This window comes from Streptomyces purpurascens, assembly GCF_045040895.1.
In the GTDB taxonomy this organism is placed as follows: domain Bacteria; phylum Actinomycetota; class Actinomycetes; order Streptomycetales; family Streptomycetaceae; genus Streptomyces; species Streptomyces purpurascens.
The window spans coordinates 510,935-624,921 of sequence record NZ_CP108341.1; the positions used below are offsets into that span (position 1 = coordinate 510,935).

At 70.4% G+C, this 113,987-nt stretch carries 103 protein-coding genes and 3 pseudogenes (2 of these 106 running past the window's edge); 54 read left to right on the forward strand and 52 right to left on the reverse strand.

The annotated features are described in order from the left end of the window. Positions 1-347: the 3' end of a glycosyltransferase family 8 protein gene (locus OHU35_RS02370; RefSeq protein ID WP_189725255.1), read on the forward strand. It extends 469 nt beyond the left edge of the window; the window shows 347 of its 816 coding nt (coding positions 470-816); its start codon lies beyond the left edge, outside the window; the stop codon is at positions 345-347. Positions 348-438: 91 nt separating this feature from the next. Next, positions 439-687 (forward strand): hypothetical protein, encoded by a 249-nt coding sequence (locus tag OHU35_RS02375; protein ID WP_189725254.1) that lies wholly within the window; start codon positions 439-441, stop codon positions 685-687. Positions 688-727: 40 nt separating this feature from the next. Here the strand turns inward: OHU35_RS02375 and OHU35_RS02380 are convergent, their stop codons facing one another. The 5 genes and pseudogenes from OHU35_RS02380 to OHU35_RS02400 all read right to left on the reverse strand — a co-directional run. Further along, complete coding sequence (locus tag OHU35_RS02380; RefSeq protein ID WP_267943947.1) at positions 728-862, reverse strand: hypothetical protein; 135 nt, start codon at positions 860-862, stop codon at positions 728-730. Between the two features lie 7 nt (positions 863-869). Beyond that, positions 870-2,648, reverse strand: a complete 1,779-nt coding sequence (locus tag OHU35_RS02385) for an ABC transporter ATP-binding protein (RefSeq protein WP_405504396.1) — start codon at positions 2,646-2,648, stop codon at positions 870-872. Continuing rightward, a complete protein-coding gene (locus tag OHU35_RS02390) occupies positions 2,645-4,552 on the reverse strand; it encodes an ABC transporter ATP-binding protein (RefSeq protein ID WP_405504398.1) in 1,908 nt (635 codons plus the stop codon). Before OHU35_RS02390 ends, OHU35_RS02385 begins: the two co-directional genes overlap by 4 nt. Positions 4,553-4,612: 60 nt before the next feature. Then, the gene (locus OHU35_RS02395; RefSeq protein WP_405504400.1) at positions 4,613-5,551 is read right to left on the reverse strand and encodes a hypothetical protein; all 939 of its coding nucleotides are present in this window, start codon (positions 5,549-5,551) and stop codon (positions 4,613-4,615) included. A 167-nt stretch (positions 5,552-5,718) separates the two neighbouring features. Further along, positions 5,719-6,007: pseudogene (locus OHU35_RS02400) on the reverse strand (IS982 family transposase); the annotation flags it as partial. A 114-nt stretch (positions 6,008-6,121) separates the two neighbouring features. On the opposite strand from OHU35_RS02400, the gene OHU35_RS02405 reads away from it, so the two are divergent. The 4 genes from OHU35_RS02405 to OHU35_RS02420 all read left to right on the forward strand — a co-directional run bounded on the left by OHU35_RS02405 (position 6,122) and on the right by OHU35_RS02420 (position 9,911). After that, entirely contained in the window at positions 6,122-6,853 is a 732-nt protein-coding gene (locus OHU35_RS02405; RefSeq protein WP_189725250.1) for a dienelactone hydrolase family protein, read from the forward strand. 138 nt (positions 6,854-6,991) lie between these two features. After that, positions 6,992-7,801, forward strand: coding sequence for a class I SAM-dependent methyltransferase (locus tag OHU35_RS02410; RefSeq protein ID WP_405504401.1), 810 nt, complete (start codon positions 6,992-6,994; stop codon positions 7,799-7,801). Positions 7,802-8,190: 389 nt separating this feature from the next. Continuing rightward, entirely contained in the window at positions 8,191-9,489 is a 1,299-nt protein-coding gene (locus OHU35_RS02415; protein WP_405504403.1) for a sugar efflux transporter, read from the forward strand. A gap of 203 nt (positions 9,490-9,692) precedes the next feature. Further along, on the forward strand, positions 9,693-9,911 hold the full coding sequence (locus tag OHU35_RS02420; RefSeq protein ID WP_405509161.1) for a beta-propeller fold lactonase family protein: 219 nt from the start codon (positions 9,693-9,695) through the stop codon (positions 9,909-9,911). A gap of 222 nt (positions 9,912-10,133) precedes the next feature. Here the strand turns inward: OHU35_RS02420 and OHU35_RS02425 are convergent, their stop codons facing one another. Then, positions 10,134-11,171, reverse strand: coding sequence for an acetate/propionate family kinase (locus OHU35_RS02425; protein WP_405504405.1), 1,038 nt, complete (start codon positions 11,169-11,171; stop codon positions 10,134-10,136). Between the two features lie 94 nt (positions 11,172-11,265). Then, entirely contained in the window at positions 11,266-11,658 is a 393-nt protein-coding gene (locus tag OHU35_RS02430; RefSeq protein ID WP_189725247.1) for a hypothetical protein, read from the reverse strand. 144 nt (positions 11,659-11,802) lie between these two features. Here OHU35_RS02430 and OHU35_RS02435 point away from each other — a divergent pair, with 144 nt between their 5' ends. After that, positions 11,803-12,327 (forward strand): phosphate-starvation-inducible PsiE family protein, encoded by a 525-nt coding sequence (locus OHU35_RS02435; RefSeq protein ID WP_359894666.1) that lies wholly within the window; start codon positions 11,803-11,805, stop codon positions 12,325-12,327. Here the strand turns inward: OHU35_RS02435 and OHU35_RS02440 are convergent. The 3 genes from OHU35_RS02440 to OHU35_RS02450 form a co-directional block, all read right to left on the reverse strand. Beyond that, positions 12,304-14,478 (reverse strand): FUSC family protein, encoded by a 2,175-nt coding sequence (locus tag OHU35_RS02440; protein WP_359894668.1) that lies wholly within the window; start codon positions 14,476-14,478, stop codon positions 12,304-12,306. The genes OHU35_RS02435 and OHU35_RS02440 overlap by 24 nt on opposite strands. A gap of 294 nt (positions 14,479-14,772) precedes the next feature. After that, entirely contained in the window at positions 14,773-15,852 is a 1,080-nt protein-coding gene (locus OHU35_RS02445) for a hypothetical protein (protein ID WP_359894670.1), read from the reverse strand. A 100-nt stretch (positions 15,853-15,952) separates the two neighbouring features. Next, positions 15,953-16,141 carry a hypothetical protein gene (locus OHU35_RS02450; RefSeq protein ID WP_405504407.1) on the reverse strand — a complete coding sequence of 63 codons (189 nt, stop codon included), beginning with the start codon at positions 16,139-16,141 and terminating at the stop codon, positions 15,953-15,955. Positions 16,142-16,351: 210 nt separating this feature from the next. Here OHU35_RS02450 and OHU35_RS02455 point away from each other — a divergent pair, with 210 nt between their 5' ends. Together OHU35_RS02455 and OHU35_RS02460 are read left to right on the forward strand one after the other, a co-directional pair. Continuing rightward, complete coding sequence (locus tag OHU35_RS02455) at positions 16,352-16,801, forward strand: DUF1931 family protein (RefSeq protein ID WP_359894674.1); 450 nt, start codon at positions 16,352-16,354, stop codon at positions 16,799-16,801. Positions 16,802-16,990: 189 nt separating this feature from the next. Then, positions 16,991-18,184 carry a PP2C family protein-serine/threonine phosphatase gene (locus OHU35_RS02460; RefSeq protein ID WP_405504409.1) on the forward strand — a complete coding sequence of 398 codons (1,194 nt, stop codon included), beginning with the start codon at positions 16,991-16,993 and terminating at the stop codon, positions 18,182-18,184. Between the two features lie 58 nt (positions 18,185-18,242). Here OHU35_RS02460 and OHU35_RS02465 read toward each other — a convergent pair whose 3' ends face one another. The 13 genes from OHU35_RS02465 to OHU35_RS02525 all read right to left on the reverse strand — a co-directional run bounded on the left by OHU35_RS02465 (position 18,243) and on the right by OHU35_RS02525 (position 31,644). Further along, positions 18,243-18,671 carry a DUF2267 domain-containing protein gene (locus OHU35_RS02465; protein WP_003995173.1) on the reverse strand — a complete coding sequence of 143 codons (429 nt, stop codon included), beginning with the start codon at positions 18,669-18,671 and terminating at the stop codon, positions 18,243-18,245. A gap of 35 nt (positions 18,672-18,706) precedes the next feature. After that, positions 18,707-19,099, reverse strand: coding sequence for a DUF2267 domain-containing protein (locus OHU35_RS02470; RefSeq protein ID WP_359894677.1), 393 nt, complete (start codon positions 19,097-19,099; stop codon positions 18,707-18,709). Positions 19,100-19,120: 21 nt separating this feature from the next. Then, positions 19,121-21,052: an MFS transporter gene (locus OHU35_RS02475; protein WP_405504412.1), complete on the reverse strand. Its 1,932-nt coding sequence runs from the start codon at positions 21,050-21,052 to the stop codon at positions 19,121-19,123. Between the two features lie 471 nt (positions 21,053-21,523). Next, a complete protein-coding gene (locus OHU35_RS02480) occupies positions 21,524-22,021 on the reverse strand; it encodes an Hsp20/alpha crystallin family protein (RefSeq protein ID WP_405504413.1) in 498 nt (165 codons plus the stop codon). Between the two features lie 47 nt (positions 22,022-22,068). Continuing rightward, positions 22,069-23,850, reverse strand: coding sequence for an FAD-dependent oxidoreductase (locus OHU35_RS02485; RefSeq protein ID WP_359894681.1), 1,782 nt, complete (start codon positions 23,848-23,850; stop codon positions 22,069-22,071). Further along, entirely contained in the window at positions 23,850-24,113 is a 264-nt protein-coding gene (locus OHU35_RS02490; RefSeq protein ID WP_359894682.1) for a UBP-type zinc finger domain-containing protein, read from the reverse strand. The genes OHU35_RS02485 and OHU35_RS02490 overlap by 1 nt, the downstream gene beginning before the upstream one ends. Before the next feature lie 6 nt (positions 24,114-24,119). Further along, positions 24,120-24,578, reverse strand: a complete 459-nt coding sequence (gene trxA / locus OHU35_RS02495) for a thioredoxin (RefSeq protein ID WP_359894683.1) — start codon at positions 24,576-24,578, stop codon at positions 24,120-24,122. After that, a complete protein-coding gene (clpB, locus tag OHU35_RS02500; RefSeq protein WP_359894685.1) occupies positions 24,575-27,214 on the reverse strand; it encodes an ATP-dependent chaperone ClpB in 2,640 nt (879 codons plus the stop codon). The genes trxA and clpB overlap by 4 nt, the downstream gene beginning before the upstream one ends. Continuing rightward, a complete protein-coding gene (locus OHU35_RS02505) occupies positions 27,205-27,612 on the reverse strand; it encodes a chaperone modulator CbpM (RefSeq protein WP_359894687.1) in 408 nt (135 codons plus the stop codon). The genes clpB and OHU35_RS02505 overlap by 10 nt, the downstream gene beginning before the upstream one ends. Continuing rightward, the gene (locus tag OHU35_RS02510; RefSeq protein WP_405504417.1) at positions 27,612-28,559 is read right to left on the reverse strand and encodes a DnaJ C-terminal domain-containing protein; all 948 of its coding nucleotides are present in this window, start codon (positions 28,557-28,559) and stop codon (positions 27,612-27,614) included. The genes OHU35_RS02505 and OHU35_RS02510 overlap by 1 nt, the downstream gene beginning before the upstream one ends. A 6-nt stretch (positions 28,560-28,565) precedes the next feature. Next, positions 28,566-29,183, reverse strand: coding sequence for a nucleotide exchange factor GrpE (gene grpE, locus OHU35_RS02515; RefSeq protein ID WP_359894690.1), 618 nt, complete (start codon positions 29,181-29,183; stop codon positions 28,566-28,568). Positions 29,184-29,192: 9 nt separating this feature from the next. Further along, on the reverse strand, positions 29,193-31,103 hold the full coding sequence (gene dnaK / locus OHU35_RS02520; protein WP_405504419.1) for a molecular chaperone DnaK: 1,911 nt from the start codon (positions 31,101-31,103) through the stop codon (positions 29,193-29,195). A 52-nt stretch (positions 31,104-31,155) separates the two neighbouring features. Continuing rightward, positions 31,156-31,644 carry a general stress protein gene (locus OHU35_RS02525; protein WP_359894694.1) on the reverse strand — a complete coding sequence of 163 codons (489 nt, stop codon included), beginning with the start codon at positions 31,642-31,644 and terminating at the stop codon, positions 31,156-31,158. Between the two features lie 224 nt (positions 31,645-31,868). On the opposite strand from OHU35_RS02525, the gene OHU35_RS02530 reads away from it, so the two are divergent. Then, a complete protein-coding gene (locus tag OHU35_RS02530) occupies positions 31,869-33,641 on the forward strand; it encodes a helix-turn-helix domain-containing protein (protein WP_359894695.1) in 1,773 nt (590 codons plus the stop codon). 75 nt (positions 33,642-33,716) lie between these two features. On the opposite strand, the gene OHU35_RS02535 is transcribed toward OHU35_RS02530, so the two are convergent. Together OHU35_RS02535 and OHU35_RS02540 are read right to left on the reverse strand one after the other, a co-directional pair. Continuing rightward, complete coding sequence (locus OHU35_RS02535; protein WP_189725246.1) at positions 33,717-34,895, reverse strand: acyl-CoA dehydrogenase family protein; 1,179 nt, start codon at positions 34,893-34,895, stop codon at positions 33,717-33,719. 113 nt (positions 34,896-35,008) lie between these two features. Then, complete coding sequence (locus tag OHU35_RS02540; RefSeq protein ID WP_184595765.1) at positions 35,009-35,383, reverse strand: ferredoxin; 375 nt, start codon at positions 35,381-35,383, stop codon at positions 35,009-35,011. A 103-nt stretch (positions 35,384-35,486) separates the two neighbouring features. On the opposite strand from OHU35_RS02540, the gene OHU35_RS02545 reads away from it, so the two are divergent. The 9 genes from OHU35_RS02545 to OHU35_RS02585 all read left to right on the forward strand — a co-directional run bounded on the left by OHU35_RS02545 (position 35,487) and on the right by OHU35_RS02585 (position 44,029). Further along, positions 35,487-35,852: a DUF6479 family protein gene (locus OHU35_RS02545; RefSeq protein ID WP_189725245.1), complete on the forward strand. Its 366-nt coding sequence runs from the start codon at positions 35,487-35,489 to the stop codon at positions 35,850-35,852. A 180-nt stretch (positions 35,853-36,032) separates the two neighbouring features. Then, on the forward strand, positions 36,033-36,539 hold the full coding sequence (locus OHU35_RS02550; protein ID WP_184595762.1) for a SigE family RNA polymerase sigma factor: 507 nt from the start codon (positions 36,033-36,035) through the stop codon (positions 36,537-36,539). A gap of 11 nt (positions 36,540-36,550) precedes the next feature. Continuing rightward, the gene (locus OHU35_RS02555; RefSeq protein WP_189725244.1) at positions 36,551-37,072 is read left to right on the forward strand and encodes a cellulase; all 522 of its coding nucleotides are present in this window, start codon (positions 36,551-36,553) and stop codon (positions 37,070-37,072) included. Positions 37,073-37,209: 137 nt separating this feature from the next. Further along, positions 37,210-38,490, forward strand: a complete 1,281-nt coding sequence (locus OHU35_RS02560; protein ID WP_405504422.1) for a glycosyltransferase — start codon at positions 37,210-37,212, stop codon at positions 38,488-38,490. Continuing rightward, the gene (locus tag OHU35_RS02565) at positions 38,487-39,749 is read left to right on the forward strand and encodes a glycosyltransferase family 39 protein (RefSeq protein ID WP_229873022.1); all 1,263 of its coding nucleotides are present in this window, start codon (positions 38,487-38,489) and stop codon (positions 39,747-39,749) included. Before OHU35_RS02560 ends, OHU35_RS02565 begins: the two co-directional genes overlap by 4 nt. 125 nt (positions 39,750-39,874) lie before the next feature. Beyond that, a complete protein-coding gene (locus OHU35_RS02570; RefSeq protein WP_189725242.1) occupies positions 39,875-41,548 on the forward strand; it encodes a cytosine permease in 1,674 nt (557 codons plus the stop codon). A gap of 148 nt (positions 41,549-41,696) precedes the next feature. Beyond that, entirely contained in the window at positions 41,697-42,152 is a 456-nt protein-coding gene (locus tag OHU35_RS02575) for a hypothetical protein (protein WP_189725241.1), read from the forward strand. Positions 42,153-42,283: 131 nt separating this feature from the next. Next, positions 42,284-42,769 (forward strand): cation:proton antiporter regulatory subunit, encoded by a 486-nt coding sequence (locus tag OHU35_RS02580; RefSeq protein WP_405504424.1) that lies wholly within the window; start codon positions 42,284-42,286, stop codon positions 42,767-42,769. A 6-nt stretch (positions 42,770-42,775) separates the two neighbouring features. Further along, the gene (locus OHU35_RS02585; protein ID WP_189725239.1) at positions 42,776-44,029 is read left to right on the forward strand and encodes a cation:proton antiporter; all 1,254 of its coding nucleotides are present in this window, start codon (positions 42,776-42,778) and stop codon (positions 44,027-44,029) included. A gap of 96 nt (positions 44,030-44,125) precedes the next feature. Here the strand turns inward: OHU35_RS02585 and OHU35_RS02590 are convergent, their stop codons facing one another. Next, a complete protein-coding gene (locus OHU35_RS02590; protein WP_229873021.1) occupies positions 44,126-44,707 on the reverse strand; it encodes a hypothetical protein in 582 nt (193 codons plus the stop codon). Between the two features lie 76 nt (positions 44,708-44,783). Continuing rightward, positions 44,784-45,884 (reverse strand): winged helix DNA-binding domain-containing protein, encoded by a 1,101-nt coding sequence (locus OHU35_RS02595; RefSeq protein WP_405504427.1) that lies wholly within the window; start codon positions 45,882-45,884, stop codon positions 44,784-44,786. Between the two features lie 107 nt (positions 45,885-45,991). Here OHU35_RS02595 and OHU35_RS02600 point away from each other — a divergent pair, with 107 nt between their 5' ends. Then, complete coding sequence (locus OHU35_RS02600) at positions 45,992-46,255, forward strand: hypothetical protein (protein WP_229873020.1); 264 nt, start codon at positions 45,992-45,994, stop codon at positions 46,253-46,255. Positions 46,256-46,304: 49 nt separating this feature from the next. On the opposite strand, the gene OHU35_RS02605 is transcribed toward OHU35_RS02600, so the two are convergent. The 7 genes from OHU35_RS02605 to OHU35_RS02635 are packed head-to-tail and all read right to left on the reverse strand — an operon-like array spanning position 46,305 to position 52,801. After that, on the reverse strand, positions 46,305-47,432 hold the full coding sequence (locus tag OHU35_RS02605; protein ID WP_405504429.1) for an LLM class flavin-dependent oxidoreductase: 1,128 nt from the start codon (positions 47,430-47,432) through the stop codon (positions 46,305-46,307). A gap of 54 nt (positions 47,433-47,486) precedes the next feature. After that, positions 47,487-48,470 carry an ABC transporter substrate-binding protein gene (locus OHU35_RS02610; RefSeq protein WP_189725236.1) on the reverse strand — a complete coding sequence of 328 codons (984 nt, stop codon included), beginning with the start codon at positions 48,468-48,470 and terminating at the stop codon, positions 47,487-47,489. Positions 48,471-48,504: 34 nt separating this feature from the next. After that, entirely contained in the window at positions 48,505-49,269 is a 765-nt protein-coding gene (locus OHU35_RS02615) for an amino acid ABC transporter ATP-binding protein (RefSeq protein ID WP_308400975.1), read from the reverse strand. Beyond that, complete coding sequence (locus OHU35_RS02620) at positions 49,266-50,198, reverse strand: amino acid ABC transporter permease (RefSeq protein ID WP_189725235.1); 933 nt, start codon at positions 50,196-50,198, stop codon at positions 49,266-49,268. The genes OHU35_RS02615 and OHU35_RS02620 overlap by 4 nt, the downstream gene beginning before the upstream one ends. A gap of 4 nt (positions 50,199-50,202) precedes the next feature. Further along, the gene (locus OHU35_RS02625; protein ID WP_189725234.1) at positions 50,203-51,159 is read right to left on the reverse strand and encodes an ABC transporter substrate-binding protein; all 957 of its coding nucleotides are present in this window, start codon (positions 51,157-51,159) and stop codon (positions 50,203-50,205) included. Next, positions 51,156-51,653, reverse strand: a complete 498-nt coding sequence (locus tag OHU35_RS02630) for a GNAT family N-acetyltransferase (protein ID WP_189725233.1) — start codon at positions 51,651-51,653, stop codon at positions 51,156-51,158. The genes OHU35_RS02625 and OHU35_RS02630 overlap by 4 nt, the downstream gene beginning before the upstream one ends. Then, positions 51,650-52,801, reverse strand: a complete 1,152-nt coding sequence (locus tag OHU35_RS02635) for an LLM class flavin-dependent oxidoreductase (RefSeq protein WP_189725232.1) — start codon at positions 52,799-52,801, stop codon at positions 51,650-51,652. Before OHU35_RS02635 ends, OHU35_RS02630 begins: the two co-directional genes overlap by 4 nt. A gap of 543 nt (positions 52,802-53,344) precedes the next feature. Here OHU35_RS02635 and OHU35_RS02640 point away from each other — a divergent pair. Beyond that, the gene (locus OHU35_RS02640) at positions 53,345-54,349 is read left to right on the forward strand and encodes an amino acid ABC transporter permease (protein WP_189725231.1); all 1,005 of its coding nucleotides are present in this window, start codon (positions 53,345-53,347) and stop codon (positions 54,347-54,349) included. A gap of 82 nt (positions 54,350-54,431) precedes the next feature. Then, the gene (locus tag OHU35_RS02645; protein WP_189725230.1) at positions 54,432-55,661 is read left to right on the forward strand and encodes an acyl-CoA dehydrogenase family protein; all 1,230 of its coding nucleotides are present in this window, start codon (positions 54,432-54,434) and stop codon (positions 55,659-55,661) included. 137 nt (positions 55,662-55,798) lie between these two features. Here OHU35_RS02645 and OHU35_RS02650 read toward each other — a convergent pair whose 3' ends face one another. After that, positions 55,799-56,644, reverse strand: a complete 846-nt coding sequence (locus tag OHU35_RS02650; RefSeq protein ID WP_189725229.1) for an NAD(P)H-binding protein — start codon at positions 56,642-56,644, stop codon at positions 55,799-55,801. 122 nt (positions 56,645-56,766) lie between these two features. Between OHU35_RS02650 and OHU35_RS02655 the strand changes: the two genes are divergently transcribed. Next, positions 56,767-57,162, forward strand: a complete 396-nt coding sequence (locus OHU35_RS02655) for a helix-turn-helix domain-containing protein (RefSeq protein ID WP_359894725.1) — start codon at positions 56,767-56,769, stop codon at positions 57,160-57,162. Positions 57,163-57,171: 9 nt separating this feature from the next. On the opposite strand, the gene OHU35_RS02660 is transcribed toward OHU35_RS02655, so the two are convergent. After that, on the reverse strand, positions 57,172-57,777 hold the full coding sequence (locus OHU35_RS02660) for a helix-turn-helix domain-containing protein (protein ID WP_359894727.1): 606 nt from the start codon (positions 57,775-57,777) through the stop codon (positions 57,172-57,174). Between the two features lie 179 nt (positions 57,778-57,956). Between OHU35_RS02660 and OHU35_RS02665 the strand changes: the two genes are divergently transcribed. Beyond that, on the forward strand, positions 57,957-59,168 hold the full coding sequence (locus OHU35_RS02665) for a cytochrome P450 (protein ID WP_189725227.1): 1,212 nt from the start codon (positions 57,957-57,959) through the stop codon (positions 59,166-59,168). 20 nt (positions 59,169-59,188) lie between these two features. On the opposite strand, the gene OHU35_RS02670 is transcribed toward OHU35_RS02665, so the two are convergent. Further along, positions 59,189-60,904, reverse strand: coding sequence for an IlvD/Edd family dehydratase (locus OHU35_RS02670; protein WP_189725226.1), 1,716 nt, complete (start codon positions 60,902-60,904; stop codon positions 59,189-59,191). Positions 60,905-61,107: 203 nt separating this feature from the next. Between OHU35_RS02670 and OHU35_RS02675 the strand changes: the two genes are divergently transcribed. Then, positions 61,108-61,626: a hypothetical protein gene (locus tag OHU35_RS02675; protein ID WP_189725225.1), complete on the forward strand. Its 519-nt coding sequence runs from the start codon at positions 61,108-61,110 to the stop codon at positions 61,624-61,626. A gap of 287 nt (positions 61,627-61,913) precedes the next feature. After that, positions 61,914-62,345, forward strand: coding sequence for a lasso peptide biosynthesis PqqD family chaperone (locus tag OHU35_RS02680; protein WP_308400974.1), 432 nt, complete (start codon positions 61,914-61,916; stop codon positions 62,343-62,345). A gap of 140 nt (positions 62,346-62,485) precedes the next feature. Here the strand turns inward: OHU35_RS02680 and OHU35_RS02685 are convergent, their stop codons facing one another. Then, positions 62,486-63,049, reverse strand: coding sequence for a snapalysin family zinc-dependent metalloprotease (locus OHU35_RS02685; protein WP_189725224.1), 564 nt, complete (start codon positions 63,047-63,049; stop codon positions 62,486-62,488). 481 nt (positions 63,050-63,530) lie between these two features. Between OHU35_RS02685 and rph the strand changes: the two genes are divergently transcribed. Beyond that, the gene (rph, locus tag OHU35_RS02690; protein WP_405504436.1) at positions 63,531-66,137 is read left to right on the forward strand and encodes a rifamycin-inactivating phosphotransferase; all 2,607 of its coding nucleotides are present in this window, start codon (positions 63,531-63,533) and stop codon (positions 66,135-66,137) included. Between the two features lie 240 nt (positions 66,138-66,377). Beyond that, positions 66,378-69,200: an alpha/beta hydrolase family protein gene (locus OHU35_RS02695; RefSeq protein ID WP_405504438.1), complete on the forward strand. Its 2,823-nt coding sequence runs from the start codon at positions 66,378-66,380 to the stop codon at positions 69,198-69,200. Positions 69,201-69,286: 86 nt separating this feature from the next. On the opposite strand, the gene OHU35_RS02700 is transcribed toward OHU35_RS02695, so the two are convergent. Continuing rightward, positions 69,287-72,397 (reverse strand): glycosyl hydrolase family 95 catalytic domain-containing protein, encoded by a 3,111-nt coding sequence (locus OHU35_RS02700; RefSeq protein WP_405504440.1) that lies wholly within the window; start codon positions 72,395-72,397, stop codon positions 69,287-69,289. A gap of 690 nt (positions 72,398-73,087) precedes the next feature. Between OHU35_RS02700 and OHU35_RS02705 the strand changes: the two genes are divergently transcribed. The 3 genes from OHU35_RS02705 to OHU35_RS02715 all read left to right on the forward strand — a co-directional run bounded on the left by OHU35_RS02705 (position 73,088) and on the right by OHU35_RS02715 (position 75,910). Beyond that, positions 73,088-74,026 (forward strand): TauD/TfdA family dioxygenase, encoded by a 939-nt coding sequence (locus tag OHU35_RS02705; protein WP_189725220.1) that lies wholly within the window; start codon positions 73,088-73,090, stop codon positions 74,024-74,026. 41 nt (positions 74,027-74,067) lie between these two features. Further along, positions 74,068-74,319 carry a hypothetical protein gene (locus OHU35_RS02710; RefSeq protein ID WP_189725219.1) on the forward strand — a complete coding sequence of 84 codons (252 nt, stop codon included), beginning with the start codon at positions 74,068-74,070 and terminating at the stop codon, positions 74,317-74,319. 73 nt (positions 74,320-74,392) lie between these two features. Further along, positions 74,393-75,910 carry a catalase gene (locus OHU35_RS02715; RefSeq protein ID WP_189725218.1) on the forward strand — a complete coding sequence of 506 codons (1,518 nt, stop codon included), beginning with the start codon at positions 74,393-74,395 and terminating at the stop codon, positions 75,908-75,910. A gap of 322 nt (positions 75,911-76,232) precedes the next feature. Here the strand turns inward: OHU35_RS02715 and OHU35_RS02720 are convergent, their stop codons facing one another. Together OHU35_RS02720 and OHU35_RS02725 are read right to left on the reverse strand one after the other, a co-directional pair. Then, on the reverse strand, positions 76,233-76,604 hold the full coding sequence (locus tag OHU35_RS02720) for an ArsR/SmtB family transcription factor (RefSeq protein ID WP_405504443.1): 372 nt from the start codon (positions 76,602-76,604) through the stop codon (positions 76,233-76,235). A gap of 48 nt (positions 76,605-76,652) precedes the next feature. Beyond that, positions 76,653-77,543, reverse strand: a complete 891-nt coding sequence (locus OHU35_RS02725; RefSeq protein WP_359894741.1) for a LysR substrate-binding domain-containing protein — start codon at positions 77,541-77,543, stop codon at positions 76,653-76,655. Positions 77,544-77,721: 178 nt separating this feature from the next. On the opposite strand from OHU35_RS02725, the gene OHU35_RS02730 reads away from it, so the two are divergent. Further along, positions 77,722-78,564 (forward strand): NAD(P)H-binding protein, encoded by an 843-nt coding sequence (locus OHU35_RS02730; RefSeq protein WP_405504445.1) that lies wholly within the window; start codon positions 77,722-77,724, stop codon positions 78,562-78,564. Positions 78,565-78,818: 254 nt separating this feature from the next. Here OHU35_RS02730 and OHU35_RS02735 read toward each other — a convergent pair whose 3' ends face one another. Together OHU35_RS02735 and OHU35_RS02740 are read right to left on the reverse strand one after the other, a co-directional pair. Beyond that, positions 78,819-80,195, reverse strand: a complete 1,377-nt coding sequence (locus tag OHU35_RS02735; RefSeq protein WP_405504447.1) for an RICIN domain-containing protein — start codon at positions 80,193-80,195, stop codon at positions 78,819-78,821. A gap of 31 nt (positions 80,196-80,226) precedes the next feature. Further along, complete coding sequence (locus OHU35_RS02740; RefSeq protein WP_405504448.1) at positions 80,227-81,657, reverse strand: endo-1,4-beta-xylanase; 1,431 nt, start codon at positions 81,655-81,657, stop codon at positions 80,227-80,229. A gap of 801 nt (positions 81,658-82,458) precedes the next feature. On the opposite strand from OHU35_RS02740, the gene OHU35_RS02745 reads away from it, so the two are divergent. The 8 genes and pseudogenes from OHU35_RS02745 to OHU35_RS02780 all read left to right on the forward strand — a co-directional run bounded on the left by OHU35_RS02745 (position 82,459) and on the right by OHU35_RS02780 (position 90,925). After that, the gene (locus tag OHU35_RS02745) at positions 82,459-83,925 is read left to right on the forward strand and encodes a non-reducing end alpha-L-arabinofuranosidase family hydrolase (RefSeq protein WP_189725214.1); all 1,467 of its coding nucleotides are present in this window, start codon (positions 82,459-82,461) and stop codon (positions 83,923-83,925) included. 180 nt (positions 83,926-84,105) lie between these two features. Continuing rightward, complete coding sequence (locus OHU35_RS02750) at positions 84,106-85,326, forward strand: metallophosphoesterase (protein WP_405504450.1); 1,221 nt, start codon at positions 84,106-84,108, stop codon at positions 85,324-85,326. Between the two features lie 572 nt (positions 85,327-85,898). After that, positions 85,899-86,153 (forward strand): annotated as a pseudogene (locus OHU35_RS02755) (acyl carrier protein); the annotation flags it as partial. Between the two features lie 800 nt (positions 86,154-86,953). After that, positions 86,954-87,412, forward strand: a complete 459-nt coding sequence (locus OHU35_RS02760) for an SRPBCC family protein (protein ID WP_189725212.1) — start codon at positions 86,954-86,956, stop codon at positions 87,410-87,412. Between the two features lie 524 nt (positions 87,413-87,936). Further along, complete coding sequence (locus OHU35_RS02765) at positions 87,937-88,530, forward strand: YdeI family protein (RefSeq protein ID WP_189725210.1); 594 nt, start codon at positions 87,937-87,939, stop codon at positions 88,528-88,530. 351 nt (positions 88,531-88,881) lie between these two features. Next, positions 88,882-89,874, forward strand: a complete 993-nt coding sequence (dhaK, locus tag OHU35_RS02770; RefSeq protein WP_189725209.1) for a dihydroxyacetone kinase subunit DhaK — start codon at positions 88,882-88,884, stop codon at positions 89,872-89,874. A gap of 48 nt (positions 89,875-89,922) precedes the next feature. Continuing rightward, positions 89,923-90,522 carry a dihydroxyacetone kinase subunit DhaL gene (gene dhaL, locus OHU35_RS02775; protein ID WP_189725208.1) on the forward strand — a complete coding sequence of 200 codons (600 nt, stop codon included), beginning with the start codon at positions 89,923-89,925 and terminating at the stop codon, positions 90,520-90,522. Beyond that, positions 90,515-90,925 carry a PTS-dependent dihydroxyacetone kinase phosphotransferase subunit DhaM gene (locus OHU35_RS02780; protein ID WP_189725207.1) on the forward strand — a complete coding sequence of 137 codons (411 nt, stop codon included), beginning with the start codon at positions 90,515-90,517 and terminating at the stop codon, positions 90,923-90,925. The genes dhaL and OHU35_RS02780 overlap by 8 nt, the downstream gene beginning before the upstream one ends. Before the next feature lie 73 nt (positions 90,926-90,998). On the opposite strand, the gene OHU35_RS02785 is transcribed toward OHU35_RS02780, so the two are convergent. Further along, positions 90,999-91,709 (reverse strand): glycoside hydrolase family 75 protein, encoded by a 711-nt coding sequence (locus OHU35_RS02785; RefSeq protein WP_189725206.1) that lies wholly within the window; start codon positions 91,707-91,709, stop codon positions 90,999-91,001. A 413-nt stretch (positions 91,710-92,122) separates the two neighbouring features. Here OHU35_RS02785 and OHU35_RS02790 point away from each other — a divergent pair, with 413 nt between their 5' ends. Together OHU35_RS02790 and OHU35_RS02795 are read left to right on the forward strand one after the other, a co-directional pair. Next, positions 92,123-93,121: a fibronectin type III domain-containing protein gene (locus OHU35_RS02790; RefSeq protein WP_189725205.1), complete on the forward strand. Its 999-nt coding sequence runs from the start codon at positions 92,123-92,125 to the stop codon at positions 93,119-93,121. Positions 93,122-93,328: 207 nt separating this feature from the next. Then, positions 93,329-93,868: a hypothetical protein gene (locus tag OHU35_RS02795; protein ID WP_189725204.1), complete on the forward strand. Its 540-nt coding sequence runs from the start codon at positions 93,329-93,331 to the stop codon at positions 93,866-93,868. A gap of 65 nt (positions 93,869-93,933) precedes the next feature. On the opposite strand, the gene OHU35_RS02800 is transcribed toward OHU35_RS02795, so the two are convergent. From OHU35_RS02800 to OHU35_RS02810, 3 genes are all read right to left on the reverse strand, one after another. Then, on the reverse strand, positions 93,934-94,494 hold the full coding sequence (locus OHU35_RS02800; RefSeq protein ID WP_189725203.1) for a PadR family transcriptional regulator: 561 nt from the start codon (positions 94,492-94,494) through the stop codon (positions 93,934-93,936). Positions 94,495-94,526: 32 nt separating this feature from the next. Further along, the gene (locus OHU35_RS02805) at positions 94,527-96,542 is read right to left on the reverse strand and encodes an NADPH-dependent 2,4-dienoyl-CoA reductase (RefSeq protein WP_189725202.1); all 2,016 of its coding nucleotides are present in this window, start codon (positions 96,540-96,542) and stop codon (positions 94,527-94,529) included. A gap of 146 nt (positions 96,543-96,688) precedes the next feature. Then, positions 96,689-97,057, reverse strand: a complete 369-nt coding sequence (locus OHU35_RS02810; RefSeq protein ID WP_189725201.1) for a hypothetical protein — start codon at positions 97,055-97,057, stop codon at positions 96,689-96,691. Between the two features lie 243 nt (positions 97,058-97,300). Here OHU35_RS02810 and OHU35_RS02815 point away from each other — a divergent pair, with 243 nt between their 5' ends. Next, entirely contained in the window at positions 97,301-99,379 is a 2,079-nt protein-coding gene (locus OHU35_RS02815; RefSeq protein ID WP_189725200.1) for a SpoIIE family protein phosphatase, read from the forward strand. Here the strand turns inward: OHU35_RS02815 and OHU35_RS02820 are convergent. Then, positions 99,351-100,190, reverse strand: a complete 840-nt coding sequence (locus OHU35_RS02820) for a putative protein N(5)-glutamine methyltransferase (protein ID WP_233878768.1) — start codon at positions 100,188-100,190, stop codon at positions 99,351-99,353. The genes OHU35_RS02815 and OHU35_RS02820 overlap by 29 nt on opposite strands. A gap of 275 nt (positions 100,191-100,465) precedes the next feature. Here OHU35_RS02820 and OHU35_RS02825 point away from each other — a divergent pair, with 275 nt between their 5' ends. The 7 genes from OHU35_RS02825 to OHU35_RS02855 all read left to right on the forward strand — a co-directional run bounded on the left by OHU35_RS02825 (position 100,466) and on the right by OHU35_RS02855 (position 106,396). After that, positions 100,466-100,903, forward strand: coding sequence for a MarR family winged helix-turn-helix transcriptional regulator (locus OHU35_RS02825; RefSeq protein WP_189725198.1), 438 nt, complete (start codon positions 100,466-100,468; stop codon positions 100,901-100,903). 87 nt (positions 100,904-100,990) lie between these two features. After that, positions 100,991-101,596, forward strand: a complete 606-nt coding sequence (locus OHU35_RS02830; protein WP_189725197.1) for a sulfite oxidase-like oxidoreductase — start codon at positions 100,991-100,993, stop codon at positions 101,594-101,596. Next, entirely contained in the window at positions 101,589-102,344 is a 756-nt protein-coding gene (locus tag OHU35_RS02835; RefSeq protein ID WP_189725196.1) for a ferredoxin reductase, read from the forward strand. The genes OHU35_RS02830 and OHU35_RS02835 overlap by 8 nt, the downstream gene beginning before the upstream one ends. A 250-nt stretch (positions 102,345-102,594) precedes the next feature. Continuing rightward, positions 102,595-103,179, forward strand: a complete 585-nt coding sequence (locus tag OHU35_RS02840; RefSeq protein WP_189725195.1) for a hypothetical protein — start codon at positions 102,595-102,597, stop codon at positions 103,177-103,179. Positions 103,180-103,271: 92 nt separating this feature from the next. Next, the gene (locus OHU35_RS02845) at positions 103,272-104,240 is read left to right on the forward strand and encodes an acetylxylan esterase (RefSeq protein ID WP_189725194.1); all 969 of its coding nucleotides are present in this window, start codon (positions 103,272-103,274) and stop codon (positions 104,238-104,240) included. 112 nt (positions 104,241-104,352) lie between these two features. After that, positions 104,353-105,519 carry a serine hydrolase domain-containing protein gene (locus OHU35_RS02850; protein WP_359894766.1) on the forward strand — a complete coding sequence of 389 codons (1,167 nt, stop codon included), beginning with the start codon at positions 104,353-104,355 and terminating at the stop codon, positions 105,517-105,519. Between the two features lie 130 nt (positions 105,520-105,649). Continuing rightward, positions 105,650-106,396 (forward strand): GntR family transcriptional regulator, encoded by a 747-nt coding sequence (locus OHU35_RS02855; protein WP_189725192.1) that lies wholly within the window; start codon positions 105,650-105,652, stop codon positions 106,394-106,396. Here OHU35_RS02855 and OHU35_RS02860 read toward each other — a convergent pair. After that, a complete protein-coding gene (locus OHU35_RS02860) occupies positions 106,393-107,118 on the reverse strand; it encodes a class I SAM-dependent methyltransferase (RefSeq protein ID WP_405504454.1) in 726 nt (241 codons plus the stop codon). The genes OHU35_RS02855 and OHU35_RS02860 overlap by 4 nt on opposite strands. 4 nt (positions 107,119-107,122) lie before the next feature. Further along, positions 107,123-107,686, reverse strand: a complete 564-nt coding sequence (locus OHU35_RS02865) for a PadR family transcriptional regulator (protein ID WP_189725190.1) — start codon at positions 107,684-107,686, stop codon at positions 107,123-107,125. A 69-nt stretch (positions 107,687-107,755) separates the two neighbouring features. On the opposite strand from OHU35_RS02865, the gene OHU35_RS02870 reads away from it, so the two are divergent. From OHU35_RS02870 to OHU35_RS02885, 4 genes and pseudogenes are all read left to right on the forward strand, one after another. Next, on the forward strand, positions 107,756-108,154 hold the full coding sequence (locus OHU35_RS02870) for a nuclear transport factor 2 family protein (protein WP_189725189.1): 399 nt from the start codon (positions 107,756-107,758) through the stop codon (positions 108,152-108,154). Positions 108,155-108,179: 25 nt separating this feature from the next. Then, the gene (locus tag OHU35_RS02875) at positions 108,180-109,007 is read left to right on the forward strand and encodes a class I SAM-dependent methyltransferase (RefSeq protein WP_189725188.1); all 828 of its coding nucleotides are present in this window, start codon (positions 108,180-108,182) and stop codon (positions 109,005-109,007) included. Between the two features lie 267 nt (positions 109,008-109,274). Then, a complete protein-coding gene (gene rho, locus OHU35_RS02880; protein ID WP_189725187.1) occupies positions 109,275-110,426 on the forward strand; it encodes a transcription termination factor Rho in 1,152 nt (383 codons plus the stop codon). Positions 110,427-110,568: 142 nt separating this feature from the next. Next, a pseudogene (locus OHU35_RS02885) lies at positions 110,569-111,429 on the forward strand (D-alanyl-D-alanine carboxypeptidase family protein); the annotation flags it as partial. A 35-nt stretch (positions 111,430-111,464) separates the two neighbouring features. On the opposite strand, the gene OHU35_RS02890 reads toward OHU35_RS02885, so the two are convergent. After that, positions 111,465-112,829, reverse strand: a complete 1,365-nt coding sequence (locus tag OHU35_RS02890) for a glycosyltransferase 87 family protein (RefSeq protein WP_308400973.1) — start codon at positions 112,827-112,829, stop codon at positions 111,465-111,467. Then, positions 112,826-113,987: the 3' portion of a polyprenol phosphomannose-dependent alpha 1,6 mannosyltransferase MptB gene (mptB, locus tag OHU35_RS02895; protein ID WP_405504456.1), read on the reverse strand. Its footprint extends 233 nt past the window's final position; 1,162 of the gene's 1,395 nt are visible here — the last part of the coding sequence; its start codon lies off the right edge, out of view; it ends in the stop codon at positions 112,826-112,828. The genes OHU35_RS02890 and mptB overlap by 4 nt, the downstream gene beginning before the upstream one ends.

Genomic DNA, 113,987 nt, shown 5'->3' on the forward strand with positions numbered 1-113,987 from the left:
GCTACTTCAACGCCGGTGTCCTGCTCATCGACATGGATCAGTGGCGTGCCGAGGGCATCACCCCGCGGGCAGTGCACATCTACCGCACATACGGCAAAGACATTCCGACCCTGGACCAGGACATCCTGAACCACCTCTTCGCGGAGCGCTGGGCCCCCATTCCCTCGAAATGGAACAAGTTCATCGAGCACCCGGTGCACGGACGATTCGGCCAAGGCCGGATGGAATATCTCACCCGCCGCGAAGGAATCATCCACTACATCGGCGCCGACAAGCCGTGGAGCGACGAATTCCCCGACAATCCGCTGCGGCGGATCTACCGCGAGTTCACCACCGTTCCCGCCTGACGGCCCGACATCAAGGAGAGCGGGGCCACCAGCTGGTGGCCCCGCGGCGGCCTCGGGGGTGGACAACGCCACCTATCGGCACGGGGACAGCATGTCCGTCCGGCTGCCCCGTCTGCCGCGCTGGATCGGCCAGGTGGAGGGCAAGAACGCCGCGCCCGAGCGGATCGCCGACCTCCACGACGCTGCGCAGCAGGTGATCGGGACAGTGGGGGGCGACGTTGCCGATCCGCAGGGTGAGTTCGCCGAGGTGGTAGAAGACCAGCAGCGCCAGGCAGACGACCTGGATCAGGGCCTGCCCCGCATCCGCCCGGTCGTCGGCCTTGGACGTCAGCAAGGATGACGCTGCCCAGATGCAGCCGGCCGAGGGTCGCCGAGGTGAATCACTCGTGCTTCTGAAGCAGGACGAGCCGGGCCGGGACCTGATATGTCTCGGCGTCGCCCAAGGCGGTCACCACCGCCCCGGGGACGTAGACGTCGTCGATCGCGAACACCACGTTCAACGCTTGCTGCTGCATGACACTCCTACCGATAGGCCTGCATCTGCGTCCGGTACAGCTCGGCATACTCGCCGCCGGTCGCGAGCAGGTGCGCGTGCGTGCCTTGTTCGGTGATGCGTCCGTCGCCGATGACGACGATGTGGTCGGCCGTGTGGATGGTGGAGAAGCGGTGGGAGACCAGCGCGGTGACGGCACCGCGGCCGGCCGACTTCCGGGTCTGCTCCATGAAGAGTTCGTACAGCTCGTGCTCGGCCTGCGGATCGAGGGCAGCTGTGGGCTCGTCGAGCACCAGAAGCAGCGGAGCCTGTCGCATCAGCCCTCGTGCGAGGGCAACCCGTTGCCACTGGCCGTGGGAGAGTTCGACCCCGCCGAAGGTCTTTCCCAGCTGGGTTTCAAGTCCTTCGGGGAGCTCGTGGACGAGGCGTGTGGCGCGTGCGCGGTCCAGCGCCTCGGCGACCTGGGAGGCGTTCTGGACGGCGGGCAGGTCGCCGGCGCCCACGGATTCGCGCAGCGACGTCTGGAGCTTGAGGAAGTCCTGCAGTACGCCGGTGCACACCGCCGCCCAGGTGGCGGGGTCGAGCTCCCGCAGGTCGACGCCGTCGACGGTGATCATTCCGGTGGTCGGCTGCTGCACGCCCAAGAGGAGTTTGACCAGGGTGCTCTTTCCGGCTCCGTTGGCGCCGGCGATGCCCAGCGACGAGCCCGCCGGAATGGTCAGGTTGACCCCGCGCAGCGCGGGCGACACGGCGCCGGGGTAGGTGAAGGAGACGTTCCGCAGCTCGATGGCCCCCTTGAGACGGACAGGCGCCGGTGCTCCCGTGCGGGTGGCGACCACGGCGTAGTCGAGGAGCCATCGGTGGTGTTCCGCGATCCGGCCGCCGTTGGCGACCTGGGTGATGGTGTCGACGGCCAGTTGCTGCTGTGCCCGCAGCTGGCCGGCGAGCGAGATGATGAACACGGCGTCCCCGGCGGTGGCGCCGCCCGTCCTCAGCAGATGTCCGACCACGATGAGGGCCACGGTGAGGGCGGCGAAGTACAGCACCCATCCGCCGATCTCGTAGACCAGCCCGCGGAGCCGGACGCGCGCCTCGTGCTGCGCTCCCTCGGCCCACAGGTCGCTCGCACGTCTGTCCAGCCGCATGCCGTTGCCGCAGACCCACACTTCCTTCGCGGTCTGCGGGCGCAGGCAGAGATCGTGCAGTTCGGCCTCCTGCCGGAAGTGCTCCACGGTGGCCTCGGCCGCCTGCTGCTGCATCCGTTTGGCCCTATTGGTCAGGGGGAGGATCGGCACCGCGCAGGCGGCGAGGAGGGCGAGCAGCGGGTGGATGTCCATGAGGAGCCAGAGGCTCATGGCGATGCCAGCCAGCGCGGAGAGCGCGTAGGCGGCGGCCCAGCCGGTGTTGGTGAGGGCCAGCGTGCCCCGTCGGAGCATCACGATGCGGTTGATGAACTCGCTGCGCTCCAGGTGGGCGATCGTGGGGATCTTCGCGGCGGCCTCGGTGATCTCCTGTTCCAGCGCCAGCTGGATGCGGTTACACAGGTCGTTGCGGTAGTTGATGGAGATCCGCTGACCGATCGTCTGGAGCACGTGGCAGACGACGCCCAGGCCCACCGCTCCCAACAGACCAACGGCGATGTCGAGTTCAGCCGAGTCCACGAGCCACCGCTGGCTGAGCGCGGTCAGGGAGACGAGCCCGGCCTGCAGGCCGACGAGTACCCCGACGGCGATGGTCACCCGCCGGTCGGCCCTATAGCTCAGCGACAGCGTGTGCCGGGTCATGCGCAGGCTGTTCCGCATGCTCATCCGCGCATCTCCTCAGGCTCTGCGGCGTTCGACTCGGAGCCTTCCCGCTCTGTGGCGTCAGGCTCGGCGGCGCCGTCCGAGAAGCGGGAGGCCTGCAGCCGGAACAGGCGCGCGTAGTCGCCACCTCTCTTGAGGAGGTCGGTGTGGCTTCCATCCTCCGTGATCCGCCCGTTGTCCAGGAGCACGATCCGGTCGGCGGACCTCACGGTGGAGAGCCGATGGGAGATCAGCACGACGGAGGCGTTGCGGACCGCGCCGACGACCTCGTCGTAGAAGCGAGCCTCGGCCTTCACGTCGAGATGGGCGGTCGGCTCGTCCAGCACCACCAGTCGTCTGCCGTGGGACCTGGCGTACAGCGTGCGCACGGCCGCCAGCCGCTGCCACTGCCCCCCGGACAGTCCGCGCCCCCCACTGCCAGAGTTCCACAAAACCGTGTCCAGCCCGGACTCCAGCGAGGCCAGCACCGGCTCCAGGGCACCGAGGCGCAGCAACTCCTCAAGCTCGGCGTCCGAGGCATCCGCCTCGGGGGCGGCCAGGGTGATGTTCTCCCGAAGGGTCAGCGGGTACCGGACGAAGTCCTGGAACAAGGCCGTCATCCTGCTCCGCCACTCGGCGGGGTCCAGGGTGCACAGGTCCTCCCCGTCGACGGTGATCCGGCCGGCTGTCGGCGTGTACAGTCCGGCGAGCAGCTTGATGAGCGTCGTCTTTCCAGCGCCGTTCACCCCTACGATCGCCAGCCGCTCTCCGGGCCGGATGGTGAGGTTCAGGCGGGAGAGGACGGGGCGTGGCGCGCCGGGGTAGGTGAACGTCACGTCCTCGAAGCGGATCGTGGCGACCGTGGCGGCGGGTGTCCGCGTTCCCGTCACCGGCGGGCGCAGGCCCTCCAATTGGCGCAGGGCGTGATGGGCCGTCTTGCCGTACTCGATGTCGTACGACTCGTTTCCCATGTTCGCGATGACGAAGACGCCCCATGCCGCCACCAGGCAGAAGGCCAGGGTGCCCACGTCGATCTCGCCGTCGAGTGCCGCGGTACCGGGGACTCCGAGCGCCAGGGCGGCGCAGACAGCGGTGATCGCCATGGAGAGCTTCTGGCGGTGCAGGACGTTTCTGCGGATGCGCCAGTAGTCGGCCAGCCAGGCGTAGTGTGCGGCCAGGCGGCGTTCGCTCACCCAGCCGGCCAGTCCGAACAGCCGCAGCTCCGTTCCCGCTTCCGGGCCGGCGGCCAGATCTGCCCAGAAGTCGACCTTGCGGCGCTCCGGCGTTGCGGCGTCCTTCACGTTCTCCAGGAACAGCCACTGCCGCAGCGTGATGGACCGGATCACGAAGCAGAGCACGATGAGCGTGCAGGCCAGGAGCGGGAAGTAGACGGCGAGAGCGACGCCCATGGCGATCGCCGAGAGCATGCGCCCGCCCGTCTGCACCTGGCCCACGGCGGCCATTCCGACGGAGCGCTCGCGCCATGCGATGCCCTGGTCGGCCGCGCGCGAGGCGACGTCCTGGAACTCGGGATCCTCCAGGTGCGAGATGCCGGCGGGGCGCAGGGCGATGCGCCGCATGCGGGAGCGGGCGGCGCCGTCGATGGTCTTGGCCATGGACTGCCTGAACGCCAGCCCCGCGATCTCGGCGGCCTGGCGCAGCAGCATGGCGGCGGCGAAGCCTGCCGCAGGCCAGAGGTAATCGCCCGTCTCCTCGGTCAGGACGTGGACGAACCTCTGGGCGCAGAGGGCGGTCAGCGGTGCGGTCGCGATCTCCACGAGCGTCGTCAGGACGATGGCGGCCAGGAGACGGCGGCTTCCGAATCGGAGCATCCCGAGAAGCTCGCGGCGTTCCTCGTAGAGGCCTCCGAGGCGAGTCCAGCCAAGGTCGCGCAGGGAAAAGGCGGGATAGGGGACAGGACTCGTCATGCGTTCAGCTCCCACTCATCCCGTATCCATGGGCGGAGGCGCAAGGCGCGGGATGCCGGATCAACGGCACTTCCTGCCTTCCAGCCGGTCGAGGGCGGAGGTGAACAGAGGCGCATAACGGCCGAAATTGTCAAGCGTGCGCGCCGTCTTGCCCGACGCCTTGCTGGAAGCGAAGTAATGGCACATGACGCGCCGATCCGCGTACGGCAGCCACTCCCACGGGCCAGAGCGGTAGGCCTCCCCCAGCGACCTGACGGCGCCGTCGAGTCTCCCTCCGAGCACGGAATAGAACATTTGGGTGACATGACGGGGACGGAAAAGGATGTCGCGCGGAGTGTCCTCCATCATCTTTTCAAGGTAATCCGCGTCGAAGAAGCGCTCGCGATCGGCGCACATGAATCCGCAGCACATCTCCGGCACATAGGGCACGGACGGCAGGGTCTCGGGGATCCAGTTCACACCCATCGGGCCGCGCCCGTGGTCGAACTGCTCGTAGGAGTAGAGGAACGCCGTACGGTCCGTGGAGTCGGTATTCCACCGCATCAGCTCGTCCGGGGTGTCGACGAACAAGATGTCGCTGTCCATGCCGATAATCTTCTCGGTTTCCGCGAGCACGAAATAGTCGACCAGTTGCAGGATGCGCACGTTGTGCCGCCGGACCTCCAGCAACAACGGGCAGCGGGCCAACGTCTCTTCGACGACGGCGTCGGCGATGGCGCGGGGAATCACCCGAATGCCCTCGATATGCCGCCGCAACGTCTCGACATCTTCCTTTGCGAGGCTACCGTCGTCGTGCACGACAGCACGGACGCCGGGCCAGAAATGCCCGAGCGATTTGATGGCGAACAGATACAGGGGAACGTGTTCGCTGGAGACCAGCGAGTGGACCTCGACGGCAGCCGTGCCGTCCAGTCGCGCCTGCGGAGAGCTGAGGATTCCGCGGAGCAGTTCCTCGGGCTCCCGCGGCTGCCGAGGCGAATCCGCTGTGGACTGGCTCACGTTACCCTCACCCCTCAGGTGTTCGCCTTCGCGTGATCGAAAACGTCCTCGGATCGGGCACCACGTCACTCCGGCGCCGAGCATCCGCGCTGAGACTATGAGACAGTGCCAATCTTGGCAAGACGTTGACAAGGTTAGGCAATGTTGGTCTGGTGGGAGGCGCCCCCTTCCTCCTCGCAGGTTGGCCGCAGCAGCCGGATTCCGTGCTCGGCCAGCTCGCGCTCGAAGTCGCGGCCGAAGTAGCTCTTGTCGCCGATCAAGGTCTGTCCGGGCCGGGTGGCGAGGAGTTCGCTCCGGTCAGGGCGATGGCGACGGGCAGTCCCTGGAGCGTGCACACCAGGTGCAGGCGCGGGCCCCAAAGAAGCGGCTGTGACTGGCGCAGTAGCCGTACTCGTGGCATCCGGCCGGCTCGGAGCGTTTGACGGTCTCGCGGGAGCGGCCGCATTCCACGGGTGTGCCCGCTGCGAACTCGAGGAGGTGAGACCGATCAACGCTGTGACAGATTGGGCTCCCTCCCTCGCATGGTCCAGGGAGCGCCTGCAGCAGGTATCCCGAAAGGCCTGAAACGCGATGCGCTTCATCTCCAAGACGTCGTTGGGCGGCGTGACCGAACAGCTCTTCACCCTCGACGAGATCCCCGGCGTGCTGTGGACGCCGGAAGACGCCCATGGCACTCGCCCCCTGATCCTGATGGGACACGGCGGCGGGCAACACAAGAAGGCCGCCAGCATCCTGGCCCGCGCGCATCGCTTCGCCGCCGAGGGCGGGTTCGCGGTCGCCGCGATCGACGTGCCCAACCACGGCGAGCGGCCGACGGACGAGGAGTTCGACCGGATCGCGACCGAGTACCGGGCGCGTATGGCCGCCGGAGAGGATACGGCTGCGCTGGACACCGCCATGTACACGCTCGTGGCCGGGCAGACCGTCGAGGAATGGCAGGCGGTCGTGACCGCAGTCCAGCAACTCGACCATATCGGCGGCGGACCGGTGGGCTATTGGGGTGTGTCGCTGGGTTGCGCGTTCGGTATACCGTTCGTCGCCGCAGAACCTCGAGTCCGCGCCGCGGTGCTGGGCCTGCAAGGGTCGCCCGCGCTGGCCGGGACCGCCGCGCAGATCACCGTGCCGGTGCAATTTCTGGTCCAGTGGGACGATGAGCGGATGCCCCGTGCACAGAGCCTGGCGTTGTTCGATGCCATCGGTTCAGCCGAGAAGACACTGCACGCCAACCCCGGCAGGCACGGAGATCTGCCGCGGTTCGAGGTGGACGACTCTCTGCGATTCTTCGCCCGACATCTGGGCTGATACGTCTGTAGTTCACGGTCGCAGTCGATGGATATTAGCCTCGGGCTTTTCACGAGGTGGTCTGTCCGAGGCTTGATGACAAACGTGAGAAGTGCTCCTGACCTGGACCGATAGCGCGTCCCGAGGGAGTCTGGCGCCGTGGAAATTCCGTTGCCGGAACAGCAGCATCTTCGATCGAATGCCTCCATGACTCATGACGGCCCGGCGGACCATGTGGAGCAGAACCGACGCTTTTGGGATGACGAGGCGGCTGCGTGGCACGGTCCCCTCGCCCGTGATCACTGGGCGCAGGTGGAACCGTCCTGGGGGTTGTGGGCCACCCCTGAGTCGCAGGTCTTCGTGCTTCCCGACGGCATCGACGGGATGCGCGCCATTGAGTTGGGCTGCGGCACTGCCTACGTTTCCGCTTGGCTGGCCAGAGCAGGAGCCCACCCGGTCGGGATCGACCTCTCGGAGAAGCAACTCGCCACTGCTCGCGCGATGCAGACGGAGTTCGGCATCGACTTCCCCCTTGTCCTGGGCAATGCCGAGAAGGTGCCCTACGAGGACAACACGTTCGACCTGGCGATCAGCGAGTACGGCGCCTCGCTGTGGTGCGACCCCTACCAGTGGATCCCGGAGGCAGCCCGGCTTCTCGCTCCCGGAGGCCGACTGGTGTTCTCGCGCTACTCACCGCTGTTCGCGCTGTGTGTACCGCCCGAGGGACCGGCATCCACCACTCTGTTCCGCGGCCAATTCGGCCTGACGCGGCTGGACTGGGGCAATCACGTGGAGTTCATCCTCCCGCACGGTGAGATGCTCCGTCTGCTGCGGTCCTGCGACTTCGTCGTTGAAGATCTGATTGAGATTCAGGCACCCCGGCGTGCACGGGACTACGCAGAGGCTTCCGCCGACTGGGCCCGGCAATGGCCCAGCGAGGAGATCTGGAAAGCTCGGCTGGCAGGCTGACAGCTCCGCAGGCACCCTGTATCGCCTTACTCATCCTGCGGAGCACCTCGATGCTCCCGCTCAAGAGACCAGCCGACAGTCCGCCGCGGTGATCACCTCAGCAGCCAGGCGGTCAACGGGGTAGTCGGGCCGTCCGCTCCGGGTACGCCGCAGCGACGTAGCGCATGGACCCCTGCTGCCTGCGCTGCCGCCGCGACGGCCTCGGTGCGGTGGCGAGGGAGTCCAAGTCTGGCGTCGCAACCGCACTTTGGGCGCCCTCATCTCATGCGCGCAGCCGATCCCTTGGAATCGATCACCTAGCGTTCTGGCAAGGGTTGCCTAGAGATTGCCATTTATGGCAACCTCATCGGGCCATGGTCCAGCACGGCCGCGCCCTGGAGAGGTCCAGTTTGAAGACGGACATCAGCAGCGCACGGAACGGCACCGGTGCCACCCGCGTACTCAAGGACACAACACTGCGCGGCATGGCGGTCAACACCGCGATGGTCGGCCTGGCGGGCGCGTTGGTGAGTACGTCCGTGAGCCTGTTCCTGGCCGGTCCGGTCGGGGCGACACCGCTCATGACCGGACTGTTCTTCTCAGCACGGGGAGTGCTGGAGATCGCCGCCGGTCTGACGGTCGGCACACTGTCGGACCGCATGCTCAACCGCCGGACGCTCCTGATGCTGTGTCCCCTGTTGTCCGCGGCCGGCGCACTCTCCTACGCGGCGTTCCGCGACTACCTGCTTCTCCTGGCCACCGGCGCGGTGCTGTTCGGCCTTGGCGGCGCCGGATTCGCGCAGATCTTCGCCTACAACCGGGACTACGCACAGGCCCATGCGCTCGATTCGACTCTCCTGAACTCCATACTGCGGTCGATCACCTCGGTGTGCTGGATCATCGGCCCGCCGCTGGGGTTCCTGGTAGTCGACGCCCAGGGCTTCGCTCCGCTCTACCTGCTGGCGGCATTCCTCTACGCCATGTCGGGACTCTTGTGCCGGTGTCTGCTCCCCGACCTACCGCGAGACCCTGTCAAGCGGAAATCCGTCGGAAACCCGTTCACCGGGCCGGGCCGCCCGCTGCTGCTGCTGCTCTTGCCGGCCGTGGTCCTCTTCCTCGCAGTCAACTCGATCTACCAGATCAACATCGCGCTCTTCGTCACGCTCGATCTGGGGCTCCGCCCGAGTTTCACCGGGCTGATGATCGGCCTCGCGGCCGCCCTGGAGGTGCCGGTCATCGTGCTGACCGGAAGGTACGCACACCGCCTCGGCGCTTGGCGTCTCGTGCTGGGCGCAGCGGCCGTATCGGCGCTGTTCTTCGCCACGCTGCCTTTCATACACTCCCCGGCCGCGCTGCTCCTGTCTCAACTACCCGGTGCCGTCTGCACCGGTGTGCTGCTGAGCCTGCCGCTCTCGCTGCTGCAGGACGCCCTGCCAGGTCGGGCGGGCACCGCGTCTTCGCTGTACACCTCCTCCCAGCAGGCCGGCATCCTGCTGGCCGGCGCCACCGCGGGCGTAGTCACCCAGTGGGCCGGTTACACAGCCGTATTCTTCGTCTGCGCAGGGCTGTCGACGGCTGCCGCGTTTCTCGTCGCGGCGGGGTGGCGTGCCGTCACACGCCACGGCGCCCGTCCGGATGCGGGCGGCCGCTCGGAGTCGAAATCCGGCAAGGACGCCGAACCCGGCACCAGCCCGACGGCGGACCGATGAAAGTCGGCCCCCGGAGCGGCAACCCTCGCGGCCACCCGCGGCCGGCCCTACGGGAGCCGGACCCGCGCCGGAGAGCGCCGAGTTCGGCCCTGACACATGTAACCGTGCGACCGCCTTCGTTCTCCAGCGCGCCGGTGTAGCACTTCGCCTCCAGCCTCAGCGGCGCCGGCGACACCACGCCCGGAGGACCCGACCCCGACACCATCGGTGTCTTCACCATCGAGCGCCACGGTGCTCTCAAGCCCGTCGGCTGGGTCTCCACCCAGGACATCCGACCGCGCTTCTTCGGGCTGGAGTCCTCAGGCCAGAGGCTGTTCGCCGCCAAAGAGGCCACCGACATCATCGAGGCCCCCCACTCGGCAGGGCCTCAAACCGCCCCAAGTCGCTCCAGGACAACAGGTCGGCACAGGAGGAAGCAATGACACGTACCAGGCGTGAATTCGGCACGCTGGTCATGGTCGGCGTGGGCGCGACGGCGACCCCGTCCGCCCTGAGTCGAGTACGGCAGCGGCCCAGGCCCCTCGAACAGGCGCGTACCGCAGCGGCCCGGGCAGCCGAGGACGTGCCCTGCTGTCCTGGTACAGGAGGCCGATTCTTTGCGCGGGCCAGGTAAGTGTGGATGTGCCGGCAGTTGCCTTGGCCAGTCACATCCCGAGCACCCGTCGGGTCTCGGCGGCGATCTGCTGTGTCTCGCCGGTTGCGACCACGAGGACCGGGACACCTCTCACCGTCTGATCGATGCGTCGGAGGCCTTCCCGCATCAAATGTTCCAGTTCGGGGACGAGCAACCCGCCTCGTACTCCGAGAACAGTCAGGGCCGAGCAGATCTCCTCGCGTACCTCGGGTTGGTCCTCGCCGATCTCCCCGGTGAAGACCAGCGCGTCCAGCCGGTCCAGCGAGGCGGCCATCGAGGCGATGCCCCTGCGGCAGCTGAGTGTGAACGTCGCCAGCGCCAACGCTGCCGCGGCATCACCCTCCGCGCGGGCGCGCACCAGGTCCCGGGTGTCTCCCGAGGTACCGGAGAGGCCGAGCAGACCGGAATGCCGGTGGAGTGTGTCATCCAATGCGTCCGTGCTCAGACCGTGCCGCCGCTGCAGCCACAGCAGCGCGCCGGGGTCGAGGCTGCCGCTGCGTCGGCTCATCACCAGGCCTTCCAGCGGAGTGAGGCCCATGGTGGTGTCCACGCTGCGTCCGTTCCGGACGGCGCAGGCCGAGCAGCCGCCGCCCATGTGCACGAGCACGACCTGGAGGTTGTCGACGGGTCGGCCCAGAGCCTGCGCCGTCCTCCGCAGTGCCCACGAGTAGGAAAGCCCGTGGAAGCCGTACCGGCGCAGCCCGTATTCGGCTCGCCATCGCTCCGGCACGGCGTACGTGCGCGCTTGTGCCGGCAGATCCTTGTGAAAGACAGTGTCGAAGCAGGCGACATGAGGAACGTCGGGCAGGAGTTCTCGTGCGGCATCGACCACATGCAGGGCAGGGGTCACGTGCAGCGGCGCGAGATCGGCGACGTCCGCCAGCAGAGCCCGTACGCGTGCGTCGATCAGCGTATGTCCAGTCAGGTGCGGACCGCTGTGGACGATGCGGTGACCAACCGCCGCAGGAGCGGGCACCTCACTGAGGAAGTTCCGCAGTTCCGCCGCCGCAGCAGGCCCTGGGGGCTCCGAGGCGTCTCGATCCGCCACTCGTTCACCGTCCGCCGCGAACAGAGCGACGTGAAGGCTCGAAGAGCCGGCATCGAGGACCAGTATGTGACCATCACGGCTCTCGTGGGAGCGGTCAGCGCTCATCACACACCTCCAGTGCACCTGCGGCCTCCGGCACGGCGCGCCCGCCACGGAGTGCGACCCTGTGCTCAGGGTCGGCCTCGGTGCGGACCGGGTTGTGCTCCGCCCGGCCCGGCAGGTCGGTGAGGAAGACGCCGATGTCCCAGTCGCCGTCCTCCAGGCGGGCGCCGACGTTTCGGCCACGTCGGACACGTCGACCTGTTCGTTCGCCGCCAGGGGCGCCGTCGGTGTCCGTCTGCCGGCGGATGCCCCTGGCGGTGCGGTGGCGCGGTTCCTCCGGCAGGCCGCAGGCGAGGTCCCGGGCCGAATCGGAGGGCAGACCCCGGGTCGGCGCCAGGACGGGCCGCAGGTTCCTGCCGTTCGTGTCCGCGTCGGGCTGCCTCATAACCCTTGTCCTGCCGCCTGGTAGGCCTCGGTGATGTCGCGCCTCGCCGCTTCCCCCAGGCTGCCACCACAGGGCGGCATCCGCGCGTCCACCCGTTCGGCAGCACGCCGCGCCTGCGGGCCGGGGCACCCCTAGCATGCGAATGTGCGACCCATTCTCCCGAAGATCGAGGGCGGCCGGGTACAGGGCCTCCTACAGCTCATCGAGGACGGCATCCACCTCGTCGTCGCGGCGCTCCTCGTACTGCTCGCGGGGATCCTGACCGTCGGGGTCGTCCATGACGTCATCACGTCGATCCAGGGGCCGTACCGCGAGGAGACGGTCGTTCTCTCCGCCCTGGACAGCGGCCTGGTGCTGTTCATCGTGGCCGAGCTGCTCCACACCGTCCGCCTCACCATCAGGAACCGGACCCTCGACGCGGAGGCGTTCCTCGTCGTCGGCCTGATTGCCGGCGTCCGCAAAGTGCTCATCGTGACGGCCGAGGCGGAGAAGTCCTTCCGGTGGAACGTCGAGGGGATCGAACTGCTCATCCTGGCGGGGCTGATCCTCGTGATGGCGACAGCGGTGTACGTGTGGCGGCGCTCGACGCGGCCGGGGGACTACTTCCCGCTCCAGGAGGCGCGGCGCTCCCCGTCGCCGGAGCCGTCACCCAGCCCGGTGCGCGGGTGATGATCCGTCACCTTCCGCAGCCACGGCCGCCCGCACCCGTTGCTCCTCGCGAGCAGAGCCGACGTCCCGTTCCAGGGGTGTGCGGCTTACGGCTGTCGCAAGGTTGTCCAAGGCCCGCTTCTGCAGTTCCGCCCCGCGCCGCAGCACCGGGCTTCGGTCCCCGGCGGCGCCCTCCCACGCGTGGAGCGCCTCCTCCACGCGCCCCCAGTCCGGATTCCGGTGCTCGCGCACGTCGACTGCCGCCCGCGCGGTGTCCGCCTCCAAGGCCTCGGCGAACCGCTCCGCCTCGGGGGCGAAACGACTATCGGCCCGCGGGACGTGGCTCTCCATGAGCATCGCCGCCCGGTCGAACCCCTGGAGCGCCTCCTGCGCATCCTCCGCCTCGCGCGACGTCAGACCCCTGGGACGGACCGGTTCCTGCCTTGCCTGGTCGTAAGCCTCCTGCCAGGCCGCACGTGCCTCCCTGCTCGCCAGCAGGGCCCTGCGCATGTCGGCGCGACGCTCCCGGGTCGGTTCGGCGTAGCCGCGGAGCACTGCGGCCGCGTAGCGGCCGTTGGCGGCGAGCCAGTCCGCGAGCCGACCCGGCAGCCGGGGGGTCTCCCATGCGGGGAACACCACGTACGCCAGCATTGCCAAGGCCCCGCCGAGCAGGGTGAGCACCACCCGCTCCGGGACCGTCTGCTCCCATGCGTGGCCGCCCATGCCGAGCAGGAAGACGACGTACGCGGCAGTGAAGCACTGGGAGTAGGCGTAGCCGGTACGGAGCAGCGTGTACGACAGGGCCGCCGAGACCACCGCCAGCGCGCCGAACACATGGGCGTCCGGGCCCAGAGCCCGCACCATCCCGGTGGCGAGCGCGACCCCCGCCAGGGTCCCGGCGAGACGGCCCACCGCACGCGCGTACGTCCGGTGGAAGTCCGGCCGCATCACCATCACCGAGGCGATGGGCGCCCAGTAGCCGTGTTCCAGGGGTAGCCGGGAAGCGATCAGATAGCCGAGCGTGGCCACCGCCGCCAGGCGGACGGCGTGCCGGAACACGGGCGAGTCCCGGCGGAGCTCACGGCGGACCGCCCGGACGACGACCGGGAGCAGCCTGAACATGGTCGGGCGCACCAGGAACTGGGCGCTCGCGGGGTCGGGCGCCGTAGGCGCCTTGTCGCGCGCGCCGCCGCTCCCGGCGATTTCCAACGCCTCGGCGAGCAGTTCCACGAGCCGTTCGGCGGCCTGCCGGGCGGGCCCCTCCAACACCTCGCCCTCCTCGTCGACGCGCAGGACGTCCGCGCTCCGGGGCGGCACCTCGGCGGGAGTGCCGCGGCGGATCGAACGGGCGGCCGCGTCCAGGACGTCGGCGGCCGCGTCGAGCAACTCCCGTGCGCGGTCCCGCCCGGATCCCTCCGCCGGGGCGCCGACGTCCGGGTCGGCGAGCGCGGCGACGACCGGCAGAATGCGCTCGGCGAGGCCCCGGGGGCCGTGGAGGACGGGGGGACGGGTGCGGGCCTGTGATGGCGTCACGGCAGCCGCGTCCCGGGCCGTCATCAGTGGCTCCGGGTCGAACGGCGCGGTCGGGTCGTGCCGCAGCCGGCGGGCGTAGTCCGCTACGGCGGCCAGCGCGTCGGCGAGCGCGTCACGATGCGCCCCCCAACGGCGGATCGGGAACAGCAAGATCAGTACGGCCTGCGCCACGCCTCCCAGCGCGATGACCCCGGCGTGTTCCAAGGCTCGTCCGACGCTCGTGGGCAGGGTGATGGTCACCAGCATGCTGCCGACCGTCGTCGCTGCGACGATCCCAGCGGTCGATCCGAGAGCCCACGCCATCCCCGCGGCGAAGGCCCATACGGCCAGCAGCGGAAGGAACGTCACGAGTCGCCCCGCCGCCAGGTAGCCCACGAAGGTGCTGAGCGCCAGACCCGCGCCCGCGCCGAGCGCGATCACCTTGCGCGGACGCCAGGTGCGCTGGAAGGTGGCCGCACCCGCGGAGTAGGCACCGAGGGCGGCGGACGCGGCGTACGCAGGGGAGACCAGCCACAGCGCCGGCCCGATGACGAGCGCCACCCCAGCAGCCGTACGCAGCGCGAGCAGGGGCTCCAGCCGCGCCTCCTCGATCGTGAGCCCGGATCGCACGACCTCCCCGAAGGTCCGCAGCCACCTCACCCATGTGAGCCTAGCCGGAACGCCCTGCCCGGGCGCGTCGGCCGCGCCGCCGCCTCCTGACGGCACCGCGCTCGGACGCGCGGCCCCGGGCCGACGTCCACCGATGAACCGGCACACTCTCACGTACCTTGGCGATCGATGACCACGCCCCCGGCACCGGACGTTCAGCCTCAGCGGCCGCGTACCGGCTGAGAAGGGGTGACGGACCTGCCCTACCGGGACCACACCCGCACCGTCATCGCCATGATCAACCCGTCGGCGCGACATCGCGCTGCTGGTTGTGCCGGGATCGGTTCACTTCGAGGACTGGTCACCGTGGTCGTCTTGGAGCGTGTGACGACGTTCCTGTTCGCGCTTGGAGTAGGCGGCTGCCCGGATCGCATCGTCGCTCTCCAAGCCTGATCCCAGCGCGCCGCCCACGGTGGCGACCGAAGCGACGAACCAGGACAGCGTCACGTACTCCTCGGCGTGCAGTGGGGTTCGTGTCACGGAAGCGAACGCTTGGTCGTTGAGGATGAACAGCGCCCACACCCAGTTGATGACCATCAAACCCACGTAGCAGACGAGCACCCCGATACCCACGGTCACAACCGTCGAGGCGTTGTAGAGCCGCGCCCTCTGCCTCGCCTCCGGCGAGCTCTCTGCTGATCGATGCCACAGCTCCGCGTCTATGATCAGCCAGCCGACCATGAGCGCGACAGACCCGACCGTGGCGATCACGAGGCGTGGCACGCTCAGGGTCTCAGCCAAGCTCCAGACGGTGGAGTTCACGGTGGCGACTGCTCCTGTGGCGAGTGCGGCCGCCAGGGCTTTCGACAAGCCCGGCACCAACCGCCACGGCCGGTTGGCGCGGACCATGCCGACGAGCACCCGCAGGTAACCGCGCGGTCCGCTGACGACGTACCGAAGATCGTCGGTCTCCTTCTCACCGATCGGGCCCGGAGGTACTTCAGCCCCAGTGGTTTGCGGACCCGTCAAGCCCAGCACGGCTTCTTCGACGGCCCTTCGGGCCCTCGTCTGCAGCCGCAAGCCCCCCAGTGAAGGAAGAGAGAGCAGGGCCAAGCCGTGTTTGTGACTCAGATTCACAACGAGCCTGCGTCCGTGTGAGTGCAGCGGAAGGTCGGTGAGGGCCACGACGATGTCCCAGTTCTCAGCACTCCCACGGTCCATGATCCGGCGCATCAAGGTGGGCGGGTCCTCCGTCCCCGATGTGAAGGGCTCACTGACCACCTCGACGTCGAACCGTCGCCCCTGGCCCGACTTGTCGGCGAGCCGAGCAGGAAGTGTCCGGGCCATGCGCTGCGCGATCTCCGTCGGCGCGTCCGGATCCGCCAGGAGAGCCACGACCGTAACGCCCTGAGACGACACCCGCATGACTGGACCCTCTCGTCGGCTGCCCCGCGATCCCAGGTGCCCACAGACGCCGCCGAGGTAACCAGATCCCCTCGTCTTCCCAGCGCAGGGCCTGCTCCCATCACCGGGCCACGATCGCGTCCGCCACCGCGAACACCCGCTCCGGCATCACCCCGGCACGCACCGCACGCCGCGTCACCGACCACCCCGCATCCAGAACGCCTGTGAGGCACAGCGCTGCGTCCTGCCCGGCGTCGGGGCGGCCGGTGGGCGGGATGGGCCGAGTCAACCGGCCCTGGCTGCTGCTCACCGGCCTCTCCCGAGCGCTCTCTGGCCCTGCTGTCGGTCCGCACGCCTGCCGGCAACCCGGACAGTCGGACGCCTGGGCCTGGCAGGGCAATACAGGGAGGCTAATTGGGCCCGACATGCGCATGCGTTCGCGCGCCCCCGTCGGCCAAGCTGACCGAGAAGCCCAGGGGGCCGGGAGTCACCTCGGCGCCCGCAGCCGGAGGTTGCCGTCATGACCGTGATGTCCATCGCCAGATTCGAGAGGTTCTTTCGCGCGGCCGCAGGACTGAACGTCGACAAGAACGATCTCAAGCGCTATAGCGACTTCGTCGACGCCAAGCTCTACGATCTGCTGACCGTCGCCCAGGCCACTGCCAAGGCCAACGGGCGCGACATCATCCGGACCTGTGACCTGCCGATCACGAAAGGCCTGCAGGAGAGCATTCACCATTTCCGGAAGATCGACCAGGAAGTAGAACTCAAGCCGATCCTGGAACAGCTCGCCACCCATCCCGCTCTGGACCGCACACCCGATGAGGAGACCGAGGCGGCCTATCCGGACATCATCGGCGGACTCAGTCTGGCTCTTGCCCAGAGCTTCAAGATCCTCCACCCGGAGCTGAAGAACCCCCAGACCCAGCAGTGGGACGAGGCTCGAGCCGTCTTCGACCTCCTGCTGTGAGTGGCGACCGGAACATGCTGTGCCGGCCACGGCCGAACAGCGTCAGCGCGCTCCGCTTCCTCGGCTGCCTCAACGGTCGTGCCGGCCCGCCGCAGGGCCTCGTCCACGTCCAGGGTGCTGCCGAAAGCGTGCTCGAGTGTCGGAGAGCGCGGATTGTGACGGCTCGTCCTCGAAGGGATCATCGAAGGCATGGACAGGAACATGTCCGTCGGGTCCGGTGAGCGGCTGCTGGAGGAACTGGTCAGAGCAGCCCAGCCGGCATCACCTGCGGAACTGCCCGTGGTCCTGAACCGGTATGCCGAGGCGATGGGTATGGGCAGGGCGGTCATCTACCTGATCGACATCCAGCAAAGACTGCTGTTGCCGCTTGTCGAAGGCGAGCCGGAACTGGAGCTCGACACTTCGCTGGCCGGATGGGCCTACCGCACCGACTCTCTCCGAGTGGAAGAAGTCCCCTCCGGCGGGCTGAAGGTATGGCTGCCCCTGGCCGACGGAGCGGAGCGGCTGGGCGTCGTGGAACTGAACATGAGCACCCTGGACGGGCTCAAGCTACGGCGCTGTCGAACGACGGCGCTGCTCCTCGCGCTGATCATCACATCCAAGCGCACCTACAGCGACACCATCGCGCAGCGTACGCGTACCAGGCCGATGCACCTGCCCACGGAGATGGTGCGGGCTTTTCTCCCTCCCCGGTCGATCGGTACCGGGCGGGTCGTTTCGACGGCGGTTCTGGAGCCTGCGTACGAACTCGGCGGCGATGCTTTCGACCATGTGTTCACCGAGGACGTTCTGCACGCCACAATCCTTGACGGCATGGGGCACGATCTGGCGTCCGGACTTGCCACCTCTGTAGCCATGGCAGGCTGCCGTAACGCCCGGCGCAGCGGGGCAGACCTGAACGAACTCGTGGGCACCGTGGACGAGGCGCTGGCGAAGTGGCTTCCGGAGCAGTTCTGCACGGGTGTCTTCGCACAGTTGCACATGCCCACGGGCGTGCTGCGATGGTGCAACTGCGGTCACCCGCCTCCGTTGCTCATCCGTCGCCACCGTCTGCTCCACAAGGCATTGGAGCGGCCACCTGAGCCTCCTTTGGGTCTGCCCGCCAGTCTCGCCGGGACCGCCCGTCAGGTGCACGACGTCAGCCTGGAACCCGGTGACCGAATACTGCTCTACTCAGACGGCGTCGTGGAGTCACGCGACGAGGCGGGCGAGGAGTTCGGCCTGGAGCGCTTCACCGACTACATCATCCGGTCGACCGCAGCAGGGCAGAGCGCCCCGGAAGTGCTGCGCCTGCTCATCCATGCCATCCTCGAGCATCAGCACAACGAACTCAGCGACGACGCCACGATCTTGATGTTCGAGTGGCAGCCCCCTGATCCGTGACCGGCACCGTAGGCCTGTTCGGCGCGTTGGGCCGTGCTCATGACCTCCTCCACCGGAGTCACGGCAGGAGCGCGGCAAACGAGTTCGGCACCCGGGATTTGAGGTGCTGCCATTCGCCGGCGCTCACATGGCGCTCCAGAGTTTTCAGTACGGTGCGCACCAGCTTCTCGCTGCCACCCTCGACCGCATAGGGGAATTCACTCCGGACCCGTGCGAGGAACTCCTCGTTGCTCATCTTCACGGGCGTTTCGGCCGGTTTCCAGCCGTCGTAGTAGACGCCTCTGACGATGGTCGGCAGCTGGGCGCCGAACTGTACGGCCGTCTCGACCGGGAGACGATCCCGAAGCGGGTGCAGCACGGCCCGCAGTGCCGCGTACGACTGCTTACGCCGTTCTTTGGGCCACCCGAAAGCCTCCTCGACGTCTTTGAGGAGCCGATTGGCCTTGTCCACCATGGTGTCGAACGAGGAGAAACCTGTGTCAACCATGTGCGTGGGCCTTTCGTTGTGGGCGCCTCACGGGCTCAGTCCGCGAGGTCGGCCTTTCCGAACAGGACCGCGTAACTGGAGGGGAGTTGGCTGATGATCTGATTCAGTTCTCCGCCAGTCACAGCGTCGGCAACGGTGGTCAGGACCGCGCTGGCGTCCCACTGCGCCGTACGCGGCCGGGCATGGGTGCGCTCGGCGACCCGGCGGTAGAACTCTTCGATCCCGAAGCTCTGCGTCTGCTGGGGCGTTGCATGGTTCAGAACCTGTCCCAGCGGGCCGGGGAGCTGGGATGCGAGGTCCTTGACCTCTCCCGGGCTGATCCGTTGGGCCAGCACTTCCAGCACGGCGTTGGTGACGTCCGCGGCTTCGTCCTGGTCGTTGTATTCTCCTCGCTCGCGTACATGGGCGAGGAATCCGTCGTATTTCATCGCTGCCTCCTTCTGCCCCGGTCACCGCTGGTCATGGGGGTCGTCCGGTGCGCTGTCGGGCCGGCCGCGTCCGTCCGTCGGCGCGTAGCTGCCGTTGGCAAGGCTCTTGGCCCTGGACTCCCGCTCGGACTCACGCAGGGCACGGTGGAAGCGTCCGGGGCCCCAGGAACGGCCGTCCACAGCCTGTTCGAGTCGGTCGCGGCTCGTCGGGCCGGTTTCTTGGAGCGCGTGGGTGATCTGTTCGATCTCGTCGTCGAGGCGTTGTTCGGCCATGGCGGACGTACGACTTGCCGTGCCCGCGGTGCCGGCCATCCCCGGCGAGTACATCCTGCTGCCCGGTCCGGTGCCCGGGCGGTAGCGGCGGGCTCCGGCGCGCTCCCGCTCCCGGCGGCGGGCGGTGCGGTCGGCGATCCGCTGTTTCCGCTCGTGCCCGGTCTGCCGGACATGCGCGGGGCGGAGGCTGTCTCGTGCGTCCTGTGGCGCGGGCTCGTTGCGCCAGGCTGCCTCGGCTTCCTCAGCGGTGAGCGGCCGGGCGATGTTCTCCAGGGACTGTTGCTCGGCCCGGACACCGAAGAAGACCTCGGCCAGCCCGCCCAGCGCCATGGCTGCCGCTCCGACGAGGAAGCCGATGGCCACCAGGTCCGCATCGCCACTGTGAATCAAGTGGCCGAACAGCAGCGGGCCGGTGATTCCGCCCACGGCCGTACCGATCGCGAAGAACAGCGAGATGGACAGGGCTCGGGTCTCCATGGGGAAGACCTCGCTCACCGTCAGGTAGGCCGAGCTCGCTCCCGCGGACGCCACGAAGAAGGTCAGCGAGACCAGCAGGAAGAACGACCATGTCGTCAGCGAGCCGTTGACCAGCAGGACGGCGAGCACGGCTGCCACGACTGCCGATCCGAAGTAGGTGCCCGCGATCATCGGCTTTCTGCCCACGGTGTCGAACAGTCGGCCGAGAAGGAGTGGTCCGAGGAAGTTGGCGATGGCGAAGAGGGCCAGGAAGTAGGGGATCGAGCCGGAGCCGATGTCGAAGAAGCCGTTCAGGATCGTGCCCAGGTCGAAGACGATCGCGTTGTACAGGAACGCCTGTCCGACGAAGAGCGCCAGGCCGAGAACGGCGCGACGCGGGTAGCGCCGCAGAGCCGTGCCGGCGATCTCCCTGAACGGGATGACGTCGCGCTGCCGTACGGTGACCGCCTCGCCCGGTTCCGGCAGCTCGCTGCCGGTCTCCTGGCGCACCTCGGCCTCGATCCGGTCGACGATCCGTTCAGCCTCGTCTTCATGCCCGTGGATGAACAGCCAGCGCGGACTCTCCGGCACATGGCGGCGTACCAGCATGATGCCCAGGCCCAGGATGCCGCCCAGGCCGAAGGCCAGCCGCCAGCCGAGGTCGTCTGCCAGCAGACTCTCGTTGAGAAGCAGCACGGCGACCAGGCTGCCGAGCGCCGCACCGACCCAGTAGCTGCCGTTGATGGCCAGATCCACCTGTCCGCGGTTGCGGGCCGGAATCAGCTCGTCGATGGCCGAGTTGATCGCGGCGTACTCTCCGCCGATGCCCATACCGGTGATGAAACGGGCGAGGTAGAGGTACCAGGCGTCGTGGGCGAACGCGGTCGCGACGGTGGCGAGGATGTAGATGCCGAGCGTGAGCATGAACAGCTTCTTGCGCCCGTAGCGGTCGGTGAGCCTCCCGAACAGGAGAGCGCCCGCACATGCGCCTGCCACGTAGATGGCGGCGGCAGTGCCTATGTCGGCGCTGGTCAGGTTGATGCCGCTGCCCGGCTCGGTCATACGGGCGGCAACCGCCCCGACGATCGTCACTTCCAGTCCGTCCAGAATCCAGACGGTTCCCAGACCGATGACGATCCGCCAGTGGAATCGGGACCACGGCAGCCGGTCAAGCCGGGCGGGGACCTTGGTGGTCACGACACCGAGTTCGGCGGTGGTGGTCATGCCATGCCTCCTCGTTCAGGGCCATGGGCCGTTGTCTGGAGAGGGACAGAACAGGCCGGAATGGACCGGTCCGCCTAGGGTGGTCTTCTGTGCTGCGCTGCCACCTTCTGGGACACCGTTTTCGCTTCCTCCATGAGGGCGACACGATGCTCTGGCACTGCGCGCGTGGGTGCGGAGCGGAGGGAAGCAAGCGATATCCGACGGCCCAGGACGCCGAGCGTTACGCACGGGCATTCGACCGCGAGGACCAGGCGGACATGGGCCGACGAGCCCCGCTGGGTCTGCTCCCCCTTCGGCTGTTGCGCGCCTGGCGTCTGCGGCGCCGAAAGGAAGCCGGTGGCGAGCCAGGTGCCGAGTCTCCGCCGCCGTGAGGGGTTGTGATACGGGACGTCGTTCATGAGTCACCCCGGATGTCGAGCCTCGCCGGCCCGGCCGCGGTGCCGGGCGTGTGTCCGGAACCGCGGTCGCATCTCAGCCGCTGTTCCCGGTGCTTTCACTCGTCTCGCTGATCTCGACGTGCCGAGGCTTTGCGACCTCGGCCTTGGGGACGGCGATGGTGAGCACCCCGTCCGACATCTGCGCATTGATCTTTTCGGTGTCGACCTCTCCGGGCAGCCGCAGCCGGTATTCGAAGGCTCCGGTGCGACGGGTGCTCCGGCGCAGGACGCCTTTGCGTTCCCTCTCCTTGATCTCTCCGGTGACCACCAGCTCCTGGCCGTTCGCTTCGACGTCGATGTCCTTGCTCTTGACGCCGGGGAGTTCGATCTCGATGTGGAAGGCGTCGTCGGACTCCGTGACATCCGCCAGGGGCGTCCACGCGACTGCGGGCGCCGCGCCTCCCACCGTGGATTCGATCAGTCCGCTCATCTCGCTGAGCAGTTGGTCGAACTCCGTCAGCGGATTGCGTGCCCAGCCAACGGGCCTGTCCTGCATCGCGCCACCGCGGTGGCGCCGGACGGGCGTGGTCATTCCCATCGCCTCCTTCTCCTTCTCGTGATCTCTTCGCCCGCTGGGTGTCATGCGAGCCAAGCGGACTCCTTCGGACGGGTGTGCGGGGAGCTGTCGGTGCCGCCGGGCGCGGCCGTGTGGCCCAGGTAGCGGTGCACGAAGTGGATGCTCATCGCGCCTTCGCCGACCGCGGAGGCCACGCGTTTCACCGAGCCGCTGCGGACGTCGCCGGCGGCGAAGACGCCAGGCAGGCTGGTCTCCAACGTCAGGCAGTCGCGGCCCTGGCTCTGCCACAGTCCGGGGACGGAGCAGGCCTGCGCCTCCGCCCCGGTGAGCACGAAGCCGCGCGCGTCGAGGGCGAGCGCGTCGGACAGCCACTCAGTGTGGGGCTCGGCGCCGGTGAAGACGAACAGGGCGCGCACCGCGAGGTGCCGATGCTCGCCCGTACGGTGGTCGACCACGGTGACCGCCTCCAGCACCTTGTCGCCGAGCGCCTCGGTCATCTCGGTGTGCAGCAGCACGCGCACCCGCGGGTGGCGCTCGACCTGATCGATCAGGTAGCGGGACATGTGTGCCTCGAGGCTCGGCCCACGGACGAGCAGATACACCTGCGGTGCGTACCCGGCCAGGAAGAGCACGGCCTGGCCCGCGGAGTTGCCTCCGCCGACGACGGCCACCGGGTCCGTGCGGCACTGCTGGGCCTCGTAGACGGTCGCCGAGTAGTGGACGCTCGTTCCCTCCAGGCGTTCGATGCCGGACACCTGGAGGCGGCGGTAGCGAGCACCGGTGGCCAGGACGACGGTACGGGCGGTGATCTCGCTGCCGTCGGCGAACCCGACGGCGTAGTGCCCGTCCCGCGGTTCGAGCCGAGCCGCCTCGGCCGGGACGCTGATCCTGGCGCCGAACTTGTCGGCCTGGAGCACAGCCCGTTCGGTGAGTTCGGCGCCGGAGATGCCGGAGGGGAAGCCGAGCAGATTCTCGATGCGGGACGACGTGGCGGCCTGGCCGCCGCTGGCCATGGCCTCGACCACGGTCGTGCCCAGGCCCTCAGAGGCGGCGTTCACCGCGGCGGCGAGACCAGCGGGTCCGGAGCCGACGATCAGGAGATCGCCGTGATGGTTTCCGGCAGGCAGCGACGGCAGACCCATGAGCCGGGCCAGTTCCGCGTTGCTGGGGTTGCGCAACAAAGTGGTGTCCCGCCAGATGACGAGCGGTGTCTCCTCCGGGCCGACGCCGAAGCGGCGCAGCAGCTCCTCGGCCTCCTCGTCGGTCTCCAGATCGATCCAGCGGTGCGGCAGCCGGTTGCGGGCGGCGAACTCGCGCAGCCGCCGGGTGTGAGGCGAATAGCGCGAGCCGATGATGCGGAAACCGGCGCCCTGCCCGACGAGCAAGGCACGGCGGCCCAGGCAGGCGCGCAGCACCACATCGCCGAGGACGGAGTCCCGGGTCACCAGGTCACGCAGCTGATCCATGGACAGGGCGAGGGCCTCACCGGGGTCCCTGACCATGGCGGTGTAGAAGGCCACCTGCCCGTTCAGGAGGCCGAGTTCGCCGATGAAGCGGCCGGGGCCGTGCACACGCAGCAGACGTTCGTCGGGCGTGCCGTAGCCCTCGACGATGGCGACCGAGCCACTGAGGACGACGTAGAACGTCTCGCACCGCTCCCCCTCCCGGATCAGCACGTCACCGGCGTCAACCGCGCGCCGCCGGCCATGCTGCGCCAGGCGGGCCATCTGGTCATCCGGCAGGCGGGGATAGGCGCCGTAGATGTCAGCGGTCTCGAAGGGGACGCTCTCCTCCGCTTCGTCCGGCACAGGCGCCGGGCGTGGCCGTGTCTCGTCGCGGGCCATCACACGAACGCCTCGTGGGCGAAGCACCACCGCCAGTCCTCGCCGGGCTCCAGCGACGCCACGATCGGATGGCCGTCGGCGGCGGCGTGACCGCGCGCGTGCCGGTTCGGCGAGGAATCGCAGCAGCCGACGTGGCCGCAGGTCAGGCAGAGCCTGAGGTGGACCCACGGGGAGCCGAGCAGCAGACACTCTTGACACCCTTCGGGGGTCAGTGGCTGGACCGGCCGGACGAGCGCGAGGTGGGGGTCGGTTCGTACGGTCATGGCTGATCACCCTTTCCCGGCCGGTTCGCGGCCAGCGATCGACTGCTCCACCCACCGCTGCAGGGCAGGGGCAGGTGCGGCACCCGCCTGCCGGGCGATGGTCTGCCCTTTGTCGAGGACCAGCAGCGTCGGTACCGCCTGGACCTCGAACCGCTGCGCCAGGAGCGGGTTCTTGTCGATGTCGACCTTGACCAGCTTGATCTTTCCCGCGAGATCGGCGGCGACCTTCTCCAGCGCGGGGCTCACCATGCGGCAGGGGCCGCACCAGGTGGCCCACAGGTCGACGACGACGGGCACGGTGGCCTGCTCGACGACCTCGGTGAAGTCGTTGTCGCCCGCGTCGGCCATCCACGGCAGAGGCTGCTTGCAGTTGGCGCACCTGGGGCGGCCCTCGGCGGCCACGGGTACCCGGTTGGTGCGCCCGCAGTGCGGGCAGGTGACGTTGGTGGCTTGCACGGTACTCATGCCGCCCTCGCTCCCTTCACGTCTTCGGGCTGGTCGTAGGTGACGACCAGCTCTCCGTGCTCGGCGTCGACGCGGACCTTCGCGCCGTCCTGGACGTCGCCGCGCAGCAGGGCGCGCCCGACCAGTGTCTCGACCTCGTGGGAGATGTAACGCCGCAGCGGCCGTGCGCCGTACACCGGGTCGTAGCCCTGGTGGGCTATCAACTCCCGGGCTGTATCGGTGAGTTCGACGGTGATGCGGCGTTCGGCGACCCGCTGCCGCAGTTCGTCGAACTGCAGCTCCACGATCCGCTCGATCTGCCGCTCACCGAGCGGCTTGAACAGCACGATGTCGTCGACGCGGTTGAGGAACTCCGGGCGGAAGTGCCCGCGCAGTTCGCCCATCACCAGGGCGCGGGCGTCCGGCTTGATCTCACCCTCGGCGGTGGCGCCGTCGAGGAGGTGCTCGGAGCCGATGTTGGACGTCATGATGATCACGGTGTTGCGGAAGTCGACGGTGCGGCCCTGAGCATCGGTGATACGGCCGTCGTCGAGGATCTGCAGCAGGGTGTTGAAGACATCGGTGTGCGCCTTCTCGATCTCGTCGAACAGCACAACCGAGTACGGCTTGCGGCGTACGGCCTCGGTGAGCTGGCCGCCTTCCTCGTAGCCGACGTATCCGGGCGGTGCGCCCATGAGCCGGCTGACAGTGTGACGCTCCTGGTACTCACTCATGTCGAGGCGGACCATGTTCTCCTCGGAGTCGAAAAGGGCCCGGGCGAGGGTCTTGGCCAGCTCGGTCTTCCCGACGCCGGTGGGGCCGAGGAAGATGAACGAGCCGATGGGGCGGCGAGGGTCGCGGATGCCGGAGCGGGCGCGGATGATGGCGTCGGCGACGAGCTGAACGGCCTCGTCCTGGCCGATGACGCGCTCGCGCAGGATCTCGTCGAGGCGCAGCAGCTTCTCGCGTTCGCCCTCCTGGAGGCGGGCGACGGGAACGCCGGTCCAGGCGGCGACGATCTCGGCGATCTCCTCCTCCGTGACGACCTCGCGCAGCAGCCGGTTCTCCCCTTGCTTCGCGGCCAGTTGCTCCTCCTCTGCGGCGAGCCGGCGCTCCAGGTCCTGGAGGCGGCCGTAGCGGAGTTCGGCGGCGCGGTTGAGGTCGTAGGCGCGTTCTGCCTCCTCCGCCTCGTGGCGGACCTGCTCCAGTTCCTGGCGCAGTTCCTGCACGCGGCGGATGGCCTGCCGTTCGGCCTCCCACTGGGCGTGCTTGGCGTCGGCCTCTCCACGCAGGTCGGCCAGTTCCCTGCGCAGCTCCTCCAGGCGGGTTTTGCTGGCCGGGTCGGTCTCCTTGGAGAGCGCCGCCTCCTCGATCTCCAGGCGGGTGACGCGGCGAGTGATCTCGTCGAGTTCGGCGGGCATCGAGTCGATCTCGGTACGCAACCGGGCGCACGCCTCGTCGACGAGGTCGATGGCCTTGTCGGGCAGGAACCGATCGGTGATGTAGCGGTGGCTGAGGGTGGCCGCGGATACCAGCGCGGTGTCCTGGATCTTCACGCCGTGGAAGATTTCCAGGCGTTCGCGCAGTCCGCGCAGGATGGAGATGGTGTCCTCCACGCTCGGCTCCTCGACCAGGACCTGCTGGAAGCGGCGCTCGAGGGCGGCGTCCTTCTCGATGTGCTTGCGGTACTCGTCGAGGGTGGTGGCACCGATCATGTGGAGTTCGCCGCGGGCGAGCATCGGCTTGAGCATGTTGCCCGCGTCCATGGCTCCTTCGGCGGCGCCCGCGCCTACGACGGTGTGGAGTTCGTCGACGAAGAGCAGGATGTGCCCCTGGGCTGCCTTCACCTCGGACAGCACGGCCTTGAGGCGTTCCTCGAACTCGCCCCGGTACTTTGCCCCGGCCACCAGGGAGCCCATGTCGAGTGCGAACACGGTCTTGTCGCGCAGTCCTTCGGGCACATCGCCGCGGACGATGCGCTGGGCGAGGCCCTCGACGATGGCGGTCTTGCCGACGCCGGGGTCGCCGATGAGGACCGGGTTGTTCTTGGACTTGCGGCTGAGGATCTGAGTGACGCGGCGGATCTCGGCGTCCCGGCCGATGACCGGGTCGAGTTTGCCGTCCCTGGCCTCGGCGACCAGGTCGCGGCCGTACTTCTCCAGGGCCTCGTAGGCCACTTCGGGGTTGGCCGAGGTCACGCGCTGGTTGCCGCGGATCTGGGTGAGCGCGCTCAGGAACGAGTCCCGGGTGATGCCGTGCTCCTTGAGGAGCCGTCCGGCGGCGGTGGACGAGCCCTCCTCGGCCAGGGCGAGCAGGAGGTGCTCCACGGAGACGTACTCGTCCTTGAGTCGTTTGGCCTCCCGCTCAGCCGCGTCAAGCAGCCGGGACAGGCGCTGGGTGACGAACACCTGGCCCGGCGCAGCACCCGGGCCGGTCACCTTGGGTCGGCGGGAAAGCTCCTCACGCACAGCCGCACTGAGCTCCTCGGGCTCCCTGCCCGCCTGTTGCAGCAGCCGCGGGATCAGGCCGTCCTCCTGGTCGAGGAGCGCGAGCAACAGATGCTCACCGTCGACCTCGGTCTGGCCCATGCGGACGGCGGCGGTCTGCGCCTCCTGGAGGGCTTCCTGTGACTTCTGGGTGAGACGGTTCATGTCCATGGGGGTGAGTCACTCCTCCTGCCGCGGTCGCGCAGTGCGGCTTCGAGCAGGCTGATGCGGTCGAGCAGGTCGAGCACCAGACCGATGGATGCGTAGTTGAGGCAGAGTCCGGAGCGCAGCCGCTGGACGCGGGCGAGGACCGCCGGGGCCGCGGGGTCGAACACGAGGTGCCCCGCGGCGTCGCGTTCGGCGTCGACCAGGCCGAGGGCGACGAACCGGCGGACCAGGTCGGGGTGGAGGCCCGAGCGGCGGGCCACGGTGTCCAGGGAAAGCCTGGGCACGGGGACGAGCGCGTACCGCACGGCCGTGGAGCCGGCGCTCGTCCGTGCGGGACGCCCGCCCGCGTCGGCCCGGGCGGCCTGACCGCCGGTCGCCGCCCATGAGGGTCGGTCGCTCATCACGTCCTCCTGGGGTCGTACGAAGAGGTGGCGGCGAGTTCCTCGAACAGCTCGCGCTCCCGGTCGCCGAGGGCGGGCGGCACCATGACGCGGAGTTCGGCGTACAGGTCGCCGTTCGCGCCGCGCGGGTTCGGCATGCCCTCGCCGCGCAGTCGCAGCCGCCGGCCGCTGGAGGAGCCCGCGGGCACCGTGACCTTGGCCGTGCCGCCGCCGGGGGTGGGCACCGGCACGGTCGCACCCAGGGCCGCCTCCCAGGGGGTGACGGGGACCTGTACGTGGACGTCGCGGCCGTCCAGCCGGAACCGGGGGTGGGGCTGTATACGCACCCGTAGGAACAGGTCGCCCGCGGGTGCGTCACCACTGCCCCGGCCACCCTCGCCCGCCAGGCGGATGCGCTGACCGTCGGTGACGCCGGGCGGTACGTCGACCTCGTAGCGTCGCGGCTGCCCGGTGGGGCCGGCGAGCGTGACGGTCCGGCGGCCGCCCCTGTAGGCCTCCTCGACGGTGAGCGGCAGCTCGGCCTCCTGGTCGGCCCCCGGTACACCGCCGGGGGCGCCGCCTGCCCCGAAGAGCGAGCCGAGCAGGTCCTCGATGTCGACGCCCTCCGCTGCGAAGTCGTCGCCGAAGCCGGTGTACCGGACACGGGGGCCGCCCGCACCAGCGGTCCTCCGAGCGCGGAAGCCGCCGCCCGCTCCGGCCGCGACCCGTTCGTCGAAGTCCTCGGGGATCTTGCGGAAATCCTCGCCGAAGCGGTCGTAACGGGCCCGTGTCTTGGGGTCCGAAAGGACGCTGTATGCCTCGTTGAGGTCCTTGAAGCGTTCCTCCGCCCCCGGGTCCTTGTTGACGTCGGGGTGGTACTTGCGGGCGAGTTGGCGATATGCCTGCTGGATCTCGTCCTGGGTCGCGGTCCGTGACACGCCCAGCACCTCGTAGAAGTCCCGTGCCATGACCGGTCACTCCCGCTTCGCGACAGTCACGGCGGCGGGCCTGAGCTGCCGTTCCCCGTCCCCATAGCCCGGGCGCAGCACCTCGACGACCGTGCCCGGTGGGGCGTCGGGGTCCTGAACGACGCCGACCACCTCGTGCCGGGCGGGGTCGAAGGCGACGCCGGTCTCCGCGTGCCGCGGGTAGCCGAGCAGTTCGAGGACGTTCACCGCCTGGTCGCGGACCGCCCGGACGCCCTCGACGATCGCGCCGGGGTCGGATCCGGCATGGGTCAGAGCGAGTTCGAGGTTGTCCAGGACGGGCAGGAAGGCGGCGGCTGTGCGGGACCGCTCGGCCGTCCGCTCCCGCTCCAGTTCCCTGGTGTGGCGCTTGCGGAGGTTGTCGAGGTCGGCGAGCGCGCGCCGCCAGCGGTCCTCGAGTTCCTGGAGGTCGGCCGTGTGCTCGTCCTCGGACGGTGCGGGGCCGCCGGCCGCGTCGGGGCCGGGTTCCTCGTCCGTATCAGGCCCCGTCCCGGTCGGCGGGCCCGAGCGCGGAAGATCCCCTCGGGGAGGGCGTACGGCGCCCTCTGGAGCCGGGTCGGCCGGGTCCGGCACGGCCGGGTCGGATTCCCTTGGGTGGATCGGCATGGCGGTACCTCAGTCCTTGTCGAACTCGGCATCGATGACGTCGTCGTCACCACCACCGCCGCTCGGGCCGCCGCCGGTCGCACCGTCCCCGGTGGTGTCCTGGTCGGGACCGCTCGTGGTGGCGCCACCCTGATGCGCCGCCAGCCCGGTCAGGACCTGCTGGAGTTCGGAGGTCAGGGGCCGCACCCGCTCCACGCCCGCCTCCTCCTTGACCGCAGCCCGGGCATCCGACACCAGCATCTCGGCGCGTGCCTTCTCGTGCGAGGGTGCGGCGTCGCCCAGCTCGGTGAGGCGCTTGTCGACCTGGTACGCGACGGCGTCGAGCTCGTTGCGGGCGTCGACGGCCTCGCGCAAGGCCTGGTCCTGGCCCTGGTTGCGCTCGGCCTCCTGGACCATGCGTTCGACCTCGCCGCGGTCGAGGTTGGAGCTCTCGCTGATGGTGATGCCCTGTTCCTTGCCGGTGTCCCGGTCTCGGGCCTTGACGTTGAGAATGCCGTTGGCGTCGATGTCGAAGGTGACCTCGACCTGTGGTTCCCCGCGCGGCGCCGGGCGGATGTCGGTGAGCTGGAAGCGGCCGAGCACCCGGTTGTCTGCGGCCCGTTCGCGCTCGCCCTGGAGGACGACGATGTCGACGGCGGGCTGGTTGTCCTCGGCGGTGGAGAAGGTCTCGGTGCGGCGCACGGGGATGGTGGTGTTCCGCTCGATGATCTTCGTCATCACGCCGCCGCGTGTCTCGACACCCAGCGACAGGGGCGTGACATCGAGCAGCAGGACGTCCTTGACCTCACCCTTGAGCACCCCGGCCTGGATCGCGGCGCCCAGGGCCACGACCTCGTCGGGGTTGACGCTCATGTTGGGTTCCTTGCCGCCGGTCAGCCGGCGCACGAGGGCCTGGACGGCGGGGATGCGGGTGGAACCGCCGACGAGGATGACCTCGTCGATGTCGCTCTCGCCGACCTTGGCGTCGGCCATGGCCTGCTGGACCGGCCCCAGGCACCGCTCCACCAGGTCGCTGGTGATCTGCTCGAACGTGGACCGCATGACCGAGTCGGTGAGGTGCTTGGGGCCCGCGGCATCGGCGGTGATGAACGGCAGGCTGACCTGCGTCTGCGTCACCGAACTCAGCTCGGTCTTGGCCTTCTCCGCCGCTTCGAACAGACGTTGCAGGGCCTGCGGATCCTTGCGCAGATCGATGCCGTTCTCCTTCTGGAAGTCGTCCGCGAGGTGATCCACCAGACGCCGGTCGAAGTCGTCACCGCCCAGGTGGCTGTCGCCCGCCGTGGAACGCACCTCCACCACGCCGTCGCCCACGTCGAGGATGCTCACATCGAACGTGCCGCCGCCGAGGTCGAAGACCAGCACTGTCTCGTGCTGCTTCTTGTCCATGCCGTACGCGAGGGCGGCCGCGGTCGGCTCGTTGATGATCCGCAGCACCTCCAGTCCCGCGATCCGCCCGGCGTCCTTGGTGGCGGTGCGCTGGGCGTCGTTGAAGTAGGCGGGCACGGTGATGACCGCCTCCGTGACCCGTTCCCCGAGTTGCTTGGAGGCGTCGTCGGCGAGTTTGCGCAGCACCTGGGCGCTGATCTCCTCGGGCGCATGGAGCTTGTCGCGCACCTTGAAGCGGGCGACGCCGCCCGGGCCCTCGACGACGTCGTACGCCACCGCTCTGGCCTCGTCCGGGATCTCGTCGAAGTGCCGGCCGATGAACCGCTTGGCCGAGTAGATGGTGCCCTTGGGGTTGAGGATCGCCTGGCGCCGGGCCAGCTGGCCCACCAGCCGTTCCCCGGTGTCGGTGAAGGCCACCACGGACGGTGTCGTACGGTTGCCCTCGGTGTTGGGCACGACGGAGGGTTCGCCGCCCTCCCACACGGCGATCACCGAGTTCGTGGTGCCCAGGTCGATGCCCACTGCCTTGGCCATGAGGAACTCCTCCCGCTGCGGCGGCATGCGCCGCACCTGCGGATCCGATCGTTCACGTATGGGCGGGACGTCCGCGGACGCCGGTGGTCTGCAGCCCGCCGAGCAGCCGTACGGCCTCGTCGGCGACCTCTTCGTCCACGACGACGTCGTACCGGCTGGGCTCCATCGAGCGGACCGAGGCGAAGTCCCGGCGGCCGCCCTGCAGGGCGTACAGCAGCAGACCGAACAGCGCACCCACGATCGCCCCGAAAATCAGGCCGTAGAGGGCGACGAGCAGGGCGGAGACGAGCGGGTCCACCCAGTCGACCAAGCCGAAGAGCCAGCCGATCAGCGCACCGGGAAGGGCCCCGCTCGCCGCACCGTGGAGGGCGGCCCTGCCATAGTCCATACGTCCGACGACCTGCTCGACGAGGCGGACGTCCTGGCCGATGATGGCCACCCTCTGCACGGGAAACCCCTGGTCCGAGAGGTGGTCGACGGCGCGCTCGGCCTTCTGGTACGTCTCGTACGTGGCAACGGTCCTACGAGGCTGCTCGGTCATCGCCGAGTCCTTCCTGCGGTGTGCACGGCGGCCCCCGGCACGCCCCAGACTCGCGAACCGAACAGCTCTGTGCCTGCACCCGGCAGGTCAAAGAACAACGGAGCCCGTCCCCCCGTGAGCACGAGACGAAGACTCCGGACATCTCGGGTATTTTGGTCGGGGGCGGCGTGGAGGAGGGACGCGGACGCTGTCCTCTCTGAGGGCTCAGGGAAGGGAGCGATCCCATGGCCGGCTGCCGGGGCCAGGGTGTGCACCGACACTCCCCCGACCGGCGAGGCAGTCTTCCGCCGGGCCGTCTGGGGCAGCACCCCACGATCTCGCGGAGAGGGTCTCGCCAGCCCCATTCCACCCTGGCATCCCACAAACTGCCGGCAGTCTCTCGCGCCCTGTTCGACACTCGGGACGAAAGCGAGATCCTGCGCCTGGCCATGGACCACGTGTCGACTGTCGGCCCCTACAAAGCTGAGGCCGGATACCTCAGCGTCCACGGCCAAATGGTCCCCAGTCCGCAGGTCGGGCCGGGTGATGCGTCAGCCGTCGACCGGACGGTGCGAGAGCTGACAGGGCGGGACGTCCCCGTAACCGTTCCCGGCCGGTCCTGGGGCCGGGCCTTGGCTCTGCGCGGACCCGGTGGACTGCACGGCTACCTTGTGGTGACGTCTCGCTCCCGACCCACCGAGGCCCAGCACTTCCTGCTCGCCACGCTCGTACGTCTCACCGCCGCGGCCCTGTCGGTCGCCGTCGCGCACCGCCATCAGCGGGAAGACGCCCTGGAGCTACACCGACTGCGACGGGAACGGGCGACACTTCAGCAGCGGTTGGTCTCTTTCGTGGTCGAGCTGGGATATCAACGGGCCGTGCACGAGGCCCTCACCGAGGTCGCGGCCTCGGGCGGCGGCGAGGAGGCCATCACCGGCGCCCTGCATGGGCTCACCGGATTTCCCGTGCTGGTGGAGGACCGCTTCGGCCGACTGCGGTCCTGGGCCGGTCCCGGCCGGCCCGACCCCTATCCGGAACCGGACCCCGCACGCCATGAGGAGATGCTCCAGCGGGTCGCCCGGATAGGCGGACCCGTGCGCATAAAGGACCGGCTGATCTCCCTGGTACGCCCCCGCGGTGAGGTCCTCGGTGTGCTGGCCCTGGTCGATCCCCAGGACGACGCCGACGAGTACACCGTGTTCGCTCTGGAGCACGCCGCCACGTCACTCGCCCTGGAACTGTCGCACCTGCGCCATCTGGCGGAGGTGGAGCTGCGACTGCACCGCGAACTGGTCGACGATCTTCTGGCGGGCACGGACAAGGCGAGCGCCTATGCCCGGTCCGAGGCGTTCGGACACGACCTGCACCGCATCCAGTACGTGATCGTCGTGCAGTGGAGGAGCCGGGCCTCGGACGACGCTTTCGCGCGGACCGTGGGCCGGGCGGCTTCGGCTGTGGGTATGCCGTCGCTGGTGACTCGGCGTTCCGACCACGTGGTCCTGGTGGCCGAGGGCAGGCCCGACGACCACGCCTTGTACGAGACACTCACCCGGGAGACCGGAACACCGGACGGGACGATCGGGGTGAGCGCCCTCTGCAACACTCCGGACGGTATTCCCAACCGCTACCAGGAAGCACTGCGTGCCATGGAGGTCCGCCGACGGTCCCGAAGTCGCTACGGCACGACGTTTTTCGACGATCTGGGCCTCTACCGCATCCTGGGGCCCGGAAATGAATACCGGGAGCTGGAGGCGTTCGTACGGGAATGGCTCGGACAGCTCATCGACTACGACGGCCGGCACCGGACGGCGCTCGTGGAGACCCTGTCCCGGTACTTCGACTGCGGCGGCAACTACGCCGAGACCGCCGAATCCGTCGCGATTCACCGCAGCACGCTCCGCTACCGGCTCCAGCGCATCCGCGAGATCAGCGGCCATGACCTCACGAATGTGGATGACCGCCTCAACCTGCAGGTCGCGACCCGGGTGTGGAAGATCATGCTGGGCGGACCGGGTTGAGGAGCCCATGGCGATGGGACCGACTCAGCTGCCCCTATCGCCGTGGTGCCAACCAAAAATCCTCGTCACACGAGGTCAGCGACGCACCCGCGGCATCCCCAGCCCGATCCACGAGATGATCTCCCGCTGGATCTCGTTGTTGCCGCCGCCGAAGGTGAAGATGACCGCCGAGCGGTAGCCGCGTTCCAGTTCGCCGTGCAGGACCGCGCCCGCCGAGCCCTCCTTCAGGGCTCCGGGGGCGGCGACGATCTCCATGAGCCAGGCGTAGGCGTCGCGCCGGGCCTCGGAGCCGTAGACCTTGACGGCGGAGGCGTCCTGCGGGGTGAGGGTGCCCTCCTGGACGGAGTTGACCATCTGCCAGTTGAGCAGCTTGAGGGCGTCCAGCCGGGCGTGGGTGCGGGCCAGGAGGCGGCGTACCCAGGGCAGGTCCGCGACCCGGCGGCCGTCGGCGAGCTTGGTCTCCGTCGACCAGCGCTGCACGTCGTGCAGGGCGCGGATCGCCATGGTGCCGTGGGCGGCCAGGGTCACGCGCTCGTGGTTGAGCTGGTTGGTGATCAGCCGCCAGCCCTGGTTCTCGGCGCCGACCCGGCGGGAGACGGGGACGCGGACGTTCTCGTAGTAGCTGGCCGTGGTGTCGTGCGAGGCGAGGGTGTTGATCAGGGTGCAGGAGTAGCCGGGGTCGGTGGTCGGCACCAGCAGCATCGTGATGCCCTTGTGCGGCGGGGCGTCCGGGTCGGTGCGGACCGCCAGCCACACCCAGTCGGCCGTGTCGCCGTTGGTCGTCCAGATCTTCTGGCCGTCGACGACGTACTCGTCGCCCTCCCGTACCGCACGGGTCCGCAGTGACGCGAGGTCGGTGCCCGCGCCGGGCTCGCTGTAGCCGATGGCGAAGTCGATCTCGCCGGAGAGGATCCTCGGCAGGAAGTAGGCCTTCTGCTCGTCGGTGCCGTACCGCATGATCGTCGGACCGACGGTGTTCAGCGCCATCAGGGGCAGCGGGACGCCGGCCTGCGCGGCCTCGTCGAAGAAGATGAACTGCTCCATGGCGGTCAGGCCGCGCCCGCCGTACTCCTCGGGCCAGCCCACGCCGAGCCAGCCGTCCGTGCCGAGCCGCCGGATCGTCTCGCGGTAGAACCGCTTCTGGTCGGCGGGGGCGCCGTGCCGGGCGTAGGCGTGGTCCGGGACCAGTGCGGCGAAGTAGGCGCGCAGCTCGGTGCGCAGCCGCTGCTGCTCGGGCGTGTATTCGAGGTGCACGGCGCCTCCAGGCTCCCCAAGACCGGTCCTGTCGGCGCACACCGTAGAACGTGTTTCAGAAATTGGGAATGGCGATGTCACCTCGGTGTCGGTCGGCTCAGTTGAGCGTGGGCTCAGTTCAGCGTGGCGAGGAAGTCCGTGCAGGCGCGTGCGCACGCGCGGCACGCCGCCGCCGAGTCCTCCGCCCCCGGCTGCCGGTCGAAGGCGTGGGCGGCCTCCAGGCACACGGTCCGGCACCACTCCACCTGGGCGCGGATGCTGCCCTCGTCCACCTGGTTCTGCTCGGACAGGACACGGCAGGTCGCGTCGCAGACCTCCGCGCACATGATGCCCTTGCGTCGTACGAGTTCCTGGTTCTCGGTGCCGTCGGGATCCACAAGGCTCGCGCGCAGCGCGCACGCCCGCGCGCACTCTGTACACGCCTGCGCGCAGGCGAAGCGGTCCTCCAAGAACCGGAACAGCTCCTGCTGGGATGTCGTCGGAGTCACACCGCGCGGGTAGCCCCGGTCGATGCCCGTCAAACCCGGTGTTCCCAAGGGGTGCGTGCGAGGCGACCGGGTTCGTGGTGAGGACCAGGGGTACCCGCGCGCCATGCATACCGCATGGATGGAGATGGCCGCGGGCCGTGGCGCCCTCGGCATCGGGCTGGTCGTGGCAGGTGTGGTGGTCGTGGCCCTGCTGCTGGGGGCCTTCGTCCTCGGCGTTCGCATCAAGCGCAGGGAGCTGCCCACGCCGCGCCCCGAGGAGCAGCCGCGGCTGCCCGACGGCGGCCCGGTCGGCGAGGTCAGTGAACGCCGGGAGCCCGAGGAGGTGCCGAGAAGCCAGGACCGGCTGACGCCGCACCGGCTGAAGGCCCACGGCAACGTGAGCGACCGGAGGAGCGCGTCACAGGAGCGCCCGCGGTGGGACGAGGGCAGCAGCGGTTCGTTCGGCGGCGGTGGCCCGGGCGGCAGGTGATTCCGCGCGGCGTCGCCGTCCCCGGGTGGACACCGGAAGGGCTCGTGCTTGTGCACGGGCCCTTTTCCATGCCCGAGTCCGGCCGGAGTGAGGTGGATCACAGGATCCGGGTGCAGCGTGGGGCGGGGTCCAGCGTCTTTTCAGAGGTGTAGGAGGCCACTGAGACGCGGGACGGTGAGGATGGAGCAGGTTCGGGCGGACGGCTTCGACGAGTTCGTGGCCGCCCGTTGGTCGGCGCTGCTCCATGTCGCGCGGCTGCTCACGGGGGGCGACCGGCAACGGGCCGAGGACCTGGTGCAGGAGGCCCTGGTGAAGCTGTGGTTCGCCTGGCCGAAGGTCGCGGAGCAGGCCCCGGAGGCGTACGTCCGCACGGTGCTGGTGCGGATGGCGGCGCGCTCGGCGCGGCGGCGCTGGTGGGGTGAGCGCCCGGTGGAGCAGCTGCCGGACCGGGCCGACCCGGGCGATGTGTCGTCCACCGTGGCGGAACGCTCGCGGCTGGAGGCCGCGTTGGCGCTGCTGTCGCCCAAACAGCGGGCGGCGGTGGTGCTGCGCTACTACGAGGACCTGCCCGAGGCCCAGGTCGCCCAGGCGCTGGGCTGCCCCGTGGGCACCGCACGGTCCCACGCGTCACGCGGAGTGGCACGGCTCCGCCAGATCCTGTCCGACGCCGTCAGGCCCGTGGGGTGAAGGGAGAAACGATGGACGACTTCGAGCGGGACCTGTCGCGGCTGATGCGCGACACCCAGCAGCACGCCCCCTACGAGCCCGCGCAGCGGCAGCGGCTGCACCAGGGCATCCGGGCCCGCCGCCGGTCGCGGATGCTGTGGAAGGCGGGCGGCTCCGCCGTGGCGGTGGCCGGGCTCAGCGTCGGGCTCGCCCTGCTGCCCAGCATGCTCACCAAGGCCCAGCCCGCCGATCCCCGGCCGCGGCCCGCGACAAGCCCGACGCCGACGCACGACAACGGGCCCACGACCGACACCTCGGATCCGAGCCCGGCTCCGACCCGGTCGGCGGCGTCGGTGCCCGCGACCTCGGCCGGCAGCAGCACGCCGACCGGGACCACGAGCACGCCGACCGGCCCCGCGCCGACCGCCACACCCTCCGAGAGCCCGACCTCGACGGCGTTCCCCTCGCCGCCCCCTTCCCCGACCCGTACGACGGCGCCGCCGTCCGCCCTGGAGACGACACAGGAGCCCTCCGCATCGGTCAGTACCGAGTAGCCGCCTGAGAGGCGATCCCTGCCAGGGGCGTCATCGCCCCGCACTCCCGTCACCGCACCACCGACACGGGCGCCTTCGGTATGCCCGGAACCGGCGCTCGCGGATGCCACGCGCCAGAAAGAGACCGGTAAGCAGCCATGAAGACCGAACGGCGGTCGGCCCTGATCGACCGCCCGACCTCAGAGCTCGCCGCTTTGCCGCGCCGGGCGCCCCTGCCCGCGCACCACCCGGACCCCGTCCTCGACGTGGTCGTGCCCGTGTACAACGAGGAGAACGACCTGGAGCCGTGCGTCCGGCGCCTGCACGCACACCTCGGCGAGACGTTCCCCTACTCGTTCCGGATCACCATCGCCGACAACGCGAGCACCGACCGGACCCCGCGGATCGCCGCGCGGCTGGCCGCCGAACTGCCCGGCACGGACTGGATCCGGCTGGCCGAGAAGGGGCGGGGCCGCGCGCTGCATGCCGCCTGGTCGCGGTCCCGTGCACCGGTGCTGGCGTATCTGGACGTGGATCTGTCCACCGACCTCGCGGCGCTGCTGCCGCTGGTCGCGCCGCTGATCTCGGGGCACTCGGACATCGCCATCGGCACCCGTCTGGCGCGTGGTTCGCGGGTGGTGCGCGGGCCGAAGCGGGAGATCGTCTCCCGTTGCTACAACGGGCTGTTGCGCTCCACGCTCGCCGTGGGGTTCTCCGACGCGCAGTGCGGGTTCAAGGCGGTGCGGCGGGATGTCGCCGAGCGGCTGCTGCCGCTGGTGGAGGACCAGGGGTGGTTCTTCGACACCGAGTTGCTGGTCATCGCCGAGCGCGCGGGGCTGCGGATCCACGAGGTGCCGGTGGACTGGGTGGACGACCCCGACAGCCGGGTGCGCATCGTCTCCACGGCGCTCGCCGATCTGCGGGGCATGGCGAGGCTGGGGCGGGCCCTGGCCTGCGGCAGGCTGCCGCTGAGCGCGCTGCACCGCAGCGACGGCGACCTCGCCGGGGCGCTGCCGGCGGGCCTGGCCCGGCAGGCGGTGCGCTTCGCCGCCGTCGGTGTCGCCAGCACCCTGTGCTACCTGCTGCTCTACCTCGGGCTCAGACCGGCGACGGGGCCGCAGGCCGCCAACGCGCTCGCCCTGCTCGCCAGCGCGGTCGCCAACACCGCGGCCAACCGGCGGCTCACCTTCGGGGTGCGGGGGCGCGGCGGCGCGCTGCGCCACCATCTCAAGGGCCTGGCGGCTTTCCTGGTCGGGCTGGCCCTGACCAGCGGTTCCCTGGCCGCCCTGCACCACACCGCGCCCGGTGCCGGCCGCGAGGTCGAGCTCGTGGCCCTCGTCGCCGCCAACCTGGCCGCGACGCTGCTGCGCTTCCTTCTCTTCCGGGCCTGGGTGTTCCCCGCCCGCGACAACGACCGCCGTACGACAGGATCCTCATGAGCACCGCCGAGCTGAGCCGACCGCTGTCCGGCCACGAGCCTCCTGAAGTCCCCCGAAGATCCAGGGAGTTCCGCCGGCGGCTGCGCTGGGCCGCCGTGCGCTACGGTCCCGTGCTGCTGACGTACGGCGTGCTGAAGCTGGCCGGCTTCGCCGTCTTCATGTACCTGCTGGATTCCGCGGGCGACTTCCGGAAGAAGAACCCCCGCTTCGGCGGCGGCGAGCACGCCTGGGACGTCCTGGCCAGCTGGGACGGCTGGTGGTACCAGCAGATAGCCGAGCACGGATACGACCCGGCCCTGGAACCGGTCCCGGGCGCGACCGGTCTGATCACCCTCGAGGGCAACTCGGCGGCGTTCTTCCCGCTGTACCCGGCGCTGATGCGCCTGGTCTCGGAGTGCACCGGGCTCGGGCTGTTCGGCGCCGGCCTGACGGTGTCCGTGATCGCCTCGTTCGTCGCGGCGCTCGGCATCTACGCCGTGGCGCGGCGGCTCGGCGGCCACCGGGCAGGGCTGGTCGCGGCCGGGCTGTGGGCGGTCTGGCCCGGCTCGGGCACGGAGTGGTCGGGCTACTCGGAATCCCTCTACACGGCTCTCGCCGCGTGGGCCTGTCACGCCGTCATGTCCCGCCGCTGGCTGACCGCGGGCCTGCTGACCTGTGCGGCCGGGCTCTGCCGGCCCACCGCCGCCGCGCTGATCGCCGCCCTCGCCGTCGCCGCGCTGCTGTCCCTGCGCCGGCGTGCGGACGGTGTCCTGCGTCCGCTGGCAGCCGTGGCGATCGCACCGCTGGGACTGTTCGGCTATCTCGCCTGGGTCAACTACCGCATGGGCGACATCAACGGCTACTCCAAGCTCCAGGACGGCGCGTGGGCCCACAAGTTCGACTGGGGAGCCCATACGTTCAAGGTGCTGACGTCCCTTCCCGTCGGGCACTTCGACTATCTCTTCGCCAGGGCGTTCGAGGACGTCATCGGCGTCTGCGTCGTGCTGGCGGTGCCGGTGCTGACGGTGCTGCTGCTGCGGCTGCGCCCGCCGGCGGTACTCGTCGTCTACACGGTGCTGTCGTATCTCATGGTGATGACCACCCAGCAGATCTTCGGCAACGTCTCGCGCTATCTGCTGCCCCTCTTCCCGCTGTTCGTCCCTCTCGCCCTCGCGATGCGCCGGCTCAGATGGCCGTCCCTGGCCTCGGTCCTCGGCACGGCAGCGCTGGCCTCAGGGTCGTACGCGGGGTATGTGCTCTTCGAACTCGGAGTGCCGTAGACGGCCGCTGTCGACGCGTGAGATGCCTCCGAAACATTCCCTTCACGCAGGAAGTATTTAGGGGTAACGCCCGCTGCCTACCGTGCCTGCCTTGTCGTCCCCAACCCGCAGCGAGGAGGCGTGGCATGAGTACGGAGCCACGACTGGCAGAAGTCACCGATCCGGACCCGGCGCAGCAGGCGGCGCCGGGTTCCGACCAGGCCGTCAAGGAGACCCTGGAGGACTACACCCTCCGCTTCGCGCCGCGCAGTTACCGGCGCTGGACTCCGATGGTGGTGGCGACGACCGCGCTCGGCGGCATCGCCTACATGGCCGACTTCTCCATCGGCGCCGGCATCGGCCTGGCGCACGGCACCGGCAACGCGCTCCTGGCGATCGCCGTCGCCGCCGTCGTCATCTTCGTGACCGGCTTCCCGCTCGCCTACTACGGGGCCCGCTACAACATCGACCTGGACCTGATCACGCGCGGCTCCGGCTTCGGCTACTTCGGCTCGGTCCTCACGAGCGTCATCTTCGCCAGCTTCACCTTCATCTTCTTCGCCCTCGAAGGCTCGATCATGGCCCAGGGCCTGAAGCTGGGCCTCGGACTGCCGTTGTGGCTGGGCTATCTGGTCTCCACCCTCATGGTGATCCCGCTGGTGATCTACGGCATGACGGCGCTGAGCAAGCTCCAGGTGTGGACCACCCCGATCTGGCTGCTGCTGATGGTCGGCCCGCTGGTCTACCTGGTCGCCACCGACCCGGGCACCGTCGACCGCTTCCTCGCCTACGCGGGCACCGACGGGGACGGCGGGGTCAACACCGCCTCCGTGCTGCTGGGCGCGGGCGTGTGCCTGTCACTGATCGCGCAGATCGGTGAGCAGATCGACTATCTGCGCTTCATGCCGCCCAAGACCGAGGCGAACAAGCGGAGTTGGTGGACGGCCGTGGTGATGGCCGGCCCGGGCTGGGTGGTGCTCGGCGCGCTGAAGCAGGCCATCGGTGTGTTCCTCGCGGTCTACATCATCGCGGAGGTCGGTCCCACCGCGGCCCCCGAGCCGATCCAGCAGTTCAAGCACGCCTTCGACGCGATGATGCCGTCCTGGATCGTCCTCCCGCTGGCCGTGGCCCTGGTCGTGATCAGCCAGATCAAGATCAACGTGACGAACGCGTACTCCGGATCCCTCGCCTGGACCAACTCCTTCACCCGGGTCACGAAGCGCTACCCGGGCCGGATGGTCTTCGTCCTGGTCAACCTGGGCTTCGCGCTGGCCCTGATGGAGGCCGACATGTTCAGCTTCCTCAACAGCATCCTGGGCTTCTACTCGAACTGCGCGATCGCCTGGGTGGTCACCGTGGCCACCGACATCGGAATCAACAAGTACGTGCTGAAACTGTCCCCGCACGCCCCCGAGTTCCGCCGCGGCATGCTCTACGCCGTCAACCCGGTCGGTGTCGTGGCGTTCGTCGCCGCGTCCGGGCTGTCCATCGCCATGTACTTCCACGCGCTGGGCGACACGCTCCAGCCGTACTCCCCCGTCGCCGCGGCCGTCATCGCCTTCGTCCTCACGCCGCTGATGGCCGTCGTCACCAAGGGCAGGTACTACCTGCGCCGCGCGGACGACGGCATCCCCGAGCCGCTCCTGGACGAGGACGGCAATCCCAGCGCCGTGACGTACGAGTGCCATGTGTGCCGGCAGCAGTTCGAGCGGCCGGACGTGGCCGCCTGCCGGACGCACGACGCCGTGGTCTGCTCGCTCTGCCTGAGCACCGACAAGGTGGGCGACCACGTCCTGCCGGAGGCGCCCGCCGTGGCGTGACGCCCCTGCGGCGGAAGCGGGCCGAGACGCGATTCGGCCCGCTCGTCGTTTTTCTCCCTCTCCGACGAGGCCTTCCGCACCACCGGGCGGCATACTGATCTTGCGCTGTGCAGTGATCAGGCCAAGGGTCGGAGAGGGGATGACGGACATGACCACCGAAGGACCGGGCGGGCGGGGAACGCCCGACGAGCCGGACGGCGTTCCCTCGATCGCGGAAGAGGTGTGGCGGAGGTTCCTCTCGGACACCGAGGACGCCATACGGGCCTCCGCCCCCAGGGAGCCCTCCGCGAAGGAGCGCGCGGCGGGGCGGCAGTTCCAACCCCCGCACGTCGTCGGCGACCTGTGGCAGCCGGAGGAACTGTGGGTCCGCGTGGCCTGGCGGGACCTGGACCGCCGTGCCAAGGCCCGGCGCGTGGGACGTGTCGTCGCCACCGCCGCCGCCGTGGCCGTGGCCCTCGGGGCCTGGTCCCAGCTGTCCACCGGAGCGGGCCCGGGCCACCAGCCGGGAACGGGCACCGTACGGCAGGTGGAGGGCGCGACCGCGAGGCTGCCCTCGGCCACTCCTTTCCCTTCCGGATCCCCCTTCCCGGAGCCGTCCAGGTAGCACACGCAGGACGGGTGCCGTAACGCCCGGCCACCTAGGATGAGCCCACAGGCCGGATCTGGGCGCTCGTCCGGGCGCGGCCCCCGCAGGCGAGTCACCGGAACGCGCAGGCCGACCGAAGGGGGACAGGGATGAGCGCGCCACGCCTCAGCAGTACGCCGTTGCCGGGCATCGGGGTCCGCTACGACCTGACGACACGGGACAGCCGCCGTCTCTCGGTGGTCGCCCACCGCGACGGCCACCGGACGATCAGCGCCTACCGCAGGGACGACCCGGACGCCTGCGACCTCTCGGTGCGCCTGACGACGGAGGAGACGGCCACCCTCATCGACGCGCTGATGCCCGCGCATCACACGCCGAACCTGCTGTCCACCACCGATCTGGGGCTCGTCGCCGAGCGGATCGAACTGCCCGGCTCCTCGCACTGGAACGGCAGGCTGCTGGGCGAGTCCCGGATCCGCACCGACACCGGCGCGTCCGTCGTGGCGGTGCTGCGCCGGGCCGAGGCGATCCCCTCCCCCACTCCGGCCTTCCGGCTCGCCGGCGGGGACACCCTCATCGTCATCGGGACCCGTGAGGGCGTGGAGGCGGCCGCCGAGATACTCGGGCGGGAGTGACCCGCCATGCATTCCTCCGCGGTCTTCCTGATCGAGTTCGGCTGCCTCATCCTCGGGCTCGGACTGCTCGGTAGGCTCGCCGGGCGTTTCCGCTTCTCGCCGATCCCCCTCTACCTGCTGGCCGGGCTCGCGTTCGGCAAGGGCGGGCTGCTGCCGCTGGGCGCCAGCGAGGACTTCGTCGCCATCGGCGCCGAGATCGGCGTCATCCTGCTGCTGCTCATGCTGGGCCTGGAGTACACGGCCGCCGACCTGGTCTCCAACCTCAGAACCCACTATCAAGCCGGGGTCGTCGACGCCGTCCTCAACGCCCTGCCCGGCGCGGCACTGGCCCTGCTGCTCGGCTGGGGCCCGGTCGCCGCCGTGGTGCTGGCCGGCGTCACCTGGGTGTCCTCCTCCGGCGTCATCGCCAAGGTGCTCGGTGATCTGGGGCGGCTCGGCAACCGGGAGACCCCGGCCCTCCTGAGCATCCTGGTCCTCGAGGACCTCTCCATGGCGGTGTACCTGCCCATCGTCACGGCCCTGCTGGCCGGGGTGGGCCTGGCCGCGGGCGCCGTCACGCTGGCCATCGCCCTGGGCGTGGCCACGGTCGTCCTCGTCCTCGCGGTGCGCTACGGCCGCCATGTCTCCCGCTTCGTCTCCAGCGACGACCCCGAGAAGCTGCTGCTGGTGGTGCTCGGTGTCACCCTCGTGGTCGCCGGACTCGCCCAGCAGCTCCAGGTCTCCGCCGCGGTGGGCGCCTTCCTGGTCGGCATCGCGCTGTCGGGCGAGGTCGCCGAGGGTGCGACGAGCCTGCTCGCGCCGTTGCGGGATCTGTTCGCCGCGGTGTTCTTCGTCTTCTTCGGCCTGCACACCGACCCCGCCAGCATCCCGCCCGTCCTGCTGCCCGCCCTCGCCCTGGCGGCCGTCACCACCGCGACGAAGATCGCCACCGGCTACTGGGCCGCGCGCCGGGCCGGGATCGGGCCCAAGGGCCGCTGGCGGGCCGGCGGCACGCTCGTGGCCCGCGGCGAGTTCTCCATCGTCATCGCGGGGCTCGCCGTCACGTCCGGCATCGAGCCGTCCCTGGGCCCCCTGGCCACGGCGTACGTCCTCATCCTGGTCCTCCTGGGCCCGCTGACCGCCCGCTGGACCGAGCCCGTGGCCACGCGGCTGACGGGACGGGTGCGCCGGAGGAAGACCGCGGCACCCGGGGAGACGGCGCCGGTTGCTCCTGGCGCGCACGAGAGCATCGAGGGCCAGGACCCGGTCGGCCGCGCCTGACGCGACCGGTCCCCTGGCAGCACACCGCGTACAGTCGCGGCACACCGTCAGCCCTACGGCCCTGTCGGCAGCGGCTCCCGGCGAGCCACCCCCCGGTCAGCCGGTCTTCCACCCCCGCCGCGCGTCGATCCGCTCCCATTCCGCGTCCCACTGCGCCATGCGCCGCCGGTCCAGGCACAGCCGAATCAGCCAGGCTGCTCCCAGCACCGCCCCGCCCGCCAGGCCCCCGGCCAGCGCGCCGCCCATGCTCGTGTGGAGCCAGGCCTCGCCTTCGGACACCGGTGGAGTCGTGACGTCACCGCTCTTGTTCACCCACACGGGGACCGTGCTCCCGGCCGGCGCTCGGGGCGGCACGCGTGCCTCGTCCTTGTGCGTCGAACCGTCCGGCGCGGTCCACCGCACCTCGCCCCACACCCGGTGGTCGCTCGCCGCGCGGGCCGGTGAGGGGCCCGGCGCGTCCTTGACGACGACCGCCGAGACCTGATGGCTCGCGGCCCGCTGCCGCTCCACGGCCTGCTCGACCGCGCCCGCCGCCATCAGCCCCCCGGCCAGCCCGCCCAGCAGGGCGAACACCCAGCCGGCGAGCACGACCCAGGCTTCGACGACGTCCACGCGCCGCTTGAGCGCGTTGCGTCGCCACCGCCACCACCGCATGGTCGTACGCTCTGACGCTTCCATCGGCCGACACCCCCTCGTGAGCACCGGCAGCACCCTTCCAGTGTGCGCCTGATCGGTGCCCCTGTCGGCATGGCGCTCAGCCGGGGGACGCGGCGATCCGTACGCGGTCGCTGTCGCCGTCGGAGAGGAAGGACGCCACCGCCCGTCCCTCCTCGGCGACGGAGGTGCGGTCGGCCCGGGTGAAGCGATCCAGCGGGGTGATCAGGACGGTGTCCGCCTCGACGCTCCAGGTCGCGGCGACCCGGCCGTCGACCAGGACGACACGGGCGCCGGCGACCGACAGGCCGCGGTGGGCGTCGTCGATGATCCGGCCCCGGTCGTGGTAGCCGAGGACCGCGTTGTCGAAGGCCGGCAGAAACCGCACCGGGGCAGGGGTGTCGGGGTCGGGGCGCGGCGCGTCGGGGAGGTCCAGCAGTTCCCGGCCGCGCTCGTCGCGGAAGGCGACCAGTTCCTCGCGCAGGGCGGAGACGGCGGCGGGGAGTCCGGCCAGGCCGCACCAGGCGCGCAGGTCGGCCGAGGCGGCGGGGCCGAAGGCGGCCAGGTAGCGCCGTACCAGTGTCTGCCCCACGGGGTCGGAGCCGTCGGGGTCCGGTGGGTCGATCTCGCGCCCCAGCCAGGAGGAGACCAGTTCGTAGCGCGCTCCCCCCGTCGTGCGCCACAGCCCGCGCGGAGGCAGCTGCACCGTCGGGAGCAGGCCCGCGACGAGCATTTCGCCGAGTGGCCGGGGTCCCGCCGCAGGCCAGCGGTCGACGACGGCGCGCGCGAGGTCGCCCATCGCACGGGGTTCGCCGTCGGACATGACGGACCGCCCGGCCGCCGCGAGTTCGCCGAGGTCCACCCCTTCCAGCTCGCGACGGTAGGTGCCGAGCACCCGCTGGCGCAGCATGGCGTCGTGGCGCGCCCGCCAGGCCACCAGGTCGTCGGCGGTGACGAGGTGGACGGTGCGGCGCATGAGGTGGGTCCGCGCCACGCGCCGCCCGGTCAGCAGGTCCGACAGCACGGTCGGCGCGAAGGCCCGCAACCGGGACCAGAGCCCGATGAACGGCTCCTGCGGCTCCTGTGCCTGGAGACCGCACAGCTGCGCGACGGCGTCGAGCACCGGCATGTCGGCGCGGTCGAGGAGCAACTGCCGCGCGAGGGTGGCGCGGTTGAGTGCCCGGGCGTCGAGAACGGTCAAGGGTGCACCTCGGCCTTCGAGTCGTGTGCCGACCCGTGGTTCGAGTGGTCCGGGCGGCTTGCCCGGTCACCGTCGCACGGGATGCGGTCAGGTCGTGACCGCATCCGGTGTCGCGCCGAGGTGTCGCGCCCTCAGGACTCGGACTGGAGCAGGGCCAGCTCGGCTTCGAGGTCGGCCATGGCCTCGCCGCCGGCCATGAGGTCGGTGGCGAGGGACACGACGTGGCCTACTGGACGGAGTTCCTGCGCGCCCTCGCCGAGGTCGACCCGGACATGGCGGTGAACATCGAGCACGAGGACGCCGCCTACTCGCAGACCGAGGGCCTGGCCCTGGCCGCCAAGAGCCTGCACGGCGCGGCGGCCGCGCTGTAACAGGGTTCGCGCCCGGCCCGTCTCAGGACGGGGCCGGGTCGCGACCGGCTCATCGGCGTCGCCATTCCTCCGCGAGGAGTCGGTAGGAGCGCACGCGGTCGGCGTGGTCGTGCGTGATGGTGGTGATGATCAGCTCGTCGGCGCCGGTGGCCTCCTGGAGTTGTTCGAGCTGGTCGGCGACGCGCCCCGGCGAGCCGACGAACTGGGTGTCGACGCGGTCGGCGACCAGGGCGCGGTCCTGCTCCGTCCAGGCGCGGGCGCGGGCCTGCTCGGGGGTCGGGAAGGGGATCGCGCCCTCGGCGGTGCGGATGCTGCGCACCCACGGGCCGTAGCCGGTGGCCAGTTCGCGGGCGGTCTCGTCGTCCTCGGCGACGACGACGTCGGCGGAGACGCTGACGAAGGGCTTGTCGAGATGGTCGGACGGCTGGAACGCGGCCCGGTAGCCCTCGGCCGCCTCCAGTACGGTGGCCGGGCTGACGTGGTAGTTGGCAGCGAAGCGCAGGCCGTTGCGGCCCGCGACCTCGGCGCTCTCCCCGCCGCTGCTGCCGAGGATCCAGACCTGCAGGTCGGCGCCCTCGCCGGGGACGGCGTGTGCTTCGAGTCCGTCCGACGAGCGGTAGTCGCCGCGCAGCAGCGCGAGGATGTCGTCGACCTGCTCGCCGTAGTCCTGGTGGCCGGCGCCCGGCTGCTGCAACAACTGCTGCTGGAGCCGGAGTCGGGGTGAACCGCGCAGGTGCTCGAAGGAGAACCGGGGCGGGATCTTCAGGCCGTTCGGGGTGAGTCCGTCGACGACCGGGGTCGTGGTCGGGCGGGGTTCCGCCGTCTGTCCGGGGGGCCGGCCGCCGGAGCGGCCGAGGCCCAGGTCGAGCCGCCCCGGGTGCAGGGCGTCGATCAGGCCGAACTCCTCGACGGTGGACAGGGCGGTGCGGTGGCCGAGTTGCACGGCTCCGGAGCCGATCCTGATGGTGGAGGTCGCGGAGGCGGTCAGGGCCAGGACGACGGCGGGTGAGGTCCCGGCCACGCCCGGGTTGAGGTGATGCTCGGCGAACCAGTAGCGGCTGTAGCCGAACCGCTCGGTCTGCCGGGCGAGGTCGATGGTGTGGTGCAGCGCCTCGGCGGCGGTGGAGCCGGACGGGATCGGGACGAGGTCGAGGACCCCGAGAGGGATGCCGGACATGGTCGGATGCTCCTCAGCGGTCTGGTGGTCGCGGACGGTCTCGGGACGAAACGGCTAGCTGCCGTTCTTCGGCAGGCCGGGCGGGTTGATCTCCGACCTGGTCACGGCCTCGTCGGACAGGCCCCAGCGCTTCAGCACCTTCGCGTAGGTGCCGTTGTCGATGATGTGGTTGATCGCGTCGGCGAGTGGCTCGGCGAGTCCGCTGTTCTTCTTGGTGGTGGCCGCGATGAGGCCCTGGAGGCCCGCGCCGGCCCCGGAGTAGGTGCCGACGATCTCCGTCTTCCCGCTGGTGGCCGCGTGGTAGGCGGCGGTCGGGTTGGGGCCGAGGTAGAGGTCGATCCGGCCGGACTGGAGAGCGAGGTAGGTGTCGCTCTCGTTCTGGTAGTACTTGATGTCCACCGGCTCGCGGCCGGCCTTCTTGTTCTGTGCCGACCACTCGACGAGCAGCTTCTCCTGGTTGGTGCCGCTGCTCACGGCGACGGTCTTCCCGGCCACGTCCTTCGGCCCGGTGATCTTCAGGCCGCTGCCCTTCTTCGCCGCGAACGCCAGGTTGTCCTCGCGGTAGGGGGCGAAGTCGTACTTCTCCTTGCGTTCCTCGGTGACGGTGATGTTGCTGAGGCCGGCGTCGTACTTGGCGCTGTCGAGGCCGACGAAGATGTTCTCCCAGGACACGGTGTTGATGTGGGGCTTGAGGCCGAGCACGTCGGCGACGAGGTGGGCGAGGTCGGGCTCGACGCCGATGACGGTCTTGTTGTCGGTGGCGTAGAAGGTCAGCGGTGCGGCGGAACCGGACGAGGAGACGAGTTCCAGGGTGCCTCTCCTGCGGATCTTCTCCGGGACTTCCTCGGCTATGGAGTCGACCTTGCCGGTGGTGACGCGGTTCTGGTCCGGGCTGATGTTGATCTTCGTCTTGCTGCCCGATGTGGCCGCGACCTCGGTCGTGCCGCCGTCGGTGGGGTTGGCGCAGCCGGCGAGGACGAGGGCGGTGGCGAGTCCGATCGTTGCCGCGGTGGTGCGGCGGGCGGCGAGGGTGGCCACGGTGGTGCTCCTTGTGTGCGTAACAGGCGGGTGGTCAGAGGACCTTGGAGAGGAAGGCGCGGGTGCGCTCGTGCTGCGGGGCGTCGAGGACGGCCGAGGGCGGGCCCTGCTCCACGACGACTCCGCCGTCCATGAAGACCACCGTGTCGGCGACCTCGCGGGCGAAGCCGATCTCGTGGGTCACGACGATCATGGTGGTGCCGGTGCGGCCGAGGTCCTTGATGACGTCGAGGACCTCGCCGACCAGCTCGGGGTCGAGCGCCGAGGTGGGTTCGTCGAAGAGCAGCACCTTGGGTTCGAGGGCGAGTGCGCGGGCGATGGCGACGCGCTGCTGCTGCCCGCCGGACAACTGCCGTGGATAGGCATCGGTCTTGTCGGCGAGGCCGACCCGCTCCAGCAGCCGGCGGGCGGTCTCCTCCGCCTCCTTGCGCGGGCGGCGGAGCGCGGAGACGGGGGCTTCGACGAGGTTCTCCAGCACGGTCAGGTGCGGGAAGAGGTTGAAGTTCTGGAAGACGAACCCGATGTTGGTCCGCTGCTTCAGAACGTCCTTCTCCTTCAGCTCGTGCAGCTTGTTGCCGGAGCGGCGGTAGCCGATGAGCTCGCCGTCGATGCTGATCCAGCCGCGGTTGACCTTCTCCAGGTGGTTGATGGTGCGCAGCAGCGTGGACTTGCCGGAGCCGGACGGGCCGAGGATCACGGTGACTTCACCTGCGCGGACCTCCAGGTCGACACCGCGCAGCACCTCCAGGGGGCCGAAGCTCTTGTGGACGCCGTGGACGTCGACCATGACGGCATTCATGAGCTCTCCTTCGTCACGAAGCGCCGGGCGCGCTGGAACGGGGTGGACGGCGGGGTGCGGTCGGCGCCCCGGGCGTAGCGGCGCTCGACGTAGTACTGGGCGACCGACAGCAGGGAGGTCAGGACGACGTACCAGGCGGTGGCGACCAGCAGCAGCGGGATCACCCGGCCGTTGCGGCCGTAGATCACCTGCACCTGGTAGAAGAGCTCGCCGATGGACATCACGTAGACCACCGAGGTGCCTTTGAGCAGGCCGATGATCTCGTTGCCGGCGGTGGGCAGGATGGCGCGCATGGCCTGTGGCAGGACGATCCGGCGGATCTGCCGCTGCCGGGGGATGCCCAGCGCGGCGGCTGCTTCGAGCTGTCCGTGGTCCACGGCGAGGACACCGCCGCGGACGATCTCGGCCGCGTAGGCCGCCTGATGCAGGGTCAGCCCGATGACGGCGGCGCCGATGGTGCCGATGAGGGTGTTGCTGTCGACGGACCAGAACACCGGGCCGAAGGGGATGCCGAGGCCCAGTTCCTTGTACAGGGCGCTGAGGTTAAACCAGAACACCAGCTGCACGATCATCGGGATCGACCGGAAGATCCAGATGTAGGTCCAGGCGACGGTCGAGAGCAGCGGGCTGCGCGACAGCCGCATGAAGGCGATCACGGTGCCGAGGAGGAAGCCGAGGACGGTGGCGTAGGCGGTGAGCTGGAGGGTCACCCACACCGCCTGGACGATCGTCTCCGAGAAGACGTAGTCGCGGAAGACGTTCCACTCCCAGACGGGGTTCGTGGCCAGGCCGTGGACGAACTGGGCGATCAGCACGATCACGGCGGCGCCGGCGGCCCAGCGGGCGTAGTGGCGGGTGGGGACGACCTTCAGTTCGGCCGGGTCTTCGACCAGCCTCGGGGCCGGTTCTGTGAGGGTGTCGCTGCTCATGGGGTCACCTGTGCTCGGGCGGGTTGATCTGCGACGCGTCGATCGCGGAGGCGGAGGTGCCCCACTTCTCGAGGATCCGGGCGTAGGTGCCGTCCTTGATCAGCACGTCGACGGCGGCCTGGAAGGCCTTGGTGAGCGGGGAGTTCTTCCGGAAGGCGAAGCCGACGTCGAGGCGGTGGTACTCGCCGAGGAAGGTGGTCTGCGCGGCGGGCTGGGCCGCCTGGTAGCGCAGGCCGTTGATCGTCGACATGATCACGTCGATGCGGCCCTGCTGGAGCGCGGTGAGCGTCGCGGCGTTCTCCGAGTAGACCTTCACCTCGTACGGCTTCTTGCCGGCCTTCGCGCAGACGTCCTTCTGCGCGGTGAGGGTCGTCTCGAAGGTGGTGCCGGCGCCGGTGCCGATGGTCAGCCCGCACAGCTGCTTCAGGTCGGTGACCTTCTTCTTGAGTGTGGTGTTGCCCTTCTTCACGGCGAAGCCCTGGCCGTCGTTGATGTAGGTGACGAAGTCGACGGTCTTCAGGCGCTGCGTGGTGACACCGAAGTTGCCGGTGCCGACGTCGAACTTGCCGCTGCCGAGGGCGGGCAGGATCGTCTCGAAGGAGGCGTCCTGCCGCGCCGGTTTCACGCCGAGGACCTTGGCCACCGCGTCGGCGATGTCGATGTCCTGGCCCGCGGGCGCCTTGCCGGGCCCGTTCGGGTAGTAGGCCCCGGGCGGGAACCCGACGGAGCTGCCGATGCGCAGGGTGCCCGCCTTGCGGACGTCGGCGGGCAGCAGGGCGGCGGCGGAGTCCACCTTGCGTACGGCGGCGACCGGGTCGTCGGTCGGCGCGGGGGACGCCTGGGCGCCCGCGGGAGTGGTACCGGGGGTGCCGCCGGAGCCGCAGGCGGTCAGCGCCAGGACGGGCAGCAGGGCGAGGGCGGCGGCGCCGCGCAGCTGGGTTCTGATCGTGGGGGTGTTCACGGCTTCAGGGCCTCTCCGAGGTGCTTCTCGAACGGCAGCGGGCCGATGGTCTCCGGGTCGGCCTCGGTGTCGAACAGCGGTGTGTAGCCGGTGGCCAGGTACAGGCCGCGGGCTTCGGGCTGGCGCGGGCCCGTGGTGAGGTAGATCCGGCGGTAGCCGCGGACGGCCGCCTCGTGCTCAAGCTCGGCGACGACGCGCCGGGCCAGACCGCGCCGCCGGTGGGCGGAGTGGCTCCAGATCCGCTTCAGCTCGGCCGTGGTGGCGTCGTACCGGCGGAAGGCGCCGCCCGCGACGGGTTCGCCGCGCTCCAGGAGCAGCAGGAGCAGGCCGCCGTGCGGTTCGGTGAACTCCTCGTCGGGGTAGCGGGCTATCTCGGTGTGCGCGTCCCTGCCGTAGCGTCTGGAGTACTCGTGGCCGAGTTCGCGCAGGAGTGGCTCGACGCGGGGATCGGAGACGGGGACGTGAATGAACGTCAGTTCCGGTGCGGAGGTCACCCGTTCACCGCCGCGAGAGTCTGCGTGCCGCGGGCAGCGCGCTCGGCGTCGCGCTTGGCGACCTCCTCGCGGACGATGGGGATCACGTGCCGTCCGAAGTCGATGGCGTCGCCCAGCAGGTCGTAGCCGCGGGCGGAGAGGATGTCGACGCCGAGGTCGTAGTAGTCCAGGAGGGCCTGGGCGACCGTCTCCGGGGTGCCGACCAGGGCGTTGGAGTTGCCCGCGCCGCCGGTCGCGGCGGCCGTCGGGGTCCACAGGGCGCGGTCGTAGCGCTCCCCCGCCTCGGCGATGGCGATCAGCCGCTGCGAGCCGACGTTTTGAGGTGTTGCAGCCTGGTGCTGGGCGAGTCCGTTGTGGCGCTTGGTGATCGCCTCGCCCCGCTCCTTGCGGGCCTTGATCGCGCCGACCGTGCGGTGTGCCTTCTCCCAGGCCAGTTCCTCGGTCGGGGCGATGATCGGGCGGAAGGCCACCTGGATGCGCGGCACGTCGGTGCGGCCCGCCGCCTTCGCCGCCGCCTTCACCGTCTCGATCTGCTCTGCGGTCTTGGCCAGGGGCTCGCCCCAGAGGCAGTAGACGTCGGCCTCGGCAGCGCCGGCGGCGTACGCCGCGGGTGACGAGCCGCCGAAGGACACGTTCGGGCGCGGCTGCTGGACCGGGAAGACATCGCTGACGAAGTCGTGGAAGCGGTAGTGCTCGCCCTCGTGGTCGAAGGGCTCGTGCGTGGTCCAGATCTTCTTGACGATCCGGATGTACTCGCGGGTGCGGGCGTAGCGCTCGTCCTTGGTGAGGGTGTCGCCCTCGCGGCCCTGTTCGTGGTCGTTGCCGCCCGTGATGAAGTGCACGGTCAGGCGGCCCTCGCTGATCTGGTCGAGGGTGGCGAAGGTCTTCGCGGCGAAGGTCGGGTACGAGACGTTGGGCCGGTGCGCGAGGAGGATCTGGAGCCGGTCCAGCCTGCTCGCGATGTAGGCGGCTGCCGGCGCCGGGTCCGGCGATCCGGAGCCGTAGGCGAACAGCACCCGGTCCCAGTCGTGGTCCTCGTGCGCGCGGGCGAGCCGGAGCGTGTACTCCTTGTCGAAGGCGGCGCCGGAGCGCGGGGTGGTTTCGGAACCGTCGTGGGTGGCGGCGATGCCGAGGAACTCCACTGGCATGGGTATGGCCTTTCCTCAAGTCCTCTGATGCCGCGCCGGGTTCGGACGGAGACACGGCGGGGCACGCCCTCGGGGCGGCCGGGTGTGACGGCGCCTCAGGGCGTGGGGAACCAGGTGGTGAACAGGGGTGATGACGCCGGGGGTACAGGCCCCGGGCGGGGTGGTGCGACGGCAGCGCGTGTCAGAAGAGAGACTCGGCCCGCGACGGGGACACCGAGGGAGGGAAGGGCCGGTCAGACGGCCCGCTGCCGTGTCAGGCGCAACACGCCGCGGACCACACTCGACCGAAGTCGATGTGGACCCGGCTGACCAGGCGCTGTCCGGCATTCATGCGACTACTTGAGCAGGACATCTCGCTTTTCGTCAACCACGGCTCGGATGCCGGACGGGAGTTGCGCGGTTCCGGTGCGTGGTTGACACCTGTGTGTGTCGGACCCTTACGATCGGGCGCACCGCGTTGAGGGACGCGGCGAGCGTGATGACGCCCGAGCCGGACTCCGGTCCCGTACCCATGCCGCGCCTCCCTCCCTGGAGATCCTTCCGATGGTCTCGCCGCCTGATCTCACCGACTCCGCACCTGCCCCCTCCGCAGGGCGTCCGACAGCATCCTCCGGCCGGATTCCGGGCCTAGGGCCCGACGACGGTCTCCCACGGATCGTGCCGCGCCGGCGCGTCGGCCGCCTGCTGTCCGCGGCCGTCGCGCTGCTGCTCTTCGCGATGGTGGTCAACTCCGTCGTCCGCAACCGCGCCTTCCAGTGGGAGGTGGTCGGCCTGTACTTCACCAGTGGCGCCGTGCTCGACGGGCTGCTCCTCACCCTGTGGCTGACCGGCCTGGTGATGGTGCTCGGCTTCCTGCTCGGCATTCCGCTGGCCGTGATGCGGTTGTCCGACAACCCCGTGCTGGCCACGCTGAGTTGGGGCTTCGTGTGGATCTTCCGGTCCACTCCGCTGCTGGTGCAGCTGCTGTTCTGGTTCAACATCGGCGCCCTCTATCCGACGCTCGGACTCGGCATCCCGTTCGGCCCGCAGTTCGTCACCGTCAAGACGGTGAACCTGCTCGGACCGGCCCTCACCGCCGTCATCGGGCTGACGCTGCACGAGGCCGCCTATGCCGCGGAGGTGGTGCGCGGCGGCATCCTCTCGGTGGACGCCGGCCAGACGGAAGCCGCTCAGGCCCTCGGCATCGGCAGGGCGCGCACCCTGCGCCGGATCGTGGTGCCCCAGGCGATGCGCTCCATCGTGCCGACCGCCGGCAACATGCTGATCGGCACCCTGAAGGGCACGAGCATCGTCAGCGTGCTGGCCGTGCACGACCTGCTGTACTCGGCGCAACTGGTCTACAACCAGACCTACCAGGTCATCCCGCTGCTGATGGTCGCCACGCTCTGGTACATCGCCGTCACCACCGTGCTCAGCGTGGGGCAGTTCTATGTCGAGCGCCACTACGCGCGGGGCGCGGCGCGGGCTCTGCCGCCCACGCCCGTGCAGAGGCTGAGGACTCGGCTGGCCGCATACCGCCGTTCCCCGCGTTCCCTACATTCCCTATAGAATTACTAGGAAAGTATTGACGGCGCCTCGGGCCGCTGCGCAGGATGATGCATGCCCCACACAAGTTGAGGAGACCTCTGCCATGGGCCCAGCCCCTGCGCCGACCGGCCCCGGCACGGAGTCCGAGCCGACCGGGCCCGGACGAACGCACTGGCTGCACGTGGCCCGTGAGACGGCGGACGATCTGGCCACGGACGCGGTGGCCAGGGACCAGGCGGGAAAGCCCCCGTTCGACGAGGTGTCCCGGCTGCGCGAGTCGGGCCTGCTGACCCTCCTGATACCGGCCGGGCTCGGGGGCGGCGGCGAGAACTGGCCCACGGCGTTCGCCGTGGTCCGGGAGATCGCGGCGGCCGACGGCGCCATCGGCCAACTGCTCGGCTGTCACTACTTCATGTCGTGGAGCGCCCGGTTCTTCACCGAGCCCGCTCTCGCCGCCCGGCTGGAGCGGCGCTCCGCGGCGGAGCAGTGGTGTTGGGGCGGTGGCCTGGCGCGTCAGGAACCGGTTCTGTCACTCGTCAGGAACGCGCGGGGGTATGTGCTGAACGGCCGGCAGAGCTACGCCGCCGGTGTCCTGGTCGCCGACCGGCTCGCCGTGCGGGCCGTACGGGCCGACACCGGCGAGCCGCTCGCCGTCGTGGTCGATCCGGCCCTCCAGGGCGTGGTGATCGACGGCGACGCCGACCCTTTCGGGCAGCGGCTCGCGGCGGGCGGAAGCGTGGAGTTCGACGCCGTACCGGTCTCCGCCGACGCCGTGCTGGGCTCCCTGGCCGCGGACGAGGACGTCCTGTCGCCCCTGACCGCCCTGGTGTCTCCGGTCGGGCGTCTCCTTTCGGCGCAGCTCCGTCTCGGCATGGCCGAGGGAGTGCTCGCCGAAGCCCGTGAGTACAGCAGGACCGGCCACTCCCACTGGCACCCGGACTGGCCGGTCGGCTCGCCGCAGGACCCGCAGGTGCTGACCGCGTACGGGGAGCTCACGGTGCTCACCCGCTCGGCGTCCGCACTCGCCGACCAGGCGCGGGATGCCGTGCACGCCGGGCTGGCACGCGGCGAGGACCTCGGCTACGAGGAGTACGCGGAGATCTCCGTCCTCGTGGCCATGGCCGAAGCCGCCGCGTCCAAGGCCGTGCAGGAGTCCACCGCCCGCGCTCTCGACATCATCGGTGTCCGCTCCGCGTCCGCGCGGCTGGGCTTCGACCGCTTCTGGCGCAACGCCCGCACCCACACGCTGTACGAGCCCGTAGCCCACCGGCTCCGTGACGTCGGGGACTACTTCCTCAACGGCGCGCACCCTCCTTTCGTCCTCCCTGTCTGACCATGGCTGGGCCGGCTCGACGGCGATGCCGAACGTTCCCCGTGCCGTCGACGACGCGGCCCGCTACGTCATCAGCGCCTACGAGCGGACCGACGCCTGACCCGAACCAGAGGCGGCGACGGCGGAGGCCGTCCGCTCTACCGAAAGGCGGCGACGTGCTGCCGAGCCCACTCCGCGAAGGTGCGGGGTGCGCGGCCGAGGACCCGTTCGATGTCGGGGCTGATCCGCTGCTCGGCGGGCGTGGGCTCGCCGAGGATGGCCAGCGTCGTCTCGATCACGGCCTCGGGCATGAACCGGAGCATCTGAGCCCGGGCCTCGTCAGGGGTCTGCTCGATGAAGCGGACCGGTTCGCCGAGCGCGTCCGCGATCGACTCGGCTCGTTGCCTCGGTGTGCTGAGCGCCGGCCCGGTCAACTCGTACACCTGGCCGGCGTGCCCGCTCTCGCGCAGTGTCACGGCGGCCAACTCGGCGATGTCGCCCGGGTCGACCGTGGGCAGGCCGACATCGGCGAACGGGGCGGCGACGGTCCTTCGGGTGCGTACCGACTCGGCCCAGGCGAACATGTTGGAGTGGAAACCGCCGGGGCGCAGGACGGTCCAGTCCAGGCCCGACTGCCGCACGGCGTCCTCGATGGCGCGTGCCGTTCCACCGTGCGAGGCCGACTCCGGCCGTGTGACGACTCCTTGAGAGGACAGCAGCACGACGCGCTCGACTCCGCCGGCCTTGGCGACGTCCAGGATGTGCCGGGGGTCCAGCAGGTGGGCGCTGGGCCCGCCGTTCTGCAGGAACAGCGCGTCGGCGCCGTCGAGAAGCGGGCGAAGGCTCTCGGCGTCGGTCAGGTCCGCCCTGCGATGCCGGACGCCCTCCGGAACGGCCGCGTCGGTGATGCTCCGAGACGTCGCGGTCACCCGCTCACCGGCCGCCGCGAGCGTCCGTACGAGCGAACTGCCGACGTTGCCGGTCGCCCCCGTCACTACGATCATGACTAACTCCCCATGTTTTGAATGTGGTTGACGCCACCCGAAGGCCGGGCGAGACAGGGGGACGCTAACACCGGAAGTAAAGTAGGTACCTACAGGAAAGTGACTGTCCGAGAGGGAAGCGCATGGCCGACGACGCCGCACCGACCGCAGCCGACAGGACGACCGAACCGGCGCTCGCCTGCCCGATCTCGCCCGTCGTCGACATCGTCTTCAGCCGGTGGACCACACCTGTCCTGTGGACCCTGCACGCACACGGCCGGCAGCGCTTCGTGGAACTGCAACGGCGCATCGCCCGCATCACTCCGAAGGTGCTGACCCAGCGACTGCGCCAACTGGAACGCGACGGACTGGTCGTGCGCACGTACCACCCGGAGGTCCCCCCTCGCGTCGAGTACGAGATCAGCGAACTCGGCCGCAGCCTCGCCCCGCTCTTCGCCCATCTCTCCGAGTGGGCGGCCGGCAACCTGGACAAGGTCGACCGGGCCCGCCGCGAGTACGACGGCGACCCGGCTCGCTAGTACGTCTCGCTACCGCCCCGAGAGCCCCCGGGTGGCCAACCCGAGTGCGTCGGCGAGGCGGTCGCGATGTCCCTCCAGCGCCTCCGGGGTGATGCCTCGGCCGGCTGTCTCACAGGCGAAATCGTCGGCCGCGGCCTTGAGCACAGCGCTCATCACGGCGGCCTGCACCCGGACGTCGAACGTATGGGGCCGCATGCCCATGCGTTCGGCGAGCACCTCGGTGAACGTCTCTTCCGCACGCTCCCGGAGCACCAGATAGGCGGCGCGCAGCGCGGGTTCGTCGTGGGTCAGCCGGACCACCGCGAGCACCGCCTCGACATCGGCGCCGGACGACGAGTCGATGACGGGCTGGTAGGCCGTACGCAGGTGCTCGATCAGGCCGAGTTCGGGCGGCCAGGCGTGCAGCACCGTCCGGAAGGCGTCGATCATCTGCGTGAGCAGCGGCTCGACGCAGCTCTCCTTGGTGGAGAAGTAGCGCCACAGCGTGCGTTCGGAGACCCCGGCGGCTTTCGCGATCTGCTCGCCGGACGTGGCGGCCACGCCCTGCTCGGCGAACAGCCGGACGGCGTGGCGGGAGATGTCGAGGCGCTGCCGCCCGCGTTGCTCGTCGCTCACCGGCGGCCGTCCCCGGCGGGGCACCCGCTCACCATCCGCCACAAAGTCCTCCATCAGGCGATCTAAACATGCCCGCGACGTGGGATGACTGTCCGAAACTTTAATGACAGTTACTGCCAACAAACTGCTACGGTCGGGGCGGCTCGAAGATCGAATTCTGAGATCACAGGAGGAGCGCCATGAGCGTTGCCGCCGAGCGTCAGCAACTGCCCTTCCCGAGGCCGAACGTGCTCGACCTCGCGCCCCTGTACGACGTGCTGCGCCGGGAGGCGCCCGTCACGCCGGTCACCACACCCGCCGGGGACCCTGCCTGGCTGGTCACCCGCTTCGAGGAGGTCCGTGACCTGCTCAGCGACAAACGACTGGGCCGCTCCCATCCCGAACCGGAACGTGCCTCACGCCTGACGTCCGCCGCCGTACTGGACGGACCCACCGGCAACTACGACACCGAGGAGGCCGACCACACGCGGATGCGCCGGCTGCTGACCCCGGCGTTCTCGGCCAAGCGGATGCGGATGCTCACCGACCACGTCCAGCACCTGGTCGACGACTGCGTCGACCAGCTGATCACCGAGCATGCCGCCGCCCCCGACGGGGTCGTCGACCTGCAGGCCGGGCTGGCCTTCCCGCTGCCGGTCGCGGTCATCTGCCGGCTGCTCGGCGTGCCCGAGAGCGACCGCGAGCGCTTCGCCTCACTGTCGGAGCGGATGGCCGACTACGCCATCGGCGACGCGGCCCACCAGGCGCGGGACGAGTTCAACGAGTACATGACGGGACTCGCCGAGACGAAACGCGCACAGCCGGGCGAGGACGTGATCTCCGACCTCGTACACGCGCAGAGCACCGACGCGGACTACGACTACGCCGACATGATCCAGCTCTGCGTCGGGCTGCTGTTCGCCGGGCACGAGACCACGGTCAACCGCATCGGCCTGGGCACGCTCTTCCTGCTCACCCGTCCCGACCAGTGGCAGACGCTGACCGCCGACCCCGACGGCCGGGTCAACGCCACGGTCGAGGAGATCATGCGCCTGGGCGCGCCCGGCGACCTCGGCCTGCTGCGCTACGCGCACACCGATGTCGACGTCGCCGGTGTCACCATCCAGCGCGGCGACGCCGTGGTCCTGTCGATCAACGCCGCCAACCGCGACTCCTCCGTCTACTCCGACGCCGAGACCTTCGATCCCGACCGCCCCGAACGCAACCACCTGGGTTTCGGCCACGGCGTGCACTTCTGCATCGGCGCGAGCCTGGCCCGTGTCGAACTGCGCATCGTGTTCGCCACCCTGGCCCGCCGGCTGCCCGGTCTGCGGCTCGCCAAGGAGCTGGACGAGCTGGAGGTCCGTACCACTCTCACCGGCGGCGTCACCGAGTTGCCCGTGACCTGGTGAATCTCCGAGGTGACCCGGTGTCAGTGCGACTCGCGGGTCACCTCGGAGCCGCTGGAGCCCACGAGGAAGTCGAGATCGGCACCGGTGTCGGCCTGGAGGACGTGGTCGACGTAGAGGCGTTCCCAGCCGCGCCGGGGGTTGGCGAAGCCGGTGACGGTGGCCTTGCCGGGGCTTCTGCGGGCGAGTTCGTCCGCGGGGACGTCGACGTCGATCCGGCGGGCCTCGACGTCGAGGGTGATGACGTCGCCGGTCCGTACGAGGGCGAGCGGGCCGCCGGCCGCGGCCTCGGGAGCCACGTGCAGGACGACCGTGCCGTACGCCGTGCCGCTCATCCGGCCGTCGCAGACGCGGACCATGTCACGAACTCCCTGTTCCAGCAGCTTCTTCGGCAGGGGCATGTTCGACACCTCGGGCATGCCCGGGTAGCCCTTGGGACCGCAGCCGCGCAGGACGAGGACGGAGTCGGCGTCGACGTCGAGTTCGGGGTCGTCGACGCGCGCGTGGAAGTCCTCGATAGAGTCGAAGACGACGGCACGGCCCCGGTGCCGGAGCAGGTGCGGGGAGGCGGCGGCCGGTTTGACGAGCGCGCCGTCGGGGGCGAGGTTGCCGCGCAGGACGGCGATGCCGCCCTCGGCGACCAGTGGTTCGGCGCGGGTACGGATGACCTCGCCGTCCCAGATCTCGGCGTCGTCGAGGAAGTCGGCCAACGGCCTGCCGGTGACGGTCAGCGCGTCGGGGTCCAGCAGGTCGCGTACCTCGCGCAGGACGGCGAGCAGACCGCCGGCGCGGTGGAAGTCCTCCATGAGGAAACGCCCGGCCGGCTGGAGGTCCACCAGGACCGGTACACGTGAGCCGATGCGATCGAAGTCGTCGAGCGTCAGATCGATGCCCAACCGGCCCGCGATGGCCAGGAGATGGACGACGGCGTTGGTCGAGCCGCCGATCGCGGCCAGCGCCACGATCGCGTTCCGGAAGGACGCCTCGGTCAGGAACGTCCCGGGTCGCCGGTCGGCGCCCACCATCTCCACCGCCAGTCGACCGGTGTGGTGCGCGGCCTCCAGCAGACGGCTGTCGGGGGCCGGGATGCCGGCGGTACCCGGCACGACCGTGCCCAGCGCCTCCGCCACCAGCGCCATCGTCGAGGCCGTGCCCATCGTGTTGCAGTGGCCGCGGCTACGGATCATCGCCGACTCGGAGCGGGTGAACTGTTCCTGGGAGAGCGTGCCCGCCCGGACCTCCTCCGACAGCTTCCACACACCCGTGCCGCAGCCCAGCAGGCCGCCGCGGAAGGTGCCGTTGAGCATGGGGCCGCCGGGAACCACGACCGCGGGCAGGTCCACCGAGGCCGCTGCCATGAGCAGCGACGGGATCGTCTTGTCACAGCCGCCCAGCAGGACCACGCCGTCGATGGGGTTGGCCCTGAGCATCTCCTCCGTGGCCATCGCGGCCATGTTCCGCCACAGCATGGCGGTGGGCCGCACCTGCGTCTCCCCCAGCGACACCACGGGCAGGTCGAGCGGGATGCCACCCGCCTCGTACACGCCGTTGCGGACCGAGGCCGCGACCTCGTTCAGGTGCGCGTTGCAGGGAGTCAGGTCAGAGGCGGTGTTGGCGATCGCGATCTGGGGCCGACCGGTGAAGGCGTCACCCGGCACTCCGCGGCGCATCCAGGCCCGGTGTATGTAGGCGTTTCGGTCCTGTCCCTCGTACCACTGCGCGCTGCGGAGCCTCTCCATGGAGCCCTTCCGATAGACGGTACGGAGGTCTGAGTTCCGGAACGTCATGAAGCATAAGCAGCCGGTCGACGGACCGACAGACCGCGCCGCGCACGGCGCGCCTCCGGCACTCAGGTCAGAAACCCGTCAATATTCGCCCGCGCGGCGCCAGAACCCCGTCAGCAGTGGTCACAGAGACCGTACGGCCGCCTACTTTCAGAGACATGGAACGGAGCTCACCGACAGCCCCGGTCTGCGACCGCCACTGGCGTGACGGTGCGCGGCTGGCGGTGGGCTGGGCCCTGGTGTTCTGCGCCCTGTGCCTCCTGGTCGACTGGGACGGCGGAAGCCTGACACCTCTCCGCGCCCTGCTCTGGGGCGTCTTGTCGGCCACGGTGTTCAGCGTCCTGCTGCCGCCACAGGTCAGCGCGGGCCCCGGCTGGCTGGTGGTGCGCACCCCCTGGCGCCGGCTCATCGTCCGTACGGACGCGCTGACGGCCGTCCGCCAGTACGACGGCGTCTCGTCCCACCTGGTCCTGCGGGACGTCCACGGCCACCGCCTGGAACTCGACCCCCGCATCCTGGCGGCCAACCCGATGCTCTGGCACGAACTGGACACGGGCGTCCGCCGCTCCCTGGAGCGCGGCACGCTGCACCACGGTGCGGATGTCCTGGAGCGGCTGGGCCACCGCATCGACGACGAGACGGTGCACGCGGTGTTCCGGGCATCGGGACTCTCCTGACGCCACCGGCGGCGCGGCGGGGAGCCCCAGGGCGAGTTCTTCTACCACGACGAGTGACCACGCCCTCGTACCGGCGCGCGCCTCTCACGCCGCGGGCCGGTACCCGGTCCGCCCCGTCGCCCACCCCCGTGGTCCCCCACCCCTCTTGCAGAGGCCCATGCGCTCCACCCAGGGCTGCTGGTTCGTCGTTCTCCCCGACCGGGACACCCACCCCCGCGTCATGGCCCGACTGCGGGACCACGCCCGCCCGGCCGAACTCCGGGTCGTGCCGCATCCTGGCCGCGGATGTGGCCGACGCCGATCAGCTGCGCCGGGCCCTGCTCTCGCCCCAACTGCTCACCGGCGGGGCCCCGGAACTGGAGGCCACCCTCGGCGCGGAGGCCTGGCTGCGCGACCTGGAACACCACGATGCCCGACACGACGCACAGGAGAAGGACGTTGCACCGCTTCGCCCTGATGTCACCGCCTGCGCCACAGGCGACGGCATGGTGCTGCTCGACGAGCGCACCGGCCGGTACTGGCAGCTCAACAGCACCGGCGCACTCGCCGTCACGGCGCTCCTCGACGGAGCCGCACCGGGCCAGGTGGCCGACCGCCTCGCCGCGACCCGCCCGGTGCCCCGCGAGCGCGCCCGCCGCCGACGTCACACGGGCCCCGCCGACATCCGCGCCCGATTCCGCTGGCTGCCCATCGGCAGCGCACTGGAACTGACGCTGTGACGGGCACGGCTGCGTGCGGCGGGACGTCGGGCTGGCGGAGCAGCCCCAGCTGAAGGCTGAGGAGGCTGGACGCGCGAACGCCCGCCCCAGGTACGCGGGCGGGCGTTCGGCTGTGAGTCCGCCGGGTGGTGCGGCAGGCGTCAGTCCACGATCACCTCGGCACGGGCCGCCGGGGCCGGCCCGACGAGCGCGCCGCCGAAGTTCCCCTCGACCTCAGTCTTCTCCGCCGCGTTCGGATACGGGTTCGTGCACGCGATGCCCGCGGTGGAGCCGGACATCAGGCTCGAGCACGGTCCGGGCTTGCGATCGGGCAGGCCCAGGATGTGCCCGAGTTCGTGGGCGGAGATACGAATCGTGTTGTAGCCCTGGTCCACGGCCTGCCGCCCGATGTAGACGGTTCCGTTGCCCAGGGTGGTGGGCAGGGCGCGCGGCCAGCCGTTGTCCGCGAGGACCCTTATGTTCGCGCGTTGCCCGGCGGTGGCCGGCCGCAGCTCGACGGCGTCGACACTCTCGTTCCAGATAGCCGCGCCCCGGTCGACCGCGCTCCTGAACTCCGCGGAGCCGCTGGCGTCGTAGATGAGAACACGGGCGGCGAGGGAAACACCCTCCGCGTCGGGGGGAGCGGCCACGGCCTGGCCACCGGCCAGGGAGAAGGACACCACCAAGGCAGCGGCCAGGCCGCCGGTCAGCGTACGGACGTGCATGATCGACCTCCTTGTGGGGAAAGGCAGTCGTGCTCATGACATTCTCTGGCCCATTGCCCAGTGGCGACGAAGATGAATCCGTCAATCCCGTATGTCCCGGATGGCAGCGGTGACAGCAACTGCGACCCGGCGCCCTCGAAAGGCAAAGAGAAAAGGCAAGGAGATCCCTCTCCTTGCCTCTCTCAACGTATAGCGCACCGGGGGGCTTGCGGCAAGACCCGGGTGGTGGCACAAAATCGTCGGCCGAGGCCACAACCTGCGGATATGGGGAGCACGGTGTGCGTGTGTTGTCGATGTATGGGGGACGCGGTGACGTCGAGCCAGTGGTGGGACTGGCCGTGCGTACGCGAGCGCTCGGAGCGAGGGTGCGGGGGTGCGAGACAAGGGCGTGCCTGACACGAGGCGCAACAGGGCTGGAAGCGCCGGTGATTCGATCGGCGAGTGCAGGGCAACGGGACACGACCGCCTCGGAGGTATCGCGATGATCGAGCAGTACGTATGGGACCTTCAAGAGGTTGACGAGACGCAGGTCGCGGTCGTCGGCGGCAAGGGCGCGCACCTGGGCAGGCTGTCGCGGATCGAAGGCATCCGGGTGCCGGCCGGCTTCTGCGTCACGACGGACGCCTTCCGCCAAATCATGGCGGAAGAACCGTCGGTCGACGATCGGCTCGATCAGCTGGCGCGCGTGAACCCGGACGATCGAGACGCGATCCGCACCCTCAGCGCGGAGATCCGCCGAACCATCGAAGGGATCGCCATCCCGGTCGAGCTCGCGGCGGCGATCACCCACGCACTCGCCCAACTCGGCGAGCAGGACGCCTACGCCGTCCGATCCAGCGCTACGGCGGAGGACCTGCCGACGGCCTCCTTCGCCGGCCAGCAGGACACGTACCTGAACGTCGTGGGGCCGACGGCGATCCTCCAGCACATCAGCCGGTGCTGGGCCTCGCTGTTCACCGAGCGAGCCGTGACCTACCGCCAGCGCAACGGCATCGACCACCGTACGGTCCACATGGCCGTGGTCGTGCAGCGGATGGTCTTCCCGCATGCGTCCGGCATCCTGTTCACGGCCGACCCCGTCACGGGCAACCGGAAGGTCGCCACCGTGGACGCCGGCTTCGGCCTCGGCGAGGCCCTGGTATCCGGCCTGGTGAACCCGGACGTCTTCAAGGTGCGGGACGGCGAAGTCGTCGCCAGGACGATCGCCGCCAAAGAGCGTGCCGTTCAGGCCCTGTCGGCCGGCGGTACGCAGGAGGTGGCGATCGACGCGCAGCGGCAGGAGCAACCGGCGCTGTCGGACGAGCAGGTGGTGCGGCTCGTCCGGCTCGGGCGGCGGATCGAAGCGCACTTCGGCCGCCCGCAGGACATCGAATGGTGCCTGGTCGACGATGACTTCCGGATCGTTCAGAGCCGGCCGATCACCACGCTGTTCCCCGTCCCCGAGACCGGCGACCAGGAGAATCACGTCTACGTCTCCGTCGGTCATCAGCAGATGATGACCGACCCCATGAAGCCCCTGGGGCTCTCCATGTGGCAGCTGATGGCGATGGTGCCGATGCAGGAGGCCGCCGGGAGGCTGTTCGTGGACGTCACCCGGCGCCTGGCCTCGCCCACGAGCCGCGCCGGCCTCCTGGACGTCATCGGGAAGGGCGATCCGCTGACCAGGGACGCCCTGGAGACCGTCCTCGACCGCGACGGCTTCGTCCCGTCGCTCCCGGACTCGGGTCCCGCCGGGCCGCCGGCCGGCGGCGCGTCCGCCCCGATCGAGACCGATCCGGCCGTCGTCACCGAGCTGATCGAGCGCAGCCAGGCGTCCGTCGCCGCCCTGGAGCGGGACATCCGGACGAAGAGCGGACCGGCGCTGTTCGACTTCCTGCTGGAGGCCTTCGAGGAGCACAGGCGAGTCCTCAGTGACCCGCTGAGCATGCAGGCGATCATGGCGGGGATGGAGGCCACTTGGTGGCTCAACGACAAGCTGCAGGAGTGGCTGGGCGAGAAGAACGCGGCTGACACGCTCACACTGTCCGCCCCCGACAACGTCACGTCGGAGATGGGACTGGCACTGCTCGACGTCGCGGACGTGATCCGCCCGCATCCGGAGCTGGTGGCGTTTCTGCAGGGCGTCGAGTACGCCGAGGACGCGGCCTTCCTGGACGAGCTGCCGAAGCTCGCGGGCGGGACCGAAGCGCGCGACGCCATCGAGGCCTACCTCGACCGGTACGGCATGCGCTGCGTCGGCGAGATCGACATCACGAGGCCGCGCTGGCGCGAGCGTCCCGCCACGATCGTGCCCGTGATCCTCGACAACGTCAGGAACTTCGAGCCGGGCGCCGCCGAGCGGCGTTTCGAGGAAGGCCGGCAGAAGGCGGAGAAGAAGGAACAGGAGGTGCTGTCGCGCTTGCGGGCCCTGCCGGACGGGGAGCTGAAAGCCGACGAGGCCAAGCGGATGATCGACCGGGTCAGGACCTTCATCGGGTACCGGGAGTACCCGAAGTACGGCATCGTCAGCCGCTGCTTCGTCTACAAGCGGGCCCTGCTGGCGGAGGCGGAGCGCCTCGTGCGGGCCAACGTGCTTCCTGAGCAGGAGGACGTCTTCTACCTCACGTTCCAGGAGTTCCACGAGGCCGTGCGCTCGCACCAGGTGGACGGCCGGCTCATCGAGCAGCGCAAGGAAGCGTTCCGGTCGTACCACGCGCTCACACCGCCCCGGGTTCTCACATCGGACGGTGAGGCCCTCACCGGGGCGTACCGGCGCGACGACGTGCCGGCAGGCGCCCTGATCGGCCTCCCGGTTTCCGCCGGGACCATCGAGGGGAGGGCCCGCGTCATCCTTGACATGGCGGACGCCGATCTCGAGGCGGGCGACATCCTGGTCACGGCCTTCACGGACCCCAGCTGGTCGCCGCTGTTCGTCGGCATCGCGGGCCTCGTGACGGAGGTGGGCGGCTTGATGACCCATGGCGCGGTGATCGCCCGGGAGTACGGCTTGCCGGCCGTCGTGGGCGTGGAGCAGGCCACCCATCTGATCCGGGACGGGCAGCGGATCCGCGTACACGGAACCGACGGGTACATCGAGATCCTGCCCTGACCGGCCTCACGTTGAGCAGAGAGCCGCCCTCTGGCCGGCCGAGTTGTCCGTCCCCCGGAACTGTGTCGCCGCTCGGACAACTCCCCCATGAATGGCTCGATTTGACGCCGTGAAGGATCAAGTCCGAGCAACCCTACGATCCCTTTTCTCATCTTCTCCTCAGGAACGAAAGAGGCGCCCGGGACACCTGGGACATCTGTGATGTCCCGGGCGCAGGAGCCGATCCGGAGGAGAAGCACGTTGATCCATGCTCGGCGCACAGTGGTCGCCGCTGCGGCCGTGTTCGCGGTGGTGGTGGGGTCGCCAGGACTGGCGCACGCCCAACCGGCCGCCGATCCCACCCCGTCCACCCCATCCGCCGGCCCCGCCCCCGCCCCTGTTGGCGGCCTGCCGGCCGGCTGGCAGATCACCGGAAAGAGAGCCGGTCAGCAGCTGACCTGGCGCTCGGACAGACCCGTGCCCATGGGCGACGCCGCCGTCGAGTTCTACTCCGGAGACCGGCTCCTGGGCCGGCCCGTGGCCGGCAAGGACGGGCACACGTTCCACCTCGGCCTCGAAGGGGTGACGCTCGGCGCGGCGAAGGATCTGCAGGTGCGGGCCGCGGGGCGCCGCCTCGACGAGGCCGGCGTCAAGGCCGACTCGAAGCGCCGGTCCGCCATGAAGCCCGTGAAGCCCGTGAAGCCGGTGGAGCCGTCGGCCCTGCCACCGGCCAACCCCGTGGACCCCGGAGTCCCCGGCCCGTACCGCACGGTCAGCGGCGAGTACACACTGAAGTCGGTGCAACTGCCCGACTTCCCCGCCCCGGTGGAAATGCGCGCGACCGTCACCGCACCCACCGGCGCTCAGGGCAAGCGGCCCCTGGCCCTCTTCCTGCACGGCCGCCACTCCACCTGCTTCACCGGAGGCGCGGACGGTGAGGCACTCGGCGAGTGGCCCTGCCCCACCGGCTCGAAGCCGATACCGAGCTACCGCGGCTATCTGCACGACCAGAAACTCCTGGCGTCCCAGGGGTATGTGACAGTGTCCATATCCGCCAACGGCGTCAACGGGCAGGACTACGCGGCACAGGACGCCGGAGCCCAGGCCCGCTCCTCCCTGGTACGGCAGCACCTCGCCCGCTGGGCCGACTGGTCGGGCACCGGCCGGACCAAGGCACCGGCGATCGTACGGAAGGCCGCGCGGGCCGACCTGTCGCGTGTCCTCCTGGTCGGTCACTCGCGCGGCGGCGAAGGCGTGAACCGGGCCGCGATGGACAGCCTCTCCAAGCCGCCCGCGGACAAGGACGGCTACCGGGGCCCGGTGCGCTGGAAGATCCGGGGGACCGTCCTCATCGGCCCCACCGTCTTCGGGCAGAACCCGGCTCCCGATGTGCCGTCCATGACGATCCTGCCGGGCTGCGACGGTGATGTGTCCGACCTGCAGGGTGAGATCTACGTGGACGGGACACGCGGCGTGAGCCGTGGTGCCGCCCTGCACAGCGCGGTCTACATGGTCGGCGCCAACCACAACTACTTCAACACCGAGTGGACACCGGGACAGGCCGAGGCCCCGGCCGACGACGACTTCTGGAACGACGGGGAGTCCCCGGACCCGGTGTGCACGCCGGGCACCGCGACCCGGCTGACGGCCGAGCGGCAGCAGGCCGCCGGTTCGACGTACACAGCCGCCGCGGCCCGGCTGTTCGTCGCGGGCGACGACCGGGTCAGGCCGCTGCTGGACGGCTCGAACGTCCGCGCGGCGTCCGCGGGTCCCGCGCGGATCCTGACCCACGCCGTCGGTGCCCGTCGCACCGCCGCGTTCCTGCCGGACGCCCCGGTCACGGTGGACGGCGGCCGGCTGTGCGCGCAGGTGGACCCCGATCCCGCAACCGCCTGCCTGAACCCCGAGAACCCCGGCGGGTCACCGCACTTCGCCGGGTGGGAGACGGAGCGGGAACCGGGCCGCAACGCCGTGGCGCTCGACTGGTCGACGCCTGGTTCCGCGGTACGGGTGCGGCCCGGGCGGCCGGTCTCCTTGAGCGGAGCCAAGTCGCTGGCCCTGCGGGTCATCGTGCCGCCGAACACCACCGGCACCCGCATGGACGTGTCCCTGACGGACACCGCGGGCCGGCACGCGACGCTCGCTGCCATCCGCCTCGACGGACTGCCCGGCTCCGACCGGACGGCCTCGTACTGGGGTCAGGAGGTGCGCGTACCGCTGACCGCGGCGACGGCGGCCGGGCTGGACCTGAAGCGGGTGAAGTCCCTGGTGCTGACCCCGCGCAGCGGATCGGGACAGGCGTGGCTGATGGACGCCTGGGGCTGGCGTCCCGGCATGGCGGCGGTACGGCAGGTCGCGCTGCCCCGCGTCGACATCGGCCTGTTGACGGCCGACGAGGGCGACTCCGGAGTCCGGACCTACAAGGTGCCGGTGCGGCTCTCCGGGCAGCGCAGCGGTCAGTTCAGGCTCTTCGTCGCGGACCCCGAGACCGGCGAGGTCACGTCCCGGTTGGTGACGGTGCGGCCCGGCAGCGGCAGCGTCGACGTGCCCGTCGAGGTACGCGGCAACACCCGCTTCAGCTACGGCACGGCGCACCATGTGTTCGCGAAGGCCGTCCGGGGCACCGTGGTCGGCAACCACCTCGGTGGCCTGTCCGTGAAGGACGACGACCCGATGCCCACGTTCAGCGCGACACCGCTCGCGGGCCGGGTCACCGAGGGCCAGAGCCTGAAGTGGCGGATCGACCAGTCCGCGGTCGCCGACACGGAGATCTGGCTCGAGGCCGCGTTCGCACCGGTCGACGGCGGCGCCGAACTGTCCAGCACCGATGTCGACCCGCGATGGTTCGAAGCGAACACCGGCGAGTCACCGAGCCCTGCCCGGCCGCTGTCCGAGGTGGAAGGGTTCTACCTGGGCCTCGCCATACCCGCGGGGGAACTGAGCACCGAGGTGACCGTACCCACCGCCGTGGACGGGGCGAGCGAGCCGGAGGAGTCACTGCGGATCCGGATGTCCATCTGGACGGAGGACCGCGGCCAGGTGGAGGGCCCGGTGCTCGACGGCACGGTGGTGGACGCGCCGTAGGGCAAACGCCTCACGCTCTCTGACCGAGCGGAGCGGGACGCGGGGGCCAGAGTTCACGACCCTCGCGTCCCTCGTCTCGTCTCACCTCAGGGCTTGCCCGGCTTCACCTTCTTCTCGATGCCGTTCACCCGCAGGGTGACCTTCCTCCGGTTCCGCGCCCGGTCGGCCGTGATGCTGTACGACGTGACCTTCCCGTCCCGCCACTCGCAGCTGACCTCGTAGCCGCCACGGGCTCGGAGTCCGCTGAAGGAGCCCTTGGCCTTCCAGCCGTCCGGCAGGGCGGGCAGCAGGTGGATGACGCCGTCGTGGCTCTGCAGGAGCATCTCCGCGACGGCGCCCGAGATACCGAAGTTGCCGTCCATCTGGAAGGGCGGGTGGTTGCAGAACAGGTTGGGCAGCGTGTTGTAGGTCAACAGTCCGCGCAGCATGATCTGGGCACGGTGCCCATCGCCCAGTCGGGCGAAGAGAGCCGCCCGCCAGGGCCAGGTCCACGAGCGGCGGCTGTCGCCCGACACCGTAGCGGCCGTGAACGGCACGCCTTCCTTCTCGCCGCATCGCGCCTTGAGGGAGACCAGGGCGGCGGCCGCGAACTCGGGCGTTCTCGGGGTGATTTGGCGGCCCGGGTAGACCGCGAAGAGGTGCGAGGTGTGGCGGTGGATGTCGGTGGGGCTGTCGATGTCCTCCTGCCACTCCTGCAACTGGCCCCACTTGCCTATCTTGTTCGGCGCCAGGCGAGCCTGCAGGTCCGCGACCTTGGCCCGGTAGGCGGGGTCCGCCTTGAGCACCGCCTCGCAGTCGAGGTAGTTCTGGAACAGGTCCCAGATGATCTGCTGGTCGTACATCACGCCGTCCTCGCGCGGCCCGTGCTCGGGGGACCAGCCGTTCGGTGCGACGAGGAGTCCGTCCTCGCGCTCCTTGAGATGGCCCTCCCAGAACTCGCAGATCTCCTTGATCATCGGGTGGGCGAGGGTGCGGAGATAGCCCAGGTCCTGGGTGAACGCCCAGTGCTCGTACAGGTGTTGCGCGTACCAGGCGCTCGCGACGGTGTTCCACTCCCAGGCGTTGCCGCCGAAGATGCTCTGGCTGGTGCGGGCGGTCCAGCCGCGCGTGTCCTTGCCGAAGGCGTTGCGGGTCGCCACGCGGCTGGGCACGGCCACCTGCTCGATGAAACGGACGAGTGCCTCATGGCACTCCGGCAGGTTCGTCGTCTCGGCACCCCAGTAGTTCATCTGGACATTGATGTTGGTGTGGTAGTCGGAGGCCCACGCCGGCTGGTTGCTGTCGTTCCAGAGGCCCTGGAGGTTGGCGGGCAGGCCGTTCGGGCGCGAGGAACTGATCAGCAGGTAGCGGCCGTGGTCGAACATCGCCTGCTCGAGTGTCGGGTCCGCCCCGCCCGCCGCGTAGCGCGCCAGCCGGGCATCGGTCGGCAGAGCGACGACGGCGGCGTCGGAGGTGCCCCAGTCGACCGAGACGCGGTTCATCAGGGCGCGTGTCTCGGCGATGTGCTTCTCGCGCAGCTTGCCGTAGGACCGGGAGGCCGCCTTGCCGAGCGTCCGGGCGATGACCGGTTCCGGATCGGGTCCGCGCCACCCGGCGGCGGCGTCGAGCTTGTAGTCGGTGCGGGCGTCCAGGAGCAGGGTCAGGGTGGTGCAGCCGCTGAAGCGGAGCACCGATCCGTCGGCGCGGAGGTCGCCGTCGGTGTGTACGGCCTGGACGGTGCACGCGTGCTTGAGGCCGTTGCCCATGACCCCGCTGAAGGCGATCCGGCGGGCGCCGGCGTCGACGGTCGTCGGCGTGTCGTCCTGTCCGGACGTCAGCGCTATCGCTCCGGAGAGTCCATGGGCGCGATCCGACGTGTAGCGGAAGACCATGACGTCCGCGGACCGGCTCGCGAAGGCCTCCCGCACGACGCGCCGTCCCGGCGCCCCGAAGCGGGTGACGTGCAGTCCCTTGACGAAGTCGAGGGTGCGCCGGTAGTCGACGACGGTCCGCTGCGTGCGTGTGTCGAAGCCTCTGCCCTCCAGCGCGATCTCCGCGATCTGGAAGCCGGTGGACGACGCGCCGGGGGTCAGGGTGAGCCGGTAGACGCGGTAGGCCGTGCTGTTGGTGATCCGGAAGGTCCGGGTCTCGCCGCGGCCCTCGAAGGGCGCTCCGGGGTTCTGCGTGTCGAGGGTCGTCCAGGCGGTCCCGTCCTGCGACGCCTCCAGCCGCCAGCGCCGGGGGTCGTCCTTCGGACGGTCCGGGGCCGCCGTCAGCGCGTACGAGGTGACGACGGCCGCGCGGGGCAGCTCGGCCTGCCAAACGACCGCCGGCGCGGGGGCGTCGACCCGCCAGACCGTGGCCGGATCGCCGTCCACTGAACTCGAGATGTCCGTGGCCCGGGGCCTGGTCCCCGCGCCGGAGCTCTTGGAGTGCCCGCTCGGCGACGACAGGTACAGCGCACCGCCCGCGCCGAGGTCGACGCCGGACAGACCGATCTCGCTCACCTGAAAGTGGCTGACACCTGCCTTGGGGACGAAGTCGAACCGGTAGAAGCGGTAGGCCGCGGGGTCGGCGCAGGTGAATTCCTTCGTCTGGAAGCGGCTTTCGAAGGGCGCTTCCAGCGTCCGTCCGTCGAGCGTGGTCCAGGTGGCGCCGTCGGCGGAACCGGAGAACGTCCACTCCTGCGGGTCGCGCTGCGGCACGTCGTTGGCACTCGTCAGACGGTAGGACGCGACCGCGACAGCGTCGGGAAGCTCGACCTGCCACCGCACCTTCGAACCGGGCCCCTCGATGCACCACTTGGTGCTCGAGTCGCCGTCGTACGTCTTGTCGACATCCTCCGAGGAAGAGCTGCTGTACGGTCCCCCCGGAGCCGTGACCTTCGGACTCGCACGAGGAGCGAAGGTGACGACGACGTCGCCGAAGTTCCGGTACGAGCCGAAGCCGGTCATGCCGGTGTCGAAATCGCTGTCCGGCTTGCCCGCGAGGGCGTTGTCGTAGTTGTTGACACCGCCCCACAGGCTCTGTTCGTTGAACTGGATGCGCTCCTCGTAGGGATCGGCGAAGAGCATGGCACCGAGTCGGCCGTTGCCGATCGGCAGGGCCTGCGACTGCCAGTCCAGGGCGGGTACGGAGTAGGTCAGCGCCTCGCGAGACAGGATCGGCCACGGCACGGACGCCGTTGCGTCGGCCCCTGCTGCAACCGCCTGCCCCATGGGACCTCCGCCGGTCAGCTGAGCGAGCAGAGGTGCGAAGGCGAGGCCACCGCCGGCCTTGAGAACGCTGCGTCGCTGCGGTTGGGATGCATTGATCACGGTGAGATCTCCCGGCGCATTCATCGGCTCTTTCACGGAGGAAGTGACAGCCACATCGACACCCGTCGTGGGCGCGAACATCGTCGCCGGGGAATAGATCGGATGTCTATAGATGTGCACCACTGACCCACCTGGCGCCACACGTCACGTGCGGCTCATGACGCCTTACCGGCGGAGGAGGTGACCCCGGACCCTCCGGTCAGGAAAGGCTGTCGGGAGCCCGGCACCATTGACAGCGGGGAGGAGAAGATCACACACTCCTCCCATGACCACCTCCTGGTTCGACTCGACACCGGCGCACCTCTGTCGCCCCGATCGAACCGGTTGTGAACGCTCCGGTCGATGACCGGCTGCCGCTGAGCCCTCTGCTCGCCGCACACCCCGAGCGCGTCGGCGCCCTTCGCCGCGGACGGCACGGAGCGTCTTTCGACCCCGATCCACCGGACGCGCACCGCCGCCTGCCGACAGCCGTCCCGGCCCGGCCCGGCCCCTGCGCTCACGGGCAGTCGCCTTGTTCGTATCCACGCATCCCCTGATCAGGTCCGTGTCCACCCCTTTCCTGATCGGGACCGGCCCGAAGGAGACATCTCCATGACCGCCACGGCCGCCGGACCGGCAGCCATTCTTCGCGAAGCACGCATCCCGGGTGACGGGATCTACGAGGGCACGCGCATCCTGCGCCGACTGCCCGACGGGTGGGAGGAGCGGCCCTACGAACTGTTCGACGTCGCCCCCCAGGCCAGCACGATCGGCGCCGAGATCAGCGGCGTCGACCTCTCGCGCCCGCTCACGCCTCACTTGCGCGATGAACTGAACCGCGCCCTGCTGGAGTGGAAGGTCCTCTTCTTCCGCTCCCAGCACCTCACCAGCGACCAGCAGCGGTCCTTCGCCCGCAACTGGGGCGAGCTGGAGACCAATCCGCTGCTGGCCGCCGGTGCGAGCGAGGACGTGGTCCGGTTCGACAAGAGCGGCGGCACCACCCCGACCTTCGAGAACGTCTGGCACACCGACGTCACCTTCCGTGAGCGCCCCGCACTCGGTGCCGTGCTGCAACTGCGCGAGGTGCCGCCGTTCGGCGGCGACACGATGTGGGCGGACATGGCCGCCGCCTACGACAACCTCCCCCAGGAGGTGAAGGACCGCGTCGACGACGCCCGTGCCGTGCACGACTTCATCCCCGGCTTCGCCCGCTTCTACGCCCCCGATCGGCTCGCCCCCTTCCAGGACCTGTTCCCGCCCGTGGAGCACCCCGTCGTGCGCACGCATCCCGACACCGGGCGGCGCATGCTGTTCGTCAACACCTCGTTCACCACCCGCATCACCGGCATGGACCGCGACGAGAGCGACCGGCTGCTGCGGCTGCTGTTCCAGCAGGCGCACGTCCCGGAGTACCAGGTGCGTTTCCGCTGGCAGCCCGGTGACATCGCGTTCTGGGACAACCGCGCCACCCAGCACTACGCGGTCAACGACTACGGCTCCCGGCGCCGCGTCGCGGAACGGGTCGCCATCGCCGGCGACCGTCCCCGCTGATCCGACCGCCGGGCGGAGCAACCCCGAAAGGTTCCCGGCTCGTGACCACCCCGGCGCCATGGCCGCCATACCGCTCGAATTCCTCGATGGCGGGAGAACCCCGCCAGCCGGGTTTCGGCCTCGGTGCCGGCCGGGCCGGTCAGCGCCGGACGGCCGGGGTCCACCCCCATCCGGGCGAAGAAGTGCCCGCCGAAGAGGGCTTCTTCGGCCTCGTCAGGCACGCCTCCAGGAAGATCCACACATTGGTCGCGAAAGCGATGTTTGTGGCGGCCGATGAAGGTCACCTGGCCTGAACGGGACCGACAGGCTCCGGGCGCGGGCAGCGTGCCCGGTACGCCGCTGCTCCGTACGACGAAAGGCAGACTGATGACGGAGACCCCACCTGTCACCACGACCGATTCCGGCGCCCCGGTCGAGAGCGACGAGCATTCGCTCACCGTGGGACCTGCCGGTCCGATCCTGCTGCAGGACGCCTATCTGATCGAGCAGATGGCGCAGTTCAACCGGGAGCGGATCCCCGAGCGCCAGCCGCACGCCAAGGGAAGCGGCGCGTTCGGCCACTTCGAGGTGACCCACGACGTGAGCGCCTACACGAAGGCAGCCGTCTTCCAGCCGGGGACACGCACCGACCTGGTCACCCGCTTCTCGACCGTGGCGGGCGAGCGCGGCAGCCCGGACACCTGGCGCGACCCGCGCGGCTTCGCGGTGAAGTTCTACACCAGCGAAGGCAACTACGACATGGTCGGCAACAACACGCCGGTGTTCTTCGTGAAGGACCCGATGAAGTTCCAGCACTTCATCCGGTCCCAGAAGCGCCGCGCCGACAACAACCTGCGCGACCACGACATGCAGTGGGACTTCTGGACGCTCTCCCCCGAGTCCGCCCACCAGGTCACCTGGCTGATGGGCGACCGCGGCATCCCGCGGACCTGGCGCCACATGAACGGCTACACCTCCCACACCTACATGTGGATCAACGCCGCAGGCGAACGCTTCTGGGTGAAGTACCACTTCAAGACCGACCAGGGCATCGAGTACTTCACCCAGCACGAGGCCGACCAGATGGCGGCCGCCGACACGGACTACCACACGCGTGATCTGTTCGAGCACATCCGCGACGGCGACTTCCCCAGCTGGACCCTGTACGTGCAGGTGATGCCGTACGAGGAGGCCGCGAGCTACCGCTTCAACCCCTTCGACCTCACCAAGGTGTGGCCGCACGGCGACTACCCGCTGATCCCGGTCGGCCGTATGACACTCGACCGCAACCCGACCGACAACCACGCGGAGATCGAGCAGGCGGCCTTCCAGCCCAACAACCTCGTCCCCGGCATCGGCCCCAGCCCCGACCGCATGCTGCTGGCCCGGCTGTTCTCCTACGCGGACGCGCACCGCCACCGGATCGGCGGCAACTACCAGCAGCTTCCGGTGAACGCCCCCATCGCGGACGTCCACACCTACTCCAAAGACGGGGCGATGGCGTACCGGAAGACCACCGACCCGGTGTACGCCCCCAACTCCAAGGGCGGCCCCGCGGCCGACACCGCACGCCACTCCCCGCCCAGTTGGGAAGCCGACGGAGCCATCACCCGTGCGGCCTACGTCAGCCATCCCGAGGACGACGACTGGGGCCAGCCCCGCACCCTGGTGCGCGAGGTCCTGGACGACGCCGCGCGCGACCGTCTGGTCGACAACGTCGTAGGCCATCTCCTCAACGGTGTCTCGGAACCCGTCCTCGAGCGGGCCTTCGAGTACTGGTCGAACATCGACAAAACCATCGGCGACCGCATCGCCCAAGACGTGCGCGCCAAGGCGGGCGAGAAGGACCCGAAGGCCGCCGAGCAGGGCAATCCCGCACGGCGCGACATGCAGGACAAGGCCTGACGCACCGGGTCCCCATGGTGGGCTTCCGACTCCCGGCACCGCCGGCACGGAAGCCCACCGACCCGTGCGCGGTCGGGGCGGCCGCGGCGGAGAAGCCGGCCGAGCGGTCGGCCTCGAACTTCGGTCGGCCACGGCGGCGAGGTGGACGACTTCCACCCGGCCACGGTCCTGGCGGGAAGCCAGCCCGCCTCGCCCCTCCCGACCCAAGGTCCGGACCGCGCACGGGCCAAGGCGCTGCCGCGCAACGCTGAGGTGGGGTGGAACCACCACGCCACGGGTGTGCGCCCTCCGACTGACTCGGGCCGGCACACGGGCCACTTGTTCAGCCGGCACCGCCATCGGGGCGGAGGAGCAGGTCCAACAACCCGGGGAAGCGCGCGTCGAACTCCTGGCGGCGCAGTCGGTTGACCCGCTTGGGTCCCTCGTCACGCTGTTCGCCCAGTCCGGCACCGCGCAAGACCGAGAAGTGGTGACTGAGTGCGGCTTTGCCGACGGGCACGTCGAAGCTGGACAGAGAGCGACAACGTCGCCGTACCAGTCGAGTGACCCGCCGGCGCCGAGCTTCCGTGCCGTCGGCGCCGACGCCGGTGGCCTCCTGCTTCACCTGCGTGAGGGCATCCGCGGGAGTGTTCAAGTCGTCCGTGCCCAACGACACGATGACGGCCTCGACGTTGCGAGCGCCTTCACCGTGCACGCGTTCATGCCCGGCGCCCGGCTCCTCGAGGGCGGGTCGCGATCGCTGTCACAGTGTGATGGGGCCGAGGTCGGCGGCGGTTTGGGCCAGTGCGCGGATGGTGGGGCTGTCAGCGGTGGTGCGCCAGGTGAGCGCCCATTCGAGGGTGGGGGCGTCCTGGAGGGGCAGGAAGACGATGCCGGGGGGCTTGTTGTAGCGCGCGGCGGTTTCGCCCAGCGGGTGGACGCAGCGGCCGGCAGCGACCAGGGAGAGGACCTCGTGGAAGGTCCGCGCGGCGGGCCCGCGGGGGATACGGCGGCCGAGCGGGGTGCGGGTGGGGACCATGGAGGCGACCCAGTACTCGGGGGCTTCGGGGCCGAGGTCGACGACGTGGTTGTCGGCGAGGTCTTCGAGGGACGCGGTGCCGCGTTGGGCGAGCGGATGGTCTGCGGCCACGGCCAGCACGCGGCCTCCGGTGAGCACGGTGGGGCCGACGGTGAGGTCCGGTTCGGCGACGGGCAGCCACAGCACGTGCGCGTCGTGCTCTCCGGTGCGCAGGGCGGTGAACGCGTCGTTGCCGTTGATTTCGCCGAACTCGATGTCGCTGCCGGGGTAACGGGTGCGGAACGCGTCGACGAGGGGGCGCAGTTCGTGGCCGGCGTGGCCGAAGACACCCAGCCGCAGGGTCCGGCCCGCGCCCGGGCCGGCTGCTTGGGCGCGGGCGAGTCCCGCGTGGAGGAGGTCGAGGGCCTGCTGGAGGTCTTCACGCAGGCGCCGGCCGACAGGGGTCAGGGCCACACGTCGGCTGGTGCGATCGAACAGGGCCACGCCGAGGCTGCGTTCTTGTCTGCGGATGGCCTGGCTGACGCGGGCCTGGGACACGTGAAGCCGTTCGGCGGTGCGGCCGAAGTGCAGCTCTTCGGCCAGTGTCAGGAAGATCTCGATGTCGCGCAGCTCCATACATAACTCCCACGTTATGAATAGCTCCACGGACTCTACCTTGTTCCGCCGCTGACCTGCATCGATGCTGGACACATCACCCACAGGACAGGGCGTGGACGCCTGACTGACGCATCGGCGAGGCAGGGAAATCCGATGAGCGCTGTGCAGGCCGTGGTCGAGCAGAGGAGCAACTGTCATGATCCTGATAACCGGAGCCAACGGCGTCGTCGGGCGTCAGGTGATGAATCTGCTGCTGCGGGAGAGCACGGCCATCACCGCGGTCACACGCGGTCCCGGCTCGGCCGCGCTCCCGGACGGCGTCCACGCCGTCAGCGGCGACCTGTTTCGCCCCCAGTGGATCGAGGCCGCGCTGGAAGGAGTGGAAGCCCTGCAGATCAGCCCGCGCGCCACCGGCCCGGGACTGGGCGAACTCCTGCGGCTCGCCGTCGGGCAGGGCGTGCGGCGTGTGGTGCTGCTGTCGGCCACCACCGTGGAGTATCCCGCGGGCGAAGCCCGCTTCGCCGCGCAGTTCCGGCACGCCGAGGACCTCGTCACCAGTTCCGGCCTGGACTGGACGGTCCTGCGCCTGGCCGACTTCGCGGCCAACGCACTGGCCTGGGCTCCGCAGATCAGGTCCGGTGACGTGGTGCGCGGCGCGTACGGCCGAGCCGCCACCTCGCCCATCCACGAAACCGACATCGCGGCGGTCGCCGCACGCGCCCTCCGCGGGGGCGTTGCCCCGGGGTCGGTCCACACGCTCACCGGGCCACAGTCACTGGACCAGGTCGAGAAGGTGCACCTCATCGGCGCCGCCCTCGGCCGGGCGCTGTCCTTCCAGGAGCTCCCGCCGGAACACGTACGCCACGGCATGCTCGCGCAAGGGCTGCCCGAGGAGGTCCCCGACCGCCTGCTCGGCTCCCTGGCCGACTACGCCCACCACCCAGGACCGACGACCAGCACCATGGAAGACCTGCTGGGCCGGCCCGCACGCACCTTCGCCGACTGGGCACGCGACAACGCACCCGCCTTCGGCGGCTGAACACGGTCTGTCTCGCGCTTGCCATCTTCATCGCGTGGGGTCGCTGCGGCCCCTGGTCCTTCAGCAGCTGACAGAGGCCGTCGGTCCCTCGCATCGGCGTCGTCGGCCCGCGCCGAGGTGACGTCAACTCCTGCCCTACTACGACGACACCACCCACGAAGCCCCGCCCATGAGACAGCGTGGACCGTGGCCGCCTGCCGCGTCGACGGAGTGGAGCCAGGATCATCCTGGCTCCACTCGGTGGTGCGGGCGTGTCACTGGAACTGTGCGAAGAACCTCCAGATCTCTGCTTTGGTCCAGGTGGTGACGCCGCTTTCGCCGGGGGAGCCGTCGACCGGACCGGGTAGGTGGCCTCCGTCGAACGCGGCCCATTGGACCGGGTATCCGGCACGGCAGCCCGAGTAGGTGGTGGTGATGTGCGTTCGGCTGCCCGGGGCGGGCTCGCGCGGGCTTTGGGCAGTGCAGCCGTTGTTGGCGACGAACTTGTCGCGCAGGGACCGTCCTTGCCCGATGCTGAGGACGTTGTCGCTGATGCCGTGGATTCCGAAGTAGGCGATGGGCTGGGTGCCGCCGCCGCACCCGCTGATCTGAGCGCCGGATATGACCGCGACGGCCCTGAAGACGTTCGCCCTGCTGCATGCGAGTGCGTAGCTCATACCGCCGCCCCAGCTGAATCCCGTGGCGAAGCGCTGTGCCGGGTTGACACAGAGGCCGCCCTCGATTCGCCGGATCATGTCGTCGACGAAGGTGATGTCCTCATCGCCCGAATTGGCCCAGCCGTTGCCGAGGCCCTGGGGGGCGACGAGGATCGCGCTGTTGTTCGACTGCTCCTGTTGGCCGTAGTAGGACCAGGCGTTCCCGCTGGTGCCGCCCGAGGCGACCTCGCCGGCGGTTCCGCCCCGCCAGTGGAACGCGAAGATCAGCCGGTAGGGACGGCTGTTGTCGTAGTTGGCGGGAACCCTGAGGATGAAGCTGCGGCTCTTGCCGCCGCTCTGAATCGTGTGCGTACCGCTCGTCAGAGTCGGGGCGCTGCCGCATCCGCCGCCACCTCCGCCACCGGACGACAGCTTGATCATCTGCCATTGCTGGTTGGCGCCGGCCCAGTCGGAGTACTGGACGACGTTGCCGCCGTCGGCGGTGGAGGCGCCCTGCACCTCCACCGCCTTGCTGCTGGTGCGGTTGATCAGCCGGACGTGGCCCGCGTCGGAGTCGGCCAGGCGGAACTGCTGGTTGGCCCCGTTGTGGTCGGCCCACTGCTGGATCGCGGCACCGTCCGCGGTCGAGGCGCCGGCCACGTCGAGAACCTTGCCCGAATGCCGGGCCTTGAGGCGGTAGAAGCCGCCGCCGGAGTCCACGAACTGCCACTGCTGGTTGGATCCGTCGTTGCGCGTCCACTGGCTGACCCGCGCGCCGTCGGCGGTGGACGCGCCGGATAAGTCCAGCGCCTTGCCGCTGTTGCGATTGACCAGGACATACCAGGCGTTGGTGTCCACCGTCGCGGCCTCGGCGGGCGCCGGATTCACCGCGGCGAGCATGCCGATCGCGAGGGTCGCCGCCACCACGGCGGCGACCCGGGACCACCAGCGATGCCTTCGTGGAGGGGCGGGGGAAGCCGCACCGTAGGTCTTCATCGACTCACCCTTTCGTTTGTGGCAGGTGCCATCAGGTGCGGGTCCAGCGTTGGTTGCCGCCGTTCGAGCAGGAGTAGAGCTGGATCAGGGTGCCGTTGGCGGTGCCGCCCGCGACGGCGTCGAGGCAGAGGCCGGACTGGACGCCGACGATGGATCCGTCGGAGTTGAGGCGCCATTTCTGGTTGTCGCCGCCCCAGCAGCTGTAGATCTGGACTTTGGTGCCGTTGCCGGTGCCGGCGGCGTCCAGGCACTTGTTGCCGTAGACCCTGAGCTCGCCGGCGGCGGTGTACGTCCACTGCTGGTTGGTGCCGTTGTGGCAGTCCCACAGGTTGAGCTGGGTGCCGTCGGTGGTGCCGGTGCCGGGCACGTCCAGGCAGCGGCCCGAACCGACGCCCTTGATCGGGCCGGAGTCCGAAGGGGGCGTAGTGGAGCCGCCGTTGAGTGCGTTGAGGACGGCGGTGTAGGCGGGCTTCTTGCTGCCGTCGCCGTTGAACAGCAGCGGCGTGTGCTCCGGTCGCCAGGAGTCGCTGTCGCGCACACCCCAGACGGTGATGCCGAGGCAGCGCGGGACGGCCAGGCAGTCGTTGGTCACGTTGGCGTAGGTCGTGGCCGGGGCGCCCTGGATGTCGAGTTCGGTGATGGCCACGTCGACGCCGAGGGCGGCGAAGTTCTGCAGAGTGGTGCGGAAGTTGCTGTTGTAGGGGCTGCCGCTGTTGAAGTGCGACTGGAAGCCGACACAGTCGATCGGCACGCCGCGCTGTTTAAAGTCCCGGACCATGGCGTACATGGCCTGGGTTTTGGCCCAGGTCCAGTTCTCGACGTTGTAGTCGTTGTAGCAGAGCTTGGCGGCCGGGTCGGCGGCGCGCGCGGTGCGGAAGGCGACCTCGATCCAGTCGTTGCCGGTGCGTTGCAGGTTGGAGTCGCGCCGGGCTCCCGAACTGCCGTCGGCGAAGGCCTCGTTCACGACGTCCCACTGGGCGATCTTGCCCTTGTAGTGGGCCATCACGCCGTTGATGTGGTTGATCATCGCCTGGCGCAGCGTGCTGCCGCTGAGGCTCTGCATCCAGCCGGGCTGCTGGGAGTGCCAGGCCAGGGTGTGGCCGCGCACCTGCTTGCCGTTCTGCACCGCCCAGTTGTAGACGCGGTCACCGGCGGTGAAGTTGAACTGGCCCCGCTGCGGTTCGGTGGCGTCGATCTTCATCTCGTTCTCGGCCGTCACCGAGTTGAACTCACGGCCCGCGATCGTCGTGTACGCCGAGTCGCCCAGCCTGCCCGAGGCGATGGCGGTGCCGAAGTAGCGGCCGCTCTGCGCCGCCGCGGCGCCGAGCGTGCTCTCGGCGGCGTGTGCGGTCGGCGGCGCGACCAGTGTGGCGACCGCAGCGACGACGCCGACGACCAGCGCCAACATCAGGCCGCGGATCTTCCGGCGGATAACGGGTCTGGGAAGGGCATACGAGCCCATGACTGTGCCTCCAAGGTAGAGATCACGGAAGGACTGAAGCGCAGGGGACTGCGTCGTCCGCTCCCACGCGGCAGACGGACGGGGCGGCCCGGAACCCGGGCAGCACGGAAACACCGGACACCGTGGCCATGGGCCGGGGACCGCCACGCGGCGTCGCGGACCTCTCCAACTGCGCGAGGAGCCAGGACGCGCTGGTGCGAACCTCACCGGAACGAGACGGGGTGGCGCAGGTGCTTTGGTGCGCGGATCTGTCGTGCGGCTGTGCGTGGATCTGCCGTGCAGACAGCTTGCTCAGGGCCGACGTGGTTCAGCATCCGGAACTATGGCCGGGTTCTCAGACAGGGATGATTGAGGCATTGACGATGGATCGTCAATACTCTCCGCAGAAGAAGTTTCCGATCCTCGCCCGAAACTTTCCGGAACCCGGCGAGCCGGACGGCGAACCCCCGGCGCCGTCGTCGGCAGATGTCATAGGGCCGGGGCCGGGACGGGGCCGGAACGAGTGTGCGGACGCCGCTTCCTCGACTTCTCTCCTCCGCGCGGATGCCTTGGACTGGCGATCCGCATCGCACACTCCGGCGTGTCTCCGGTCGGCGTGACAGCTCGTCAAGCCCAAAGGGGAAGCGCTGTTTGTGGACAGATCGGCGACAGGCCTTGACCAGAGGGCAGCGCATTCCTAGCTTGTGGCGTCGAAGCATCCGGGAATTCTTCGAAACATTCGAGATTGTCTCTCCCCCGGCATGTCCGCTCCGCGGTTCATCGGGGTCACCTCACCCCCCCACTCCCCAAGGAGGCCCTCTGATGTGGTTTCGCCAACCGCCCCCGGTCCGCCCAAGACGCTTACTCGCCGTCCTTGCGCCCTTGCTGCTCCTGGCCACCTTCCTCGGCGCCCAGCCCGCCGGCGCGGCGACCGTAGACCCCAACACCTCGTATGTGCTGGTCAACCGCAACAGCGGCAAGGCCCTGGACGTCTACAACATGGCGACCGCCGACGGCGCCCGCATCACCCAGTGGACCAGGAACGATCAGAGCCAGCAGCAGTGGCAGTTCGTCGATGCCGGGGGCGGCTACTACCGCATCAAGTCCCGCCACTCGGGCAAGGTGCTGGACGTCCACAACTGGTCCACCGCGAACGGCGGCTCGATCGTCCAATGGGCCGACCTGAACGCCACCAACCAGCAGTGGCGGCTGGCCGACAGCTCGGACGGCTACGTGAGGCTCATCTCGCGCCACAGCAACAAGGCCCTCGAAGTACAAGGCGCCGCCACCGCCGACAACGCGAACATCGTCCAGTACGACGACTGGGGCGGCACCAACCAGCAGTGGCAGCTCGTCAAGGTCGGCGGCCAGAATCCCGGCCCGTGCGATCTTCCGTCGACCTACCGCTGGACATCAACGGGCGCGCTGGCGCAGCCCAAGCCGGGGTGGGTCTCGCTCAAGGACTTCACCGTCGTCCCCTACAACGGCAGGCAACTCGTCTACGCGACGACGCATGACACGGGGACGAGTTGGGGTTCGATGAACTTCGGCCTGTTCACCAATTGGTCGGAGATGGCCTCGGCCGGCCAGAACACGATGTCGTCTTCCACCGTCGCGCCCACGCTCTTCTACTTCGCGCCGAAGAACATCTGGGTGCTCGCCTACCAGTGGGGCGGGACCGCCTTCTCCTACCGGACGTCGAGCGACCCCACCAACCCGAATGGCTGGTCGTCCCCGCAGGTGCTCTTCTCCGGAAGCATCTCCGGCTCCGGAACGGGACCCATCGACCAGACGCTCATCGCGGACGGGACGAACATGTACCTGTTCTTCGCCGGTGACAACGGCAAGATCTACCGGGCCAGCATGCCGATCGGGAACTTCCCGGGCAGCTTCGGCTCGTCGTACACGACGATCATGAGCGATACGACGAACAACCTGTTCGAAGCCCCGCAGGTCTACAAGCTGCAGGGCCAGAACCGCTACCTCATGATCGTCGAGGCGATCGGCTCGCAGGGCCGCTACTTCCGCTCGTTCACGGCCACCAGTCTGAACGGCTCATGGACACCCCAGGCCGCGACCGAGAGCAATCCCTTCGCAGGCAAGGCCAACAGTGGCGCCACCTGGACCAACGACATCAGCCATGGCGAACTGATCCGCACCAGCGCCGATCAGACGATGACCGTCGATCCCTGCAATCTGCAGTTGCTCTACCAGGGGCGCAGCCCCAACTCCGGCGGCGACTACGGCCTCCTGCCCTACCGTCCGGGTCTGCTGACACTGCAGCGCTGACGGCTTGGCGGGCTCGGTGGAAGGCCGAGCCCGCCCGGGTCGCGCGACCACGTCAGCCTCGGCCGCACCGCTGGGAGAACCCTTCGCCTCAAGGGGCCGCGCCCAGGTACGCCGGTCCGGCCGGCCCGAGGGCGACCGGATACAGTGCGCGAGACGGCAGCCCGGTCAGTGAGGGGAAGCGTGACCGACACCAGCAACACCCGACCCGCCGACAGCGAACCGCAGGCTCCGCGGCAGAGCCGGCTGCACCGCCTGATGCGCTACCTCCCCCTGATCGCCCCCGTCCTGCTGTGGACCGTGCCCTGCTGGGTGCTCCTGCACACCGGCCAGCACTGGCCGCTGCCTGTCACGCTGGTCGGCACCGCCGTGTTCGCCCTCGGCCTCGTCGGTATGCCGCTCGCGATGGTGCGCGGCCACGGCCGGCGCCAGCAGGACAGGGCGGCGATCGTCGGTGACACCCTGCTGGGCACCAGCTGGGTTCTGTTCACCTGGTCCGTTCTCCTGGGCGTCCTCTTGCGGCTCGCCCTGACCGTGGCCGGCGTCGGCGAGGGTCAGGACCGGGCCCGCATCGTCACCTGGGCCGTCCTCGGCGTAGCCGCCGTACTGCTCGCCTGGGGGTACGCGGAGGCCCGCCGCGTGCCACGCGTGCGCCGACTCGACGTGCGACTCCCGCGACTGGGCGCCGGCTTGGACGGCACCCGGGTCGTCCTCATCACCGACACCCACTACGGCCCGCTCGATCGCACTCGCTGGTCGGCGAGGGTCTGCGAGACGGTGAACACTCTGGAAGCCGACCTGGTCTGCCACACCGGCGACATCGCGGACGGCACGGCCGAACGCCGCCGCGCCCAGGCCGTCCCACTCGGTACCGTGCAGGCCACCCGGGCCCGGGTATACGTCACCGGCAACCACGAGTACTACAGCGAGGCCCAGGGCTGGGTCGACCTGATGGACGAGCTGGGCTGGGAGCCGCTGCGCAACCGCCATCTGCTCCTCGAACGCGGAGGCGACACCCTCGTGGTCGCCGGCGTGGACGACGTCACCGCCGAGTCCTCCGGCCTGGCAGGCCACCGCGCCCACCTCGCCGGAGCCTTGGACGGCGCCGACCCCGACCTGCCCGTCCTGCTCCTGGCACACCAGCCCAAGTTCATCGACCGGGCGGCAGCCGCCGGCATCGACCTCCAACTCTCCGGCCACACCCACGGCGGCCAGATCTGGCCCTTCCACCACCTGGTCCGCATCGACCAGCCCGCCCTCGCCGGCCTCAGCCACCACGGCACCCGCACTCTCCTCTACACCAGCCGCGGCACCGGCTTCTGGGGCCCGCCGTTCCGCGTCTTCGCCCCCAGCGAGATCACCCTGCTCGTGCTCCGCTCCCCGGACACGCCCACCTCGCCGTAGCACTGGGCGGGCCAGCACATCCGCTCGGAGCGGCCCACGAGCCGAGGGATGCGGCGTCGACAGATGACCAGGCCCGTCTCGCCGCGGACAAGATCCGGACCATTCCCGGACCGACGGCTCCAACGAGCCATACCTGGCGCCTCCTCCCGGACTGCTCCAGACAGACGGCTACCCAGGCGAAGTCGGCGCTGTCAAAGCCGCCGGTCTGGGCGGAATCGTAAGAACGTTTCTCAGTGTGGCCGCCGCGCTGGATGACGTGACGGCGTTCGCCGGGAGAGTCGGTGCGGCTGCCAGACGGTGACGGTAGGCGGTCGTGGTGAGGCGGACGGTGAAGGCCAGGTGCAGGCCTTGGCGTGCGGCCTGCCGACGGGACACGCTGGCGCCGTCGAGCGGTCCCGAACTCCGACTCGAGGTCGGGGCCGCCGCGAGGGTCAGCCAGCGACGCAGTGAGCGGTCGAGCTTTCCTGATTCCTCATTGGCTTGTTCCGGGGCCTATGCGACAGTGATGCGCGCGATCACATGGCGTAGGAATCCGGCCGCGGTGCCGCCGTCGCAGACGCGGTGGTCGAAGAGACATCCTGGGCGTCCCGGTCGGCCCGGACGATGACTTCTTCGAACTCGGCGGCAACTCCCTCTTCGCCGTCCGCGGCACCGCCGCCCTACACGCCCATGGCCTTCCGCCCTTGCGCCTGCGAGAGCTGTACCGTCACCCGACGATCCGCGAGTGGGCGTCCGCGACGTGCTGGGCACGTTGGAAGTCCACCTTGGCCATAGGCGCGCACCCCATGCTGCCGAGCCCACGCCCCCAGGCGGTCTTCGGAGTGTGAGTTCGATCGACTGCCCCGACGGCCGGTCGTAGTGGGCTGTTGGCCGGGCTCCAGCGAACTCGTACACCCATGAAGGTGCAACCGCAGTTGCAGCGCATGCTTAGACGACATGGCACACACTCCCGCGATCAGGACCAAGCACCTCCGAATTCTCCAGCACGATCGCCCAGGTCGGCAGGGGTGTAGCTCAGCCCCAGGGCGTCACCGGACAGCAGCAACACCAGCGGAGGAACTAGCGCAGCACCATGATCCGGGTCATGCACGGGGTCAGACTGCGGGACGCCACCGGACCAGCCCTTGTTTGCCGGATCAACCAACGCAGCAAGCGCCTGCCACAAGACGCCAGGGGGCGAACCGGGCTTCCCCCGGGCGCGCGGCTCAACTGCCCGCGAGGTCAGCATCCGTCCGCGCCCCCACCGAACCTGCCAACACCACCCCACGCGATGAAGCTGCGAAAGGCGGACTGGATGCTGCCGGTGCGTAGCCGACGCGAAACTCTCGTCGGCACGCCCCCGGACTGCTTGTAATCTGCATCGTCTCGGCCAGCCCGACAGCAGCCAGGAACCCATAGATCTGTGTTCGCGCCTGCGCCGCGGCCACGGAGTAATCAGGGAGGCCCACCTGGTCACGTACCGGGCAGGCGCACCTCTGTCAGCTCGGTAGGGACTCGGTAGCGCCAAGGGCGGGCGGTTGGGCCCTTCGGGTGCGTACGAAGCAATACCGCACGGGCCAACGGCCGGCCGGGCATCCTCCGAAGAGAGTCGCGGGCACGCTACGGCTCAAGCGATCGAGGAGTGCTCATGTCAGGACAGTTTGAAGCGACCATCGAGATCAATCGACCAGTCGAAGCAGTCTTCGACTACCTCGCCGACGGACGCAACGATCCGCAGTTCAGCCCCCGCGTGCTCAAAATCGAGCGGGTTCCCGATGCCCCGACCACCGTGGGAACGGTCTTCCGCAGCACAGTCAAGGACGCCGGGATGAAAACAGCCAGGGAGTTCCGCATTACCGTCCTCGAAGCCCCGGTGAGGATCCGATGGGCCGAGGTTTCGAAGAACAGCGTGACGGCCAGCGAAGGCGGCTACGACCTGGAGCCAATGGCCAGTGGCGGGACTCGGGTCCGTATCTTCAACGTGCTGGAGGGCCACGGCCTTGGCAAGCTCCTCGTCGGACTGGCCCTCGCTGCTGCCCGCAAGGACGCCGCCAGCTTCGGCGCCCGGATCAAGGCAGCAGCAGAAGCAGCAATCCAGCCGCGCTGACGTCTCAGACGGGTCCATCGCTGCCGGGGCCGGCTTGCGGGCTTCGATGACGCCGTCTGTGCAACCAACCTGCTCACGCAACAGACCCACCTCCCTGGTGGTCGTCGGAGCCGGGCAGCTGCTGGTTCGCGCCGGACGCAGGCGGGTCCGCGGGCTCGGCGAGCTGGCGGACTTCAGGGATGTCAAAGTCCGCGCACCAGGTGAGGAACTTCCAGCGGGCGTTGCCGACTTGGTGGCGGTCGGCTCCGGTGCGGGCCAGGGCGAGGAGGGTGCGCAGGTTCTCCTTGGCTGTCCAGTCCGTCAGTAGCGTCTGCCCGATCTTCCCCTGCGGGATCTGCTCGGTGAACGGGCAGGCCCTGGCTGTCTCGTCGCCGTGACCAGGTGAACTCGGCGCCTTCCGTCGGCCAGCCGCTCAACCCGCGCGACTGCCTGATCGTTCTGCGTCGAGAACAGGGACGATCACGCAGGTCCACGGGCATCGTGCATCCGGGGCCGTGCCCGAATGCGTCACGGCAATCTTCCGGGTGTGGTTCGCTGCTGGGGTGACTCAGGACTTGGAGATCGTCGCATTCGAATCCGCCGAGGCATTCCAGGCATGGCTCGGCGAGAACCACGCCGTCTCGTCCGGCATCTGGCTCAAGCTTCGCAAGAAGGGCCCCGGAATCGTCGCGCTGGACTACGCCCAGGCGCTCGACGTGGCACTCTGCTACGGCTGGATCGACGGCCAGAAGGCCAAGTTCGACGACCAGTGGTGGCTCCAGCGGTTCACCCCGCGCAAGCCGCGGAGCAAGTGGTCCAAGATCAACCGGGACAAGGTGGCCGCCCTGATCGAGCAGGGCCGGATGCGGCCCCCGGGGCAGGCCGAGGTCGACCGCGCCAAGGCGGACGGCCGCTGGGAGGCGGCCTACGACGGCGCGAAGACCGCCACGGTGCCGGACGATCTCGCGGCGGCCCTGACCGCCGACCCGGCCGCGGCGGAGTTCTTCGAGACACTGGACCGGCAGAACCGCTACGCGATCCTGTACCGGGTCCAAGACGCCAAGAAGCCCGAGACCCGGGCGCGCCGGATCGAGAAGTACGTAGCGATGCTGGCCAAGGGCGAAAAGCTGTACTCGTAGTCCCGGAGAGGGGCCGCAGCCACCAAGTGGCCTCACTGAGCGTAACGAAACGTCAGAGGCCCTGAGCAGGCGCACCGCTCAAGATCGAAGACCCAGCAAGGCACGACAACCGGAAGCCCCTGTTCTACATGGGCGACAGTGCGCAGAACTCCCGTAGGCGTAACCAAATCTGCCCCACCGGGTGGGCCGCGGCGAACGGGGACGCCTCCGCCCCGGTGGAGTCATCATGAGTACCGCCACAGCGCGCTACGGAGGGCTACGCACCGCCAAGATCGACAACTGGTCAAACGCGATCTGGCCTGCGAAGCTGGAGTTCGAGGGCTCATCTACTAGTTTCCCTAGGAGGTACCCGTGAAGATGCTGATCAACGTCCCGGAGACCGTGGTCGCGGACGCGCTGCGCGGTCTGGCGGCTGCCCACCCGGAGCTGACCGTGGACGTGGAGAACCGGGTGATCGTGCGGCGGGACGCTCCCGTGGCCGGAAAAGTGGGGCTGGTCTCGGGCGGAGGCTCGGGGCACGAGCCGCTGCACGGGGGTTTCGTGGGTCCCGGCATGCTGTCGGCGGCCTGTCCGGGCGAGGTGTTCACCTCCCCGGTTCCCGACCAGATGCTGCGCGCGGCCGCCGCCGTGAACAGCGGGGCCGGGGTGCTGTTCATCGTGAAGAACTACACCGGCGACGTGCTCAACTTCGACATGGCCGCCGAGCTGGCCGAGGACGAGGGCATCCAGGTCGCGAAGGTGCTGGTCAACGATGACGTGGCGGTGACCGACAGTCTCTACACGGCCGGCCGGCGTGGCACCGGCGCGACCCTGTTCGTGGAGAAGATCGCCGGTGCCGCCGCTGACGAGGGCATGCCGCTGGAGCGGGTGGAGGCCATCGCCCGGCAGGTCAACGAGAACTCCCGCAGTTTCGGTGTCGCGCTGAGCGCCTGCAGCACGCCGGCCAAGGGCAGTCCGACCTTCGATCTGCCGCCCGGTGAGCTGGAGTTGGGCATCGGCATCCACGGCGAGCCCGGCCGGGAGCGGCGGGCGATGATGACCTCCGGCGAGATCGCCGAGGCCGCCGTCGAGGCGGTGGTGGAGGACCTCCAGCCGCGCAACCCCGTGCTGGTCCTCGTCAACGGCATGGGTGCGACGCCCCTGCTCGAGCTGTACGGCTTCAACGCCGAGGTGCACCGGGTGCTCGCCCAGCGCGGCGTACCCGTGGCCCGTGTCCTCGTGGGCAACTACGTCACCTCCCTCGACATGGCGGGAGCCTCGCTCACCCTCTGCCAGGTCGACGAGGAGCTGCTGCGGCTGTGGGACGCGCCGGTGAAGACGGCGGGTCTGCGCTGGGGCGTGTGACGCGCAGGGGTAGAGGATCACCCCGTACCTACCAGGCAAGGAGATCCAGTGCTCGACGCCGATTTCTTCCGCCGTTGGATGACGGCGACCACCGCGTCCGTCGACCGTGAGGCGGAACGGCTCACCGCCCTCGACTCCCCCATCGGGGACGCCGACCACGGCAGCAACCTCCAGCGCGGGTTCACGGCCGTGGCGGCCGCCCTGGAGAAGGAGGCCCCCGACACGCCCGGCGGGGTACTGACGCTGGCCGGACGCCAGCTCATCTCGACGGTCGGCGGTGCCTCCGGGCCGCTGTACGGCACGCTGCTGCGCCGTACCGGCAAGGCGCTCGGGGATGCCGCCGAGGTCAGTGCGGAGCAGCTGGCCGAGGCGCTGCGGACCGGGGTGGACGCGGTCATGACGCTCGGCGGTGCCGCCCCGGGCGACAAGACCATGATCGACGCGCTGGTGCCCGCGGTGGACGCGCTCGGTGACTCGTTCGCGGCGGCGCGGGCCGCCGCGGAGGAGGGCGCCGTGGCGACGACGCCCCTGCAGGCGCGCAAGGGCCGGGCGAGCTATCTGGGTGAGCGCAGCATCGGGCACCAGGACCCGGGCGCCACGTCGGCGGCGCTGCTCGTCGCCGCGCTCACGGAGGCCGCCGATGAGTGACGAGCGGCTTGTGGGAATCGTGCTGGTGTCGCACAGCGCGGAGGTGGCCGCGTCGGTCGCCGCGCTGGCGAAGGGGCTCGCGGGCGGTGGCCCGGTGGTGCCCGTCGCTCCGGCGGGCGGCACCGAGGGCGGCGGGCTGGGCACCAGCGCCGAACTGATCGCCGCGGCGGCCGCGTCCGTCGATCGCGGTGCGGGCGTCGCCGTCCTCACCGACCTGGGCAGCGCGGTGCTCACCGTGAAGGCGCTGCTCGCGGAGGGCGACGAACTCCCGGAGCAGACGCGGCTGGTGGACGCCCCGTTCGTGGAGGGCGCCGTGGCCGCTGTCGTCACGGCGGGCACCGGGGCGGATCTGGCGGCGGTGGAATCGGCCGCCGCGGAGGCGTACACGTACCGGAAGGTGTGAGACCGGACCCGGGCACGCCGGACGACGGCGTGCCCGGCCACGGCGAGTGAACTGCTGACGCGCCGTCACTCAGTCAGCTCCCGTCGACGAACCGCCTCGCCGCCCGCTCCCCCGTCGTCACGGCCGCCGCGTGGTCCTCGATGGGCGACACCCGGGTGTTCTTGAAGACGATGTAGGTGACGCCCGAGGCGGTGCCGCCCCGGAGCGGGTGGGGGCGGATGCCGAGGGCCTCGGCCGTCGCGTAGGAGGCCTCTCCGATGACGCCCCGCGGGCCCGTGTCGCCGACGACCGCGTACTGCACCTGGTCGCGGTACACGACGGCCACGACCGAACCGCCGCCCACGCCGTGGTCCCGGTAGTCCCAGATGCGGCTCGGGGCGGGCACGACGATGAAGGGGAGGCGTTCGGCGCTCAAGGGGCGGCCGTCGGACTGGGAGTAGGCCGTGCTGGCGGCGAAATACGGGTCGGTGCGGCGGTTGCAGCGGGGTCCGGGGCGGCCGTCGCAGTCGATGTCCATGTCGGCCTTCCAGAAGACGGCGTCGCGGGTGCCGCAGACCGGGATCTTCGCGGAGGCGCCGTTGTCGCTGCGGTACCGGCCGCGGGAGACGGGAGCGCAGTCCCGCGCCCTGGCCAGCAGGTCGGCGGCGCTGACGGCGGCCTCGCGCGACCCCACCGGGCGCCACACCACCGGCTGTGTGTGCTGCTGGGCCGGTGTGGCGAGCGGTGTCGTCGGGACGAGCAGGGCGGCGCTGGCCGCGGCCAGTGTGAGCGACTGGACACGCACGATGGGTGAGCCTCTCCTGAGGGAACCTGACGGACAGTCAGGCCCATCTGTTCCCCCGGGCTGTTCATCAGGTCACCCTCGGAGGGCCGGACGGCGCACTCTCCCAACCACCGACAGGGGCCGGGGACCTGAGTCCGTGTGAGACTCGGGCCGCCCGGCCACCCGCGCCGGCACGGGATCTGCGACGACAGCGGTCCGCGCGACAGGCCCGAACTCCCTGGTGTCCGCCAGGAGTTCGACCGTGAGGAACTTCAGCATACGTAACCCTCCCGAGTGGTCACGAACTGCGGGGGTGACGGGCGACCACCTTGGCGCACCTTGTCACCCTCAACCACCGCCCTCTTGATGTGATCGCGTCAGTCGCGCCATATTGGTCCGGACCATTCCGGAGTGCCGTCCCGGGAGGCAGTGTCGTGCGCCGTGTTCTCGTCTCGTTCTCCGCTCCCGCCCTTCTCGTCCGGCGCGTCGCGCTCTGCGGGGCCCTCGTGCTGGTCGCCGCCTGCGGCTGGGCCGGAGCGGAGGAAAAGGACGTCGGCGGTGGCCCCGGGGCGCCGACGGGCGTCACCGCGGCGGCGGGCAGCGCGACGAGCGTGCACGTCATGTGGAACGTGACCGTGCGGGCCGACGTCTACGAGGTGTATCGGGGCACCACGAAGGTCAGGGACGTACCGGGTTCGAAGCACATGGTGGACGTCACCAGGCTCCGGCCGTCCACGCTGTACGTCTTCACCGTACGGGCGCGGGGCGCCGACGGGCGGCTCGGGCCGCCCAGCCGTCCGGTCCGGGCACGGACACCCGCTGCCGTGGCGGACGACCACTCGGCGCCGACCCGCCCCTCGGCGCCCGGCGGACGGGCGGCCGGAAGCCGGGCGGTCCAGCTGTCCTGGTCCGCCTCGACGGACGACCGGGACGTGGTGTCGTACGACATCCACCAGGGAGCCACGAAGATCCACAGCGTGAGCGGAGGCCAGACGGCCGCCGTGGTCACGGGGCTGCGGCCCGGCACGTCCTACGCGTTCACCGTCCGGGCCAGGGACGCGGCCGGCAACGTCTCCCCCGCCAGTCCCACCGTCCGCCTCACCACCCCGGGCACGGGCGACGGCCGCGCCACGGCCCCCACCGGCTTCCGGGCGACGAGCCACCGCGAGGACGGGGCGTACCACGTCGACCTGAGCTGGGTGCCGCCCCGTCCGGACGGCGAGATCACCGAGTACCAGATCCAGCTGGACGGCCGCCCGGCCACGTCCCTCGTGTACGGCGGGAGCGCCCCGCGCGACCGGGCGACGCACAGCTTCTACGTGGGGCAGGTCGCCGGTGTCACCCACCGCGTCCGCATCCGGGCGATGCTGCCGGACGGCACCTGGGGCGGCTTCTCGGCGGAGCGGACGGTGACGACGGGCGCGCGGCGGTGACGCGGAGGATACGGCGGCGACGCCGGGCCTGCCGCGATGTCATGCCCGGGCCGACCTGCCGGTGGACGGCGTCACCTGCACGGCGGAACCCGGCGTGCGGCCCGGGCCCGGGGAGCTTTGGCTGACCCCTGAGGCAGCACGGGCGTTTCCCGACCCTCGGCGGCGCTAGGGATGTACCGCCAACCGTGCCGCCGGAGGGCAGTCCACATGCGTAACTCATCGCCAGTTCTCCGCACCGGCCTGACCGTGGCAGCCGCCGCTCTGCCCCTCGCCCTGGCCGCGGTGCCCGCTGCCGCCGGCCCGGGCATCTCCGTGAGCACCACGGGTTCCACGGTTTCGGTCACCACCAGCTCCTGCACCCAGATCAACGGCAGCTGGGGCACCGCCTCACTGCTCACCAGCAGTCAGGGCAGCTTCGCCCAGGGGCGCCAGGTGACCCTGTCGGGGACGTCCACCAGTCAGTCCGCCGCCTGGTCGAGCGTCAGCGCGGGGACGTACACCGTCATCGTCATCTGCTCGGACGGCACGACCGCGGGCACCCAGTCCGTCGTCGTCTCCCCGACCCCCTCCCCCACGAGGTCCCCGTCCCCGTCGGCCTCGCCGTCCCTCGGCGTCATGGGCGGCACCGGCGGAAGCGCCACGGACTACGGGACCGTCACGCTGGTGGCCGGCGGCACACTGGTCGGGGCCGGCCTGCTCGGGACGGCCTGGTACCTGCGCCGCCGCAACAAGCCGTACCGGTTCTGACCCGGTACGGACGGCGGCCCGCCCTCCCGAAGCGCTCCGGTCGGGCGGGCCACCGTCACACCCCGTCAGGCCGGGGTGGTCGGCTCGCCGTCCGGAAGCTCGGCGAACTCCGCCAGGGCGCGGCTGAGCCACTGGGTCCAGAAGGTTTCCAGGTCGATGCCCGCCCGCAGCACCAGATGCCGCAGCCGGTCCTCGGTGCCGTCCCGGCCGGGCGGGAAGTCACGCTGCTCGATCTCCTGGTACTCCGCCAACTGCCGCTCGTGCAGCTGCAGATGGCGTCGCAGATCAGCCTCCAGGCCCGCCGTGCCGACCACGGCCGCCGCCCTCAGCCGCAGCAACAGCGTGTCGCGGTGCGGCTTGGGGTCCTGGGAGGCGGCGGTCCAGCGGGCCAGTTCGGCGCGGCCCGCGGGCAGGACCTCGTGGCTCTTCTTCTGCCCGCGCGCCGGCTGCTCGGAGGGCAGGGCCCGGATCAGGCCGTCGGCCTCCAGTTTTCCCAGCTCGCGATAGATCTGCTGGTGCGTCGCGGACCAGAAGTAGCCGATCGACCGGTCGAACCGGCGGGTCAGCTCCAGGCCCGACGACGGCTTCTCGAGCAGGGCGGTGAGGATCGCGTGCGGGAGTGACATACCAGTCATCCTAGGGACGGGCGGCAGGCCCCCTACAGCGCCGCCGCCAGCTCGGTGCCCTGCTTGATGGCGCGCTTGGCGTCCAGTTCCGCGGCCACGTCGGCGCCGCCGATGAGGTGCGTGCTGCGCCCGGCGGCGACCAGCTCCTCGTAGAGACCGCGGCGCGGCTCCTGGCCCGTGCACAGCACGATCGTGTCGACCTCCAGCACCGTGCTCGCGCCGTCGACCGTGACATGCAGTCCGGCGTCGTCGATCCGGTCGTAGCGCACGCCCGGGACCATGGTGACGCCGCGGTGCTTGAGTTCGGCGCGGTGGATCCAGCCGGTGGTCTTGCCGAGTCCGGCGCCGACCTTGGACGTCTTGCGCTGGAGCAGGTGGACGGTGCGCGGCGGGGCGGGCCGCTCGGGCGCGGCGAGGCCGCCGGGGGTGTGGTAGTCGAGGTCGACGCCCCACTGGCGGAAGTACGTCGCCGGGTTCTCATGGGCCTTGTCACCGCCGTCCGTGAGGTACTCGGCGACGTCGAACCCGATGCCGCCCGCGCCGAGGATCGCGACCCGGTCGCCGACGGGGGCGCCGTCGCGCAGGACGTCGAGGTAGCCGAGGACGCTCGGGTGGTCGACGCCGGGGATGTCGGGGGTGCGCGGACTGACGCCGGTGGCGACGACGACCTCGTCGTAGCCGTCGACGTCCGCGACCGTGACGGACGTGTTCAGCCGTACGTCGACACCGTGCCAGTCGAGCTGGGTGCGGAAGTAGCGGAGCGTCTCGTCGAACTCCTGCTTGCCGGGGACCTTGCGGGCGACGTTGAGCTGCCCGCCGATCTCGCTCGCGGCGTCGAACAGGGTGACGTCGTGGCCGCGCTCGGCCGCCGAAACGGCGCAGGCGAGGCCGGCCGGTCCGGCGCCGACGACCGCGACGCGTTTGCGCAGCCGGGTCGGGGAGAGCACGAGTTCCGTCTCGTGGCAGGCGCGCGGGTTGACCAGGCAGGAGGTGATCAGGCCGCTGAAGGTGTGGTCGAGGCAGGCCTGGTTGCAGCCGATGCAGGTGTTGATCGCCTCGGGCCGGCCCGCGGCGGCCTTGGTGACGAAGTCCGGGTCGGCGAGCATCGGGCGGGCCATCGACACCATGTCGGCCGCGCCCTCGGCGAGCAGCTCCTCGGCGAGCTCGGGGGTGTTGATGCGGTTGGTGGTGACGAGCGGGACGGACACCTCGCCCATGAGCCGCTTGGTCACCCACGTGTACGCGCCGCGCGGCACGGAGGTGGCGATGGTGGGGATGCGGGCCTCGTGCCAGCCGATGCCGGTGTTGATGATCGTCGCCCCGGCGGCCTCGACGGCCTTGGCGAGGGTGATCACCTCGTCGAGCGTCGAGCCGCCCGGGACGAGGTCGAGCATGGACAGCCGGTAGACGACGATGAAGTCCTCGCCGACCGCCTCGCGCACCCGCCGCACGATCTCGAGCGGGAAACGCGTGCGGTTCTCGTACGAGCCGCCCCAGCGGTCGGTGCGCTGGTTGGTGTGGCGGGCAATGAACTCGTTGATGAGGTAGCCCTCGGAGCCCATGATCTCCACGCCGTCGTAGCCGGCGTGCCGGGCCAGACGGGCGGCGCGGACGTAGTCGTCGATGGTCCGCTCGATGTCGGCGTCGCTCAGCTCGCGGGGCGGGAAGGGGCTGATCGGCGCCTGGATCGGGCTGGGCGCGACCAGGTCCCGGTGGTAGGCGTACCGGCCGAAGTGCAGGATCTGCATCGCGATCCGCCCGCCCGCGTGGTGCACGGCGTCGGTGATGACCCGGTGCTGCTCGGCCTCCGCCTCGGTGGTGAGCTTCGCGCCGCCCTCGTAGGGACGTCCCTCGTCGTTGGGTGCGATGCCGCCGGTGACGATCAGGCCCACTCCCCCGCGGGCGCGGGCGGCGTAGAAGGCGGCCATGCGCTCGAAACCGCCTTCGGCCTCCTCCAGACCGACATGCATGGAGCCCATGAGGACCCGGTTGGGCAGGGTCGTGAAGCCCAGGTCGAGGGGGGTCAGCAGGTGCGGGTAACGGCTCATCGGGCCCTCCGTGCGCGGTGTCGTGCCTGTAGTTGTAGACGACTACCGACGGTTTATGCAACTAGTTGCACAAGGTGATGGAGGGCACAGCAGGGCCATGACCAGGGGCCATGGCCTTCGGTCTGGTGGGGGGGCGTGAGCGGCGGTCAGCGGCTCTCGAGGCGCACGTGCAGTTCCTCCTCCTGGTCGCCGGGGACCGTGGTGAGGTCCTGCACGACGAACAGGGAGTCCAGCCTCATGCGGAACTGTTCGATCGCCCAGTACCCGCCGTGCAGGTCGGCGTCGACGGAGGACGACAGCCGGGCCGGCCGCGCGCCCTCGTGCGTGTCGGCGACGTCGAAGGTGCCGAGCCACACGGTCGGACGGGTCTCGTGCAGTTCCTCGGGCACGTCGTCAGCGCACCGGTCCGACTCGAAGCAGGCGCACAGCGTGTCGAACACGATCCGGGCGTCGTGCTTGCTGCATCCGCTGATCTCCACCGAGACGGAGTGGGGGTGCGGTCGCTCAAGGTCCATCGTGACGCTCCCTTTCTGGCCACGCTGCCGTATCCGCCCCTACCCCAGCAAAGCACCACCTTCCGACGAGCACTACCGGCAGCGCCTCTGTTGTGGTGACCGGTTTGCGGGGCGGTACGCGCCGTGTTGGGAGATGGTGGAAGGTGACGGAAGGGGCCTCGAGGAAACGGCTCCGCGCGGTAGAACATGGGGTGTCGGCACCATGACGGCGTGCCGCGAGGATCGGCGAAGGCGGGGCGTGGGATGAGTGCAGCCGGGTCTCCCGTGGCCGAGGGCGACGAGCCCCCGCGCGGGTCGGTGCGACCGAGCGGGCTGCTCGACGTCCTGCGCGTGGCCTCGGTGGTCCTCGACTCCGAGGGCCGCATCGTGCTGTGGAGCCCTCAGGCCGAGGAGTTGTTCGGGTACGAGGCGCGGGAGGCGCTCGGGGAGTACGCCGCCCGGATCATGGTCCACGAGCAGCACATCGACCTCGTGGTCAAGCTGTTCGCGGACGTCATGGGCACCGGGCAGAGCTGGGCCGGGGCCTTCCCCATCCGCCGCAAGGACGGCAGCACAAGGCTCGTGGAGTTCCGCAACATGCGGCTGCTGGACGATCAGGGGGATGTCTACGCGCTGGGGCTGTGCGCCGACCAGTCGACCGTGCACCGGCTGGAGCGGGAGGTGGCGCTGTCGACGCGGATGATCGCGCAGTCCCCGATCGGGCTGGCCGTGCTGGACACCGAGCTGCGGTACGTCTCGGTCAACGCGGCGCTGGAGGAGATCAACGGCGTGCCGGCCGAGGAGCACCTGGGCCGCGCGGTCCACGAGGTGGTGCCGCAGATGGACGTCGAGGCGCTGGAGGCCGCGGCGCGCCGGGTCCTGGACACCGGCACGCCGGTCGTCGACCAGTCCACGATCGGCCGCACTCCGGCCGACCCGGACCAGGACCACGCCTGGTCGATCTCCCTGTACCGGCTGGAGAACGCGTTCGGGACGGTGCTGGGCGTGGCCGTCTCGATCGTCGACGTCACCGAGCAGTACCGGGCGGGCATCGAGGCCGAGGCCGCGCGGCGGCGTCTGGCTCTGATCGCGGACGCCTCCGGCCGGATCGGCACCTCGCTGGACCTGGACCGCACCGCCCGTGAGCTCGCCGACGTGGCCGTGCCGGAACTCGCCGACATCGCGGCCGTCGATCTGCTGGACGCGGTGGTGCAGGGGCGGCGCACCAGCCTCGGCCCCGCCGAGTCGGCCGTGATCCGCGCGCTGGCGGTCCAGGGGTACGACTCGGTCGAGGCCCTGGAGGCGGCCGACCCTCCGGGGCAGGTGGCCCGGTACGCGCCCGACCGGCTCGTCACCGAGTGCGTGCGCACGGCCCGTCCCGTGATGCTGCCGCAGGTCAAGGACGAGGATCTGCCCCGTATCGCCCGCTCCCCGGAGGCGGCGAAGCTGCTGGGCCGGGCCGGGGTGCACTCCTATCTGGCGGTGCCGCTGATCGCGCGCGGCGAGGTGCTGGGTGCGCTGGATCTCAAGCGCACCCGCAATCCGCTGCCGTTCACCGAGGACGACCTGCTGCTGGCGCGCGAGCTGGCCGCCCGGGCGGCCGTGCAGATCGACAACGCCCGCTGGTACCAGAGCGCCCGGGACACCGCGCTCACCCTCCAGCGCAGCCTGCTGCCCAGCCACCCCCCAGTGACGGACGGTCTCGAGGTCGCCTCCCGCTACCAGCCGGCCGGGGCCACGAGCGAGGTCGGGGGCGACTGGTTCGACGTCATCCCGCTGGATGACGGCACCACCGCGCTCGTTGTGGGCGACGTGATGGGCAGCGGCATCCCCGCGGCGGCGACCATGGGGCGGCTGCGTACGGCGACCAACACGCTGGCTTCCCTCGACCTCGATCCTGCCCGGCTCCTGGAGCACCTCGACAAGATCACCGAGGGGCTGGAGCAGGCCATCGCCACCTGCGTCTACGCCGTCCACGACCCGCATCTGCGGCAGTGCCGGATCGCCAACGCCGGGCATCTGCCACCGGTACGCGTCCGGGCCGGCCACCCCCCGGAGCTGCTCGACCTGCCGACCGGCGTGCCGCTCGGCGTGGGCGGCGTCCCCTTCTCCACGACCACGGTCGACCTCGAACCGGGCGACCGCCTGGTCTTCTACACCGACGGCCTCGTCGAGACCCGCCGCGACCCGCTCGACGAACGCCTCGACACCCTCCTGTCCCTGCTCGACGGCCCCGACCGCCCCCTGGAGGAGGTCTGCGACCTGCTCCTGCGCACACTCCACGAGCCGGACAACTTCGACGACGTGGCCCTGCTCATCGCACGGGCGACGGCCCCGGACTGAGCGGCACCCGCTGCCCCACCCCGATCACCACATGCGCGTACAGCTCCTCCGAGACCGCCAGGCGGGTCGTCAGGCCATTGCGTTCGAACGCGGCGACGGCGGTCGGGGCCTGGTGGCGGCTGGTCTCCACCAGGACGCAGCCGCCGGGGGCCAGCCAGCGGGGGGCCTCGGTCGCGACCCGACGCAGGACGTCGAGGCCGTCCGTGCCGCCGTCGAGGGCGACCCGTGGCTCGTGGTCGCGGGCCTCCAGGGGCAGCAGGCCTATCTCGTCGCTGGGTACGTACGGCACGTTGGCCGCGAGGATGTCGACGCGGCCGAGCAGCTCAGCGGGCAGCGCCTCGAACAGGTCGCCCTGGTGGACGTGACCACCGGCGGCGGCGACGTTGCCGCGGGCGCAGCCCACGGCGACGGGATCGATGTCGGCGGCGTGCAGTTCGACGCGGCCCAGCCCGGCGGCCAGTGCCGCGCCGACGGCACCCGAGCCGCAGCACAGGTCCACGACGACGGTGGAGCCGGGCGCCTGGGCGAGGGCCTGCTCCACCAGGAACTCGGTGCGGCGGCGCGGCACGAAGACGCCGGGGGCGACGGTGATGCGCAGGCCCCGGAACTCGGCCCAGCCGACGACGAGTTCGAGGGGCAGGCCCTCGACGCGGCGCTCGACCATCGCCGCCGCTTCGGCCGGGGTGCGCGCGGTGGAGAGGATCAACTCGGCCTCGTCCTCGGCGAAGACGCACCCCGCGGCGCGCAGGGCGTCGGCCACGGAGGCACGGGACAACGGCGTGGAGGGCGGGACAGAAGACACAGACGGCATGGAAGCCAGGAGCCTTTCGAGAGCCGAAGGGCGCTCCGGCGGTCGCCTACGGGCGGCGATCCGCGCGACATCGAGGAGTGAGCACCCGAGCTGACACAGCGGTAATGGGTCTCACCTCCTCGGCTTCCGATGGCTGGGGTGGTCCGCAGCCGGACGGCAACACTACCTGACGGTCCGGCCGCCCGGTACGGCACAGCGATCGGCCGCCCGCCCGGCCAGTGGTTGGGCTGTGCAACCATGGAAAGACCAGGCGGCAGCGCCATGAGGGAGGCCAGGTGAACGCAGCCGACGCCGTGGAGACCATCCAGCGGGAGATGACGGTCTTCGCCCGCCGTGCCCGTGCCGCGGCGGGGCGGATGCACCCCGAGCTGTCGCTGGTGTCGTACACACTGCTCGGGCATCTGGGGGAGAGCGGCGGCTGCCGTGCCACCGACCTGGCCGCCCACTACGCCCTGGACAAGTCCACCGTCAGCCGCCAGGTGGCCGCCCTGGAACGCGCCGGTCTCATCGAACGCCGCCCCGACGCGGAGGACCAGCGCGTACTGGTGCTGCATCTGACGGAGTCCGGCCGGCGCATCCTGGGCCAGGTCACCGAGAGCCGCCGGGCCGCCTTCCGGGAGCGGCTGGCGGACTGGCCGGCCGAGGATCTGTCGCTGTTCGCCGACTGTCTCGTGCGCTACAACGCGGGCTCCGGACCCGGTCGGCACGACTAGCGCGCACCGCACGTACCGTTGAACACGCCATCACTGATCATCCCGGCCCGGCGGGGCACCGTCGGCCCGGTCCGGAGGCAGCTCCCCATGCACATCACCAGAGGCTTCACCGGGCGCCCCCGCGTCGACGACCCCGGTCTGCCGCCGGGCCAGTACGACGCCGGCGACGACTGGCCCGTCCTGTCCGCCGAGGTCACTCCCGACCTGGCACCCGCCGACTGGACGTTCCGCGTCGACGGCCTGGTGGACGAGCCCCGCACCTGGGACTGGGAGGAGGCGCACCGGCTGCCGCGGTCGGCGTACGAGGGCGCCATCCACTGCGTGACGAGCTGGTCGAAGTTCGGGGTGCGGTTCTCGGGCGTGTCCCTGGACGCCTTCCTCGATGTGGTCCGGCCCCATGGGTCGGCGACCCATGCCGTCGCCTACTCGCACACCGGCTACACCACGAACCTCCCGCTCGCCGACCTGACGGGCGGGCGTGCCTGGATCGCCTGGGAGTACGACGGCAGGCCGCTCGCCCCCGAGCACGGCGGCCCGGCGCGACTGCTGGTGCCGCACCTGTACTTCTGGAAGAGCGCCAAATGGATCGCGGGCCTGCGGATCCTCGACCACGAGGAGCCTGGTTTCTGGGAGCAGAACGGCTACCACGAGCGGGGCAACCCCTGGGAGGAGCAGAGGTACTCCGGTGACTGAGACCTTCGTGCCTCCCACGCGGTTCGCCGTGCCCGGGCGCATCGCCGTGAGCGAGCAGGCCGCCTCCGTGTGGCAGACCGCCACGCTGACCGAGATCCGCCGCGAGACCGCGCGTGCCGCCACCTTCCGGTTCGCCGTGCCCGACTGGCCGGGGCACCTGCCCGGCCAGCACCTGATGGTGCGGCTGACCGCCGAGGACGGCTATGCGGCCCAGCGCCACTACTCGATCGCGTCCGCCCCGGACGACTCCGGGCACATCGAGCTCACCCTGGATCACGTCGACGACGGCGAGGTCTCGGGCTGGTTCCACACCGTCGCCCGGCCCGGCGACCGGGTCGAGATGCGGGGCCCGGTGAGCGGCTTCTTCGCCTGGCCCGGCGACCGGCCCGCGCTGCTGATCGGCGCCGGCTCCGGCGTCGTCCCGCTGATGTCGATGGTCCGGCACCACCGGGCGCGGAACCTGACCGTGCCGCTGCGGCTGGTGGTGTCCGCGCGCAGCCCGGAGGAGCTCATCTACGCCCGGGAGTTCGGCGCGGAGACGACGCCCGTCTTCACCCGCGCCGCGCCGGAGGGTGTGCCCGTGGGACGTATGGCCGCAGCACATGTGGAGCCACTCCTGGCCGAGCAGCCGTCCGGTGGGTGGGAGGCCTATGTGTGCGGCTCCAACTCCTTCGCCGAGCACGCCTCCCGGCTGCTCGTGACCGCCGGTCAGCCCGTGGACCGCGTCCGGATCGAGCGTTTCGGCTGATCTCGCCGGCGCGCTGACCTGGACGGCGCTCCCTCCCTCGGTGTTTCGCCCGGGTCGGTCCGGGCACTCCCGCGACGGCCCGTCTCTCCGTACGGCCCGTCTCTCCGTACGGTCGGCCCTCCCGTGCGGCTTGCCGTGCCCGACGCTCCGTACCGGAGCCACGACGAGCGATCGATGCGCGCCGGAGGGGGTACCCGGTCCGTGCGGGCACTCGCAGGCGTGGCATGACGCGGACGGCGAGGAGGTCGACATGCGAACCCGGGTGCGCGGCTGGCGTTGGCGGCGCAGTCCGCTGCGGCGCCGGTCCGATGTCGTCGAGGCGTGGACGGTGCTGGTGGTCGCCGTCCTGCTGCTCGTGGGAGCGCCTCTGGCGGGAGCGGCGGCGGCCTGGTGGGCCCATGACGAGGCGACGTCGGTATCGGTGGAGCAGCGCGCCGAGCGGCATCGCGTCCGTGCCGAGGTGGTCGCCAGGAAGGGCGACTCGCTGCCGTCGGCGGAGGCCGGCGGGCAGCACGCGTTCCGCGCGACCGTGCGCTGGACGGAGCCGGGCGAGGGGACGCGCACCACGACGGCACAGGTCGCCGCGGGCACCCGGCAGGGCGAGGTCGTGGACGTCTGGTTCGACTCCCGGGGGCGGAACGTGCCTCCGCCGGTGGACGGCACCGCGGTCTGGCAGCACACCCTCACCATCGGCACGTGTGGCGCGGGCGGTGCGGTGCTCGTGGTGGTTCTCGGCCACGTCGTCGTGCGCCGGGTGGCGCTGCGCCGCAGGCTGGCCGAGTGGGACCGGGCGTGGGCCCGTACCGAACCGGAGTGGACGCACCGCCGCGCGTGAGGCACAAAATGCCTGGCGAGTCCTCCGACCGCCCACGTAGTGTGATCATCCGCTCTGTCTCCGCAGATGTTCCTCACCCAAGGCGGTCCTGCATGGCCCTGTTCGACCTTCCTCTCGATGAACTCCGCGAGTACCGCAGCGCGTCCCCCGAGCCCGAGGACTTCGACGCGTTCTGGTCCAAGACGCTCCAGGAGGCGCGTCAGCACGATCTGGACGCCCGCTTCGAACCGGTCGACACAGGCCTGTCCACCGTGCAGGTGTTCGACGTGACGTTCGCCGGCTTCGGTGGTCATCCGGTCAAGGGCTGGCTGACGCTGCCGGCCGGGGCGGACGGACCGCTGCCGCTGGTCGTGGAGTTCATCGGCTACGGCGGAGGCCGCGGACTGCCGCACGAGCACCTGCTGTGGGCGTCCTCGGGCCGGGCGCACTTCGTGATGGACACCCGCGGGCAGGGCAGCGCCTGGGGCGCGGGCGGCGGCACGGCGGACCCGGTGGGCGGCGCGCCGGCCTTCCCGGGCTTCATGACGCGCGGTATCGACGCGCCGGAGAACTACTACTACCGCCGGGTGTTCACGGACGCCGTGCGTGCTGTGGAGGCGGCCCGTTCGCACCCCCTGACCGACGCCACGCGCACGGTGGCCGTCGGCGCGAGCCAGGGCGGCGGCATCACGATCGCGGTGGGCGGCCTGGTCCCCGACCTGGCGGCCATCGGGCCGGACGTGCCGTTCCTGTGCGACTACCCGCGCGCGGCGACGCTCACGGACCGGCACCCGTACCGGGAGATCGGCCTCTTCCTCAAGACGCACCGCGGTCGCGCCGCGGACGCCCTGCGCACGCTCTCCTACTTCGACTCCGTGCACTTCGCCGCCCGCGGCCGGGCCCCGGCGCTCTTCTCGGCCGCCCTGGAGGACCAGACCTGCCCGCCCTCCACCGTTTTCGCGGCCTTCAACGCCTGGAGCCACGAGGACAAGGAGATCGAGGTGTACGACTTCAACGACCACGAGGGCGGCGGCCCCTTCCAGGAGGCGGCCAAGCTGCGCTGGATGCGCTCGTACATCTGATCCGGCCGTTCACCGCCGACAGGCTTCCGCACGGTCCCGACCAGTCGGTACGTTCTTCGCGGCCGGGCCGCTCCACGGCGGCCCGGCCCCGAGACGGTCGGCGGAGGGGCTCATGTCCGAGAACGAGACACAGGTACGCGGGCACTGCGACGCGCGGTTCACGGCGGTACGCAGGGCGTTCGAGGAGAACTTCCGGGAGCGGGGCGAGCTGGGCGCCGCGGTGGCCGTCACCGTAGGCGGCGCGACAGTGGTGGATCTGTGGGGCGGCTGGGCCGACGCGGAGCGCTCCCGGCCGTGGGAGCGGGACACGCTGGTCAACGTGTGGTCCACGACCAAGGGCCCGGTGGCCCTGTGCGCGCACATCCTCGCCGACCGGGGGTTGCTGGACCTCGACGCGCCGGTCGCCGAGTACTGGCCCGAGTTCGCGGCGGCGGGCAAGGAGAAGGTTCTCGTACGGCATCTGCTGTCCCACCGCGCCGGTCTGGCCGGGCTGCGCGAACCGCACTCGCTGGAGCAGCTCTGCGACTGGGAGCTGACCACACAGCGGCTCGCGGCGACGCAGCCCTGGTGGGAACCGGGAACCCGGTCCGGCTATCACGCGCTGACCTACGGTCATCTGGTCGGCGAGGTCGTACGGCGCGTCTCGGGGCTGCGCCCCGGGGCCTTCCTGGAGCGGGAGGTGACCACGCCGCTCGGGATCGACTTCCGCATCGGACTGCCGGCGAAGGACTCCGGCCGGGTGGCCGAGCTGGTCCAGCCGCCGGTGACGGCGAGCAGTGAACAGGCCGCTGTCTTCGCCCAGTTGGCACCGGCGGCGATCGCGGCGCTGACGAACCCGCCGGTGGCCGCCGCCGGGGCCAACACGGCCGGGTGGCGGTCCGCCGAGATTCCGGCGGCGAACGGGCACGGCACCGCGCTCGCGGTCGCCGCGCTCTACGGCGTCTTCGCGGGGCGCGGGTCGTACGGCGACCACCGCGTTCTGTCCCCCGAGGCGGCCGAGCGGGTGCGCGAGGGGCAGGGCAGCTGCCGGGACCTGGTGCTCGGCGCGGGGTTCGAGAACGAGACGGAGGTGGGGCTCGGGCTGTGGCTCAGCGGATCCAACGGCTCCTACGGACCCAACCCGCGCGCTTTCGGTCACGACGGCTTCGGCGGCTCCTGCGGGCTCGCCGACCCGGAGGCGAAGGTGTCCCTGGGGTATGTGATGAACCGTATGGGGCCTCATATCGCGGACGACCCGCGGAAGATGGCACTGGTCGACGCTTTGTACAGCGCGCTGTGACGGCGGGCTCGGGCGGGCCGGTTTCGGCCGAACCGCCCGGCCGCCCTTCCCGTCTGGTTTAGACCAATGCTAGATCTGGTGGCGCACCGAGCCCGTACCACTACCGCACGTCACCACCAGGAGGCGCGGCATGGCCCGCACCACCCCGCACGACCACCCGCCGGCCGAGGAAGAGCCTCTGTACCGGCGGATCGCGACGCAGTTGCTCGGCGAACTGCGCGACGGCCGTATCCCGCCCGGTGAACGGCTGCCGGGCGAGCGGCGGCTGGCCGAGCACTTCGGGGTCAGCCGGGAGACCGTACGGCAGGCGCTGGAGCTGCTGCGCCGTGACGGTCTGGTCGCCACCGACCGGCGCGGCAGCCACGCCACCCTGCCCGGTCTGCCGGTGGAAACCCCGGCTTCGCTCGCCTTCCCGGTCGGCGCGGCGGCCGCCACTCCGGGCACGGTCGCCCGCGCCACCGTCACCTGGGAGCCTCCCCCGCCGGGCCACGCCGAGGCCCTGGGGCTGGCCCCGGGCCGGCCGACCCTCGTCCACAACTACCGGTACGCGACCGCCGACGGCCGCGGGCTGCGGAGCGCGGTGACGTCCTTCTCGGCCGTGGCACTGGCGGAGGTGGAGGAGCTGGCCCGCTACCGCGACCGGGCCGACGGCACCGCCACCGCGCACCTGCGTCGAGCCTACGACTGGATGCGCCGGGCCGGTCTGACCCTGCACCACCGCGACGCCATCACCCGCCTCGCGAGCACGCCGTCGGTGCGGGTCACCCGGCAGGTGCACGACCAGTACGCGCGCCCGCTGGAGATCACCGACCTCGTCGTGGACGCCCAACAGGGCGCGCTGGTCTACGAGTTCACCCTGCCGGGCCGGGCCGACTAGACCGGCACCCGGGCCACGACGAGCCGCACCCGCGGGCTGCCGCCCCGTCGCTGTCCGAACTCCGGCAGGGCGTGGAGGTCCACCCGGAAGCCGGCGCGTGCCAGCTCGCGCCGTACGTCCCCGAAGCGGAACGCGCGGTAGTACATGACGAACGGAGGCCGCCACAGCGCGTTGCGCACCCGCATCACCGCGTCGAAGCCGAGCAGCATCCAGTAGCCGAGCGAGCCCGGGCGGGGCGGGGCGACCAGCGGAAACGCGAAGCAGCCGCCCGGCCGCAGGACCGAGCGGACCTGCGCGAACAAGGCGGGCAGTTCACGGGGCAGGAAGTGCCCGAAGGCCCCGAAGCTGACCACCAGGTCGAAGGCGGGCGCGAAGGGCAGGGCGCGGGCGTCCGCCCGGACCCAGGAGACCGGCGGCCCCGCCGGCCTGACCTGCTCCCGTGCGATGTCGAGCATGCCCGCGCTGAAGTCGACGCCGGTGACCCGCTCCCGGCACACCCCCGCCAGCACGCCGACGCCCGCACCGGTGCCGCAGCACAGGTCGAGGCCGGCGCCGAAGGGTCCCCTGCGCCGCAGTGCCGACCCGACGGCGTCGAGGACCGCGTCGGGAGTCCGGAAGGGGGTGTGGTCGAACTTCGGCGCGAGGAGGTCGTAGCCGCGCTCGACGGACGACAGCGCCTGGACGGCGAGCTCGCGCAGCGTGGGACCTTCGGGGCTGAACATCGGCTCAGCCTAGGGGAGCTCGCTGCTTGAGGACCGTGCGTACGCGCTCGCACCAGCGGAGGTTCTCCTCCTCGAAGCCGATGCCTCCCATCAGCGTGAGGTACGGGCCGACGCGATCGGCCTCCCGCAGGTACTCCTCCTCGCTGCGGCCGGCCAGCAGGCGTTCGCGGACGCGCCGGTAGCGGGCGAGCTTGCCGCGAGCCCACGCCTCTCGCTCCTCGACCAGCGCGCGGGTGGCCTCGGGGTCCGCGCCGTCCATGGCCTGGATCTTGATGAGGAGTTCGTCCCGGATGGCGGTGGGCCGCCGGGGCGGTGTGGCGGCGAACGTGCACAGATCCTCACGGCCCGCCTCGGTGAGCGTGAACATCCGCTTGTCGGGCCGCCGTTCCTGGCGTACGACCCTGGCCTCGATCAGCCCGTCCTGCGCGAGGCGCTCCAGTTCCCGGTAGAGCTGCTGCGGTGTCGAGGCCCAGAAGTTCGCGAGCGACACGTCGAACACCTTGGAGAGCTCGTAGCCCGAGGCCTCCCCTTCCAGGAGGGCGGCCAGAACGGCGTACTTCAGAGACATGTGGACACGGTAACAGCAGTTGACTAATCTCATCCGCACCTACTCAACTAATTGACTAAGGCAGGTTCGATGCGTGCATTCCGTGAGGCCGTCGAGGCACTCGACCTCGACGCCGCCGAGGCGCTCCTGGCGCCGGACGTCGTGTTCACCAGCCCGGTCGTGTTCAAGCCGTACGCCGGCAAGGCGATCACGGCGGCGATCCTGCGCGCCGTCTCCGGCGTCTTCGAGGACTTCCGCTACGTACGCGAGATCAACGACACGGACGGCCGCGACCACGCCCTCGTCTTCACCGCGCGGGTGGGCGACCGGGAGATCAGCGGCTGCGACTTCATCCACGTCGACGAGGACGGGCTGATCGACGAATTCACCGTGATGGTGCGCCCGTTGTCGGGGGCACAGGCGCTCGCGGCGGCCATGGGCGCGCAGTTCGAGCGGATCGCCGAGGAGGCGCGAGCACGCTCGGTGTGAGCAACGCGTCTGGTTGGATGGCCCCATGACGTCCGCCGAGCACGACGCGCTGATGCGGGCCAACCAGGCCAACTGGGACGCCCGCACACCCGTCCATCTCGCCAGCCGGTTCTACGGCCTCGACCAGGACCTCGACCCCGAGCGCTGGTTCGCCTCCTTCGAGTGGGAGGACCTCGGCGAACTGGCCGGGCGTGACGTGCTGCACCTGCAGTGTCACCTGGGCACGGAGACGATCGCCCTGGCCCGGCGCGGAGCCCGTGCCGTCGGCCTCGACTTCTCCGAGGCGTCGGTGGCGGCCGCGACCGGCATCGCCGCGAAGGCCGGCGCGGACGTGACGTACGTGCACGCGAACGTGTACGACGCCGTCGAGGCCCTGGACGGGCGGCTGTTCGACGTCGTCTACACCGGCAAGGGCGCCCTGTGCTACCTGCCCGACCTGGACCGATGGGCGGAGGTCGTCGGCCGGCTCCTGCGGCCGGGCGGCCGGTTGTACGTCGTCGAGTTCCACCCCCTGCTCAACTCCCTCGGCCCGAAACCCGCTCCGGGCGAAGGCCCCGAGCTGCTTCTGCGCCACGACTACCTGAGCGGCGGCGGTCCGGTGCGCCGGGACGCGACCCGCACCTACACGGACGGCCCGGCCGTCGAGGGTGCCACGGACAGTTACGAGTGGATGCACGGAATGGGCGAGATCGTCAACGCGTTGACCGGAGCGGGACTCACCGTGCGGCGACTGCGGGAAGGCGACGAACTTCCCTGGCCGCGCTGGCCGCAGATGGTCCGTACGGAGTCCGGCTGGTGGCGGCTGCCCGAGCCGCGGATCCCGCTGCTGTACGGACTGCTGGCCGGCCGCTGAGGGACATCTCACTCCCCCGGCATCTCGTCCCGTGGTACAGTGCCATCAGCACTCGTGCACGCCCAGGTTTTGGGCGCCGGTGCCAGTTCATTTCTTCTCTTTCTCTCTGATTCCAGCACCACCTCGCTGAGCAGGACGTTCTTCGTCGTAGCCAGGGTGCTGTGCTGTTCTCGCCGCCCGGAGGCGTGCCCAAGGCCCTCCCATCGCGGCTCTCTCCCCCTTCCTTCGCATGTCCCATGCCTTCCGTCCTTGAAAGGACACACCACCATGACCACCACACTCGAAACCCCACCCGTCCAGCGGCAGTCCCAGGACCAGACCGCCCAGACCGCGACCGGCGTCCTCGACATCGACTCGGCCGGGAAGGGGCATCTGCGCGGCGAGGACTACCTGCCCACACCCGCCGACCCTCCGGTCTCCCCCGCGCTGATCCGCCGGTACGGCCTGCGCAAGGGCGACCTCGTAGAGGGCGTGCGCGGCGACCGGCGCGGCCTGACCGACGTCGTACGGGTCGACGGCCGCGAGCCCGGGGAACCGCGGGGCCGGCGTCACTTCCGGGACCTGACACCGCTGCATCCGCACGAGCGGCTGCGTCTGGAGCACCCGGCCGCGGGACTGGCCGGACGGGTCGTCGACCTGATCGCGCCGGTCGGCAAGGGCCAGCGCGGGCTCCTCGTGGCCCCGCCCAAGACCGGCAAGACCGTCATCCTCCAGCAGCTCGCGGCCGCCGTCGCCGGCAACCATCCCGAGAGCCGGCTGATGGTGCTGCTGCTCGACGAGCGGCCCGAGGAGGTCACCGACATGCGGCGCAGCGTGCGGGGCGAGGTGTACGCCTCGACCTTCGACCGCAGCGCCAAGCAGCACATCGCGCTCGCCGAGCTCGTGATCGAACGGGCCAAGCGGCTCGTCGAGGCCGGCGAGGACGTCGTCATCCTCCTCGACTCGCTGACCCGGCTGTGCCGGGCGCACAACAACGCGGCCGCGTCCGGCGGCCGCACCCTCACCGGGGGCGTCGACGCGTCCGCGCTGACCGGCCCCAAGCGGTTCTTCGGCGCCGCCCGGGCCGCCGAGGAGGGCGGCTCCCTCACGATCCTCGCCACCGCCCTGGTGGAGACCGGCTCCCGGGCCGACGACTTCTACTTCGAGGAGCTGAAGAGCACCGGCAACATGGAGCTGCGCCTGAGCCGCGACCCGGCGTCCCGCCGCGTGTTCCCGGCCGTCGACATCACCCCGTCCGGCACCCGCCGTGAGGAACTCCTGCTGCCCCCGGCCGAGTTGGCGACCATGTACGGCCTGCGGCGCGTGCTGCAGAGCCGGGACGGCCAGGGCGGTCTGGAGACCCTCCTGGAGCGGATGCGCGAGACACCGGACAACGCGACGTTCCTGCGGCGCATCCAGCCGACCCTGCCCTCGGGCTGACGGACACGCCCCCGACCACCCCGTGCCGGGACGCCGCCGGTGTGGCATCCGGGTGCTCGCGGACGGTGTTCGGCCCGGTCATCGCCGTGCGGAGCGCATCCGTTTCTACGTTAATCATATGATCCTCGGATTCTCATTCCGGATGGCCGTATCGGCCGGTGTGCTCTGTGCGGCGGGGCTCCTGGCGGTGGTGCCCGCCGCGGCGGACGTCTCCGGCAGGGCGGAGCCCAGTGCGCCCGCCGGGCCGAGGGCGGCGGCCCCGCACCCCTCGCTGCTGCACCGCCCCGGTACCCATGTCCGCCCGCGTGCCGGGGTGGCCCGTCTCCCGGAGGTCTCCGCCCTGTCGTGGCTGGTGGCCGACGCCCGCAGCGGCGAGGTGCTCGCCGCACACAACGCGCATCGCAGGCTGCCCCCGGCCAGCACGCTGAAGACCCTGTTCGCCCTCACGGTGCTGCCCGCGCTGCCGTCGAGCGTCCGGCACACGGTCCGTGCGGAGGAACTCCGGGGCGTCGGTGCCGGCAGCAGCCTGGTCGGGGTCGCGGAAGGCCGTACCTACCGGATCGCCGACCTCTGGCGCGGTGTCTTCCTCAACTCCGGCAACGACGCCGTGCACGTCCTGGCCGAACTGAACGGCGGCTGGCGGGCCACGGCCCGGCGGATGCAGGCCGAGGCCCGCTCCCTGGGCGCTCACGACACGCGCGTGCTGTCGCCGGACGGCTACGACACGCCGGGCCAGGTGTCGTCGGCGTTCGACCTGGCGATCTTCGGCCGGGTGGGGCTGCGCAACCCGGACTTCGCCCGGTACTGCGCCACGGTCGAGGCCAGATTCCCCGGTGGGGGCGGCTGGTCGTACGCGATCCACAACACCAACCGGCTGCTGAGCGGCACCCGCGGTGTGAAGCCGTACCGGGGGCTGATCGGCATCAAGAACGGCTACACCAGCAAGGCGGGCAGCACGCTCGTCGCGGCGGCGCGCCGGGACGGGCGCACCCTCGTCGTGACGGTGATGAACCCTCAGCAGGGCGGCGGGGCCGCCGTCTACGAGGAGGCGCGCTCACTGCTCGACTGGGGGTTCCGGTCGGCCGCGAGGGTCGAACCGGTGGGCTCGCTCGAGGCCCCGCGGGCCCCCGCGCGGCCGGGGGCGACGACGCTGCCCGCGGCCGCCGCCGCGGCCGTGCCTGAGGAACCCGGCTCCGCCTGGACCGAGGCGGGGCTGATCGTGGGTGCTGTCGGGCTGGGCGCGGCGGTCGTCGTGCTGGTGCTGCGGCTGCCGGTCCGCCGGTCCGAAGGGAGTTGACCGACCGGCAGCCACAGCAGCAGGCCCAGGGTGATCCAGGCGTAGGTGTTGCTGCCCAGGAACCCGTCGACGCCGGACGCGTCGTCGAACCACAGCCACACCACGCTGGTGCACAGCACGGCGTACAGGGCGCCCGCGATCCGCGGGTGCCCGGTACGGATCAGCACGGCGAAGGACGGCAGCAGCCACACCAGATGGTGCACCCAGGTGATCGGGCTGACGAGACAGGCGGCCAGGCCGGTCAGGGCGAACGCGGACGTCCAGTCCCCCGCGGCGACCGCCCGCCGCACCCGCAGCGCCCACACACCGAGGATGAGCAGGACCGCCGCCGCCCACACCGCCCGGTCCGGTTCGCCGAGCCGGGCCAGGATGCCCTGCACCGACTGGTTCGAGACGTAGCCGAGGCGCCCGACCCGGCTGGTGTCCCACAGGGCGTCCGTCCAGTAGAAGCGCGAGGCGTCCGCGTCGCCCCAGGCCGCCAGGGCCGTGGCCCCGAGGGCGACGGCCGTGGCGAGAGCCGCCGCGCGCCACCGCCGGGCCACCAGCAGCAGCCCGATGAACAGCGCCGGCGTGAGCTTGATCGCGGCCGCGATCCCGATGCCGATGCCCGCCCTGCGTCCGCGTCCGGTGGCGAGCAGCGCCGCGTCGGTGAGCACGAGAGCCAGCAGCAGGAGGTTGACCTGACCGAAGCTGAAGGTGTCGCGGAGCGGTTCGAACAGTGCGAGCAGGCAGGCGATCAGGGCCCAGCCGTACCAGCCGTGGCGCCGCCACTCGGGGCCGGTGAGCAGGCGCAGGATCACGGCCAGGGCCGCCAGGTTGAGCAGCAGGGCCGCGGCGATCGCGGTGCGCAGGTCCAGCAGGGCCATCGGCAGCATGGCGACCGCGGCGAACGGCGGGTAGGTGAAGCCGTATGTCGTGCCGGGCACCCGGTAGTCGTAGATCCGGCCGCCGTGGTGGACCCAGGTGTCGATGCTGCCGTAGTAGACGCGCAGGTCGAACCAGTCGCGCAGCAGGGGCACGGTGGCGGTGAAGACGGTCACCGCCGTGGCGAGGGCGAGCAGGAGCAGCAGTCGTCCGCGGTCGGTGCGCGGCGGGGCCGGGGTCATGCCGCGCGCTCCAGCGCCGGGGCGAGCTCGGCCTGGCGGGCCTGCCACAGCACGACGACCGCGAGCGCGCCGCCGGAGACGGCGAGGACGAGTTGCCCCGTGTCCGCCGCGGCGCCGCTGGGCAGGACGCAGAGCGCGAGCACACCGGTCACGGCCGCCGTGCGGTGGCGCACGGACGTGCTGGGCGCGGCGGCGGCGATGAGGAACAGGCCCCACAGGGCGTACCAGGGGCGGATCGCGGGGCCGAGCGCGGCCACCGCAGCGAGGCTCAGGCCGAGCGCGTAGACCGGTCGTGGGCGCAGCCGGAGCCATATCAGCACGACCGCGACGACGGCCGCCGCGATACCGAGCGCGTGCCAGACGGGGATCGCCAGGGGCGCGAGATCGCTGCCCAGGTGTTCCAGCAGGGCCCGGGTGGCGCGGCCGAGCAGGGTGGTCAGGGCCCAGTTCTGGGGTGAGACCGGGGTGTTCAGGGCGCCGATCCAGCCGTATCCGGTGCCGGCCACGGCCGTGGCCGCGATGGTCGTCCCCGCGGCAGCGACGGTGGTGGTCACGAGGGCCTTCGCCGGACTGCGGCCCGCGCGGACCTGGAGGACGACGACGGCGGCGAGGCCGAGCACGGCGGGCGCCTTGACCAGGGCGGCGAGCGTGACGAGGACGGCGCCGAGGACCGGCCACCGGCCGAGCGCCGCCACCAGGCCGACGCCGAGCAGGCCGAGCATGACGGCGTCGTTGTGGGCGCCCGCGACCAGGTGCAGCAGGACGAGCGGGTTGAGGGCGCCCAGCCACAGCGCGGCGGACGGATCGGCGCCGCTGTGGCGGGCGAGCCGGGGCAGTGCGGCCGCCATCAAGGCCACGCCGGCGAGGGCGACGAGCCGCATCCCGAACAGCCCGGCGGGCAGTTCACCCCGCGTCAGAGCGGACAGGGCCGCCGCGACGGCGAGGAACACCGGGCCGTACGGGGCTCCGGTGTGCCGCCAGAGCGGGGCGACCTCGTCGGCGAGCGGGCCGCCGAGCTGGGACGGGCCGTGCGCGTACACGTCCAAGTGCGCGTCGACCATCGCCCCCTGGGCGAGGTAGCTGTAGACGTCCCGGCTGAACAGCGGCGGGGCGAGCAGCAACGGTGCCGCCCAGACGACGAGGACGAGCAGCAGGGCT

Coding starts and splice junctions, on each gene's coding strand:
- OHU35_RS02375 (WP_189725254.1), top strand. CDS start 439: ATGTCCGTCCGGCTGCCCCGTCTGCCGCGCTGGATCGGCCAGGTGGAG.
- OHU35_RS02380 (WP_267943947.1), bottom strand. CDS start 862: ATGCAGCAGCAAGCGTTGAACGTGGTGTTCGCGATCGACGACGTCTAC.
- OHU35_RS02385 (WP_405504396.1), bottom strand. CDS start 2,648: ATGAGCATGCGGAACAGCCTGCGCATGACCCGGCACACGCTGTCGCTG.
- OHU35_RS02390 (WP_405504398.1), bottom strand. CDS start 4,552: ATGACGAGTCCTGTCCCCTATCCCGCCTTTTCCCTGCGCGACCTTGGC.
- OHU35_RS02405 (WP_189725250.1), top strand. CDS start 6,122: ATGCGCTTCATCTCCAAGACGTCGTTGGGCGGCGTGACCGAACAGCTC.
- OHU35_RS02430 (WP_189725247.1), bottom strand. CDS start 11,658: ATGAGGCAGCCCGACGCGGACACGAACGGCAGGAACCTGCGGCCCGTC.
- OHU35_RS02445 (WP_359894670.1), bottom strand. CDS start 15,852: ATGCGGGTGTCGTCTCAGGGCGTTACGGTCGTGGCTCTCCTGGCGGAT.
- OHU35_RS02455 (WP_359894674.1), top strand. CDS start 16,352: ATGACCGTGATGTCCATCGCCAGATTCGAGAGGTTCTTTCGCGCGGCC.
- OHU35_RS02460 (WP_405504409.1), top strand. CDS start 16,991: ATGGACAGGAACATGTCCGTCGGGTCCGGTGAGCGGCTGCTGGAGGAA.
- OHU35_RS02465 (WP_003995173.1), bottom strand. CDS start 18,671: ATGGTTGACACAGGTTTCTCCTCGTTCGACACCATGGTGGACAAGGCC.
- OHU35_RS02470 (WP_359894677.1), bottom strand. CDS start 19,099: ATGAAATACGACGGATTCCTCGCCCATGTACGCGAGCGAGGAGAATAC.
- OHU35_RS02475 (WP_405504412.1), bottom strand. CDS start 21,052: ATGACCACCACCGCCGAACTCGGTGTCGTGACCACCAAGGTCCCCGCC.
- OHU35_RS02480 (WP_405504413.1), bottom strand. CDS start 22,021: ATGACCACGCCCGTCCGGCGCCACCGCGGTGGCGCGATGCAGGACAGG.
- OHU35_RS02485 (WP_359894681.1), bottom strand. CDS start 23,850: ATGGCCCGCGACGAGACACGGCCACGCCCGGCGCCTGTGCCGGACGAA.
- OHU35_RS02490 (WP_359894682.1), bottom strand. CDS start 24,113: ATGACCGTACGAACCGACCCCCACCTCGCGCTCGTCCGGCCGGTCCAG.
- trxA (WP_359894683.1), bottom strand. CDS start 24,578: ATGAGTACCGTGCAAGCCACCAACGTCACCTGCCCGCACTGCGGGCGC.
- clpB (WP_359894685.1), bottom strand. CDS start 27,214: ATGGACATGAACCGTCTCACCCAGAAGTCACAGGAAGCCCTCCAGGAG.
- OHU35_RS02505 (WP_359894687.1), bottom strand. CDS start 27,612: ATGAGCGACCGACCCTCATGGGCGGCGACCGGCGGTCAGGCCGCCCGG.
- OHU35_RS02510 (WP_405504417.1), bottom strand. CDS start 28,559: ATGGCACGGGACTTCTACGAGGTGCTGGGCGTGTCACGGACCGCGACC.
- grpE (WP_359894690.1), bottom strand. CDS start 29,183: ATGCCGATCCACCCAAGGGAATCCGACCCGGCCGTGCCGGACCCGGCC.
- dnaK (WP_405504419.1), bottom strand. CDS start 31,103: ATGGCCAAGGCAGTGGGCATCGACCTGGGCACCACGAACTCGGTGATC.
- OHU35_RS02525 (WP_359894694.1), bottom strand. CDS start 31,644: ATGACCGAGCAGCCTCGTAGGACCGTTGCCACGTACGAGACGTACCAG.
- OHU35_RS02530 (WP_359894695.1), top strand. CDS start 31,869: ATGGCCGGCTGCCGGGGCCAGGGTGTGCACCGACACTCCCCCGACCGG.
- OHU35_RS02545 (WP_189725245.1), top strand. CDS start 35,487: ATGCATACCGCATGGATGGAGATGGCCGCGGGCCGTGGCGCCCTCGGC.
- OHU35_RS02550 (WP_184595762.1), top strand. CDS start 36,033: ATGGAGCAGGTTCGGGCGGACGGCTTCGACGAGTTCGTGGCCGCCCGT.
- OHU35_RS02555 (WP_189725244.1), top strand. CDS start 36,551: ATGGACGACTTCGAGCGGGACCTGTCGCGGCTGATGCGCGACACCCAG.
- OHU35_RS02560 (WP_405504422.1), top strand. CDS start 37,210: ATGAAGACCGAACGGCGGTCGGCCCTGATCGACCGCCCGACCTCAGAG.
- OHU35_RS02565 (WP_229873022.1), top strand. CDS start 38,487: ATGAGCACCGCCGAGCTGAGCCGACCGCTGTCCGGCCACGAGCCTCCT.
- OHU35_RS02570 (WP_189725242.1), top strand. CDS start 39,875: ATGAGTACGGAGCCACGACTGGCAGAAGTCACCGATCCGGACCCGGCG.
- OHU35_RS02575 (WP_189725241.1), top strand. CDS start 41,697: ATGACCACCGAAGGACCGGGCGGGCGGGGAACGCCCGACGAGCCGGAC.
- OHU35_RS02580 (WP_405504424.1), top strand. CDS start 42,284: ATGAGCGCGCCACGCCTCAGCAGTACGCCGTTGCCGGGCATCGGGGTC.
- OHU35_RS02585 (WP_189725239.1), top strand. CDS start 42,776: ATGCATTCCTCCGCGGTCTTCCTGATCGAGTTCGGCTGCCTCATCCTC.
- OHU35_RS02590 (WP_229873021.1), bottom strand. CDS start 44,707: ATGGAAGCGTCAGAGCGTACGACCATGCGGTGGTGGCGGTGGCGACGC.
- OHU35_RS02605 (WP_405504429.1), bottom strand. CDS start 47,432: ATGTCCGGCATCCCTCTCGGGGTCCTCGACCTCGTCCCGATCCCGTCC.
- OHU35_RS02615 (WP_308400975.1), bottom strand. CDS start 49,269: ATGAATGCCGTCATGGTCGACGTCCACGGCGTCCACAAGAGCTTCGGC.
- OHU35_RS02620 (WP_189725235.1), bottom strand. CDS start 50,198: ATGAGCAGCGACACCCTCACAGAACCGGCCCCGAGGCTGGTCGAAGAC.
- OHU35_RS02635 (WP_189725232.1), bottom strand. CDS start 52,801: ATGCCAGTGGAGTTCCTCGGCATCGCCGCCACCCACGACGGTTCCGAA.
- OHU35_RS02640 (WP_189725231.1), top strand. CDS start 53,345: ATGGTCTCGCCGCCTGATCTCACCGACTCCGCACCTGCCCCCTCCGCA.
- OHU35_RS02645 (WP_189725230.1), top strand. CDS start 54,432: ATGGGCCCAGCCCCTGCGCCGACCGGCCCCGGCACGGAGTCCGAGCCG.
- OHU35_RS02650 (WP_189725229.1), bottom strand. CDS start 56,644: ATGATCGTAGTGACGGGGGCGACCGGCAACGTCGGCAGTTCGCTCGTA.
- OHU35_RS02655 (WP_359894725.1), top strand. CDS start 56,767: ATGGCCGACGACGCCGCACCGACCGCAGCCGACAGGACGACCGAACCG.
- OHU35_RS02665 (WP_189725227.1), top strand. CDS start 57,957: ATGAGCGTTGCCGCCGAGCGTCAGCAACTGCCCTTCCCGAGGCCGAAC.
- OHU35_RS02670 (WP_189725226.1), bottom strand. CDS start 60,904: ATGGAGAGGCTCCGCAGCGCGCAGTGGTACGAGGGACAGGACCGAAAC.
- OHU35_RS02675 (WP_189725225.1), top strand. CDS start 61,108: ATGGAACGGAGCTCACCGACAGCCCCGGTCTGCGACCGCCACTGGCGT.
- OHU35_RS02685 (WP_189725224.1), bottom strand. CDS start 63,049: ATGCACGTCCGTACGCTGACCGGCGGCCTGGCCGCTGCCTTGGTGGTG.
- rph (WP_405504436.1), top strand. CDS start 63,531: ATGATCGAGCAGTACGTATGGGACCTTCAAGAGGTTGACGAGACGCAG.
- OHU35_RS02700 (WP_405504440.1), bottom strand. CDS start 72,397: ATGGGGCAGGCGGTTGCAGCAGGGGCCGACGCAACGGCGTCCGTGCCG.
- OHU35_RS02705 (WP_189725220.1), top strand. CDS start 73,088: ATGACCGCCACGGCCGCCGGACCGGCAGCCATTCTTCGCGAAGCACGC.
- OHU35_RS02715 (WP_189725218.1), top strand. CDS start 74,393: ATGACGGAGACCCCACCTGTCACCACGACCGATTCCGGCGCCCCGGTC.
- OHU35_RS02725 (WP_359894741.1), bottom strand. CDS start 77,543: ATGGAGCTGCGCGACATCGAGATCTTCCTGACACTGGCCGAAGAGCTG.
- OHU35_RS02730 (WP_405504445.1), top strand. CDS start 77,722: ATGATCCTGATAACCGGAGCCAACGGCGTCGTCGGGCGTCAGGTGATG.
- OHU35_RS02735 (WP_405504447.1), bottom strand. CDS start 80,195: ATGAAGACCTACGGTGCGGCTTCCCCCGCCCCTCCACGAAGGCATCGC.
- OHU35_RS02740 (WP_405504448.1), bottom strand. CDS start 81,657: ATGGGCTCGTATGCCCTTCCCAGACCCGTTATCCGCCGGAAGATCCGC.
- OHU35_RS02745 (WP_189725214.1), top strand. CDS start 82,459: ATGTGGTTTCGCCAACCGCCCCCGGTCCGCCCAAGACGCTTACTCGCC.
- OHU35_RS02760 (WP_189725212.1), top strand. CDS start 86,954: ATGTCAGGACAGTTTGAAGCGACCATCGAGATCAATCGACCAGTCGAA.
- OHU35_RS02780 (WP_189725207.1), top strand. CDS start 90,515: ATGAGTGACGAGCGGCTTGTGGGAATCGTGCTGGTGTCGCACAGCGCG.
- OHU35_RS02795 (WP_189725204.1), top strand. CDS start 93,329: ATGCGTAACTCATCGCCAGTTCTCCGCACCGGCCTGACCGTGGCAGCC.
- OHU35_RS02800 (WP_189725203.1), bottom strand. CDS start 94,494: ATGTCACTCCCGCACGCGATCCTCACCGCCCTGCTCGAGAAGCCGTCG.
- OHU35_RS02805 (WP_189725202.1), bottom strand. CDS start 96,542: ATGAGCCGTTACCCGCACCTGCTGACCCCCCTCGACCTGGGCTTCACG.
- OHU35_RS02810 (WP_189725201.1), bottom strand. CDS start 97,057: ATGGACCTTGAGCGACCGCACCCCCACTCCGTCTCGGTGGAGATCAGC.
- OHU35_RS02815 (WP_189725200.1), top strand. CDS start 97,301: ATGAGTGCAGCCGGGTCTCCCGTGGCCGAGGGCGACGAGCCCCCGCGC.
- OHU35_RS02820 (WP_233878768.1), bottom strand. CDS start 100,190: ATGCCGTCTGTGTCTTCTGTCCCGCCCTCCACGCCGTTGTCCCGTGCC.
- OHU35_RS02830 (WP_189725197.1), top strand. CDS start 100,991: ATGCACATCACCAGAGGCTTCACCGGGCGCCCCCGCGTCGACGACCCC.
- OHU35_RS02840 (WP_189725195.1), top strand. CDS start 102,595: ATGCGAACCCGGGTGCGCGGCTGGCGTTGGCGGCGCAGTCCGCTGCGG.
- OHU35_RS02845 (WP_189725194.1), top strand. CDS start 103,272: ATGGCCCTGTTCGACCTTCCTCTCGATGAACTCCGCGAGTACCGCAGC.
- OHU35_RS02850 (WP_359894766.1), top strand. CDS start 104,353: ATGTCCGAGAACGAGACACAGGTACGCGGGCACTGCGACGCGCGGTTC.
- OHU35_RS02855 (WP_189725192.1), top strand. CDS start 105,650: ATGGCCCGCACCACCCCGCACGACCACCCGCCGGCCGAGGAAGAGCCT.
- OHU35_RS02860 (WP_405504454.1), bottom strand. CDS start 107,118: ATGTTCAGCCCCGAAGGTCCCACGCTGCGCGAGCTCGCCGTCCAGGCG.
- OHU35_RS02865 (WP_189725190.1), bottom strand. CDS start 107,686: ATGTCTCTGAAGTACGCCGTTCTGGCCGCCCTCCTGGAAGGGGAGGCC.
- OHU35_RS02870 (WP_189725189.1), top strand. CDS start 107,756: ATGCGTGCATTCCGTGAGGCCGTCGAGGCACTCGACCTCGACGCCGCC.
- OHU35_RS02875 (WP_189725188.1), top strand. CDS start 108,180: ATGACGTCCGCCGAGCACGACGCGCTGATGCGGGCCAACCAGGCCAAC.
- rho (WP_189725187.1), top strand. CDS start 109,275: ATGACCACCACACTCGAAACCCCACCCGTCCAGCGGCAGTCCCAGGAC.
- OHU35_RS02890 (WP_308400973.1), bottom strand. CDS start 112,829: ATGACCCCGGCCCCGCCGCGCACCGACCGCGGACGACTGCTGCTCCTG.